This is a genomic window from Serratia sp. EC4, from assembly GCF_059652115.1.
This window is the reverse complement of sequence record NZ_JBNIDE010000001.1, coordinates 1084695-1199269: the sequence shown is the minus strand read 5'-3', so window position 1 is coordinate 1199269 and position 114575 is coordinate 1084695. Positions and strand designations below refer to the sequence as shown.

At 59.5% G+C, this 114575-nt stretch carries 103 protein-coding genes, 3 tRNA genes, 1 other RNA gene and 1 pseudogene (2 of these 108 cut by a window edge); 69 read left to right on the top strand and 39 right to left on the bottom strand.

Going from position 1 to position 114575, the window contains the following annotated elements; all coding sequences use genetic code 11:
* The 7 genes from nuoH to nuoN all read left to right on the top strand — a co-directional run.
* Window positions 1-225, top strand: the final stretch of a protein-coding gene (gene nuoH / locus ACP39K_RS05610) for an NADH-quinone oxidoreductase subunit NuoH (RefSeq protein ID WP_004936022.1). Its footprint begins 753 nt before the window's first position; only the last 225 of its 978 coding nucleotides appear in the window; its start codon lies off the left edge, out of view; it ends in the stop codon at window positions 223-225.
* A 14-nt stretch (window positions 226-239) separates the two neighbouring features.
* Complete coding sequence (gene nuoI, locus ACP39K_RS05605) at window positions 240-782, top strand: NADH-quinone oxidoreductase subunit NuoI (protein WP_025160170.1); 543 nt, start codon at window positions 240-242, stop codon at window positions 780-782.
* Window positions 783-795: 13 nt separating this feature from the next.
* Window positions 796-1353, top strand: coding sequence for an NADH-quinone oxidoreductase subunit J (gene nuoJ, locus ACP39K_RS05600; RefSeq protein WP_004936018.1), 558 nt, complete (start codon window positions 796-798; stop codon window positions 1351-1353).
* On the top strand, window positions 1350-1652 hold the full coding sequence (nuoK, locus tag ACP39K_RS05595; protein WP_004936014.1) for an NADH-quinone oxidoreductase subunit NuoK: 303 nt from the start codon (window positions 1350-1352) through the stop codon (window positions 1650-1652). Before nuoJ ends, nuoK begins: the two co-directional genes overlap by 4 nt.
* Entirely contained in the window at window positions 1649-3496 is a 1848-nt protein-coding gene (gene nuoL / locus ACP39K_RS05590) for an NADH-quinone oxidoreductase subunit L (RefSeq protein ID WP_015378577.1), read from the top strand. Before nuoK ends, nuoL begins: the two co-directional genes overlap by 4 nt.
* A 95-nt stretch (window positions 3497-3591) precedes the next feature.
* A complete protein-coding gene (gene nuoM / locus ACP39K_RS05585) occupies window positions 3592-5121 on the top strand; it encodes an NADH-quinone oxidoreductase subunit M (protein WP_004936002.1) in 1530 nt (509 codons plus the stop codon).
* A gap of 6 nt (window positions 5122-5127) precedes the next feature.
* Entirely contained in the window at window positions 5128-6585 is a 1458-nt protein-coding gene (gene nuoN, locus ACP39K_RS05580; protein WP_025303659.1) for an NADH-quinone oxidoreductase subunit NuoN, read from the top strand.
* Between the two features lie 60 nt (window positions 6586-6645).
* Here nuoN and ACP39K_RS05575 read toward each other — a convergent pair whose 3' ends face one another.
* A complete protein-coding gene (locus ACP39K_RS05575; protein ID WP_197753382.1) occupies window positions 6646-7518 on the bottom strand; it encodes a LysR family transcriptional regulator in 873 nt (290 codons plus the stop codon).
* A gap of 347 nt (window positions 7519-7865) precedes the next feature.
* On the opposite strand from ACP39K_RS05575, the gene ACP39K_RS05570 reads away from it, so the two are divergent.
* The 14 genes from ACP39K_RS05570 (at window position 7866) to menE (ending at window position 22416) form a co-directional block, all read left to right on the top strand.
* Window positions 7866-9695 (top strand): thiamine pyrophosphate-binding protein, encoded by a 1830-nt coding sequence (locus tag ACP39K_RS05570; RefSeq protein WP_033639785.1) that lies wholly within the window; start codon window positions 7866-7868, stop codon window positions 9693-9695.
* Between the two features lie 82 nt (window positions 9696-9777).
* Window positions 9778-10203: a cupin domain-containing protein gene (locus ACP39K_RS05565; RefSeq protein ID WP_033639786.1), complete on the top strand. Its 426-nt coding sequence runs from the start codon at window positions 9778-9780 to the stop codon at window positions 10201-10203.
* Window positions 10204-10246: 43 nt separating this feature from the next.
* Window positions 10247-11110: a DMT family transporter gene (locus tag ACP39K_RS05560; RefSeq protein WP_497008354.1), complete on the top strand. Its 864-nt coding sequence runs from the start codon at window positions 10247-10249 to the stop codon at window positions 11108-11110.
* Between the two features lie 19 nt (window positions 11111-11129).
* Window positions 11130-11666, top strand: coding sequence for a DUF2938 family protein (locus tag ACP39K_RS05555; protein ID WP_197788162.1), 537 nt, complete (start codon window positions 11130-11132; stop codon window positions 11664-11666).
* Between the two features lie 137 nt (window positions 11667-11803).
* The gene (locus tag ACP39K_RS05550; protein ID WP_060444504.1) at window positions 11804-13048 is read left to right on the top strand and encodes an MFS transporter; all 1245 of its coding nucleotides are present in this window, start codon (window positions 11804-11806) and stop codon (window positions 13046-13048) included.
* A 234-nt stretch (window positions 13049-13282) separates the two neighbouring features.
* A complete protein-coding gene (locus ACP39K_RS05545) occupies window positions 13283-13792 on the top strand; it encodes a DUF1097 domain-containing protein (RefSeq protein WP_033639791.1) in 510 nt (169 codons plus the stop codon).
* 363 nt (window positions 13793-14155) lie between these two features.
* On the top strand, window positions 14156-14920 hold the full coding sequence (gene idnO, locus ACP39K_RS05540) for a gluconate 5-dehydrogenase (protein WP_016926915.1): 765 nt from the start codon (window positions 14156-14158) through the stop codon (window positions 14918-14920).
* Between the two features lie 22 nt (window positions 14921-14942).
* Entirely contained in the window at window positions 14943-15974 is a 1032-nt protein-coding gene (gene idnD / locus ACP39K_RS05535) for an L-idonate 5-dehydrogenase (protein WP_033639792.1), read from the top strand.
* An 81-nt stretch (window positions 15975-16055) separates the two neighbouring features.
* Window positions 16056-16367: a stress response protein ElaB gene (gene elaB, locus ACP39K_RS05530; RefSeq protein ID WP_028127745.1), complete on the top strand. Its 312-nt coding sequence runs from the start codon at window positions 16056-16058 to the stop codon at window positions 16365-16367.
* A gap of 380 nt (window positions 16368-16747) precedes the next feature.
* The gene (gene menD, locus ACP39K_RS05525; protein ID WP_497008353.1) at window positions 16748-18424 is read left to right on the top strand and encodes a 2-succinyl-5-enolpyruvyl-6-hydroxy-3-cyclohexene-1-carboxylic-acid synthase; all 1677 of its coding nucleotides are present in this window, start codon (window positions 16748-16750) and stop codon (window positions 18422-18424) included.
* Complete coding sequence (gene menH / locus ACP39K_RS05520) at window positions 18421-19191, top strand: 2-succinyl-6-hydroxy-2,4-cyclohexadiene-1-carboxylate synthase (RefSeq protein ID WP_033639795.1); 771 nt, start codon at window positions 18421-18423, stop codon at window positions 19189-19191. The genes menD and menH overlap by 4 nt, the downstream gene beginning before the upstream one ends.
* Before the next feature lie 11 nt (window positions 19192-19202).
* Window positions 19203-20060, top strand: coding sequence for a 1,4-dihydroxy-2-naphthoyl-CoA synthase (gene menB / locus ACP39K_RS05515; RefSeq protein WP_033639797.1), 858 nt, complete (start codon window positions 19203-19205; stop codon window positions 20058-20060).
* Window positions 20060-21043 carry an o-succinylbenzoate synthase gene (menC, locus tag ACP39K_RS05510; RefSeq protein ID WP_197829638.1) on the top strand — a complete coding sequence of 328 codons (984 nt, stop codon included), beginning with the start codon at window positions 20060-20062 and terminating at the stop codon, window positions 21041-21043. The genes menB and menC overlap by 1 nt, the downstream gene beginning before the upstream one ends.
* The gene (gene menE, locus ACP39K_RS05505) at window positions 21031-22416 is read left to right on the top strand and encodes an o-succinylbenzoate--CoA ligase (protein WP_251683684.1); all 1386 of its coding nucleotides are present in this window, start codon (window positions 21031-21033) and stop codon (window positions 22414-22416) included. The genes menC and menE overlap by 13 nt, the downstream gene beginning before the upstream one ends.
* A gap of 44 nt (window positions 22417-22460) precedes the next feature.
* Here the strand turns inward: menE and katA are convergent, their stop codons facing one another.
* The gene (gene katA, locus ACP39K_RS05500) at window positions 22461-23897 is read right to left on the bottom strand and encodes a catalase KatA (protein WP_015378563.1); all 1437 of its coding nucleotides are present in this window, start codon (window positions 23895-23897) and stop codon (window positions 22461-22463) included.
* Window positions 23898-24235: 338 nt separating this feature from the next.
* Here katA and ACP39K_RS05495 point away from each other — a divergent pair, with 338 nt between their 5' ends.
* Window positions 24236-24775 (top strand): YfaZ family outer membrane protein, encoded by a 540-nt coding sequence (locus ACP39K_RS05495; protein ID WP_004935943.1) that lies wholly within the window; start codon window positions 24236-24238, stop codon window positions 24773-24775.
* 61 nt (window positions 24776-24836) lie between these two features.
* On the opposite strand, the gene tyrP is transcribed toward ACP39K_RS05495, so the two are convergent.
* On the bottom strand, window positions 24837-26045 hold the full coding sequence (gene tyrP / locus ACP39K_RS05490; RefSeq protein ID WP_015378562.1) for a tyrosine transporter TyrP: 1209 nt from the start codon (window positions 26043-26045) through the stop codon (window positions 24837-24839).
* 245 nt (window positions 26046-26290) lie between these two features.
* On the opposite strand from tyrP, the gene ACP39K_RS05485 reads away from it, so the two are divergent.
* Complete coding sequence (locus ACP39K_RS05485; RefSeq protein ID WP_048796010.1) at window positions 26291-27487, top strand: nicotinamide mononucleotide deamidase-related protein YfaY; 1197 nt, start codon at window positions 26291-26293, stop codon at window positions 27485-27487.
* Here the strand turns inward: ACP39K_RS05485 and ACP39K_RS05480 are convergent.
* On the bottom strand, window positions 27477-28712 hold the full coding sequence (locus tag ACP39K_RS05480) for an FAD-dependent oxidoreductase (protein WP_497008352.1): 1236 nt from the start codon (window positions 28710-28712) through the stop codon (window positions 27477-27479). The two genes, ACP39K_RS05485 and ACP39K_RS05480, sit on opposite strands and share 11 nt — an antisense overlap.
* Window positions 28713-28828: 116 nt before the next feature.
* On the opposite strand from ACP39K_RS05480, the gene ACP39K_RS05475 reads away from it, so the two are divergent.
* Together ACP39K_RS05475 and ACP39K_RS05470 are read left to right on the top strand one after the other, a co-directional pair.
* On the top strand, window positions 28829-29650 hold the full coding sequence (locus ACP39K_RS05475) for an AraC family transcriptional regulator (RefSeq protein WP_033639802.1): 822 nt from the start codon (window positions 28829-28831) through the stop codon (window positions 29648-29650).
* Window positions 29651-29881: 231 nt separating this feature from the next.
* On the top strand, window positions 29882-30034 hold the full coding sequence (locus ACP39K_RS05470) for a Hok/Gef family protein (RefSeq protein WP_497008351.1): 153 nt from the start codon (window positions 29882-29884) through the stop codon (window positions 30032-30034).
* Between the two features lie 59 nt (window positions 30035-30093).
* On the opposite strand, the gene yfaE is transcribed toward ACP39K_RS05470, so the two are convergent.
* From yfaE to ubiG, 4 genes are all read right to left on the bottom strand, one after another.
* Complete coding sequence (yfaE, locus tag ACP39K_RS05465) at window positions 30094-30354, bottom strand: class I ribonucleotide reductase maintenance protein YfaE (RefSeq protein ID WP_025303642.1); 261 nt, start codon at window positions 30352-30354, stop codon at window positions 30094-30096.
* 3 nt (window positions 30355-30357) lie between these two features.
* Window positions 30358-31488 carry a class Ia ribonucleoside-diphosphate reductase subunit beta gene (gene nrdB, locus ACP39K_RS05460; RefSeq protein WP_004935915.1) on the bottom strand — a complete coding sequence of 377 codons (1131 nt, stop codon included), beginning with the start codon at window positions 31486-31488 and terminating at the stop codon, window positions 30358-30360.
* A 67-nt stretch (window positions 31489-31555) separates the two neighbouring features.
* Entirely contained in the window at window positions 31556-33844 is a 2289-nt protein-coding gene (gene nrdA / locus ACP39K_RS05455) for a class 1a ribonucleoside-diphosphate reductase subunit alpha (RefSeq protein ID WP_016926928.1), read from the bottom strand.
* A gap of 438 nt (window positions 33845-34282) precedes the next feature.
* On the bottom strand, window positions 34283-35008 hold the full coding sequence (ubiG, locus tag ACP39K_RS05450; protein ID WP_004935909.1) for a bifunctional 2-polyprenyl-6-hydroxyphenol methylase/3-demethylubiquinol 3-O-methyltransferase UbiG: 726 nt from the start codon (window positions 35006-35008) through the stop codon (window positions 34283-34285).
* 212 nt (window positions 35009-35220) lie between these two features.
* On the opposite strand from ubiG, the gene gyrA reads away from it, so the two are divergent.
* Window positions 35221-37863, top strand: coding sequence for a DNA topoisomerase (ATP-hydrolyzing) subunit A (gene gyrA, locus ACP39K_RS05445; protein ID WP_028127742.1), 2643 nt, complete (start codon window positions 35221-35223; stop codon window positions 37861-37863).
* A 166-nt stretch (window positions 37864-38029) separates the two neighbouring features.
* The gene (rcsC, locus tag ACP39K_RS05440) at window positions 38030-40891 is read left to right on the top strand and encodes a two-component system sensor histidine kinase RcsC (protein WP_048796012.1); all 2862 of its coding nucleotides are present in this window, start codon (window positions 38030-38032) and stop codon (window positions 40889-40891) included.
* A gap of 61 nt (window positions 40892-40952) precedes the next feature.
* Here rcsC and rcsB read toward each other — a convergent pair whose 3' ends face one another.
* Genes rcsB through ACP39K_RS05420 form a run of 4 tightly spaced genes read right to left on the bottom strand, consistent with a single transcriptional unit; the run spans window position 40953 to window position 45935 of the window.
* On the bottom strand, window positions 40953-41603 hold the full coding sequence (gene rcsB / locus ACP39K_RS05435) for a response regulator transcription factor RcsB (RefSeq protein ID WP_004935900.1): 651 nt from the start codon (window positions 41601-41603) through the stop codon (window positions 40953-40955).
* Window positions 41596-44298 carry a phosphotransferase RcsD gene (gene rcsD / locus ACP39K_RS05430; protein WP_497008346.1) on the bottom strand — a complete coding sequence of 901 codons (2703 nt, stop codon included), beginning with the start codon at window positions 44296-44298 and terminating at the stop codon, window positions 41596-41598. The genes rcsB and rcsD overlap by 8 nt, the downstream gene beginning before the upstream one ends.
* A 20-nt stretch (window positions 44299-44318) precedes the next feature.
* On the bottom strand, window positions 44319-45473 hold the full coding sequence (locus tag ACP39K_RS05425) for an MFS transporter (protein ID WP_497008345.1): 1155 nt from the start codon (window positions 45471-45473) through the stop codon (window positions 44319-44321).
* A 54-nt stretch (window positions 45474-45527) separates the two neighbouring features.
* Window positions 45528-45935 (bottom strand): DUF4186 domain-containing protein, encoded by a 408-nt coding sequence (locus ACP39K_RS05420; protein WP_072009656.1) that lies wholly within the window; start codon window positions 45933-45935, stop codon window positions 45528-45530.
* Window positions 45936-46630: 695 nt separating this feature from the next.
* Here ACP39K_RS05420 and ompC point away from each other — a divergent pair.
* Together ompC and ACP39K_RS05410 are read left to right on the top strand one after the other, a co-directional pair.
* Window positions 46631-47761 (top strand): porin OmpC, encoded by a 1131-nt coding sequence (ompC, locus tag ACP39K_RS05415; protein ID WP_028127739.1) that lies wholly within the window; start codon window positions 46631-46633, stop codon window positions 47759-47761.
* 152 nt (window positions 47762-47913) lie between these two features.
* On the top strand, window positions 47914-48330 hold the full coding sequence (locus tag ACP39K_RS05410) for a VOC family protein (RefSeq protein ID WP_060444512.1): 417 nt from the start codon (window positions 47914-47916) through the stop codon (window positions 48328-48330).
* Here ACP39K_RS05410 and ACP39K_RS05405 read toward each other — a convergent pair.
* The gene (locus ACP39K_RS05405; RefSeq protein ID WP_497008384.1) at window positions 48324-48902 is read right to left on the bottom strand and encodes a TetR/AcrR family transcriptional regulator; all 579 of its coding nucleotides are present in this window, start codon (window positions 48900-48902) and stop codon (window positions 48324-48326) included. The genes ACP39K_RS05410 and ACP39K_RS05405 overlap by 7 nt on opposite strands.
* Window positions 48903-49010: 108 nt before the next feature.
* On the opposite strand from ACP39K_RS05405, the gene ACP39K_RS05400 reads away from it, so the two are divergent.
* The 4 genes from ACP39K_RS05400 to ACP39K_RS05385 all read left to right on the top strand — a co-directional run bounded on the left by ACP39K_RS05400 (window position 49011) and on the right by ACP39K_RS05385 (window position 50262).
* Window positions 49011-49478, top strand: coding sequence for a nuclear transport factor 2 family protein (locus ACP39K_RS05400; protein WP_016926939.1), 468 nt, complete (start codon window positions 49011-49013; stop codon window positions 49476-49478).
* Window positions 49479-49605: 127 nt separating this feature from the next.
* Window positions 49606-49935 carry an osmotically-inducible lipoprotein OsmE gene (gene osmE / locus ACP39K_RS05395; protein ID WP_004935874.1) on the top strand — a complete coding sequence of 110 codons (330 nt, stop codon included), beginning with the start codon at window positions 49606-49608 and terminating at the stop codon, window positions 49933-49935.
* Window positions 49936-50092: 157 nt separating this feature from the next.
* A tRNA-Ser gene (locus tag ACP39K_RS05390) sits at window positions 50093-50180 on the top strand.
* A 6-nt stretch (window positions 50181-50186) separates the two neighbouring features.
* Window positions 50187-50262: transfer RNA gene (locus ACP39K_RS05385), tRNA-Thr, on the top strand.
* A 75-nt stretch (window positions 50263-50337) separates the two neighbouring features.
* Here ACP39K_RS05385 and ACP39K_RS05380 read toward each other — a convergent pair.
* Entirely contained in the window at window positions 50338-51015 is a 678-nt protein-coding gene (locus ACP39K_RS05380) for a S24 family peptidase (protein ID WP_033639811.1), read from the bottom strand.
* 241 nt (window positions 51016-51256) lie between these two features.
* Here ACP39K_RS05380 and ACP39K_RS05375 point away from each other — a divergent pair, with 241 nt between their 5' ends.
* From ACP39K_RS05375 to ACP39K_RS05280, 20 genes and pseudogenes are all read left to right on the top strand, one after another.
* The gene (locus ACP39K_RS05375) at window positions 51257-51619 is read left to right on the top strand and encodes an antiterminator Q family protein (RefSeq protein WP_197818273.1); all 363 of its coding nucleotides are present in this window, start codon (window positions 51257-51259) and stop codon (window positions 51617-51619) included.
* A gap of 798 nt (window positions 51620-52417) precedes the next feature.
* A complete protein-coding gene (locus ACP39K_RS05370) occupies window positions 52418-52729 on the top strand; it encodes a phage holin family protein (RefSeq protein WP_028127738.1) in 312 nt (103 codons plus the stop codon).
* Window positions 52726-53166 (top strand): lysozyme, encoded by a 441-nt coding sequence (locus ACP39K_RS05365; protein WP_016926943.1) that lies wholly within the window; start codon window positions 52726-52728, stop codon window positions 53164-53166. Before ACP39K_RS05370 ends, ACP39K_RS05365 begins: the two co-directional genes overlap by 4 nt.
* A 56-nt stretch (window positions 53167-53222) precedes the next feature.
* Window positions 53223-53612 carry a hypothetical protein gene (locus ACP39K_RS05360; RefSeq protein WP_048796965.1) on the top strand — a complete coding sequence of 130 codons (390 nt, stop codon included), beginning with the start codon at window positions 53223-53225 and terminating at the stop codon, window positions 53610-53612.
* Entirely contained in the window at window positions 53609-54001 is a 393-nt protein-coding gene (locus ACP39K_RS05355; protein ID WP_497008344.1) for an HK97-gp10 family putative phage morphogenesis protein, read from the top strand. Before ACP39K_RS05360 ends, ACP39K_RS05355 begins: the two co-directional genes overlap by 4 nt.
* Window positions 54002-54042: 41 nt before the next feature.
* Window positions 54043-54498, top strand: coding sequence for a major tail shaft subunit (locus ACP39K_RS05350; RefSeq protein WP_016926946.1), 456 nt, complete (start codon window positions 54043-54045; stop codon window positions 54496-54498).
* A gap of 116 nt (window positions 54499-54614) precedes the next feature.
* Complete coding sequence (locus ACP39K_RS05345; protein WP_497008343.1) at window positions 54615-54980, top strand: phage tail protein; 366 nt, start codon at window positions 54615-54617, stop codon at window positions 54978-54980.
* A 17-nt stretch (window positions 54981-54997) separates the two neighbouring features.
* Window positions 54998-55219 carry a hypothetical protein gene (locus ACP39K_RS05340; RefSeq protein WP_004935830.1) on the top strand — a complete coding sequence of 74 codons (222 nt, stop codon included), beginning with the start codon at window positions 54998-55000 and terminating at the stop codon, window positions 55217-55219.
* The gene (locus ACP39K_RS05335) at window positions 55212-57503 is read left to right on the top strand and encodes a phage tail tape measure protein (protein ID WP_147827109.1); all 2292 of its coding nucleotides are present in this window, start codon (window positions 55212-55214) and stop codon (window positions 57501-57503) included. Before ACP39K_RS05340 ends, ACP39K_RS05335 begins: the two co-directional genes overlap by 8 nt.
* A complete protein-coding gene (locus ACP39K_RS05330; RefSeq protein WP_004935824.1) occupies window positions 57503-57841 on the top strand; it encodes a phage tail protein in 339 nt (112 codons plus the stop codon). Before ACP39K_RS05335 ends, ACP39K_RS05330 begins: the two co-directional genes overlap by 1 nt.
* Before the next feature lie 9 nt (window positions 57842-57850).
* Window positions 57851-58603: a phage minor tail protein L gene (locus tag ACP39K_RS05325; RefSeq protein ID WP_016926950.1), complete on the top strand. Its 753-nt coding sequence runs from the start codon at window positions 57851-57853 to the stop codon at window positions 58601-58603.
* Between the two features lie 9 nt (window positions 58604-58612).
* Window positions 58613-59317: a C40 family peptidase gene (locus ACP39K_RS05320; protein ID WP_497008342.1), complete on the top strand. Its 705-nt coding sequence runs from the start codon at window positions 58613-58615 to the stop codon at window positions 59315-59317.
* Between the two features lie 37 nt (window positions 59318-59354).
* The gene (locus tag ACP39K_RS05315; RefSeq protein WP_147827111.1) at window positions 59355-59693 is read left to right on the top strand and encodes a hypothetical protein; all 339 of its coding nucleotides are present in this window, start codon (window positions 59355-59357) and stop codon (window positions 59691-59693) included.
* Between the two features lie 45 nt (window positions 59694-59738).
* Window positions 59739-59950, top strand: a pseudogene (locus tag ACP39K_RS05310) (NlpC/P60 family protein); the annotation flags it as partial.
* Between the two features lie 37 nt (window positions 59951-59987).
* A complete protein-coding gene (locus ACP39K_RS05305) occupies window positions 59988-60347 on the top strand; it encodes a hypothetical protein (RefSeq protein ID WP_147827112.1) in 360 nt (119 codons plus the stop codon).
* Window positions 60348-60377: 30 nt separating this feature from the next.
* Entirely contained in the window at window positions 60378-61004 is a 627-nt protein-coding gene (locus ACP39K_RS05300; RefSeq protein ID WP_497008341.1) for a tail assembly protein, read from the top strand.
* A gap of 53 nt (window positions 61005-61057) precedes the next feature.
* A complete protein-coding gene (locus ACP39K_RS05295; protein ID WP_497008340.1) occupies window positions 61058-64225 on the top strand; it encodes a TipJ family phage tail tip protein in 3168 nt (1055 codons plus the stop codon).
* Between the two features lie 310 nt (window positions 64226-64535).
* Window positions 64536-65168 carry a DUF8377 family phage-derived protein gene (locus tag ACP39K_RS05290; RefSeq protein ID WP_147882323.1) on the top strand — a complete coding sequence of 211 codons (633 nt, stop codon included), beginning with the start codon at window positions 64536-64538 and terminating at the stop codon, window positions 65166-65168.
* Between the two features lie 125 nt (window positions 65169-65293).
* Window positions 65294-66487, top strand: a complete 1194-nt coding sequence (locus tag ACP39K_RS05285) for a phage tail fiber protein (RefSeq protein WP_147882322.1) — start codon at window positions 65294-65296, stop codon at window positions 66485-66487.
* On the top strand, window positions 66484-68505 hold the full coding sequence (locus tag ACP39K_RS05280) for a phage tail fiber protein (RefSeq protein ID WP_147888983.1): 2022 nt from the start codon (window positions 66484-66486) through the stop codon (window positions 68503-68505). The genes ACP39K_RS05285 and ACP39K_RS05280 overlap by 4 nt, the downstream gene beginning before the upstream one ends.
* 154 nt (window positions 68506-68659) lie before the next feature.
* Here ACP39K_RS05280 and ACP39K_RS05275 read toward each other — a convergent pair whose 3' ends face one another.
* From ACP39K_RS05275 to ttrS, 3 genes are all read right to left on the bottom strand, one after another.
* The gene (locus tag ACP39K_RS05275; protein ID WP_004935803.1) at window positions 68660-68902 is read right to left on the bottom strand and encodes a DinI family protein; all 243 of its coding nucleotides are present in this window, start codon (window positions 68900-68902) and stop codon (window positions 68660-68662) included.
* Window positions 68903-68993: 91 nt separating this feature from the next.
* Complete coding sequence (gene ttrR, locus ACP39K_RS05270; protein ID WP_243810445.1) at window positions 68994-69593, bottom strand: tetrathionate respiration response regulator TtrR; 600 nt, start codon at window positions 69591-69593, stop codon at window positions 68994-68996.
* The gene (gene ttrS / locus ACP39K_RS05265; protein ID WP_497008383.1) at window positions 69568-71286 is read right to left on the bottom strand and encodes a tetrathionate respiration histidine kinase TtrS; all 1719 of its coding nucleotides are present in this window, start codon (window positions 71284-71286) and stop codon (window positions 69568-69570) included. Before ttrS ends, ttrR begins: the two co-directional genes overlap by 26 nt.
* Before the next feature lie 229 nt (window positions 71287-71515).
* Here ttrS and ttrB point away from each other — a divergent pair, with 229 nt between their 5' ends.
* Genes ttrB through ttrA form a run of 3 tightly spaced genes read left to right on the top strand, consistent with a single transcriptional unit; the run spans window position 71516 to window position 76339 of the window.
* Window positions 71516-72253 carry a tetrathionate reductase subunit TtrB gene (ttrB, locus tag ACP39K_RS05260; protein WP_497008339.1) on the top strand — a complete coding sequence of 246 codons (738 nt, stop codon included), beginning with the start codon at window positions 71516-71518 and terminating at the stop codon, window positions 72251-72253.
* Entirely contained in the window at window positions 72250-73275 is a 1026-nt protein-coding gene (gene ttrC / locus ACP39K_RS05255; protein ID WP_497008338.1) for a tetrathionate reductase subunit TtrC, read from the top strand. The genes ttrB and ttrC overlap by 4 nt, the downstream gene beginning before the upstream one ends.
* Window positions 73268-76339 carry a tetrathionate reductase subunit TtrA gene (ttrA, locus tag ACP39K_RS05250; RefSeq protein WP_497008337.1) on the top strand — a complete coding sequence of 1024 codons (3072 nt, stop codon included), beginning with the start codon at window positions 73268-73270 and terminating at the stop codon, window positions 76337-76339. The genes ttrC and ttrA overlap by 8 nt, the downstream gene beginning before the upstream one ends.
* Before the next feature lie 38 nt (window positions 76340-76377).
* Here the strand turns inward: ttrA and ACP39K_RS05245 are convergent, their stop codons facing one another.
* Window positions 76378-77286, bottom strand: coding sequence for a LysR family transcriptional regulator (locus tag ACP39K_RS05245; RefSeq protein ID WP_048797350.1), 909 nt, complete (start codon window positions 77284-77286; stop codon window positions 76378-76380).
* A gap of 125 nt (window positions 77287-77411) precedes the next feature.
* On the opposite strand from ACP39K_RS05245, the gene mhbT reads away from it, so the two are divergent.
* Genes mhbT through maiA form a run of 4 tightly spaced genes read left to right on the top strand, consistent with a single transcriptional unit; the run spans window position 77412 to window position 81199 of the window.
* Window positions 77412-78761 carry a 3-hydroxybenzoate transporter MhbT gene (gene mhbT / locus ACP39K_RS05240; protein WP_033639827.1) on the top strand — a complete coding sequence of 450 codons (1350 nt, stop codon included), beginning with the start codon at window positions 77412-77414 and terminating at the stop codon, window positions 78759-78761.
* 18 nt (window positions 78762-78779) lie between these two features.
* Window positions 78780-79817 (top strand): gentisate 1,2-dioxygenase, encoded by a 1038-nt coding sequence (gtdA, locus tag ACP39K_RS05235; RefSeq protein ID WP_497008336.1) that lies wholly within the window; start codon window positions 78780-78782, stop codon window positions 79815-79817.
* 15 nt (window positions 79818-79832) lie between these two features.
* Window positions 79833-80534 (top strand): fumarylacetoacetate hydrolase family protein, encoded by a 702-nt coding sequence (locus ACP39K_RS05230; protein WP_025303616.1) that lies wholly within the window; start codon window positions 79833-79835, stop codon window positions 80532-80534.
* Window positions 80535-80554: 20 nt separating this feature from the next.
* The gene (gene maiA, locus ACP39K_RS05225; protein ID WP_033641386.1) at window positions 80555-81199 is read left to right on the top strand and encodes a maleylacetoacetate isomerase; all 645 of its coding nucleotides are present in this window, start codon (window positions 80555-80557) and stop codon (window positions 81197-81199) included.
* A 139-nt stretch (window positions 81200-81338) separates the two neighbouring features.
* Here maiA and ACP39K_RS05220 read toward each other — a convergent pair.
* The 4 genes from ACP39K_RS05220 to ACP39K_RS05205 all read right to left on the bottom strand — a co-directional run bounded on the left by ACP39K_RS05220 (window position 81339) and on the right by ACP39K_RS05205 (window position 83676).
* A non-coding RNA gene (locus ACP39K_RS05220) (RtT sRNA) lies at window positions 81339-81468 on the bottom strand.
* Window positions 81469-81502: 34 nt separating this feature from the next.
* Window positions 81503-81579: transfer RNA gene (locus ACP39K_RS05215), tRNA-Pro, on the bottom strand.
* Window positions 81580-81657: 78 nt separating this feature from the next.
* Complete coding sequence (gene yejM, locus ACP39K_RS05210) at window positions 81658-83439, bottom strand: LPS biosynthesis-modulating metalloenzyme YejM (RefSeq protein WP_033639829.1); 1782 nt, start codon at window positions 83437-83439, stop codon at window positions 81658-81660.
* Window positions 83440-83448: 9 nt separating this feature from the next.
* Entirely contained in the window at window positions 83449-83676 is a 228-nt protein-coding gene (locus ACP39K_RS05205) for a YejL family protein (RefSeq protein ID WP_004935782.1), read from the bottom strand.
* A gap of 211 nt (window positions 83677-83887) precedes the next feature.
* Between ACP39K_RS05205 and yejK the strand changes: the two genes are divergently transcribed.
* Complete coding sequence (gene yejK, locus ACP39K_RS05200) at window positions 83888-84895, top strand: nucleoid-associated protein YejK (protein ID WP_004935779.1); 1008 nt, start codon at window positions 83888-83890, stop codon at window positions 84893-84895.
* An 84-nt stretch (window positions 84896-84979) separates the two neighbouring features.
* On the opposite strand, the gene rplY is transcribed toward yejK, so the two are convergent.
* Window positions 84980-85264 carry a 50S ribosomal protein L25 gene (gene rplY / locus ACP39K_RS05195; protein ID WP_004935776.1) on the bottom strand — a complete coding sequence of 95 codons (285 nt, stop codon included), beginning with the start codon at window positions 85262-85264 and terminating at the stop codon, window positions 84980-84982.
* A 162-nt stretch (window positions 85265-85426) separates the two neighbouring features.
* Window positions 85427-87184, bottom strand: coding sequence for a DNA repair helicase RadD (radD, locus tag ACP39K_RS05190; RefSeq protein WP_048795726.1), 1758 nt, complete (start codon window positions 87182-87184; stop codon window positions 85427-85429).
* A gap of 318 nt (window positions 87185-87502) precedes the next feature.
* On the opposite strand from radD, the gene rsuA reads away from it, so the two are divergent.
* The 3 genes from rsuA to ACP39K_RS05175 all read left to right on the top strand — a co-directional run bounded on the left by rsuA (window position 87503) and on the right by ACP39K_RS05175 (window position 90392).
* Window positions 87503-88216, top strand: coding sequence for a 16S rRNA pseudouridine(516) synthase RsuA (rsuA, locus tag ACP39K_RS05185; protein WP_033639831.1), 714 nt, complete (start codon window positions 87503-87505; stop codon window positions 88214-88216).
* A 41-nt stretch (window positions 88217-88257) separates the two neighbouring features.
* Window positions 88258-89454 (top strand): Bcr/CflA family multidrug efflux MFS transporter, encoded by a 1197-nt coding sequence (locus ACP39K_RS05180; RefSeq protein ID WP_015378537.1) that lies wholly within the window; start codon window positions 88258-88260, stop codon window positions 89452-89454.
* A gap of 593 nt (window positions 89455-90047) precedes the next feature.
* Window positions 90048-90392: a YejG family protein gene (locus ACP39K_RS05175; RefSeq protein WP_004935763.1), complete on the top strand. Its 345-nt coding sequence runs from the start codon at window positions 90048-90050 to the stop codon at window positions 90390-90392.
* A gap of 8 nt (window positions 90393-90400) precedes the next feature.
* Here the strand turns inward: ACP39K_RS05175 and yejF are convergent, their stop codons facing one another.
* From yejF to ACP39K_RS05135, 8 genes are all read right to left on the bottom strand, one after another.
* Window positions 90401-92011: a microcin C ABC transporter ATP-binding protein YejF gene (gene yejF, locus ACP39K_RS05170; protein ID WP_089184823.1), complete on the bottom strand. Its 1611-nt coding sequence runs from the start codon at window positions 92009-92011 to the stop codon at window positions 90401-90403.
* A gap of 1 nt (window position 92012) precedes the next feature.
* Window positions 92013-93038, bottom strand: a complete 1026-nt coding sequence (locus tag ACP39K_RS05165) for an ABC transporter permease (protein WP_015378535.1) — start codon at window positions 93036-93038, stop codon at window positions 92013-92015.
* Window positions 93035-94126 (bottom strand): microcin C ABC transporter permease YejB, encoded by a 1092-nt coding sequence (locus ACP39K_RS05160; protein WP_016926973.1) that lies wholly within the window; start codon window positions 94124-94126, stop codon window positions 93035-93037. Before ACP39K_RS05160 ends, ACP39K_RS05165 begins: the two co-directional genes overlap by 4 nt.
* A gap of 9 nt (window positions 94127-94135) precedes the next feature.
* A complete protein-coding gene (locus ACP39K_RS05155) occupies window positions 94136-95944 on the bottom strand; it encodes an extracellular solute-binding protein (RefSeq protein ID WP_273889691.1) in 1809 nt (602 codons plus the stop codon).
* Between the two features lie 89 nt (window positions 95945-96033).
* A complete protein-coding gene (gene pdeN / locus ACP39K_RS05150) occupies window positions 96034-97620 on the bottom strand; it encodes a cyclic di-3',5'-guanosine monophosphate phosphodiesterase PdeN (protein ID WP_060444529.1) in 1587 nt (528 codons plus the stop codon).
* Between the two features lie 414 nt (window positions 97621-98034).
* Window positions 98035-98610, bottom strand: coding sequence for a bifunctional murein DD-endopeptidase/murein LD-carboxypeptidase (gene mepS / locus ACP39K_RS05145; RefSeq protein ID WP_025303553.1), 576 nt, complete (start codon window positions 98608-98610; stop codon window positions 98035-98037).
* Between the two features lie 410 nt (window positions 98611-99020).
* Window positions 99021-99731: a phosphatase PAP2 family protein gene (locus ACP39K_RS05140; RefSeq protein ID WP_016926976.1), complete on the bottom strand. Its 711-nt coding sequence runs from the start codon at window positions 99729-99731 to the stop codon at window positions 99021-99023.
* Between the two features lie 77 nt (window positions 99732-99808).
* Window positions 99809-100783 carry a CobW family GTP-binding protein gene (locus tag ACP39K_RS05135; RefSeq protein WP_048797228.1) on the bottom strand — a complete coding sequence of 325 codons (975 nt, stop codon included), beginning with the start codon at window positions 100781-100783 and terminating at the stop codon, window positions 99809-99811.
* Window positions 100784-101102: 319 nt separating this feature from the next.
* Here ACP39K_RS05135 and ACP39K_RS05130 point away from each other — a divergent pair, with 319 nt between their 5' ends.
* Window positions 101103-101411, top strand: coding sequence for a YmdA family protein (locus ACP39K_RS05130; protein ID WP_033639838.1), 309 nt, complete (start codon window positions 101103-101105; stop codon window positions 101409-101411).
* Window positions 101412-101473: 62 nt separating this feature from the next.
* Here the strand turns inward: ACP39K_RS05130 and ACP39K_RS05125 are convergent, their stop codons facing one another.
* Window positions 101474-102946 carry a mannitol dehydrogenase family protein gene (locus ACP39K_RS05125; RefSeq protein WP_060444530.1) on the bottom strand — a complete coding sequence of 491 codons (1473 nt, stop codon included), beginning with the start codon at window positions 102944-102946 and terminating at the stop codon, window positions 101474-101476.
* A gap of 293 nt (window positions 102947-103239) precedes the next feature.
* Here ACP39K_RS05125 and uxuA point away from each other — a divergent pair, with 293 nt between their 5' ends.
* Window positions 103240-104430, top strand: coding sequence for a mannonate dehydratase (gene uxuA, locus ACP39K_RS05120; RefSeq protein ID WP_497008335.1), 1191 nt, complete (start codon window positions 103240-103242; stop codon window positions 104428-104430).
* A gap of 42 nt (window positions 104431-104472) precedes the next feature.
* On the opposite strand, the gene yeiP is transcribed toward uxuA, so the two are convergent.
* Entirely contained in the window at window positions 104473-105045 is a 573-nt protein-coding gene (yeiP, locus tag ACP39K_RS05115) for an elongation factor P-like protein YeiP (protein WP_004935725.1), read from the bottom strand.
* Window positions 105046-105171: 126 nt separating this feature from the next.
* Window positions 105172-106416, bottom strand: coding sequence for a tryptophan permease (gene mtr, locus ACP39K_RS05110; protein WP_033639841.1), 1245 nt, complete (start codon window positions 106414-106416; stop codon window positions 105172-105174).
* 271 nt (window positions 106417-106687) lie between these two features.
* On the opposite strand from mtr, the gene ACP39K_RS05105 reads away from it, so the two are divergent.
* On the top strand, window positions 106688-106942 hold the full coding sequence (locus tag ACP39K_RS05105) for a YkgJ family cysteine cluster protein (protein ID WP_015378527.1): 255 nt from the start codon (window positions 106688-106690) through the stop codon (window positions 106940-106942).
* Here the strand turns inward: ACP39K_RS05105 and ACP39K_RS05100 are convergent.
* From ACP39K_RS05100 to ACP39K_RS05085, 4 genes are all read right to left on the bottom strand, one after another.
* On the bottom strand, window positions 106939-108114 hold the full coding sequence (locus ACP39K_RS05100; RefSeq protein WP_497008334.1) for a sugar efflux transporter: 1176 nt from the start codon (window positions 108112-108114) through the stop codon (window positions 106939-106941). The genes ACP39K_RS05105 and ACP39K_RS05100 overlap by 4 nt on opposite strands.
* Before the next feature lie 154 nt (window positions 108115-108268).
* A complete protein-coding gene (torA, locus tag ACP39K_RS05095) occupies window positions 108269-110743 on the bottom strand; it encodes a trimethylamine-N-oxide reductase TorA (RefSeq protein WP_016926983.1) in 2475 nt (824 codons plus the stop codon).
* A 12-nt stretch (window positions 110744-110755) separates the two neighbouring features.
* Complete coding sequence (locus ACP39K_RS05090) at window positions 110756-111916, bottom strand: NapC/NirT family cytochrome c (RefSeq protein WP_147827123.1); 1161 nt, start codon at window positions 111914-111916, stop codon at window positions 110756-110758.
* 233 nt (window positions 111917-112149) lie between these two features.
* Window positions 112150-112572, bottom strand: coding sequence for a nucleotide triphosphate diphosphatase NUDT15 (locus ACP39K_RS05085; protein WP_261267450.1), 423 nt, complete (start codon window positions 112570-112572; stop codon window positions 112150-112152).
* Window positions 112573-112819: 247 nt separating this feature from the next.
* On the opposite strand from ACP39K_RS05085, the gene fruB reads away from it, so the two are divergent.
* Both fruB and fruK read left to right on the top strand, forming a co-directional pair.
* Window positions 112820-113953 carry a fused PTS fructose transporter subunit IIA/HPr protein gene (gene fruB / locus ACP39K_RS05080; RefSeq protein WP_033639846.1) on the top strand — a complete coding sequence of 378 codons (1134 nt, stop codon included), beginning with the start codon at window positions 112820-112822 and terminating at the stop codon, window positions 113951-113953.
* Window positions 113950-114575, top strand: partial view of a 1-phosphofructokinase gene (fruK, locus tag ACP39K_RS05075; RefSeq protein WP_015378523.1) — the 5' portion only. Its footprint extends 316 nt past the window's final position; only the first 626 of its 942 coding nucleotides appear in the window; the start codon lies at window positions 113950-113952; its stop codon lies off the right edge, out of view. Before fruB ends, fruK begins: the two co-directional genes overlap by 4 nt.

Here is a 114575-nt window from a genome sequence, read left to right as displayed (position 1 = left end):
ATTGTGACGTTGTTCTTCGGCGGCTGGCAGGGTCCGTTCCTGCCGCCATTCATCTGGTTCGCGTTGAAAACGGCCTTCTTCATGATGATGTTCATCCTGATCCGCGCCGCGCTGCCGCGTCCGCGTTATGACCAGGTGATGTCCTTCGGCTGGAAAGTGTGCCTGCCGCTGACGCTGCTGAACCTGCTGGCAACCGCCGCGGTCATTTTGTACAACGCTCAATAAGGGGTGAATAAACCATGACATTGAAAGAGTTAGTGGTTGGTTTCGGCACCCAGGTGCGCAGCATTTGGATGATTGGCATGCATGCCTTCGCCAAGCGCGAAACCCAGATGTATCCGGAAGAACCGGTTTACCTGCCGCCGCGCTACCGCGGCCGCATCGTGCTGACGCGCGATCCGGACGGCGAAGAGCGCTGCGTCGCCTGTAACCTGTGTGCGGTTGCCTGCCCGGTCGGCTGTATCTCGCTGCAAAAGGCAGAACAGAAAGACGGTCGTTGGTATCCGGAGTTCTTCCGCATCAACTTCTCGCGCTGCATCTTCTGCGGCCTGTGCGAAGAGGCTTGCCCAACTACCGCTATCCAGCTGACGCCGGATTTCGAACTGGGCGAGTACAAGCGTCAGGATCTGGTGTACGAAAAAGAGGATCTGTTGATCTCGGGGCCGGGTAAATATCCGGAATATAACTTCTACCGGATGGCCGGTATGGCGATTGACGGCAAAGCCAAAGGCGAAGCCGAAAACGAAGCCAAACCGATCGACGTCAAAGGTCTGTTGCCCTAAGGAGCCAGCAAGCATGGAAATTGCATTTTATCTGGCAGGTTTGATTGCGGTGGCCGCGACGATTCGCGTGATCACCCATACCAACCCTGTGCATGCGCTGCTGTATCTGATCGTCTCGTTATTGGCGATCTCGGCAGTCTTCTTCTCTCTCGGCGCCTACTTTGCCGCCGCGTTGGAAATCATCGTTTATGCGGGCGCCATCATGGTGCTGTTCGTGTTCGTGGTGATGATGCTTAACCTCGGCAACGTGCAGCAGCAAGAGCGCGACTGGATGAAGCCGACGGTGTGGATCGGGCCTGGCCTGCTGTCGCTGGCGCTGCTGGTGGTATTGATCGTTGCGATCCGCAGCGTATCCGATCAGGGCATCAGCGGTGAGATGGTTGACGCGAAGGCGGTGGGCATCAGCCTGTTCGGGCCTTACGTACTGGCGGTTGAGCTGGCTTCAATGCTGCTGTTGGCGGGTTTGGTTGTCGCCTTCCATATCGGCCGCGAGCACAAACCTGGCGAGGTGCTGAGCAACGCGCCGGTGGGTGGCGAAATGGCGAGAAGAAAATCGGAGGAGCAAGCATGATCCCTCTTCAACACGGCCTGATCCTGGCGGCTATCCTGTTTGTGCTCGGGTTGACCGGGCTGCTGGTGCGCCGCAACCTGCTGTTTATGCTGATCAGCCTGGAAGTGATGATCAACGCTGCGGCGTTGGCGTTTATCGTGGCGGGAAGCTACTGGGGCCAGGCGGACGGGCAGGTGATGTACATCCTGGCGATCAGCCTGGCGGCAGCCGAGGCCAGTATCGGTCTGGCGCTGCTGCTGCAGCTCTACCGTCGTCGTCATACCCTGAATATTGATACTGTCAGTGAGATGCGCGGATGAACCTATTATATTTAACAATTCTGCTACCGCTGATCGGGTTCCTGCTGTTGGCATTTTCCCGCGGTCGTTGGTCTGAAAACACGGCGGCCACCGTCGGCGTGGGTTCTATCGGCCTGGCTGCGCTGGTTACGGTGTATGTGGCGATGGATTTCTTCGCCCAGAAAGCCGCCGGCGTGCAGCTGTTCGAGCAAAGCCTGTGGACCTGGATGGCCGTCGGCAACTTCAATATCGGCGTGACCCTGGTGCTGGACGGCCTGTCGCTGACCATGCTGTCGGTGGTCACCGGCGTCGGCTTCTTCATCCACATGTTCGCTTCCTGGTACATGCGCGGTGAAGAGGGCTATTCGCGCTTCTTCGCTTACACCAACCTGTTTATCGCCAGCATGGTGGTATTGGTGCTGGCGGACAACCTGCTGCTGATGTATCTGGGTTGGGAAGGCGTGGGCCTGTGCAGCTACCTGTTGATCGGTTTCTACTATAAAGATCCGGCCAACGGCGCGGCGGCGATGAAAGCCTTTATCGTCACCCGCGTGGGCGATGTGTTCCTGGCGTTCGCGCTGTTCATCCTCTACAACGAGCTGGGCACGCTGAACATCCGCGAGCTGATGATCCTGGCGCCGCAGAAACTGGCGGTGGGCGATACGGCCATCACCTGGGCGACCCTGATGCTGCTGGGCGGCGCGGTCGGTAAATCGGCGCAGCTGCCGTTGCAAACCTGGTTGGCGGACGCGATGGCGGGCCCAACCCCGGTTTCCGCACTGATCCACGCGGCGACCATGGTGACCGCGGGCGTCTATCTGATCGCCCGCACGCACGGCCTGTTCCTGATGGCGCCGGAAGTGCTGCACCTGGTGGGCATCGTCGGTGCGGTCACTCTGCTGCTGGCCGGCTTCGCCGCGCTGGTGCAGACCGACATCAAGCGCGTGCTCGCTTACTCCACCATGAGCCAGATCGGTTACATGTTCCTGGCGCTGGGCGTGCAGGCATGGGACGCGGCGATCTTCCACCTGATGACCCACGCGTTCTTCAAGGCGCTGCTGTTCCTGTCGTCCGGTTCGGTGATCCTGGCTTGCCACCACGAGCAAAACATCTTCAAGATGGGCGGTCTGCGCAAGAGCATCCCGCTGGTGTACGTCTGCTTCCTGGTGGGTGGCGCGGCGCTGTCCGCGTTGCCGCTGGTCACGGCCGGCTTCTTCAGTAAGGACGAGATCCTGGCGGGCGCGATGGCTAACGGCCACATCAACCTGATGGTTGCCGGCCTGGTCGGTGCGTTCATGACCTCGCTGTACACCTTCCGTATGATTTTCATCGTGTTCCATGGCGAAGAGAAAATCAAAGCGCATGCCGGTAAAGGCATCACTCACCACCTGCCGCTGCTGGTTCTGCTGGTGCTGTCCACCTTCGTCGGCGCGATGATCGTGCCGCCGTTGCAGGGCGTGCTGCCGGAGACGACTGAACTGGCGCACGGCAGCGTGCTGACGCTGGAAATCACCTCCGGCGTGGTGGCTATCGTCGGCATTCTGCTGGCGGCCGCGCTGTGGCTGGGCAAACGCAGCCTGGTCAACAGCATCGCCAACAGCGCGCCGGGTCGTTTCTTCTCGACCTGGTGGTTCCATGCCTGGGGCTTCGATTGGCTGTATGACAAAGTGTTCGTCAAGCCGTACCTGGGCATTGCGAAGCTGCTGCAGCGCGATCCGCTGAACTCGCTGATGAACCTGCCGGCCGTCTTCTCCCGCTGGGGGAACCGCGGTCTGACGGTGAGCGAGAACGGCCAGGTGCGTTGGTATATAGCGTCTATGGGTGTGGGTGCAGTGGTCGTATTGGCTCTGTTGATTTTGGTTTAATTGAATAATTTAAACAGACGCATTTTTCGGGCGTAGCGCCGGGCAGGCGCTACGTACAAAGTTTGAAATTATTCGTATAAGGGACACAAAACGCCATGCTATTACCTTGGCTAATTCTTATCCCCTTTATCGGCGGTCTGCTGTGCTGGCAGCTTGAGCGCTTCGGTACTAAGGTGCCGCGCTGGATAGCGCTGATCGCAATGGGGCTGACGTTGGCGCTCTCTCTGCAGCTGTGGATGCAGGGCGGCTATACATTGACCACGCCGAAAGGCATTCCGCAGTGGCAGAGCGAATTCCTGCTGCCGTGGATCCCGCGCTTCGGCATCTCCATCCACCTGGCGCTGGACGGTCTGTCGCTGCTGATGGTGGTGTTGACCGGTCTGCTGGGCGTGCTGGCGATCCTCTGTTCCTGGCGTGAAATCCAGAAATATCAGGGCTTCTTCCACCTCAACCTGCTGTGGATCCTGGGCGGCGTTATCGGCGTGTTCCTCGCCATCGACATGTTCCTGTTCTTCTTCTTCTGGGAAATGATGTTGGTGCCGATGTACTTCCTGATCGCGCTGTGGGGCCACAAGGCGTCGGACGGTAAAACCCGCATCACCGCGGCGACCAAGTTCTTTATCTACACCCAGGCCAGCGGTCTGGTGATGCTGATTGCGATCCTGGGCCTGGTGTTCGTGCACTACAACGCCACCGGCGTGTGGACCTTTGATTACGAAGACCTGCTGCAAACGCCGATGTCCCACAACGTGCAATATCTGCTGATGCTGGGCTTCTTCATCGCCTTCGCGGTGAAAATGCCGGTGGTGCCGCTGCACGGCTGGTTGCCGGACGCGCACAGCCAGGCGCCGACCGCAGGTTCTGTCGACCTGGCGGGCATCTTGCTGAAAACCGCGGCCTACGGCCTGCTGCGTTTCAGCCTGCCGCTGTTCCCTGAGGCTTCGCACGAGTTTGCGCCAATCGCCATGTGGCTGGGCGTGGTCGGCATCTTCTACGGCGCCTGGATGGCGTTCGCGCAGACCGACATCAAGCGTCTTATCGCCTACACCTCGGTATCGCACATGGGCTTCGTGCTGATCGCCATCTACACCGGCAGCCAGCTGGCTTACCAGGGCGCCGTGATCCAGATGATCGCGCACGGTCTGTCCGCCGCCGGTATGTTTATCATCTGCGGCCAGCTGTATGAGCGCCTGCACACCCGTGACATGCGTCAGATGGGCGGCCTGTGGGGGCGTATCAAGTTCATCCCTGCGCTGTCGCTGTTCTTCGCCGTGGCTACGCTGGGGATGCCGGGTACCGGTAACTTCGTCGGCGAATTCATGATTCTGTTCGGCAGCTACCAGGTGGTGCCGGTGATCACCGTGATCTCCACCTTCGGTCTGGTGTTCGCTTCGGTTTACTCGCTGATCATGATGCAGCGCGCTTACTACGGTGCGCCTAAGTCAGACCAGCCGCTGCAGGGCATGACCGCGCGCGAATTGTTCATCATTCTGCTGCTGGTGGTGTTGCTGGTTCTGCTGGGGGTTTACCCGCAGCCGATTCTGGATACTTCCAACGCGGCGATGAGCAACGTGCAACACTGGTTTGGTTCGTCAGTTTCAGCAATTTCAACAACAAGGCCGTAATTCGCCATGACAATAACTCCTCAACAACTGATCGCACTGCTGCCGCTGTTGATCGTCGGATTGACGGTGGTGGTTGTGATGCTAGGCATTGCGTGGCGACGCGACCACTTTATCAACGCCACCCTGACCGTGATCGGTCTCAACCTGGCGCTGCTTTCGCTGTACTTTGTCGGCCAGGCAGGCCCAATGGACGTCACCCCGCTGCTGCGGGTTGACGGCTACTCGATGTTCTACACCGGGCTGGTGCTGCTGGCGAGTCTGGCGACCTGCACCTTCGCCTATCCGTGGCTGGTCGGCTATCCGGATAACCGCGAAGAGTTCTACCTGCTGGTGCTGATCGCCGCCATGGGCGGCATCCTGCTGGCGAGCGCCAACCATCTGGCTTCGCTGTTCATCGGCATTGAGCTTATCTCGCTGCCGCTGTTCGGCCTGGTGGGCTACGCCTATCGCCAGAAGCGCCCGCTGGAAGCCGCCATCAAGTACATGCTGCTGTCCGCCGCCGCGTCGTCGTTCTTGCTGTTCGGCATGGCGCTGCTGTACGCCGAATCCGGCGATCTGTCGCTGGCCGGCCTCGGCAAGAGCCTGCAGGAAAACATGATGCACCAGCCGCTGATCCTGGCCGGCATGGGCATGATGATCGTCGGTCTGGGCTTCAAGCTGTCGCTGGTGCCGTTCCAACTGTGGACGCCGGACGTGTATCAGGGCGCGCCTGCGCCGGTTTCGACCTTCCTGGCGACCGCCAGCAAGATCGCGATCTTCGCGGTCGTGATGCGTCTGTTCCTGTATGCCCCGGCCGCCGACAACGAAGCGCTGCGCCTGGTGCTGTCGATCATCGCGTTCTGTTCTATCTTGTTCGGCAACCTGATGGCCATCAGCCAGACCAACATCAAGCGTCTGCTGGGTTACTCGTCGATCGCTCACCTGGGCTACCTGCTGGTGGCGCTGATTGCGGTGCAAACCCATCAGCTGTCGCTGGAAACCGCCGGCGTTTATCTGGCCGGTTACCTGTTCAGCAGCCTGGGCGCCTTCGGCGTGGTCAGCCTGATGTCCAGCCCATACCGCGGCCCGGATGCGGATTCGCTGTTCTCTTACCGCGGCCTGTTCTGGCATAAGCCAATCTTGTCCGCGGTGATGACGGTGATGATGCTGTCGCTGGCCGGTATTCCGATGACGCTGGGCTTTATCGGTAAGTTCTTCGTGATCGCAATGGGCGTCAGCGCACACCTGTGGTGGCTGACCGGCGCAGTCGTGGTAGGCAGCGCCATCGGCCTGTACTACTACCTGCGCGTGACCGTCAGCCTGTTCCTCAGCGCGCCGGAATCGCTGCAGCGCGATACCCCGAACAACTGGGCGTTGACCGCCGGTGGCGTCGTGGTGCTGATCTCCGCCGCGCTGGTGCTGCTGTTGGGTGTTTATCCGCAGCCGCTGATTTCGCTGGTGCAGATGGCGCAGCCGACGTTCTGATAACGCTTCAGACAGTAAAAAGGTCGCTTCGGCGGCCTTTTTTTATGGGCGAAACGGCGCTCAGCCGTAATGGGCGCTAAACGACGTTTCCAGCGCCTGCACCACCGCCCGCACGCGGGCGGCGCGTTGCAAATCGGGGTGCAGCACCAGCCAGATATCCACCCAGTCCTTGTTCTCCGGGAACAGGCGCACCAGCTCCGGGTCTTTGTCCGCCAAAAAAGCGGAGAGCAGGCCGATGCCCAGCCCGCTGCGAGTGGCGGAACGCAGCAGCAGCTGCGAATTGCATTGCAGCACGACGTTGGGCTCGTGCAGAGCCTCGCCGCAGAAATTGTTCCAGTGGCGCGGCACCAGCTCGCGCGGGAACATCAGCAGATCGTGGCCGCGCAACTGCTCGCCCTTGACCGGCATGCCGCGCCGCGCCAAATAGTGCTGAGTGGCGTACAGGCCCATTTCGATGGTGGCTAACCGTTTGATGATCAGCTCATCGTCATCGGGACGGGCGCCGCGGATCGCCAGATCTGCGCCGTGGTAAGAAATATCGGCGATGTTGACCGCCGTCAGCAGCGTGACGGTGATGGCCGGATAGCGTTCCCGCAGATCTTGCAGCGCCGGCATCACGAAGGCTTCGGCCAGGGTATCGGTAGTGGCGATGCGCACGTTGCCGCACAGGCTTTCGTCACCGCTGGCGGCTTTACGGTTGATCGCCTGCACCGCATTTTCCATCTTCATCACGTCCGCCAGCATTTCTTCCCCCAGCGGGCTGAGGGAGAAGGATTTCGGCGTGCGGATAAACAGCTTGGAGCCGAGCGCGTCTTCGAAAGCGGAGAGCCGTCGGCCGACGGTCGCCTGATCGACATGCAGCTGGCTGGCGGCTTTGCGTAGCGTGCCGCAGCGCGCAACGGCGAGAAAAAATCGGGCGTCGTCCCAGTTCATTGCGCACCTCCTCTGTACAGACTGGCGGGAGGGGGAAGGAAGCGGTGTGATGCGGTGTTTATTCTGGTGTGGGGACCGAAAAAAATGCTTCGTATCATCATTATTTATAATGTTTCAGGATATGTATAAATGCATCACCGTGAAGCGGTTTTGCACCTTTATTTTTGTCTGGTAATGCTTATTCTTATCGGCGCTTATGCTGCGACCCGACGCATATTTTACACCAAGGCTACCCTAATGCATAAGCAATACGAATAAGAGCCGGTTCCCGTTATTTCTGGGCGACCGCCAAGTGGGATCGACTCTGAATCAAGTTAGCTCACGATGATATGACTGGATATAAAAAAATGGAGTCTCACGCAGAGATGCTGTGCCCCCCCGTTGCGCTGGCGACGGAGGACGGAGTCAGAGTTACCGTGGCGCCAGGCGCCGAGAAGATGGAACGCAACAACGCCGATATCATTATTCAAGGCCTTGCAGCGCGCGGCATTCAACATATCTTTTTGGTCCCCGGCAAACTGGTTTACCCGTTAATCACTTCTATTGACCGTTCCGAGATTGTCGGCATCGTCGGTGCCCATGAAACCGCATGCGGATTTATGGCCGATGGCTATGCCCGCGCCAGCCGAAAGTTTGGCGTCTGCTTGGGCATTTCAGGCCCCGGCACCATGAATTTCCTGCCGGCGATGGCCGCCGCGCAAGCCGATAAGATCCCCGTGCTGTACCTGGCCGGCAGCATCGCCACCTATCACGAGGCGCAGGGCGCTTTTCAGGACGGCAGCAACAGCGGCATCGATGAGCTGACCATCGTCAAACCGTTGCTTTGCGCCGCGATAGAAACGAAAAACAACCTGACCTTGCAGCATGAGCTGCGCCGCAGCCTCTCCAGTCTGAACCCACAGCGGAAAGGGCGCGCCTATCTGAGCGTGCCGGTCGACATGCAGAAGAAAACCGCGTTCGGCGATCGTCGCGACCAGCCTGAGCGAGTGCCGCAGCACCGTGAAGCGGCCGTGGATGTGCAAGCGGTGGAACAGCTGCTGCATGATTATCTGCTGCGCGGCCTGAACGTCGCCTGCCTGGTGGGCAACCGGATGAACAATCCGCAGGATGCCGCGCTGTTGTTGCGGGTAGCGGAAAAATACCGCTTGCCTGTCGCCACGACGTTGTCCGGCAAGGGCGCGTTTCCCGAAGGGCACGCCCTGGCATTAGGGGTCTACGGTTTTGCCGGGCATGCCCGCGCGGTAGAAACCCTCAACGGTGAAGGCGTCGACGTGCTGCTGGTGCTGGGCTGCGATCTCAGCCAGCGCGACAGTCTGAACTGGAACCCGAGACTGCACGGCAATAAAACGCTGGTGGCGATCGACGAAGACTTCGACAAAGTGAGCTCGCATTACCAGCCGGATCTGCAGATATTTTCCAGCCTGAGCGGTACGTTGCACTGTTTGTTGGCCGCGGTTGGCGATGAGGACGCGCGGCTTGGCGACGCGGCTCACTTGCGTGACGCCTGGTTGGAAGGGGTTCGCGCACTGCCGCTGGAACAGCCGCAGCCGACGTTGCAGGCGCGCATCGCCCAGGGCGAAAGCCGGCTGTATCCCGGCGATGCGATTAAACACATTCGCAGCCGCATGAATCCGGATACCAACGTCGTGGTCGATTCGGGCGCACACCGCATTTTCATGGCGCATCACTGGCTGGCGGCCGGGCGGGGGGATTATCACACCTCCAGCTCCCTGGCGCCGATGGGGTGGGCCATTTGCGCGGGCATCGGCATCAAGCTGGCGGCACCGCAGCGGGATTGCGTCGTGGTGACAGGCGACGGTTGCATGCTGATGCACGGCATCGAAATTCAGACCGCCGCGCGCTATGGCGTGAAGGTGGTGTTCGTGGTGATGAACAACAGCGCGCACGGCGCCATGCACATCGACACGCTGCAAAATCGCGGCATTTCCGCCGACTATACCGCCTTGCCCAACCATGACTGGAAAGCGTTTGCCAACAGCCTGGGGGTCGCCTCCGCGAAGGCGGAGACGCTGGAGGATCTGGACGAAGCCCTCGACGCCGCGGCGAAACATCCGGGGCCGTACCTCATCGAAGTGATGGTGGGCAACTTTGCGGCGCCTAACCGCTACTACGCCGAGAGCATCGCGGAATACGAGCAGCGCATCAAAGGACTGTAGCACAACGCTGTTTTTTCAACTCGCCAGGTTCACCGCGCGCGGCGCCTGGCATTTTTACTCGCGGCAGTCATGGAGCGATCAGATGGTTAAGTGGAGCATTTTGGCATTGTTGGCAGTATTTCAGGGGCCGGTTCAGGCTGCCGAGGGGCATGGCGAAGGCATCGTCAAAACGACGTTGCTCAAGACCGACAGCGCGTGGGAGGGCACGGCATATCGTCAGTATCCCGCCGGCGCACCGCAGATCACCATGCTGAAGGTGACGGTAGAGCCGAACAAGGTACTGGCCTGGCATACGCATCCTTGCATCAGCGCAGTGTACATGAGCGGCGGCAGCGTTTCGCTCACCGTCAGGAAAACCGGTGAACGCCGCACGTTCCGGCAGGGGGATTCGTTTACCGATACCGTGGATATCGTGCACCAGGGCGTTTCCGGCGAGCAAGGCGCCGAAATGCTGGTGTTCTTCGCTTGCGCGGACGATAAACCGTTGACGGTGAAAGCCGCCGGGTAGTGTTGATACGGCCCAGACCAAAGGCCGTTAATAAGAGAAGATCATGGTAGCTTTGTGGATGGTCGTCGCCAGCGGGTTCTTTGCGCTGATGGGTGCTTGCATCAAGTTGGCGTCGACGACGGTCGGATTTTTCGACATCATTTTTTATCGTTCTCTCATCAATGTGCTGATCGTCGCGGCGCTGATCAAGATCCAGCGCCTCGGTTTTCGCACCCGTCATCTCGGATTGCATATGAAGCGGGCGGCGATAGGCAATGCGGCGATGTACTGCGGTTTTTATTCGCTGATACATCTGCCGATCGCCACCGCCACCACGTTGGGTTATACCAATCCCCTCTTTCAGTCGGCGATCGCGTTCATCACGACCCGAGGGCAACTGACCTGTCGGCTGTTGTTTTCCGTGCTGTTGGGCTTTGCCGGCATTTTGGTATTGCTGCGCCCCGACGCCCCCAACGGGGAGTACGTTGCCACGCTGGTCGGGCTGGCGGCCGGTCTGTTGACCGCGCTGGCTTACTTTAACGTCGGCAAGCTGGTGCGGCGCGGAGAGCCGGAACTGCGCGTGGTGTTCTATTTCTCGCTGGTGGGAACGCTGGTTGGCGGCCTGATGACTGCGTTACTGGGCTTTTCCTTGCTGGACGGCGCAATGCTGCTGTGCGTCTGCGCCATCGGCGTCTTCGGCAGCCTGGGGCAGATCGCCATGACTCGCGCCTACGGGGGCGGCAATGCGGTGATTGTCAGCATTCTCTCTTACAGCACCATTATTTTCTCTACGCTGCTTGGCTATCTGATATTTGGCGAACAGCAGTCTTATATCGCCGCCGCCGGTATGGCGCTGATCGTGTTGTCCGGCGCGTTGGCGGTGCGCAAGCGTGCTTCGGCCAAGTCCGAGCAGGCGGCGGTGGCATAACGTGATAAGGAACGAAACAATGAACATGCGTCCGGTTGGCGGCATGGCGATGGCGGTCTTGTTTGGCATGGTGGCGACGTTGATGATGGATGGGGTGAACAGTGTAGCCTCCAGCGTCGGTCTCATCGGCAAGCTCAACCTGGCCTTCATCGGCAAACTGATGAATCAATGGCTGCAGGGGCAATTTTGGTTTTTGCGGCCTGGCGACATTCCCGATGTGCCAGAGGCTCTGATGATGGGCTACGGCGCGCACTATTTTGCCGGCATTAGCCTGGCGATCCCGTTCTATTGCCTGATCTGCCCGCGCATTAAGTCCGGGGGCGGCCTGTTCGTCGGGGCGCTGACGTATGGCCTGGCCTGCTCGCTGATCTCGCTGTGCTTCATTTATCCCTCGGTGGGGTTGGGGCTTTGGGGAATGGCCGGCAAAAATCCGGCTTTGCTGATCGCCAGCCTGGCCAACCATGCAGTGTATGGCGTGGCATTGGGCGGTTGCGCCATCGCCTGGCGGCGTCGCATGCTGCAGAAATGCATGCCTGGCGCTGCGATGCTGCATTAATGAATCACGATGATGCATTCTTGGCTATTTTGGGCGTGATAGCCCAACGCTATGATAAGCGCGCTTCCTGAAGCCGCGTGGCCTACGGGAAGGCGCATTTATTTAGGGCGAATGCCTGATCGATTCGGGAGTTGAACATGTCAGAAAGTATCGCCGTTGAAGAAACGGCTAAAGCGAAGGCGGGTACATCGCATTTCGCTATCTTGCTGTTTCTGGCGTTGGCATTGATGTCAGCGCTGTTGAACAGCAGCGCGCCGACGCCGCTTTATCCGCTTTATCAACATGAGCTGGCGTTGAGCTCGGTCAGCCTGACGATCATCTACGGCGCTTATGCCGCCGGCGTGCTGATTTCGCTGTTCGGCGTAGGCAACATGGCGGGGAAAGTAAAAGACCTGCGCAGCATGATCGTGCCGGCGCTGTTGGTGGTGTTGCTTGGCGCGCTGCTGTTTTCGGTGGCGTCATCGTTCTTCATGATGTTTATGGCGCGGCTGCTGGCCGGCGTCGGCACCGGCGCCCTGACCGGTGCGGCGAATATCGCGTTGGTGCGTTTCGGGCCGCAGGACGGCGGAAAAAATGCGGCGTTGATCGCGACGCTGTCCTTTACCACCGGATTGGCCCTGGGCCCGATCTTTAGCGGCGTCGCCCTGCAAACCGGTTTTCATACCACGTCATTGCCGTTCATCATCATCATGGCCATCGCCGCCGTCGCCGCACTGGGCGTGATGCTGCGTTGGCCGCGAGAGGCGGTGGCGGCGCAGGCCGATAGCGCAGCGGCGGATAACGCGCCGGTGGCGAAGAGCTCTCTGGCGGATGGCCTGCGCGCGACCGGCGGCAAATTCTTCCTGTGCGCCGGGGCGTTGTTCATTTGTTGGGCGGTTGCCGCCAGCATTCTGGCGATAGGGCCGAGCGTCGCCGAAAAGCTGTTGGATATGCAGAGCCGTGGCGTCTTTGGCTATGTGGTCGCCGTCTATCTGGTGATTGCCGGCATCAGCCAGATTTTGAGTCGTCGCATCAACGCCCGCCATTCGCTGATGTTCGGCTGCCTGGCTCAGGCTTTGTCGGTCGGGGTGTTCGCCGTGGCGATTCAGATCCATTCGCTGGCGCTGGCCGCCGCAGGCATGGTGATCGCCGGTTACGCCTATGGCGCGATCTTCGTCGGCAGCGCCACGCTGGTGAATCTGATTTCACCGAAAGCCAGCCATGCGCGTTTGATCTCCCTGTTCTACGTGATCGCGTATATCGCTAACTGGGTGCCGATCCTGTTGGGCGTTGTGATCGACCACGCCGATTTGCATTTGGCGACCCACTTGTTATTCCTGAGCAGCGCCGTGATTTGTTTGACGTTGAGCGTCATGGTAACGCGTGCGGGCTTCCCACGCTGAAACCTGCGTTCGGGAGGGGGCGACAGGCGTCGCATGTAGGCATTGCATTTGAGATCGTGATTTCCCTGGTGTTGTGTTATTCCAGCGTGCCCGTCACGCTGGCTTTTTTTTGTGATAATCATTGCTTTTTTGATATTTCCATTTCCTTGTTTACATTTTTTTCGTGATTTTAATCACGAAAAAATAACTCGCTTCGGGTAAACTGCGCGCTTTATTTTTGCCGCGGGTCACTTTATGAACGTTCTTTTCGCCATTGCCGTTACTACCGGGATCCTCTCCGGCGTTTGGGGCTGGGTTGCCGTCAGCCTGGGGCTGATCGGTTGGGCCGGTTTTCTGGGCTGCACGGCGTATTTCGCCTGCCCGCAGGGCGGGCTGAAAGGGCTGTTGATTGGCGCGTTGACCTGCTGCAGCGGTGTCTTCTGGGCAATGGCGATCATCCGCGGCAGCGAACTGGCCCCGCAGTGGAATCTGCTGGGGTATCTGCTGACCGGCGTTGTGGCGTTCCTGATGTGCATTCAGGCCAAACAGCAGTGGCTGGGGTTCGTGCCCGGCACCTTTATCGGTGCCTGCGCGACCTTCGCCGGCGGCGGCGATTGGCCGCTGGTGACGCTTTCCCTGCTGGTGGGGCTGCTATTCGGCTATGCGATGAAAAACAGCGGTCTGTGGTGGGCGGCGCGCAGCGAAAAAGCCCGCGCTACGCCGCCGGTTGGCCCGAATGTCGGCTCAAACGGTGCCGCCGAGTGAGAGACGGCAGTTCACCACCAGCGTTTGGTCACCCGGCGTTTGGGTTACGCCGGCCCATAGTGTGATGTCCTGTCGCATAACGCGGAGGTGTTTCATTCGGTGGCCTTCACGGGCGGCGCGGCAAGGGGGATAGCGGTATGTTAACCCATCGATTTGGCGATAACAATGAATGCACTTCTATTGGAAATAGCCATTTTTCAATCGGATAGATGATCTTTCCCCTCTTGCTGCCTGCGTGAGATCACGTTAAGGGTAACAAGGTTTCGTAACATGATTTTCAGTGATTTCCATCACGTTTTTACCGGTAACAATCGGCTGAGATAGAGGCCTGTCCGATTGGAGGCCTGATGGCCGGGAATCACCATGAACAATCTGTTTTCACTGGATAACAAGACCGTCTTGATCACCGGCGCCTCGCGCGGCATCGGTTTTCTGCTGGCACGCGGCCTGGCGCAGCAAGGCGCGCATATTCTGATCAACGCCACCACCGAAGAACATGCCCGGCACGCCGCCGATCGTTTGCGCGAAGAGGGGCTGCGCGCCGAGGCGGCGGCGTTCGACGTCACCGACTCTCAGGCGGTGCATGCCGCCATCGACCGTATCGAAGCGGACATCGGCGCGATAGACGTTTTGATCAACAACGCCGGCATCCAGCGCCGCCACCCGTTCACCGAGTTTCCGGAGCAAGACTGGGACGACATCATCGCCGTCAACCAGAAGGCGGTCTTCATCGTGTCACAGACCGTGGCGCGTTACATGGTGCCGCGCCGGCGCGGCAAGATAGTCAATATCGGCTCGATGCAAAGTGAGCTGGGCCGCGACACCATCACCCCTTATGCGGCGTCCAAAGGGGCGGTGAAAATGCTCACGCGCGGCATGTGCGTGGAGCTGGCGCGCTACAATATTCAAGTCAACGGCATTGCCCCCGGCTACTTCAAAACCGAGATGACGCAGGCGCTGGCCGACGATCCGGCCTTCACCGCCTGGCTGACCCAACGCACGCCCGCCGCGCGCTGGGGCGATCCGCAGGAGCTGATCGGTGCGGCGGTGTTCCTGGCCGCCGACGCCTCCGCCTTCGTCAACGGGCAACTGCTGTTTGTCGATGGCGGCATGTCGGCGGCGGTGTAACCTTTTTCCGTGGAGTCTGGAGATGAAAATTCAAACCCAGTCCTGCGTGGTCAACGGCAAGCGAGACGTGGCGGTGATCGCGCAAGAAGTGGATTATCGGGGGCAGGGAACGCTGGTGAAAATCAGCCGCGGCGGCATCTGCGGCTCGGATCTGCATTACTTCCAGGAAGGCAAGGTCGGCAATTTTCAGGTGCGTCAGCCGATGGTGCTGGGCCATGAGGTGATCGGTGAGGTGGTCGCCAGCGATTCGCCGCAGTTGCCGGTCGGGCAGAAGGTGGCGCTCAATCCCAGCAAACCCTGCGGGCAGTGTAAATACTGTCTGGCGCAGCAAAGCAATCAATGCGTCGAGATGCGCTTTTTCGGCAGCGCGATGTATTTTCCGCACGTCGACGGCGCTTTTACCCAATACAAAGTGGTGGATAGCGCGCAGTGCATTCCTTACGCCGCCGATCGCGACGACAGGGTGATGGTGTTCGCCGAACCGCTGGCGGTGGCTGTCCACGCGGCGAAGCAGCCCGGCGATGTGACGGGGAAAAAGATTTTCGTGTCCGGCGTTGGCCCGATCGGCTGTCTGCTGGTGGCGGCGCTGAAAGCGCTGGGCGCTGCCGAGATTGTCTGCGCCGATCTCAGTCCGCGCTGCCTGGCGATCGCGAGGCAAATGGGGGCAAATCGGTGCCTGCATGCTGCGGACGATGATTTTAGCGACTATCAGCAGGACAAGGGCTATTTCGACGTCGCCTTCGAAGTGGCGGGACATCCGCTGTCGCTGCAGCGCTGCCTGGAGCTCACCCGCGCCAAAGGCACTGTGGTGCAGGTGGGCATGGGCGGCAGCTTCCCCGATTTTCCGCTGATGTTGTTGATTGCCAAGGAACTGAATCTGCTTGGATCGTTCCGCTTCGTGGCGGAGTTCGCGTTGGCGGTGGCCTGGCTGGCCGACGGCGTGATCGATCCGCTGCCGTTGCTGTCGGCGGAATTCGCCAGTGGGCAGTTGGCGCAGGCGCTGACGTTTGCCGGCGATAAACGCCAGGCCGCCAAGGTGCAATTGGTGTTTTAGGGTAAAAGTCCGATGGCCGCAGGCGGTGATCCTTGTCTATAGTGTAGGAACGCTTAATTTTTCAACCACGGAGATCTCACGATGGCAAGACATACGGATGCTGAGCAAACTACGCTGGATGACGATCTGAGAATGCTGACCGAGACGCTGGAAGAAGTGCTGCAATACACCGGCGATCGCGCGGATCAGGCCTATATCGACATCAAGTCGCACGCCGAGCAGGCGCTGAGTGAGGTCAAGGCGCGCTGGGCGAACACGGGCGAATCCTACTATGCGCGCGCCAAAGAAGCGGTGCACCGCACCGACGACTACGTGCGGGACAAACCCTGGCACGGCGTGGGCATCGGCGCCACCGTCGGGCTGGTGTTGGGGCTGCTGCTGGCCCGCAAATAAATCATGTCATCGGGGCGGCGCAGGCCGCCTCGTGCTCTTCTGCAGACTGTGTCGTTCATCCCGCCGTTTCCCCGATCGCTTGCCCTTATCCCGCCTATACTTCCCGCTAGCCGCCGTTGGAGCGCCTCTATTTCCCTTGTTTTTGTATGGACGGATTGAGCCGGCATCGCCGCAAGTGTAAAGTATTTGTGTTCTAATTGTTTATTTTTTGTTCTAAATCAAATAATTATCTGGTGTAAACACTCAGGGATATACGGCGTTTTTGCGCTGGCGCAAAAGCCGTGAAAATAACACCTCATATAATACAGAGCGTAACTACAGGCGCGGCGTTCGTCGGCTGCGCCGGAGACGATCTCTGCTAACTGACTTGTGAGCGAACTATGTCGACAAGTGTTTTTAATCGCCGGTGGGCGGCTGTGCTGCTCGAGGCGCTGGCCCGCCATGGGGTGCGGCATGTTTGTATCGCTCCGGGATCGCGCTCCACGCCGCTGACGCTGGCCGCCGCGGCCAACCGATCGTTTATCTGCCATACCCATTTTGATGAGCGCGGGCTCGGCCATTTGGCGCTCGGTCTGGCGAAGGCGGCGCATGAGCCGGTGGCGGTGATCGTCACGTCCGGCACCGCGGCGGCGAACCTTTATCCCGCGTTGATCGAAGCCGGCCTGACCGGTGAACGGCTGGTGTTTCTCACCGCCGATCGGCCGCCGGAACTGATCGACTGCGGCGCCAATCAGGCGATCCGTCAAAACGGTCTCTACAGCAGCCACCCGACGTTGGCGATCGATCTGCCGCGTCCTACGCCGGATATTCCGGCCGCGTGGCTGGCCTCCAGCGTCGACAGCGCGATGGCGCGCCTGCAGCATGGCGCTTTGCATATCAACTGCCCGTTCGCCGAACCGCTGTATGGCGGCGATGAGCGTCAGTATGCCGATTGGTCCGCCGCGCTGGGCGACTGGTGGCAGAGCGATCGGCCTTGGCTGCAGGAAAGCGAGACGCGTGCGGCGCCGTCGCCGCAGCCGGACTGGTTCTTCTGGCGGCAAAAACGCGGCGTGGTGCTGGCTGGCCGCATGAGCGCGGAAGAGGGCGCACAGGTGGCCGACTGGGCCGAGACGCTGGGCTGGCCGCTGATCGGCGATGTGCTGTCGCAGACCGGGCAACCGCTGCCCTGCGCCGATTTATGGCTCGCGCATCCGCAGGCGCAGCGCCTGTTGCAAGACGCGCAGCTGGTGGTGCAGTTCGGCGGCAGCTTGACCGGCAAACGCCTGCTGCAGTGGCAGACGCAGTGCCGGCCGGAAGAGTATTGGGTCATCGACGAGCTGCCGGGGCGGCTCGATCCGGCCCAGCACCGGGGGCGGCGTTTGCGCGCCGGGGTGGCGCAGTGGTTGGCGCAGCATCCGGCGCAACCGCGCGCGCCGTGGGCCGCCGGGCTGGCGGCCTTGGCGGATAAGGCGCTGACGGCGGCATCCACGCATCTGCACGATAACTTTGGCGAAGCGCAGCTGGCGCACCGCCTGCCGGAGCTGCTGCCGGAGAACGGCCAGCTGTTTCTCGGCAACAGCCTGGTGGTGCGACTGATCGACGCGTTAACCGCGCTGCCTGCCGCTTACCCGGTATTCAGCAACCGCGGCGCCAGCGGCATCGACGGTCTGATTTCCACCGCCGCCGGCGTACAGCGCGCCACCGCGAGGCCGACGTTGGCGGTGGTGGGCGACCTTTCCGCGTTGTATGACCTCAATGCGCTGGCGTTGTTGCGCCACGGTTCGGCGCCGACGGTGCTGATCGTCGTCAATAACAACGGCGGCCAAATTTTCTCGCTGTTGCCGACGCCGGACGAGGAGCGCCAACGCTTTTACTGCATGCCGCAGAACGTCGAGTTCAGCCACGCGGCGGCGATGTTCCAGCTTGACTACGCGCGGCCGGAAAACTGGAGCCAGCTGCAACAGGCGGTTGAGCAAGGCTGGCGGCGCGGCGGCGCCACGCTGATAGAACTGCAGGTGCCACCGAGCGCAGGGGCCGAAAGCCTGCAATACCTGGTGCAACAGATGGCGGTGCAATGATGCTGGCGACGCGAATTTTGCAACAGGGCGAAGCGGGCCGCCCGTGGCTGGTGTGGCTGCACGGCCTGCTCGGCAACAACAACGAATGGCGGGTGATCGCCGCGCGCTGCCCGGAATGGCCGTCGCTGGCCATCGATCTGCCCGGCCACGGCGATTCCGTGGCGGTGACCTGCCGCGGCTTCGACGACATCAGCGCGCAAATCGCCGCTACGCTGCAGCTGCGCAATATTGAACGTTATTGGCTGGTGGGCTATTCGCTCGGCGGGCGCATCGCCATGTATCACGCTTGCCACGGCCGCCATGCCGGCCTGCAAGGCGTGATCGTCGAGGGCGGCAATCCGGGGCTGGAGGACGAACAACAGCGCCGCCATCGCTGCGAGCAGGATGCACTGTGGGCGGCGCGTTTTCGCAGTGAGCCGATCGCCGAGGTGCTGGCGGACTGGTATCAGCAGCCGGTGTTCAAAGAGCTTAGCCATGTGCACCGTCAGGCGTTGATCGCCGCGCGTTCGGTCAACAGCGGCCCGGCGATTGCCGACATGCTCGAAGCCACGTCGCTCGGGCGGCAGCCCTATCTGGCGCCGCAGCTGCGCCAACTGACCGTGCCGCTGCGGGTGCTGTGCGGTGAGAACGACCCCAAATTTCAACGGCTGGCGCGCGACGCCGGGTTGCCGTTGCGCATTGTGCCGCAGGCCGGCCACAACGCGCATCTGGCCAATCCGCAGGATTTCGTCGCCGAGCTGCAGACCTTTCTCGTTAACCCTGGTTAAAGGAACCGAACATGCTTTATCCGAATGAAGAACACCTGTATGCCGCCATCGCCTGGCAGGATTGCACCGGCGATTTCGAAGACATTCTGTATCACAAGTCCGCTGACGGCATCGCCAAAATCACCATCAACCGGCCGCAGGTGCGCAACGCGTTTCGTCCGCAAACGGTCAAAGAGATGATCGACGCGCTGGCCAACGCCCGTTACGACGACGGCATCGGCGTCATTATTCTGACTGGCGCCGGCGATAAGGCCTTCTGCTCCGGCGGCGATCAGAAAGTGCGCGGCGACTACGGCGGCTATCGCGACGACAGCGGCGTACACCACCTCAACGTGCTGGACTTCCAACGCCAGATCCGCACCTGCCCGAAACCGGTGGTGGCGATGGTGGCCGGCTATTCGATCGGCGGCGGCCACGTGCTGCACATGATGTGCGATCTGACCATCGCGGCGGACAACGCCATCTTCGGCCAGACCGGCCCGAAAGTGGGCTCGTTCGACGGCGGCTGGGGGGCGTCTTACATGGCGCGCATCGTCGGCCAGAAGAAGGCGCGCGAAATCTGGTTCCTGTGCCGCCAGTACGACGCCGCCGCCGCGCTGGACATGGGCCTGGTCAATACCGTGGTGCCGCTGGCCGATCTGGAAAAAGAGACGGTGCGCTGGTGCCGCGAAATGCTGCAGAACAGCCCGATGGCGCTGCGCTGCCTGAAGGCGGCGCTGAATGCCGACTGCGACGGCCAGGCCGGTTTGCAGGAGCTGGCGGGCAACGCCACCATGCTGTTCTACATGACCGACGAAGGGCAGGAAGGGCGCAACGCGTTCAACGAGAAGCGCCAACCGGACTTCAGCAAATTCAAGCGTAACCCGTAATGAGCGGAGCAAACCGCAGCGCGGCGCTATACCGTTACAGCCTGCCGATGGAGGCGGGCGTGGTGCTGCGCAATCAACGGTTGAAAACGCGTGACGGATGGGTGGTACAGCTGCGTCAGGGCGAGCGTGAAGGCTGGGGCGAGATCGCGCCGCTGCCGGAATTCAGCCGGGAAACGTTGGCGCAGGCCGAACAGGCCGCGCTGGCGTGGCTGCAGGCCTGGTTGGCGGGCAACGAACCGGATGACAGCGCGTTGCCCTCGGTGGCCTTTGGGCTCAGCTGTGCGCAGGCCGAGCTGGAGCAGCGCTTGCCGATGCAGGCGGATTTCCGCAAGGCGCCGCTGTGCACCGGCGATCCGGACGAGCTGTTCGAGACATTGAGCGCTTTGCCGGGCGAGAAAGTCGCCAAGGTGAAAGTAGGGCTGTATGAGGCGGTGCGCGACGGCATGATCGTCAACGTGCTGCTGGAGGCGCTGCCGGATCTGCGGCTGCGGCTGGACGCCAACCGCAGTTGGACCCGCGCCAAAGCCGACGGCTTCGCCAAATATGTCAACCCGGCGTGGCGCGATCGCATAGCCTTCCTGGAAGAGCCCTGCAAGACCCGTGATGAATCGCGCGACTTCGCCCGGGCGACCGGCATCGCCATCGCCTGGGATGAGAGCGTGCGGGAGGCGGACTTTGTGGTGCAGGCCGAGCCGGGCGTGGCGGCCATCGTGATCAAGCCGACGCTGGTCGGCAGCCTGGCGCGCTGCCAGACGCTGGTGGCGCAGGCGCACGCGGCGGGGCTGACGGCGGTGATCAGTTCCAGCCTCGAATCCAGCCTGGGGTTGACCCAACTGGCGCGCATCGCCCATTGGCTGACGCCGGACACCGTGCCGGGCCTGGACACGCTGGGGTTGATGCAGGCGCAGGTGCTGCGCCCGTGGCCGGGCAGCGCGTTGCCGCTGCTGGATGTCTCGGCGCTGGAGTGCCTATGGCGCCGTTGAACGATTGGCCGTGGCGACACTGGGCGCGCACTCAGCCGCAGGCGACGGCGCTGATGCTCGGCGAACAACCGCTGAGCTGGCTGGCGTTGCAGAGCCAGGTGGATGAGCTGGCGGCGGATTTCCAGCATCAGGGCGTAGAACCGGGCTGCGGCGTGGCGCTCTGCGGCAAAAACAGCTATCCGTTGCTGTTGGCCTATCTGGCGCTGCTGCAATGCGGCGCGCGCCTGTTGCCGCTCAATCCCGCCTTGCCGGCGCCGCTGTTGGCGCAGCTGTTGCCGGAATTGGATATGACCTTTGTCTTCGGCCCGGACTCGTTGCCGGCGCTGCCGGAAGACGTGATTCGATTGACCCCGCCCTCGACCGAGCCGCGTTGGCCGAACCTGCCTGCGTGGGAGGCGCAGCGTCTGGCGACGCTGACGTTGACCTCGGGTTCCAGCGGCATACCGAAGGCGGCGGCGCACAGCTACGCCAATCATCTGGCCAGCGCCGCCGGGGTGTTGCGGTTGATGGATTTTCAACGCGAGGATTGCTGGCTGTTGTCACTGCCGCTGTTTCACGTCTCCGGCCAGGGCATCGTCTGGCGCTGGTTGGCGGCGGGCGCCCGGTTGGCGGTGCGCGAGATGCACCCGCTGAACGAGGCGTTGGCGGGATGCACGCATGCTTCGCTGGTGCCGACGCAGCTCTGGCGTCTGCTGGCGCAACCGCTGACGGGCATGACGTTGAAAGCGGTGCTGCTCGGCGGCGCGATGATACCGGTGGAGCTGACCGAACGGGCGGAGGCGGCGGGGATCCGCTGCTGGTGCGGCTACGGGCTGACCGAACTGGCCTCCACGGTGTGCGCCAAGCGCGCCGATGCGCGGCCGGGCGTCGGCCTGCCGCTCGGCGGCCGCGAGGTAAAACTGGTGGATGAAGAGGTCTGGATCCGCGCCGACAGCCTGGCGATTGGCTACTGGCGTCATGGCCATCTGCAGCCGTTGGCCGATGAGCAGGGCTGGTTCCCGACCCGCGATCGCGGCGCGATGATCGAGGGGGAACTGCGAATTCTCGGCCGGCTGGACAACCTGTTTTTCAGCGGCGGCGAAGGGGTGCAGCCGGAAGATATCGAACGCGTGCTGGCGGCGCATCCACAGATCACGCAGGCGTTTGTAGTGCCGGTGGCGGACGCCGAGTTCGGCCAGCGGCCGGTGGCGGTGATCGACGGCGATCCGGCGCTGTCGTTGAGTGCGCTGCTCGCCTGGTCGCAGGACCAGCTGGCCAATTTCCAACGCCCGACGGCATTGCTTCCGCTGCCTGACGAGCTGAAAAACGGCGGCATCAAGATTTCGCGCCGCCAGTTGCAGCAGTGGGTGGCGGAGCGCCTGCGTCCGGCATAAAAAAAGCCGCCCGAAAGGGCGGCTGAGTAGATGGCAACAGAGGGTTATTTCAGCCCTAACGCCTTGGCGACGCCGGCGCCGTAGTCCGGATGCACCTTGGTGAACAGCTCGACCTGACGGCGCTGGATCTGTTCCGGCACCTGCGACAGTTCGCCGGCGATGCGGGTGAACATGCGCTGGTGTTCTTCGGCGCTCAGCAGGTTGAACAGTGCGCGCGGCTGGCTGTAGTAATCGTCGTCTTCACGATGGTTCCAGTGATCGGCCGCGCCCTCAATGCTCAGCGGCGGCTCGCTGAAGTCCGGTTGCTCCTGGAACAGGCCGAAGCTGTTCGGTTCGTAGGTTGCGCCGTTGCCGCTGTTGCCGTCCACGCGCATCGCACCGTCGCGATGATAGTTGTGGAACGGGCATTTGGCGCCGTTCACCGGGATCTGGTGATGGTTGACGCCCAGGCGGTAGCGGTGCGCATCGCCATAGGAGAACAGACGGCCCTGCAGCATTTTATCCGGCGAGAAACTGATGCCCGGCACCACGTTGGCGGGGTTCATCGCCACCTGTTCGACTTCGGAGAAGTAGTTGTCGGGATTGCGGTTCAACTCGAAATAACCGACGTCGATCAGCGGGTAGTCGCCGTGCGGCCATACCTTGGTCAGATCGAATGGGTTATATGGCGTCTGAGAGGCCTCGTGTTCCGGCATGATCTGAATTTGCAGCTTCCAGCGCGGGAAGTCGCCGCGTTTGATCGCCTCGAACAAATCGCGCTGTGAGCTTTCGCGATCCTTGGCGATGATCGCTTCCGCCTCTTCATCCATCAGGTTTTCAATGCCCTGTTCGCAGCGGAAGTGGAATTTCACCCAGAAACGTTCGTTGGCGGCATTGATAAAGCTGAAGGTGTGGCTGCCGAAGCCGTGCATGTGGCGGTAGGACTTCGGAATGCCGCGATCGCTGAAGTCGATGGTCAGCTGGTGCAGTGATTCCGGCAGGTGGGAGAAAAAGTCCCATTTGTAGACCGGATTGCGCAGGTTGGTATGCGGATCGCGTTTCACCACGTGGTTGAGATCGGGGAATTTCAGCGGATCGCGCAGATAGAACACCGGCGTATCGTTACCCACCAGATCCCAGTTGCCTTCTTCGGTATAGAACTTCATGGCGAAGCCGCGAATGTCGCGTTCGGCGTCGGCGGCGCCGCGTTCACCGGCGACGGTGGAGAAGCGGATAAACATGTCGGTCTGCTTACCGATTTCGGAGAAGATCTTGGCGCGGGTGTAGCGGGTGATGTCGTGGGTGACGGTAAAGGTGCCGTAGGCGCCGGATCCCTTGGCGTGCATGCGACGCTCGGGGATGACTTCACGGTCGAAGTGGGCCAGTTTTTCCAGGAACCACACGTCCTGCAACAGCATCGGGCCGCGTTTGCCCGCGGTGATCACGTTATTGTTATCGACAACCGGGGCGCCGGCTGCGGTGGTCAGTCCTTTCTTGCTCATCACTTGCTCCTTATCGTAGTGCAGTTAAGTAAAGACTCGGGCGGTTTAAGCGTTCATCAGCATAGTCCTTTGGCGGGGCTTCTTCCCCTGACCTTGGTCAAAGCCACTACTAGTTGTAGCCCTATTGCCGAGCGACGGCAAATAGGTCTCGGTTATCGTTGGCATCGCCTTGACGAATATGGATTTTTGTTTGCAAATTTTTACATTTATTTGATTATTGAAGAATTTTTTCGCTTTTATCCCTTAAATACTCATTGCGCTTTGGTATAGACTCGTGACGTTATTATTATGCGTTGATTCGATCATTCGGTACGGATGACAAACCAGAGGGAAAGATGATGAAAAAGACTTGGGTCGCGTGCGCGGCAGGATTGCTGTTGGTGACCGGCGCGGCGAACGCCATCAGCGTGTCGGGCGAAGCCGGGCAACACTACACCAACCTGGGCGTCGGCATGAGCACCGGCTCTTCAGGTCTTGGCCTGACCGGCAACTGGGCGCGCAGCGACCACGACGGCAACGTCGGCAGTGTGGGGTTGAACTTCGGCGTGCCGCTGGGGCCGTTGACGGCGACCGTGGGCGCCAAAGCGCTGTACCTCAGCCCGAAAGACGGGAAGAGCGGCGGGGCGGTGGCGCTGGGCGGCGGCCTGGAGTGGGAAATTAACCGTTACTTCAGCCTGCACGGCGAAGGGTACTTTGCCCCTGAGTCTTTCACCAGCGGCGTGAAGGCCTATAACGAAGCCAGCGGCGGCCTGCGCTGGAAGTTCCGTCCGCTGAGCGTGGACGTGGGCTACCGTTACATGCAAATGGAAGGCAAAGACGGGCGTCGCGACAATACGCTGGCCGATGGCCCTTATGTCGGCGTGGGCCTGAGCTTCTGACGCTCAGCAAAAAGGGGCCATTGCGGCCCCTTTCTCTTTATCATTTCTTGTCTTTCGTCGCTTACCCGACCGCCGGCAGCATGCCGCTGGCGATGCCCAGTTGGATGGCGATCACCGTCACCCCGCAGACAAACACCAACGCCAGCGCCGGCGTACCGCCCCAGACGCGATACTGCGCCTGATGCTTTTGGCGGGTTTTCCACACCAGCAGTGAAGGCAACAGCAGCGCCAACACCGACAAGGCGATGGCGGCGAATCCCAGCGCCAGCACGAAGCCGCGCGGGTAGAACAGCGCGAAGGCCAGCGGCGGCAGGAAGGTGATGGCGCCGGTTTGCAGGCGGCCGCGCACGTTATCTTGCCGCTTGAACAGGTCGGCCAGGAAGTCGAACAGCCCGAGCGCCACGCCGAGGAACGAGGTCGCCAGCGCCAGATCGGCGAACAGGTGCACCGCCAGTTCAACGTGCGGCGAAGCCACCGCGTCGCGCACCGCCTGCAACAGGCCGTTCAGCCCGGCCTGCTGCGCCAGAATGCCGACGAAGGTGTCGGAGCTGATGCTGCCCAGCGTCGCCAGCTGCCAGAAGATATAGGCCATCAGCGGGATGGCGCTGCCGATGATAAATACCCAGCGCAGTTTGCGAATGTTGCCGCCCATGTAGTTGACGATGCTTGGCACGCTGCCGTGGAAGCCGAAAGAAGTGAAGATCACCGGAATGGCCGACAGCGCCAGGCCTTGCTCCAGCGGCAATGTCATCAGATTGGTTTGGTGGATATTCGGCAACATCAGGCCGAGCATCACCACCAGAAATACCACTTTGGCGCTGAACAGGATGCGGTTGAACAAGTCGACCGAGTGGGTGCCGATGCACACCACGCCGCCGGCCACCAGGGTGAACAGCAGGACGCCGAGCGACACCGGGAAATCCTGCGATGTCCATTGGCTGATGCTGGTGGCGAGCAGTTCGCCGGCGCCGCTGATATAGGCGGCGGTGAGGGCGTACATCAGGAACATCATGCTAAAGCTGGTCAGCCACTGGCCGCCGCCGCCGAGATAACGTTTGGCGAGCGTGCCCAGACCGGTATCCGCCTGCTCATGCTGGTAAACCTCCACCAGCAGCAGCGCGGTGTAACACATCAACAGCCACAGCCCGACCAGTAAGGCCAGCGTGACGCCGAAGCCGACGCCGGCCGCTGCCAGCGGCATCGCCAGCATCCCGGCGCCAATGGTGGTGCCCGCCACGATAAAAACACTGCCAAGAGTGCGATTCTTCACGTTTTTTCTCTACCAGCCGAAAGATTTTGAAAATTATAGGTAACGATTTATGAGGATGGCAGGATAGTGGAAGCCCTAATTTGTGTCAAACCGACGTTACGCATGATGTAAATAAATATTTACATTGCGGCGGCCGGCATGGCACATGAGAAACGGACCCATGGCTGAAATTATCCGAAGGCGGCTAGTGAAAAGTTATTTACGGGCTTCTATAGTGGAATGACCAAAAAATGTGGGAGAGATCAATGTTAAGGGTGGAGATGCTCAGCACCGGCGATGAGGTGCTGCACGGGCAAATTATTGATACCAACGCCGCCTGGCTGGCGGACTACCTGTTCCAGCAGGGCGTGCCGATGAGCGGGCGTGAAACGGTCGGGGACAGCCTCTCTGCGTTGATCGAGATCCTGCAGGAACGCAGCCATATCGCCGATGTGCTGATCGTCAACGGCGGCCTGGGGCCGACCAGCGACGATCTCAGCGCGCTGGCCGCCGCGAAAGCCAGCGGCGTAGAGCTGGTCGAACGGGCTGACTGGTTGGCGCGCATGGAAGCCTATTTCGCCGAGCGCGGGCGGCCGATGGCCCCTTCCAATCGCAAGCAGGCGCAGATCCCGGCCAACGCGGAAATGCTGGATAACCCGGTGGGCACCGCCTGCGGTTTCGCATTGCAGCTGAACCAATGTCTGATGTTCTTCACCCCCGGCGTGCCGTCGGAATTCAAAGTGATGGTCGAACAGCAGATCGTACCGCGTCTGCGCCAGCGCTTCACCTTGCCGGCGCCGCCGCTGTGCCTGCGCCTGACGACATTCGGCACCTCCGAGAGCGATCTGGCCGCCGAGCTGGACGGCATGCCGCTGCCGCCGGATGTGGTGTTGGGTTACCGTTCCTCCAGCCCGATTATCGAACTGAAGCTGACCGGGCCGGAAAGTCGGCGTGCGGAAATGGAGCTGGCCTGGCGACGCGTGCGCGAAGTGGCGGGGGACAACTGCATTTTTGAAGGCACCGACGGGTTGCCGGCGACGCTGACGCAGCGCCTGAATCAGCAAGGGCTGAAGCTGGCGTTGAGCGAGCAGTTCAGTGGCGGTTTGATCAATCTGCAGTTGCAGAGCGAAGGGGCGCCGCTGGCGGGTGGCGAGCTGCTGCCGGCACACTGCATCGAAACGCTGGAAACGACGCTGGCGCGCGCCCGCTCGCTGGCGGAATTGACCGGCGCGCCGTTGGCGTTGGCGGTCAGCGCCATGCGCGATGAGCAGGTGAGCATTGCGCTGCACACGCCGCGCGGCGGCATTGGCCAGACCGTGCGTTATCGCGCGTCGCGCCACGGTCTGCGGTTGCGTCAGGAGTCGGTGGCGATGCTGGCGTTGGATATGCTGCGCCGCTGGCTGAATGGGAGCCAGGCGTGCGGTAAAAACGCCTGGCTGGAAGTGGTGGACATTATCGAGTGACGGGCATCGGCGTTGCTGAGTCTCCCGTCTTGTCGGCCTCATCGCGCTGCATCAGCCGTTCGGACGCCAGGCGTGAAAGACGTATTGCCGCCGCGCCTCGCGTTTGCAGTTCTGTACCGTAGTTCCTGAGTGCCTGCCCGGCGTTGTCTGAGTGCGCCAGATGCGCCGCCAGGCTGGCGGCGTCCGCCAATGCGGTGTTGGCGCCGAGCCCACCCGCCGGGCTCATGGCGTGCACGGCGTCGCCGAGAAAGGCGATGCGTTCGCTGTGCCATTCCGGCATCGCCGCCGTAACCTGCACCGTCCGCACGCTGAGCGACAGAGGATCCGCCAACGCTAACGCCGTTTGCAAGGCGGGCGCCCATCCCTGCGAGATATGCCGTACGCGCGCCCGCAACGCGGTGCTTCCCTCCTCCCGTACCGGCCCGCCGAGCCGTTCAGCCGATCCGATGCAGGCCCAATAGAGATAGTCGTCGACCGGCGGGAGGCGGCAATCGGGCGCGTAGTCGGCCGCCAGATGCGCCATGGGAGCCTGAAAGCGCATCGGTTCAATCACCAGCGACATGCCGTCGGCGAAGATCACCGATACGCCGTTCAGCAGCTCAGGGGCCAATTGGGCCCGGGTCGCGGCATCGAGCGGCGTTTTGCCGTAAAGAGTGACGGCGCCACTGTCTTCTGGCCCCGCCTCGGGCAGGCAGCGGCGCCGCACCAGCGAGTTGACGCCGTCGGCGGCGATCAGCACATCGACCCGCACGTGTTCGCCGTTGGCGAACTGAAGTTCCACGCCCTGCGGCGTTTGTGCAAATTCACGCAAGGTATGGCCGAAACGCACCCGGTCTTGCAGGCCGGCAAGCAGGATCTCGCGCAGCGTTTGGCGATGAATGCCGAGATCGCCGCCCGGTTCTTGCGTTTGGCGCGGGCTGGAGGGCAACCAGTGCTCGGGACGCCGGCCGGTGAGCGGGGCAAGCTGCGGATCCCATAGATTGCTCTCGCCGCTGTTTTGCGCGCTGCCGGCGCAGAGCAAGCGGTAGTGCGCCGGCGGCAGGCAGGCAGCCAGCGCCTGCTGGCCCGACGGATCGATGCGCAGCCGGTAGCCCTGATCGCGCGCTTGCGGCGTGGTGTCGCGTTCAAACACCGTGGCGTGGATGCCGAAGCGGCGCAGTCCCTGAGCCAGACACAGGCCGCCGGGCCCGGCGCCGATAATGCCAATGCTGAGTGTTGTCATCATGTTCCCTCGTGAGTCAGTGGCCGCAGACGGTCGCGGCCGGAAGCATTTCATTATGTCGGCGCAGGAAAAGGTTGGTATAACGGTATCTGGACTAAAAATAGTGATTAGTGGCCAATATGAATGCGAACCTTCATGCCCCCGACGCTGACTGCAGCGAATGGTCGGGGGGCCCCTGGCTGATCGCCCTTGGCGGCCGCGACGCGGCAGGCCGTGAGTATCGGTTGGGCACGCGCGAATACGACTGGCATCAGCATGTGCGCGGGCAGTTGCTGTGCGTCGAAAGCGGTTTGCTGCATGTAAGCACGGCGCAGGGCGATTGGGTGCTACCGCCTCAGCGGGCGGGTTGGATCCCGCCGGCGACGGAGCACCGGGTGCAGGTCTGCGGCGCACTGAGCGGCTGGAGTTTGCTGCTGGCGCCGGAGGCCTGCCACGATTTGTCGAATACACCTTGCGTTATCGGCATCAGCGCCGTGCTGCAGGCGCTGGCTCAGCGTGCGGAAGGCTGGGAAAAACGCAGCGCGCTTACCCTGGAGCAGGAGCGTATGGCGCAGGTGATGCGTGACGAGATACGGCTGGCGCCGACGGAGCCGCTGTATTTGCCGATGTCGTCCCATCCGCGCCTGGCCGGCGTTCTGCAGGCCTTGCTGGCGCAGCCGGGGAGCGAGCGTTCGCTGGAGGCGTGGGCTGAATGGGGGGCGATGTCGCCGCGTACCCTGCGACGGCTGATGATCGGCGAGACGGGGTTGAGTTTTGCCCAGTGGCGCCAGCAGGCCCGGTTGTCGTATGCGTTAGCGAAGCTGGCCGAAGGCGAGACGGTGCTGCAGATCGCGGAGGCGCTGGGGTATGCCTCGCCGAGTAATTTTATCGCCATGTTTCGTAAAGCCTTCGGCGATCCCCCGGCGCGTTATTTTTCCACATCGGCGGGAAAGGGGCGCTAAGCGAAATACTGTGAGGATAGTTATATATCCCTGATTAATCATAATTTTATAGGGGATATTCGCGGTGAGGGAATGCTGTTACTCTCTTGACGGGTGCTTGAGACTGTTCGTCTTGGGCATTGTGTGACAAGGCGGATAGATGAAAGCCCCAGACTGACTCTCAATCAGAATGGGGCTGCACATACCGCCTAGACACCGGTATGGTAGCCCCTTCACAGCAAGGAGGCAAGCATGCGCTTAAGGCATATGTTTCACTCGCTAACCGTTGTATGTATTACGGTTTTGTTATTTATCTGGATGATAAGAGACTCGCTGTGCGAGCTAAAAATCTACCAGGAAAATATCACTATCCTGATCAGGTTGGCGTGTGAGGTGAAGCGGTAATCCTAGGGCGGGGGCAACCCCGCCTTCTGGTCTCCAGGCGCGGTTTCCGGCACCCGACTTTACATTTCCAGCTCGATATCCGTCAGCGGCATGCAGCAGCAGGGCAGGATCTCGCCGGCGTTGATAAACGCCAGCGGCTGCTGGCGGTAGGTCACTTCACCTTTCACCAGCTTCAGGCGGCAGGCGCCGCAATAGCCGGAGCGGCATTGGTACTCCACCTGCACGTCGTGCAGTTCCAGCACGTCGAGCAGGCAGTTTTCACTGTTGGGGCAAGAGAGCTGCGTGCCGGCGGCGCGCAGCGTTACGATTGGCGTCGCCATCGCTTACAGTTCGAAGTCGCTCAGGTCGTCGGCGTTGATCTCCGAGTCGATCTGGCCAACCAGGTAGGAGCTCACTTCCACTTCCTGCGGCGCTACCTGCACGTTGTCGGACACCAGCCAGGCGTTGATCCACGGGATCGGGTTGGAGCGGGTTTCGAACGGCAGACCGAGGCCGACCGCCTGCATGCGGATATTGGTGATGTATTCCACATACTGGCACAGGATGTCTTTGTTCAGGCCAATCATCGAGCCGTCGCGGAACAGGTATTCCGCCCACTCTTTCTCCTGCTGGGCGGCCAGCACGAACAGATCGTAGCACTCTTGCTGGCACTCCTCGGCGATCTCCGCCATTTCAGGATCGTCAGCACCTGAACGCATCAGGTTCAGCATGTGCTGGGTGCCGGTCAGGTGCAGCGCTTCGTCGCGGGCGATCAGCTTGATGATCTTGGCATTGCCTTCCATCAATTCGCGCTCGGCGAACGCGAAGGAGCAGGCAAAGCTGACGTAGAAACGGATCGCTTCCAGCGCGTTCACGCTCATCAGGCACAGGTACAGCTGCTTCTTCAGCGCACGCAGATTGACGGTGACGGTTTTACCGTTCACCTGGTGGGTGCCTTCACCCAGCAGGTGATAGTAGCTGGTCATCTCGATCAGATCGTCGTAGTAGCCGGAAATGTCTTTCGCGCGCTTCTTGATCTCTTCGTTGGTGACGATGTCGTCGAACACCAGCGCCGGATCGTTGACGATGTTGCGGATGATGTGGGTGTAGGAACGGGAGTGGATGGTCTCGGAGAACGACCAGGTTTCCACCCAGGTTTCCAGCTCAGGGATCGAGATCAGCGGTAGCAGGGCGACGTTCGGGCTGCGGCCCTGGATGGAGTCCAGCAGCGTCTGATACTTCAGGTTGCTGATGAAGATGTGCTTCTCGTGCTCCGGCAGCGCCTGATAATCGATGCGATCGCGGGAAACGTCAACTTCTTCCGGGCGCCAGAAGAAGGAGAGCTGTTTTTCGATCAGCTTTTCGAAGATTTCATGCTTTTGCTGGTCGAAACGCGCAACGTTTACCGACTGGCCGAAGAACATCGGCTCTTGCAGCTGGTCGTTTTTGGTCTGAGAAAAAGTGGTGTAAGCCATAAGCCTGAATCCATCGTAACGTGGCTAAATGAAGGGGCCGGAAAACTCCGGCCCGCTAGGTCAAACTTTAGATCTTGCAGGCGCCGCTTTCGCAGTCGTCATCGCCGGCCTTGGCAGGCTGCAAATCTTCCTGGGCGTCTTCCGCGCCGTCGCGGGTGTTTTGGTAGTACAGCGTTTTCACGCCGAACTTGTAGGTGGTGAGCAGGTCTTTCAACAACTGCTTCATCGGCACCTTGCCGCCCGGGAAACGGGTAGGATCGTAGTTGGTGTTGGCCGAAATCGACTGGTCGATGAATTTCTGCATCAGCCCCACCAGCTGCAGATAGCCGTCGTTGCTCGGCATTTCCCACAGCAGCTCGTAGTTGTCTTTCAGACGCTCATACTCCGGCACCACCTGGCGCAGGATGCCGTCTTTCGACGCCTTGATGCTGATGTGGCCGCGCGGCGGCTCGATGCCGTTGGTGGCGTTGGAAATCTGCGAAGAGGTTTCCGACGGCATCAGGGCGGACAGCGTCGAGTTGCGCAGACCGGTTTCCTGGATCTCTTTGCGCAGGGTTTCCCAGTCGTAGTGCAGCGGCTCGTTGCAGATCGCATCCAGGTCTTTCTTGTAGGTGTCGATCGGCAGGATGCCCTGCGAATAGGTGGTTTCGTTGAACCACGGGCAAGCGCCTTGTTCCTGAGCCAGGCGGTTGGAGGCTTTCAGCAGGTAGTACTGAATGGCTTCGAACGTTTTGTGGGTCAGGTTGTTGGCGCTGCCGTCGGAGTAGCGCACGCCGTTTTTCGCCAGGTAATAGGCGAAGTTGATCACGCCAATGCCCAGGGTGCGACGACCCATCGCGCCACGGTGCGCGGCCTTGATCGGATAATCCTGATAATCCAGCAGGGCGTCGAGTGAACGCACCGCCAGGGTCGCCAGCTCTTCCAGATCGTCCAGGCTGTCGATCGCGCCCAGGTTGAAGGCGGACAGGGTGCACAGCGCAATTTCGCCGTTCTCGTCGTTGACGTCTTCCAGCGGCTTGGTCGGCAGGGCGATTTCCAGGCACAGGTTGGACTGACGCACCGGCGCGATCTGCGGATCGAACGGGCTGTGGGTGTTGCAGTGGTCGACGTTCTGGATGTAGATGCGGCCGGTAGAGGCGCGCTCTTGCATCATCAGCGAGAACAGCTCAACCGCCTTCACGCGCTTCTGGCGAATGCTGTCGTCTTTCTCGTACTGGGTGTACAGACGTTCGAATTCGTCCTGATCGGCGAAGAATGCGTCATACAGCCCCGGCACGTCGGACGGGCTGAACAGGGTGATGTCTTCGCCCTTGATCAGACGCTGGTACATCAGGCGGTTCAGCTGCACGCCGTAGTCCATGTGGCGCACGCGGTTGCCTTCAACGCCGCGGTTGTTTTTCAGCACCAGCAGGCTTTCCACTTCCAGGTGCCACATCGGGTAGAACAGCGTTGCCGCGCCACCGCGCACGCCGCCCTGCGAGCAGGATTTGACGGCGGTCTGGAAGTGTTTGTAGAACGGAATGCAGCCGGTATGGAAAGCTTCCCCGCCACGGATCGGGCTGCCCAGCGCGCGAATGCGGCCGGCGTTGATGCCGATGCCGGCGCGTTGCGAAACGTATTTCACAATGGCGCTGGAGGTGGCGTTGATGGAGTCCAGGCTGTCGCCGCACTCGATCAGCACGCAGGAGCTGAACTGACGGGTTGGGGTGCGCACGCCGGACATGATCGGCGTTGGCAGCGAAATCTTGAAGGTGGAAATCGCGTCGTAGAAACGTTTGACGTAGTCCAGACGAGTTTCACGCGGGTAGTTGGAGAACAGGCAAGCGGACACCAGCATGTACAGGAACTGGGCGCTTTCGTAGATCTCGCCGCTGACGCGGTTCTGCACCAGATACTTGCCTTCCAGCTGCTTGACGGCGGCATAAGAGAAGTTCATGTCGCGCCAGTGATCGATAAAGGAGTCCATCTGCTCGAACTCTTCAGCGCTGTAGTCTTCCAGCAGATGTTTATCGTATTTGCCCATCTCGACCATGCGCGTCACGTGAGCGTGCAGCTTCGGCGGTTCGAACTGGCCGTAAGCCTTTTTGCGCAGGTGGAAGATCGCCAGGCGAGCGGCCAGGTACTGATAGTCCGGCGCATCGCGGGAGATCAGATCGGCAGCGGCTTTGATGATGGTTTCGTGAATATCGGCGGTTTTGATGCCGTCATAAAACTGAATGTGGGAACGCAACTCTACTTGAGAAACCGAGACGTTGTGTAATCCTTCTGCGGCCCAATCGATGACCCGGTGGATTTTGTCGAGGTTGATGCGCTCTTTACGGCCATCGCGTTTAGTTACAAGCAGACTTTGGTTCATGTGGTGTTTTACCTGTCCGTATGGTGCCCCTAAGCAGAAGTGTAGTCGCTCTGCTCAGTATGTAAACACTATATATAGGGGTTGTATGTCGGTGAGGTAACAAGATAGTGAGAAAAAACGGCGTTTGCAAGTGAACAAAACCCGCCTAATTTGTGGATAACTTGGGGGTGAAATGTCACTTGCCTTTCGCAGTGCGCGCCGTGACTGGCGCGACAAGCTTGTCAATAAGCGAGATCAGATTTTCCTTAAAAACTGAAAAAATCGATCGTTTGGCGCTTTATTAAACGTTAGAAAAAAACGGCATATTGATCTGATTTAATATTCTAAAAAACTGTTTACAACCGCTATTTTGATCGAAGTCGCAAAAATTAGGTATTTTTCCTAACACCGCGTTGGCGCCGCCCCCCGGTAATGCAGGGCCGGCGCGGTTTACCGCGTTTAACCTTCGTGCTGGGTGTGCACCATGTAGTTCACGTCAACGTTGCGCCCAAGCTTGAAATGATCGGTGATCGGGTTGTAATGCAGGCCGATCATGTGTTTTTCGCGCAGCGGCGTGCCGTCGACCCAGCCGATCAGTTCGGAAGGGCGAATGAACTTCTTATGATCGTGGGTGCCCTGCGGCACCATCTTCAGCACGTACTCCGCGCCGATCACCGCCATCAGCCAGGCTTTGGTGTTGCGGTTGATGGTGGAGAAGAACACGTGGCCGCCCGGTTTCACCAGTTGGGCGCAGGCGCGTACCACCGAAGCCGGATCCGGCACGTGCTCCAGCATCTCCATGCAGGTGACCACGTCGTAGCGCTGCGGGTTGGCCTGAGCGTGGCTTTCCACTGTCTCCTGCACATAGGTGACGTCCATGCCGCTTTCCAGGGCGTGCAGCCGGGCGACCTGCAGCGGCTCCGCGCCCATGTCCAGCCCGGTTACCTTGGCGCCTTCGCGCGCCATGCTCTCCGCAAGAATGCCGCCGCCGCAGCCCACGTCGAGCACCTGCTTGTCAAAAATGCCGCCGGCGCGCTGCATGATGTAGTTCAGGCGCAGCGGGTTGATGCGGTGCAGCGGTTTGAACTCGCCTTCCAGATCCCACCAGCGGGAGGCGACGGCCTCGAACTTGGCGATTTCCTGGTGGTCAACGTTTTGCACTCGGCTGGATGATTCTGCGTTCATGGGCTTGTCTGGCTCCTTGTTCTCGTTGCGCGGATTATACATGTTCCGGCGCGGCATCGTCTGTGCCGATGCGTTTTTAGCGCACTTATCTGCACAATTTCCGTGAAACAGCGGCGGTTATTTTCCCGTAAAGCGTGCTTTGTGATATAGTTTTACACCTTTGCCACTATGGCAGCGGGCAGATGAATCATTAGTAGAGGGATAGCAGCTCCATGAGCGACCTTGCCAGAGAAATCACACCGGTAAACATCGAAGACGAGTTGAAAAACTCGTATCTGGACTATGCGATGTCCGTTATTGTCGGACGTGCCCTGCCAGATGTTCGTGATGGACTGAAGCCGGTTCACCGCCGCGTTCTGTACGCGATGAGCGTATTGGGTAACGACTGGAATAAACCATACAAGAAATCGGCCCGTGTCGTCGGGGACGTGATCGGTAAATATCACCCGCACGGTGACAGCGCGGTTTACGACACTATCGTGCGTATGGCTCAGCCGTTTTCACTGCGCTACATGCTGGTGGACGGTCAGGGTAACTTCGGCTCCGTCGACGGCGACTCCGCGGCGGCGATGCGTTATACCGAAGTGCGCATGTCCAAGATTGCTCACGAACTGTTGGCGGATCTGGAAAAAGAAACCGTCGACTTCGTGCCTAACTATGATGGCACCGAGCAGATCCCGGCCGTCATGCCGACCAAGATCCCGAACCTGCTGGTCAACGGCTCGTCGGGCATCGCCGTGGGCATGGCTACCAATATTCCGCCGCACAACCTGGCGGAAGTCGTCAACGGCTGCCTGGCCTATATCGACGATGAAAACATCAGCATCGAAGGGCTGATGGAACACATCCCGGGGCCGGACTTCCCGACGGCGGCGATCATCAACGGTCGCCGCGGCATTGAAGAGGCCTACCGCACCGGGCGCGGCAAAGTCTACCTGCGCGCGCGCGCGGAAGTGGAAGCCGACGCCAAGACCGGGCGCGAAACCATCATCGTTCACGAGATCCCGTATCAGGTGAACAAGGCGCGTCTGATCGAGAAGATCGCCGAGCTGGTGAAAGAAAAACGCGTGGAAGGCATCAGCGCACTGCGCGACGAGTCCGATAAAGACGGCATGCGCATCGTGATCGAAGTCAAACGTGACGCGGTCGGCGAAGTGGTGCTGAACAACCTGTATGCGCTGACGCAACTGCAGGTCACCTTCGGCATCAACATGGTCGCGCTGCATCAGGGGCAGCCTAAACTGCTGAACCTGAAAGACATCCTCGAAGCCTTCGTGCGCCACCGCCGCGAAGTGGTCACCCGCCGCACCATCTTCGAACTGCGCAAGGCCCGCGACCGCGCCCATATTCTGGAAGCGCTGGCTATCGCGCTCGCCAACATCGACCCGATCATCGAGCTGATTCGCCGTGCGCCGACCCCGGCGGAAGCGAAAGTCGCGCTGGTGGCGCAGCCGTGGGATCTGGGCAACGTCAGCGCCATGCTGGAACGCGCCGGTGACGACGCCGCTCGCCCTGAGTGGCTGGAGCCGGAGTTCGGCATCCGCGACGGCAAATACTACCTGACCGAGCAGCAGGCTCAGGCGATTCTGGATCTGCGCCTGCAGAAACTGACCGGTCTGGAGCACGAGAAGCTGCTGGACGAATATAAAGAGCTGCTCAACTTTATCGCCGAGCTGATCTTTATTCTGGAAAGCCCAGAGCGCCTGATGGAAGTGATCCGCGAAGAGCTGGTGGCGGTCAAAGAGCTGTACAACGACGGCCGCCGCACCGAGATCACCGCCAATACTTCCGACATCAACATCGAAGACCTGATCAACCAGGAAGACGTGGTGGTGACCCTGTCTCACCAGGGCTATGTGAAGTATCAGCCGCTGTCCGACTATGAAGCGCAGCGCCGCGGCGGCAAAGGCAAGTCCGCCGCGCGTATTAAAGAAGAAGACTTTATCGATCGCCTGCTGGTGGCCAACACCCACGATACGATCCTGTGCTTCTCCAGCCGTGGCCGCCTGTACTGGATGAAGGTGTACCAACTGCCTGAAGCCAGCCGCGGCGCGCGCGGCCGCCCAATCGTCAACCTGCTGCCGCTGGAAGCCGACGAGCGTATCACCGCCATTCTGCCGGTGCGCGAGTATGAAGAAGGGCGCCACGTGTTCATGGCCACCGCCAGCGGTACCGTGAAGAAAACCGCGCTGACCGAGTTCAGCCGCCCACGCAGCGCCGGCATCATCGCCGTCAACCTCAACGAGGGCGATGAGCTGATCGGCGTCGATCTGACCGACGGCAGCAACGAAGTGATGCTGTTCTCCGCTAACGGTAAAGTCGTGCGCTTCCCGGAAACGCAGGTGCGTTCGATGGGCCGTACCGCGACCGGCGTGCGCGGCATCAACCTCGGCGAAGGCGATAGCGTGATCTCACTGATCGTGCCGCGCGGCGAGGGCGACATCCTGACTGTCACGCAAAACGGCTTCGGTAAACGTACTGCAGTCACCGAGTACCCGACCAAGTCACGCGCCACCCAGGGGGTTATCTCCATCAAGGTGAGCGAGCGTAACGGCCAGGTGGTCGGCGCGGTGCAGGTGGAAACCAGCGACCAGATCATGATGATCACCGATGCCGGCACGCTGGTGCGTACCCGCGTTTCGGAAGTCAGCGTGGTCGGTCGTAACACCCAGGGCGTGACGCTGATCCGCACGGCGGAAGACGAAAATGTCGTCGGTCTGCAGCGGGTGGCCGAACCGGTGGAAGACGAAGAGCTGGACAGCCTGGAACCGGGCGCGGAAGCGGTGGAAGAAGACACCACGCCGCTGGACGATGGCGACGACGCGGCTGAGCCGGTGGACGACGACAACGTTTAAGCAAGGTGAGGGCGTCGGCATGCCGACACCGTAATGCACTGAGACAAAAGGGCCTGGCAGCGATGCTAGGCCCTTTTTCAGTTATATGGTTTAATTGGCGCACCGAGCCGCCGGCCGCCGCGCCGGCGACAACGCGCGCCGTCACTGACTTTCGTATGGTATCCGATTGAAATACTTAGCCTCTTTTCGAACTACGCTGAAAATATCCCGCTATTTGTTCCGGGTGCTGGCGATTTTGCTGTGGTCGTTGGGGGCGCTGCTCACCACCTTTTATATTCTGAATATCCTGCATCAGAAAGAATCTGACATCCGGCAGGAGTACAACCTCAACTTCGATCAGGCGCAGGGCTACATCCGCCATTCCGCCGACATCATCCGCGACATCAAGTATATGGCGGAGAATCGCCTCAACGGTTCGGTCAGCAGCCTGGACATGTTCAGCGGCGTATTTCCCGGCAAAGGCAGCCCGCCGCAATTCTTTCCGCTGTACCCGGAGTCCAACTGCACGCTGAGCACCACCTACCGCAGTTCGCTCGATTCGCTGAGCGGCCTGATCCAGTATTGGAAAGAGAACTTCGTGGCGGCCTACGATCTTAACCGGGTGTTCTTCATCGGCGGCGACAGCCTGTGTATGGCGGAATTCGGCGGCGGCAACGCGAGCGCCAATCGGGAAAACGTGCTGAAGTCCCTGCATGAGCGCATTCTGAAATACCGCAACGCCAAGAATCTGGACAAAGACAACAACCTGTATTGGATCAGCCCCAGCGCGCAGCGGCCCGACATCGGTTATCTGTATGTGCTGACCCCTCTCTATATCGGTAATAAGCTGGAGGCGCTGCTGGGCATCGAGCAAACCGTCCGGCTGGAAGATTTCGTCACCGCCGGCAGCCTGCCGATCGGCGTCACGCTGTTGGATGAGAACAACGAGCCGGTGCTGCGTCTGGCGGACGGCGATCGCTATGCCGCTGCGCTCAACAGCTACCCCGAAGAGCATGCTTACTTCGGTTATGTCGACAATTACCGCGACCTGATCCTGAAGAAAGCGTTGCCGCCTTCATCGCTGAGCATCGTTTATGCGCTGCCGGTGAAAAGCGTGGTGGAACGCTTCAAGATGCTGATCCTCAACGCGCTGTTGCTGAACCTATTATCGGCTATCGTGCTGTTCACGCTGGCCTGGCTGTTTGAGCGCAAGATGTTCTTGCCGGCGGAGGAGAACGCCTTCCGTCTGGAAGAACACGAGCAGTTCAACCGCAAGATTGTCGCCTCGGCGCCGGTGGGCATCTGCATCCTGCGTATCAGCGACGGCACCAATATCCTGAGTAACGAACTGGCGCATAACTACATCAACCTGTTGACCCACGAAGATCGCGATCGCATTACGCGCATCATTTGCGAACAGCAGGCGAATTTCGTCGATGTGATGACCAGCAACAACAACAACCTGCAGATCAGCTTTGTCCACTCGCGCTACCGCAACGAAGAGGTGGCGATCTGCGTGCTGGTGGACGTCAGCGCGCGCGTGAAGATGGAAGAGTCGCTGCAGGAGATGGCGGCGGCGGCGGAGCAGGCCAGCCAGTCCAAATCGATGTTCCTGGCCACCGTCAGCCATGAGTTGCGCACGCCGCTGTACGGCATTATCGGCAATCTCGATTTGCTGCAGACCAAGGCGCTGCCGCAAGGGGTCGATCGGCTGGTCAACGCGATGAATAACTCTTCCGGCCTGCTGCTGAAAATCATCAGCGATATTCTCGATTTCTCCAAAATCGAGTCCGAACAGCTGAAGATCGAACCGCGCGAGTTCTCCTGCCTGGAGGTGATCACCCATATCGCCGGCAACTATTTGCCGCTGGTGGTGAAGAAACGTCTGGGGCTGTACTGCTTTATCGAACAGAACGTGCCGGAGCGCATTTTCGGCGATCCGGTGCGGCTGCAGCAGGTGCTCTCCAACCTGGTGAACAACGCCATCAAGTTCACCGATACAGGCTGTATCGTGCTGCAGGTCTGCACCCGCGGCAGCTACCTGGAGTTCAGCGTGCGCGATACCGGCGTCGGCATCCCGGAGAAGGAAATCTCGCGCCTGTTCGATCCGTTCTTCCAGGTGGGGACCGGCGTGCAGCGCCACTTCCAGGGAACCGGCTTGGGGCTGGCGATCTGCGAGAAGTTGGTCAACCTGATGGACGGCGACGTCTCCGTCGAGTCCGAACCGGGGCTGGGCAGCTTGTTCAGCATTCGCATTCCATTGTTTAACGCCCAGTTCCCGATCCCGCAGGCCAGCGATACCTGGCAGGGCCGGCGGCTGTGGCTGGATATCCGCAATCAGCGCCTGGAAAGTTACCTGATGGCGATTCTGGGCGGCTACGGCGCCGATATCCAGCGCTATGACGGGCAGGATACCGCCGCCGGCGAGGTGATGCTCAGCGATTACCCGCTGATGATGAACACGCCGCTGCTGGCTCAGATCCAATTCTCCACCGAACATATCGGTCCATCGCAGGAAACCCGGCCGGGTTATTGGATGCACAGCACCTCTACGCCGCGTGAAACGCTGACCTTAATCAACCGGTTGTTCGGCGTCGGCCACGGCGCGGCAGAGGCGCTGGTGCAACTGCCGGTGCCCGCCAAGGCCAGTGCGGCGGACAACGGCGATATTTATCTGCTGGTGGTTGACGATCATCCGATCAACCGTCGCCTGCTTTCCGATCAGCTGGGGTCGCTGGGGTATCAGGTGGTGACCGCCAATGATGGCGTCGACGCGCTCGGCGTGCTGAAACAGCACCACGTCGATATTGTGCTGACCGACGTCAATATGCCGAACATGGACGGCTATCGTCTGACGCAGACCCTGCGGCAGATGCAGTTCAGTGCGCCGGTGATTGGCGTGACGGCGAACGCGTTGGCGGAAGAGAAACAGCGCTGCCTCGAGGCGGGCATGGATAATTGCCTGTCGAAGCCGGTCACGCTGGAGACGCTGGAGCAGACGCTGGCATATTACAGCCAACGGGTACGCTACAACCGCAGCGAGGTCTGAAAAGCAAACAGGCACGGCGGATGCCGTGCCTGTTTGGCGTTAACCTGCCGTGAGGCGGGCTTTAGTCTTTGTCCAACGGCGTCATGCTGACGGACGAGAGGTAGTTGAGCAGGGCGATGTCGTTTTCGACGCCCAGCTTCATCATCGCCGATTTCTTCTGGCTGCTGATGGTTTTGATGCTGCGGTTGAGTTTCTTGGCGATTTCGGTCACCAGGAAACCTTCGGCGAACAGACGCAGCACTTCGCTCTCTTTCGGCGACAGGCGTTTGTCGCCATAGCCGCTGGCGCTGATCTTCTCCAGCAGTTTGGAGACGCTTTCCGGCGTGAACTTCTTGCCTTTTTGCAGGGCGGCCAGCGCCTTCGGCAGATCGGTCGGCGCGCCTTGTTTCAGCACGATGCCTTCGATATCCAGATCCAATACCGCGCTCAGGATCGCCGGGTTGTTGTTCATGGTCAGCACGATGATCGACAACTGCGGATAGTGGCGCTTGATGTATTTAATCAGCGTGATGCCGTCGCCATACTTGTCACCCGGCATCGACAGATCGGTGATCAGCACGTTGGCGTCCAGCTTGGACAGATTGTTGATCAGTGCGGTTGAGTCTTCGAACTCCCCAACGACATTCACCCATTCAATTTGCTCAAGTGACTTCCGGATGCCAAACAGTACGATAGGATGGTCATCAGCAATAATTACGTTCAGGTTATTCATGTTGTTGGCTACCTTGCTTCAGCAGTCTGCTGACGAAAAAATCAATCTGACTGATGTTATTCTCGATCTCGGGCGCATCACCTTCTGCGATGCGCTGTTCTAACGATTCGCACAGCTGCTTGCCGGGAAGCAGATTTAACATGGCAAACACGCCTTTCAGGCGGTGTGCGGTTTGTGACAGCGCATTGAAATCACTGCTGCCCGCCTCAGTATACAGTTTTTTGACATCGTCGGGTACTGTATCGACAAACAGCCCATAGTAATCACTTGATTTCAATTGTTTTTCATAGAGTTGGATATCTTCTGAGCTCAATGAAAGCGGGCTTTCTTCCTGTTCCAGCGCGGCCATTTGCTGTTCGATCAGCATCAGCACGGCGTCGATTAAAGCGCCGTTCAGATTATAGTTCACCCGAATGTAGCGTTTATCCAGCGCTTGCCAGCCCGGTTCATCGGTCGCCAGCAACAGGGTGTAATCATCGGCGCGCTGCGGGTTATCGGTCAGCAGCACGTCATAATCGCGGTTGACCGCGCGATCTTCGGCGACGAGGCAGTCGGCGCCGTAGGCCTGCAGCAGACGAGTCACGATGCCGCGCACTTCATCCGACGTAACGTCCAGCAAGGCGGTGACGCCGTCGAGCAGCTTTTCCTGCTCCTGCGGCTCTTTTTTCTCCATCTCCATGGCGACGCGAATGGTGTAGCGAGTGCCGATATCCACCTTGCTGCGAATGTCCAACTGGCCGTTAAGCTTCTTGCACAGCTGATTGCACAGGAAGAACGTGAGGCCGGAACCGTGGTTGAAGCGATCCACCAGCGTCTGGCTGAGGAACGGATAGTTAAGGTTGCTGATCTCTTCGTTGGAGATGCCGGAGCCGGTGTCGTTGATTTGGAAAATCAGGCGGTCAGGGTGCTCGGGCTCATGGTCGATAACCAGAGAAACCTTGCCGCAGGCGGTGGTGATAATGGCGTAATGCACCAGCAGCGAGATCACCTTGCGCAGCGCGTTGGCGTCGCCGATATAGTTCTGCTCGACGTCCAGCTGGAAATGCTTGAACAGCGCCAGCCCCTTCTGATTAAGGGCAGGCAGGGCCTCCAGCAGCAACTCATCGATCATCGCCGTCGGGTTGAACGGCTCGCGCGTGGGTTGCCAGTCCTGGGTTTCCAGCCGGGTCAGCAGGGTGATGTTATCAATCAACTCCAGCACCGAAGCCGACGCCGCCGTCAGCTGGCCCAGCAGAGCTTGCTGTTGTTCCTCATCCGGTCGGCTGTGCAGACTGTCGACCAGATCGTGCATTTTGCGTACCGGCTGATTCAGCTCGATGCCAAGATTGTGCAGCATCAGCTTGCGCGCCTGAACGTTTTTGTCGTATTCGCGCCGCGCCTGCTGCAGCCGCTTGTTCACCATCACCTCTTTATCCTGATCGTGCATCAGGAACAGGTAGGTGTCCGGCGACAGCTGGCTGCGGAAAATGCGGATTTCATACACCTCGTTGTTGACCGTCGCCTGGATCACCCCGTGATGCTGTTCGGCCATATGGGCGATCTTTTGCAGGCTGAGGTGCGGCAGCAGGTGCTCGGCGATTTTGTTGCTGGCGATCACCGTATTGTTGGCGAAGCTGTAGACCAGCAGGCCGGAGGGCAGGCTGGAGATGATCTCCTGATTCAGCGCGCGCTCGGCCTCCAGCTCTACCGCCATGTTTTCGCTCGGGCGAATGTACTGGCGGCGGATAAAGTAGATGCTCAGCATCGACAGCGCCAGCAGCAGCAAGTTGACTGCGATCAGCCAGATGTTGTTGCGCAGCAGATCGATGGCCAGATTGATGGCCGAAACGCGATACACCACCTTCAGCGGCGCATTGGGCAGAGCGGCGCTGAACTCCACCCAGCCACCGCTCATCGTCGCATGGGTACCGAGGACGCTGTCCGCCGGGATGGCGCTATCGTCGAGATCGACATCGTCCGGCAGCAGCAGGAAATTGGCGCGGGCCAGATTGGCCGGAATGATGTCGTTGATTGGCAAATCGAAGGCGATCACCGTCGCCAGATGCCCCGGCTGATTGAACGTGGTGCGAATCGAGAACGAATAGGCGTTCTGGAAGCGCTGCTTGCGCAGGTCGGAAAAGCTCTCGCGTTCGTCGAGCATATTGGCCTGTTGCAGCATCTCGGCGCGGCGTTCGTCCGCCGAGGTGGTCAGGTAGCTTTCCCGAAAGCGCGAAGCCAGCTCTTTGAGCGGCTGGGTGGTGATCAGGCTGAGGCTATTGTCCTGACCATTGAGGTAATACATGGCGTAGTTCTCGGTCTTGGCGCCCCAGCGGGTGTCCAGGTAGTCCGAGATATTGGCGATCATCGCCAGCGTGTTTTCGTCATGGCTGCCGAAGATTACCGCGTCGGTTTTCTTGTGCGGTTTCTCGACATAATAGACATCGGGCCGCAGGCGGGTTTCCTGCAAACCGGGATCGACATTCTGCGCCGGCGCATTGCCGAATTTGTCATAGACCTGATAGGTCATATAGCGGTAGGCATCGATACGCTTTTGCAGCGAACCGGCGATGCTGTTCAGCGTGTACTTCTTTTCCGCCAGCCAGGCGTTGGTATAGTTGTAGCCATACAGGCCGATGCCGATCGTCAGCAGCACGATAAACAGCAGGAAGCAGCGGGTAATGTTGCTGGAGCTTATGGTCAATTGTTTATTTTGCATAGTGGCTGCGCATTCCTGAATCAGCGAGTGACGGCCCTGGCGCTGGCGGCCACCGCCAACAGCAGAACGGCTACGCAAGCGAAGGCCGCCGTCAGGCTGGAAAACTGAGCGATGAAGCCGATCAACGCCGGGCCGACCAGAATACCGGCATAGCCGACGGTAGTGACGGAGGCGATCGCCAAATTGGCCGGCATGTCGCGCTGGTTGCCTGCGGCGCTGAACAGGATCGGTACGACGTTCGAGGCGCCCAGCCCGACCAGCATGAAACCGACCAGCGAAACGGTCGCGTGATTGAAGGCGATGGCCAGGCTCAGGCCGAGAGCGGCGCACAGGCTGCCCAGCAGCAGCACCCGGTAGCGGCCCAGCGAGTTCACCACCCGATCGCCATTGAGCCGGCCGAGCGTCATGGTGATGGAAAACAGCGCATAGCCCAGACCGGCCTGGCTGTGTTCGACGCCGCGCAATGTGGTGAGAAACAGCGCGCTCCAGTCGAGCATCGATCCTTCCGCCAGAAACATGATAAAGCACAGAATGCCGATGAACATCACCCAGCCGCGCGGCAAGACGAACATCGGCCCGCCGTCATCGGCGCCGCTCTCACGCAGCAGATGGCGGCTGGCCAGCGTCAGCAGCGCGATTACCGCCAGCACGGTGAGCAGGGTGGATTGCAGCGGCGTCAGCCCCAGCCACAGCAGCGCGCTGACGCCGCCGGCGCCGGCAATGCCGCCGATGCTGAAGAAACCGTGAAACCCGGACATCATCGCCTTGCCGCTGGCGCGTTCGACGATCACCGCCTGCACGTTCATCGCTACGTCGATCATGCCGATCGCCGCACCGAACAGCAGCAGCGCCGCGGCCATGCCGCCGAGGGAATCCATTAGCGCCAACAGCGGCAGATCGATGCACAACCCCAGCCCGGCCATCAGGATCACCGCACGGCAACCCAGTTTGCCGGTCAGGAAACCGGTCAGCGGCATCGCCAGCATGGAGCCGGCGCCGATACAGAGCAGCAACAGGCCGAGCGAGCCGTCATCGATACCGATGCGCGCTTTGGCGAAGGGGACCAGCGGCGCCCAGGCGGCCATGCCGAGACCGGCGACGAAAAAGGCCAGACGGGTGGCGATCTGTTGAGGAACGCCGGGCGTTTGCTGTTCATTGCACAAGGTGGCTGTCATGTAAGCGTCAGGATCTTGGGTCAAAAGAATGGTGAAAGTTACTGACAGTTTTTATCACAATCCGCGATCCGGGTCGAAAATATTCGTGCCTGACACATCCCCGGCACCGCCTCTGCGCACCAGCCACAGCGCGATAACCTGGACAATATAGTCCTTTTGCTGCTCGTCCAGCGCGACGCCCTGCGCTATGTCGTGCCACTTTTCCAGACAGCCGCGGCAGCAGGTGGCAGTGGCATGCTGGGCGACGAACACCGGGTGGCCACGCATCGGTGTTTGCTTGCCGTCGTTTTTAGGATGAGCGGCGGCCAGGCGGCGGTCGATAAAATCGCGGGCATGGCTGAGGATCAGCGGCAGTCCCTTACCCTCGAGATAAGTCTGGTCTTTGGCATTTAAACGGAAGCGAGCGCGGAAGGGGGAACTTTGCAGCCGCCGCCACAGCACGTCGGGTTGAAAGGGCATCATGAATTTTACTCGCTGAAGGTGGGCTTTTTTCAGATTACCAGAACTGAAACTCTGCGGCTAATGGTGCCTGCGGCGGGAAATAATTGATGCGATAAAGCACGAAATGAAAAGCAAGTTCAATTTGTAGACTAAAATAAGGGAAAAGATTAGCAATTAGTGCGAAAGTAAATTAATGAAACTATATCATTAGGTTATTTATTTGCGTGCTATTTGTACGGGCTGAAATTGTGAGGAGAGTATGGAGGAAAATAAAAAACCGGCCAGAAGCCGGTTAAAGGAATGCAGAAATTATCTTCGGATAATGAAGGTAATAATGAAAATAATGATGATAGCGAGGTGATTATAGCGGCTGTGCGTGGTTCGCGTTTTGGCACAATGTGCTTATTGTCTGGCTCAATTGTATGGTTGGCTTTTTTTTCTTAAAGATATGTATAACTACATGATTTTTTATCAATTAATCTATTCTTTGTCTTTAAGTGCTTTATTTTATTTGTCTGTAATGTTTTGTGAAAGTTCGCGCGTATTTACATTTTGAAACCTTTATTAATTACAATGAAACACTATCGGATACTTGGTATCATTTTCTTTCTGGATTAATATAACCCTTGTTACCAGAATGGTAATGCACAGTCGTGCTAATAATGCTCGAAAAGGGCAGTGGCCGTAGCTCGACATAATTAACGAGGATAATAACGATGAAACTTCGAGTACTCTCTCTGATGGTACCCGCACTGCTGGTTGCAGGCACAGCAGGCGCGGCGGAAATCTACAACAAAGACGGTAATAAACTGGATTTGTACGGTAAAGTCGACGGTCTTCACTATTTCTCCAGCGACAACGGCGTGGACGGCGATCAGTCTTATATGCGTTTTGGCCTGCGCGGCGAAACGCAAATCAGCGATCAGCTGACCGGTTACGGCCAGTGGGAATATCAGGCGAACCTGAACCACGCTGAAAGCCAAGACAACAAGAACTTCACCCGTTACGGCTTCGCCGGTCTGAAATTCGGCGACTACGGCTCCTTCGACTACGGCCGTAACACCGGCGTGCTGTACGACGTCGCGGCGTATACCGACTTGCAGCCTGAGTTCGACGGTATGACCTACGGCGCCGACCAGTTCATGTTCCAGCGTTCCAGCGGCCTGGCGACCTACCGTAACAACGACTTCTTTGGTCTGGTTGACGGCCTGAACTTCGCCCTGCAGTACCAGGGTAAAAACGGCAACGGCGAAGAGACCAACAACGGTCGTGACGTTCTGGGTCAAAACGGCGAAGGCTACGGCATGTCCATGAGCTATGACATGGGCTACGGCATCAGCGCGGCGGGCGCCTTCTTTAACTCTCGCCGCACCAGCGAGCAGAACGGCGCCGGCGCGTACCGCAATATTATGGGCCGCGGCGACAAGGCCGAAGGCTACTCCGGCGGTCTGAAATATGACGCCAACGACGTCTACCTGGCGGTGATGTTCACCCAGTCCTACAACGCGGCGCGTTTCGGTAGCTCCGACAGCAGCGTTTACGGCTACGCCAACAAGGCGCAGAGCTTCGAAGCCTATGCGCACTACCAGTTCGACTTCGGTCTGCGTCCGTTCGTCGGCTATAACCAAACCAAAGGTAAAGACCTGGGCCGCGCCGGCAACGGCAAGGACTACGGCGATCAAGATCTGGTCAAATTCGTCGACCTGGGTGCGACCTACTTCTTCAACAAAAACATGTCCACCTATGTTGATTACAAAATCAACCTGGTGGACAACAACGATTTCACCGACGCTGCCGGCATCAACACCGACAACGTGGTTGCCGTGGGCCTGGTTTACCAGTTCTAAGCATCAGCGTGTGAATGACACAACGCGGCCTTTGGGCCGCGTTTTTTTTTGCTGGTAAAAAGCACGGATTGATCCGTTATCGGCTCGGGAAGCGCTTCGGATAGCCTCTGTTCGACCTACGCTGTCAGAACGGAAAACAGAGCGGAGGTGATATGGAACTCAAGATCGACAAGGTGATCGAAACGGTGCTGTACGTCAGCGATATTGAACGCGCGGACGCTTTTTACCGGGAGGTGCTGAAGCTGCCGACGATGGCCGCCAACGAACGGTTTCGCGCCTACAACGTCGGCGATCGGAGCGTACTGTTGCTGTTTCTCGAAGGTGATTCGCTGCGCGGGGCGCACTATCCGACCGGGTTTATTCCTGCGCACGATGGCGTGGGGCCGGCGCATATCGGGCTGGCGGTGACGAAAGAGCAACTGCCGCATTGGGAACGGCATCTGGTGGACAACGGCGTGGAGATTGAGGGGCGGATGCGCTGGGAACACGGCGGGGAGAGCATTTATTTTCGCGATCCCGACGCCCACCTGTTGGAACTGGTGACGCCGGGCATTTGGGCCAATTACTGATCGAACCCGCCTTGCGCCAACATGTTCAACGCGGCATTCAGCACCTGCAGCGCGGCCTGCGGTTGCCGCTCTATCTGCACTCTGACGATGGCGCCGTCGATCAGCATCGCCAGCATTGCCGCCCGCTGTTCCCGCTGTGGGCCGGCGGGCAGGTGACGCGCCAGTTCATCCGCCATTTGCCGCTTATGCCGGCCGGCGATTTGCAGGCTTTCCGGCAGCAGGTCGGCGATTTCTACCGCCGTATTGATAAACGCGCAGCCGCGAAAACGCGGATCGTCGAACCATTCCGCCAGGCAGGGCGCCAGCGCCGGCAGTAACCCGCCGCTCTGCGCCACATGTCGATCCAACGCTGTACTGAACCAGGTTAGCCACTGCTGGTGGCGATAGGCCAAAAACGCCGTAATCAAATCGTTCTTGCTGGGAAAGTGGCGATAAAACGTCACCTTAGTGACGCCTGACTCCTTGATGATGCGATCGATGCCGGTGGCGCGGATCCCTTCCTGATAGAACAGATCGTGGGCCGTCAGCAGGATGCGCTGACGGGCGGGCAAGGTGTTGCGATCGGCGGTCATCATTTTTCTCCCAGGCTATTTTCGAGTGATTGTAGACAACTCTGTCTACATGCGCTAGCGTAATGATGTAGACAGAGTTGTCTACTTGCCTATACGCAGGAGATGATCATGAGCATTAAACCCCCATTGCCGCCTTTCACCCGTGAATCCGCCATCGAAAAAGTACGGTTAGCGGAAGATGCCTGGAACAGCCGCGATCCTGAGCGGGTGTCGCAGGTGTATTCCCTCGATACCCACTGGCGTAACCGCGCGGAGTTTGTCGACGGCCGCGCGGCGGTGGTCGCATTTTTGCAACGCAAGTGGGCGAAAGAGCTGGAGTATCGGCTGATTAAGGAACTGTGGGCGTTTGACGGCGCGCGTATCGCGGTGCGTTTCGCCTATGAGTGGCGCGACGATTCCGGCAACTGGTATCGCAGCTTCGGCAATGAAAACTGGGAGTTTAATCAGGAGGGGCTGATGATTAACCGCCATGCCTGCATCAACGACATGCCGATTCGCGAACAGGATCGGCGTTTTCATTGGCCACTCGGTCGGCGCCCGGACGATGTCCCGTCGCTGAGCGATTTCGGCTTTTGAATTCGATGTCGTGCCCGCGCCGGCCGATCGCGAGAAAAAGCGCACCGATCGACAAACGGGAGTTTGTAGAAAAGCCTTTCCGCTTCTAGACTTAGGGGACAACAAACGTACTCCAAGAGGACAAGCTATGACGAAGAAGTTGGTTTTGGCCGTCGGTACTGCGGCGGTATTTTCCATTCTTGCCGGCTGCACCGCCTATGACCGTGCAACCAGTTATGTCAATGAGCCGGTGGTCAGCGATGTCAAAGTAGGGATGACCAAGCAGCAGGTGCGGGCGATTGCCGGTCCGCCGTCGACGTCCGCCACGCTGATTCATGCGCAAGGCACTTGCGATACTTATGCGGTCGCGCCGCGCGATGGCAAAGTGCAAACGTACTTTGTCAGCTACAACGACACGGGCCATGTCATGAACAAGGGCTATCAAACCTGTTCCGACTACGATTCGCAGCCGAAGTAAACGTATTTCAGCCGAACATAAAAGCCTCGCTTTCGCGGGGCTTTTCATTTTTTAAGCGTTTAAGGCTTGAAGTTTAGGCAACCGCACCGCCCATGCCATTTTTTTGCATCAAAATGATAGACATTTCATAACGGTATCGCTAATATCAGCGCCCATTGGAAGGATGGCCGAGTGGTTTAAGGCAACGGTCTTGAAAACCGTCGAGTGTAACAGCTCCCAGAGTTCGAATCTCTGTCCTTCCGCCAAATTCAGCCGGCTTAGCTCAGTAGGTAGAGCAACTGACTTGTAATCAGTAGGTCACCAGTTCGATTCCGGTAGCCGGCACCATGAGTGCCAAAAAACCGCCAGCCGCAAGGTTGGCGGTTTTTTGCTTTATGCGGTTCTCAACGCGGCACGCAGGGACTAGGGCAGCCAGGCGCCAAGCACCACCCCGATAATCGCGTACTCATCAGCATTCTGCGCCGGGCAACCCGGCATGCTTCCCTTAAGCCATCGATGCCCGGCTTCCTCGACATACCTTCTAAAGATGAGCTCCGCGCTGTCACAGCGTTTCGCTATCACCTTATCGCCGGACGCGAGCTCGGTTATGCCGGCAGTAACGGGTTCGACAAGTATCAAGGCGCCTTTTGGGTAATTGGCGCCGGCAGAGCCGTTCATCGTGTTATCCCGCACCGGCAACCAGTAGGCATGAGCGCTGCATTGCACCATCGCCGGGTAATGGACGGTCGTTCCTTTGCGCAGCTGTTCATGAGACAACGGCAATGTCCACGTCAGCAGCGGCAGCGTTTTACCCAAGGCCTGCGAAGTCTTCTGCCTGACGGGGCGTTGCCCGGTTTGCTCCAGGCCGTCCAGCCAACCGATTTGCACGGCGAAATACTGTTCTATCCTTCGCGCCATATCGCCACTGATGCCCTTTTTTCCTTTCTTGCCCGGCGGGTAGAGCAGGCGAGAGACATAGTCTGCGGCAATGTCGAGCGCCTCGGCAAGGCGCTTTTGGCCCCCGACGCCGAGGTTGTCAATGAGGATGATCAGGCGCTCTCGCCGCATCTCCTGCAGGTGCATTTTTTGCTCGTTTTTCATAAGGCCATCGTACCTAAATTTACCTGCAGGTAAATGGATTTTCGCTATTGAAAAAAAGATACCTCTGGGTATACTTGATACTGGTTATTTATACAGTATTTGATGTAATACCCTCGGCGAGCACGCCGGGCGGAGCGGTTGTTGCGTGTTGGCGCACGCCGAGCAGAAGAGCGGCTCGACCGACGTCGGTCAACGACATGGAGCCCTGGCGATGTGGCAAACGCCCAAAGGAGGTGGAAGCATGAGAGATATGAATGAAGTGTTGGAGCGGTGGGGCGTATGGGCCAGGGATAACAGTGGCATCGATTATTCCCCCATTGCTGCTGGGTTCAAAGGGCTGTTGTCCTATAAATCGAATGGCGAGCGTTCCTGTTGCGATGATGATGGCCTGGTGATCGACGGTTGCGTGGGCAGATTGAAGAAATACAAACCCGAAGAGTTCGATCTCATCATTGCCCACCATGTTTATGGCATATCCTTGCGCAAGATTGCCCTGAAAAGAAAGTGTTCAGACGGTACGATACGTAAAGAGATGCAAACGGCGGAGGGATTTATCGGTGGGTGCCTGGCGATGTTGGATATAAAGTTGACTATGGATCGCTGAAACTGCTGCCGTTGAAGTTGATGAGGGTTTATTTCTCGTTTCACTGTGACATCAGGAATAATAATAGCGTATGCGCGTTGCAAGAATTTAAAAAAAGACTCACGCGTACGCAAATAAGCGAGTAATCTGATAAAACTGAGTCGTTGCCGGCGCCGCCGCACGATAGCCAAACCTCGCTCCGGCGGGGTTTTGTTTTTTTTTATAATAAAAGACTCACGCGTACGCAAATAAACGCGTAATCTGATAAAACTGAGTCGTTGCCGGCGCCGCTGCATGATAACTAAACCTCGCTCCGGCGGGGTTTTGTTTTTTATAATAAAAGACTCACGCGTACGCAAATAAGCGAGTAATCTGATAAAACTGAGTCGTTGCCGGCGCCGCCGCACGATAGCCAAACCTCGCTCCGGCGGGGTTTTGTTTTTTTATAATAAAAGACTCACGCGTACGCAAATAAACGCGTAATCTGATAAAACTGAGTCGTTGCCGGCGCCGCCGCACGATAACTAAACCTCGCTCCGGCGGGGTTTTTCATTTTTAGCCTCCTTGTCAAAACGGTCAATCGCTCACTGAATAATGACTGTCGTTGAATGATCACGGCGGGAGGCTAATCCTTCTCATTTATAAAACGGCGCAATCCTTATTTCTCTTCTCAGGTTGAGCAGAATGGATAAGCCATTTTCGACAGCGTAAATGGCCGCTTATTTAAATGGAACAGGAATGACGGAGAGGGGCGCCGCATTTAGCCGCTCTTTTCCATGACTCCCGACGATCGGGCTATGCCCCGGTAAGGGGAGGGTGATGATTATGCCTTGGAAAAATGAACCAAACATCCTTTCAATGCTGCTTGCTTTCGGCATGACGCTGCTGGGGGCGATCGCCAGCTATTCCTTCAAGGTTTTGAACGGCGAAACCTTTAGCTGGAGGACGCTGTTTTTGCAGCTGTTCGTCTCTATTTTCGCCGGCTTGACCATGGTGATGATTGCGCTGCATTACGACTGGCCTTCGGAGGTGATGGGCGGCGTATGCGGCATGGCGGGGTGGTCGGGAGCATCGCTGATCAAGGCATTGGAACGCCGATTTCTCAATAAAGCGTCAGGAGGAAACCAATGAAGATAAGTGATGATGGCATGGCGCTGATTAAGCGTTTCGAAGGCCTGCGTTTGCAGGCTTATCAGGACTCGGTCGGCGTTTGGACCATCGGCTACGGGTGGACTCAACCGGTAGCGGGACGAAAAGTTGGGGCCGGCATGGCGATCGATGTCGCAACGGCCGAGCGTTTGCTGGTGTGCGGTGTCGCCCAATTCGAACGGGGCGTCGAACGGTTGGTGGCGGTGACGATCACGCAGGGGCAGTTCGATGCGCTGGTGAGCTTCGCCTATAACCTGGGCCTGCGCGCGCTGGAGAACTCGACGCTGCTGCGCCGGCTGAACGCCGGCGATCGGCAGGGGGCGGCCGACCAGTTCGGCCGATGGGTGAATGCGGGCGGTGTGCGGCTCGATGGGCTGGTTGCCCGGCGTGCGGCGGAGCGCGCGCTGTTCCTTACCTGATGCCTGAATGCGTCTGTAAAACAATTCCCCCTCAAAACGACGGAGACCTTGCCCAAATGATTGAAGATGAAATCCAACGCTCGCTGGCCGCGCTAACCCATCTGGCGGTTCATCCGCTGATCTTGCCGGATCCTCAGCAAGAAGGCGTGACCTATCAGAAGATCAGCGATCTGAAAGTGAACACCGGTCTGGTTGACAGTTCGCTGGTGCAGAGCCGTTTTCAGATCGTGCTGTACGTGATCGACGATTACTCCCGACTGATCGCTCTGGATAAGGCGGTTTTGAACGCCTGGGAGGGGGTTCGGCATGGCCATATCGGCGAATGGCCGGTACAGGCGGTTACGCGCAGCACCCTTTTGCAGAGCGCCACGCCCTTGGCGGATAACCGCGTTCAGTATCGGATGGCGCGCGATTACCTCATTACCCATTCCGAGGTGGCGGCGTGATCGCCATAAACGTTTCCGGCATGGCGGAATTGACTCGCCGCTTGGAAGCGATTCGGCGCGAGGTCGCCAGTCACATTCTGCCGGAGGCCGGCCACGCCGCGCTGGCGCCGCTACTTAGCACGATGTGGCAGTGTGCCGAGCGGGGGGCGTCAAACAGCGAACCCTCGCTGAGCGCCGGCATCGCGATACGCCCGGCCGTTACCGGATGGAACGCGGTGACGTTGCGTGTAGGCCCCAGTAAACAGCATTACCACAGAGCTCTGGCGCAGGAGTACGGCACGGCAACGCAAGCCGCCGCCCCGTTTATTCGCCCTGCGCTGGATCACCATAAGCACCAAGTGTTACGCATCCTGGCGGCTAAGGTCCGCTATGGCATCGAAAACCGGTAGCGACCGCTACCATCCTTCATCAAAAAAGAGAGAGAAAAACTATGGCTGATAAAACCTCGCCAGAATACGCCATGCTGCCTGCCGGCACTATCGTCAAATGGGGCACCGTTGGGGCTGCGCCGACGGCCATGAAGGCGCTGACCAACTGTAAAGCGGTAGGTGAAATGGGGCAAACCGGCGGTTTTGTCGATTGCACCACGCTGCTGGATACCGCCAAGCAGTTTATTTCCGACCTGCCGGAAGGCGCGGAGAAGTCCATCGGTTTCATCGACGATCCGTCCAACGCCGATTTCGCGGCGCTGCTGAATGCGGCGGACAAGCGCGAAACGGTGCAGTTCTACGTCGAGCTGCCAAATGGCCGCACCTCCACCTCCATCCTGTCGCTGTCCGGCTGGAAAATGAATGAGATCACCGCCCCGGCGAGCGAAGTCATTCAGATTACCGTCCAGGGCAAGCAAAACAGCAACACCTGGGGCTCGGTCACCCCGAAAGTGTGACCCATTGGCGGTTCGCCGCGGGTTAACGCCTGAAGGCGAACGCTTCCGCCGCGGGCCATGTGGCCTGCGGCAACCTGCTTATTACAGAGTAAACCGAATTGAACAAGGAAAAACCGATGAGTGAGAAATACGATCTGAAAGCGCTGAAAGCGGCGCTGCTGAAATCCGACGATCACGTGATTGAAACGCAGATCTTTGGCGCCAAAGCCTTTATCCGTCGCCTGAAAGCCGCGGAACTGCAGGAAAACGAAGACGGCATGAAGGCCGCCATCGACAGCGGTGACATGAACAAAGCCGCGCAGCTCAACGTGCAGCTTCTGCTGTCTTGCCTGATAACGCCGGACGGCAAACGCATCCCGGCCGGCGCCTTGCCGAGCGTAGACGATCTGCTGGCGGCGCACGACAACCCGACGCTGGTCGAAGCCATCGGCACCGTCAAGCGGCATGCGGTCGGCAGCCTGGAGGAAGCGGAAAAAAACTGACTGACTCGCCCTGGCTGATGTTGGTGTTCCAACTGGCCGATCGCTGGGGTGAGTCGGATCCTCGCAAGATCGCCGCGATGCCGGCGCACATCCTGAATCACTGGCGGGCATATTTCAAACTGCAAGGCATGACGGCCGATGCGGCGGAGAGTGCCCCCGTTCATCAATCCGGTCAGCCCGCGCAAAGCAGTATTGATATGCAGTGTGCTGACGTTATGCGAGTGCTGGGAAATGGCTGATACCGCACAGTTGGTCGTCGGGTTGCAACTGAATGACACCAACTTTAAAAACAAACTGACGGCGGCTTACCGTACCGCCGGGGAACAATCCGCCAAATTTAACCGCCAGGCTCAGCAGGACGCGAAGAAGACCGACGAGTCGTATCAACGCATCGGTGGCACGCTTGGCGGCCTGGCGGGGAAACTGGCGGGGCTGGCCGGCGTTGAGCTGTCGCTGCAGGGCCTCGCCGCCACCTCGCGCCAGTATGGGCAGGCGCTCACCGAACTCGCGTCCATCACCGTCGCCGCGACGGCGCAGATGAAACAGTTGGACGACGCGGCCCGCCAGGCGAGCAGCGCTTCCGGCGAAGGCGGCAGCCGGGCGGAGGAGATGCTGAAACTGGCCGGTGGCCTGAATGACAGCGCGGCGGCCTGGCGCGATCAGGCGGCGGCGGCGCGCGGGGCGGCTCAGGCGACATCGGGCGTCGGCGCGGCGTCTCGCGTCGCCAACGTCGCGCTGGGGGCGCTTGGCGGCCCGATCGGTGTCGCCATACAGGCGGGATTGGCGATGCTGTACTTCCATGAGCAAAACCAATTGGCCCGTCAATCGGCTTTGGCATTGAAAGATGCGGCGGTCGAGACGGCCGAAGATCTCAGCAAGCTCTCCAAGGCAAAGCTCGCCGTCAAAATTGATACCTTCGACGATCAGCTAAAGACGCTCAGTGAGGAAAAAGCCAAGATCGAAAACCAACTGGCGCGCAGGAGCGATATCCGAATTGCTGGCTTAGAGCGGCGAAGCAAAGGGTTGTTGGGATTCCTCTATTCTGATCCCAAAGAGGTGAAGAAAGAACGCAACGCCTTGCAAGCGCAGTTGGAAGATGTCATTAAGGGCGAGAAAGCGATCCGGCTTAGGCGAAGCAATGCCGTTAATGCACAGAATGGCAATGATAGCCATGTTGAGACCAAACCTGTTAAGCCTAAGAGCCATCAAACTAGCGCTCCTCCTGTCGGTCGTATTTTAAACGATAACGGTAAGCAGCAGGCTCTTGATCAGTACCAACAGCTGCGTCAGGAAATCGAGCAGGCGCATCTGAGCAGCCTCGACAAAATCACCCAGGATGAACAAAGCGCACAGGCCAAGCTGGCGTCAGCGGCCAAGGCGGCCGGTGCCGGGCAGGCCGATGTGCAGCGTGCGATGGCGCTGAACGCCGAGAAGTACCAGCGGCAGCGGCAACAGCTCGCTGAACAATACGCGCCAGGGCAGGCGGCGGTGCGTAAAGAGCAAGAGGTCGGCAAGGCGCTGAAGGCGTTGTATGACGGGCGGCTGTTGACCGAGCGCGAGTACCACACCGCCAGCCGGATGCAGCAGCAAGAAATGACGCGCCAGCGGCTGAAGGCCGAAACCGACGCGCTCGCCGCGCCGCGTATGAACATTGCCGGTGATGTGGACCCTGTCGCTCGGCTTAACAACCAATTGGTGCAGCAGCAGGCGCAATACCAGGCCTACTACCAGCAAGGCTTGCTGGATAAACAGCGCTATGAACAGCTGATGCAGGCGTCGACGCAAGAATCGTCGGACGCTCAGTATCAGCAGGCGCTGAGTCTGTTCGGCGGGCAGAGCCGCGTGCACAAGATGGCGTTGGGGCTGGTGGACATGACGCGGGAACGGACCTCCGGCATGATGTTCGATCTGCTGACCGGGACGCAAAACTTTAAGCAAAGCATGCTCGGTTTGATGACCTCCATGACGCAGTCCATCATTCAGCAACTGATCGATCTGGCGATGCAGGCGCTGTTAACCAGAACCTTTCTCTCTACCTTTATGAACATCGGCGGCGGTTTGTTGGGCGGGGCTGCAAGCGCCGGCGCGGGCGCGGCCGGTTCAGGCGCGATGGGCATGCCGACCGGTTGGCAAGGCTATGTCCCCAACGCCAAGGGCGGCGTATACGCCTCGCCTTCGCTGAGCGCATTCAGCGGCCAGATCGTCAGCAATCCCACGTTGTTCGCGTTCGCCAGAGGCGCCGGCTTGATGGGCGAAGCCGGGCCGGAGGCCATCATGCCGCTCAAACGCGGCGCGGACGGTTCGCTCGGCGTGCGGGCTATCGGCGGCGGCCCGCAGCCTTCGGCGGCGCCGAATGTCTACATCACCATCGAGAACGGCGGCAACGTCAGTTCGCAGGCCGATCCGGGATGGGGCGAGTTCGGTAAACGAATGGGCAATATCGCCGCGCAGGAAAGCCAGAAGGTGATCAACCGTAACCTGATGCCGGGCCAGCCGATTTGGAAAGCAATCAAGGGGATGTAATGGGCATTCAGACATTTGAATTTCCGGCGCGTGTCAACGCCGCCGGCGATATGCGCTTTCGCGTCAGAAAGGCGCAGTTCGGCGACGGCTATGCGCAGGTCTCCGGCGACGGCATTAACCCGATCGTGCGCTCCTGGGATCTGACCTTTGTCGGCAAGTATGACTACATCACGCCGATCATCGTCTTTCTGGAAAACCATCACGGGGTGAAGTCCTTTCAATGGACGCCACCGACGCAGGTTCCCGGCCTTTACCGCTGCGAGGGTTATAAGCCGGTCGCCATGGGCGGGGATAACTATTCATTGACGGCCACGTTTACCGAGGCCTTTCACGTTTAACCGGGGGAGATGATGCTGAATTCAGATTTGCAAAAGCTGGAGCCGGGCAACCGCATCCGCCTGATTGAGGTGGATGGCACCCGGTTTGGCGCCGATATTCTGCGCTTTCATTGCGATACCCTGCCGTTTACGCCGCAAGAGCTGGCCGCCGCCGGCGGTGATGAAAGCAAACTGCCGGCGAAATCGGTCTGGTGGCAGGGGCTGGAGTACGGCCCGTGGCCGTTTAGCGTTGAAGGGCTGGAGATTTCCGCCGACAGCCAGGGCAACGCGCCCAAGCTGTCGGTCGCCAATATCAACGGCCTGATCAGCGCGCTCTGCCTGCAATTTGAGGACATGGCGCAGGCCAAGGTGCGGATCCACGACACGCTGGTGCACTACCTTGACGCCCGCAACTTCCCACAAGGGAACTCTTCGGCCGATCCGCTGCAGGAAAAGCTGCAGGTGTTCTACATCGATCGCAAGGCGACGGAAAGCGACGAGGCGGTGGAATTCGAGCTCTCCAGCCCGGCGGACCTGCGGGGATTGCGCATTCCGACCCGGCAAATCCACAGCCTGTGCACCTGGTGCTCGCGCGGCGGCTATCGCACCGGCAAGGGCTGCGATTACGCCGGTAGCCGTTACTTTGACGACAAAGGCAACCCGGTGGAAGACCCGAGTCAGGATCGCTGCGGCGGGCTGCTGAGCGACTGCCAGAAACGCTTTGGCGAGCACGAACCGCTGCCGTTTGGCGGTTTCCCGGGCGCGGCGTTAATCCGGCAGTAGGGGGCGAGTATGAAAGAAAAAACCGCGGCGGCCATTATGGCGCACGCCAAGGCCGAGTACCCGCGCGAATGCTGCGGCGTGGTGGCGCAAAAATCCCGCGTGGAGCGCTATTTCCCGTGTCGCAACCTGGCGGACAACCCCACCGAGCAGTTTCATCTGGCGCCGGAAGACTACGTGGCCGCCGCCGAATGGGGCACCATCACTCTCATTGTGCACAGCCACCCGGACGCCACCACGCAGCCGAGTGAGCTGGACAAGGCGCAGTGCGACGCGATGGAGTTGCCCTGGGCGATAGCCAGCTGGCCGGAGGGGGATTTGCGCACTATTTTGCCGCGCGGCGAACTGCCGCTGGTGGGTCGCCAGTTCGTGCTGGGGCATACCGACTGTTGGGGGCTGGTCATGAGTTATTTCCGCCAGGAGCACGGCATAACGCTCCAGGATTACCGCGTTGATTACCCGTGGTGGGAGCGGGGTGAAAACCGCTATCTGGAAAACTGGCATGCCTGCGGCTTTCGCGAGTTCGATGGCCCGCCGCGCCCAGGCGACATGGCGATCATGCAGGTTTCGGCGCCGGTGGCCAACCACGCCGGCATTCTGCTGGCAGATGGCCTGTTGCTGCACCATATGTACGGCATGCTTAGCCAGCGGGTGCCTTACGGCGGTTATTGGAAGGAGCGAACGGTGAAGGTGTTGCGGCACAAAGCGCTGATGTGATGCTATCATTCCACTTTTCAGCTTAAGGAAAAGGGTAATGAAGAAATTTGTCGGACTATTCGCTGTGTTAATCCTGTCTGGTTGTTCAACCACGGCCAATGAACTTCGATTGACCTCGCCTGCACTTAAAGGACATTCGAGTAAGAGTGCGGATTTATATATTGGTTGTGTATTGAATAACTGGAATGAAAAAAACACAATTTCACCCATTAGTCCGCAACCAATTGAAAATGGCTACTCGGCACAGATAAATGATATGACTCGGGGAGTGGTTATGCTTGTTGATGTGAGGAATGTTGATACAGGCAGTGACTTTATCTTTTACAAGAAAAGAGATATGAGTTTTTATGAATCGGCAATTATAGCGTGTAAATAATCTGGCTGCGTATACAATTTACGAGCCCCTGCTGAAACTTGGGCGGGGTATGGCTTTCGCGAGTTCGATGGCCCACCGTGCCCAGGCGACATGGCGATCATGCAGGTTTCGGCGCCGGTGGCCAACCACGCCAGTATTCTGCTGGCAGATGGCCTGTTGCTGCACCATAGTACGGTATGCTTAGCCAGTGGGTGCCTTACGGTGGGTATTGGAAAGAGCGAACGGTGAAGGTGTTGCGGCACAACGCGCTGATGTGATGCTATCATTCCACTTTTCAGCTTAAGGAAAAGGGTAATGAAAAAGTTAATGATTGGGCTGGTGGTACTGGGGTTGGCAGGATGTGCAATGAGTTATACAGACATTAGAAAAAATCCAACGCAAACCTTTTCGACAACCAAAACACTGGTGCAAATGGAAACATGTTTAATTCCAAAATTAGATAGTGAAACTTATAATGGGCCTGCAATTAATACAACAGTTAAGCCTTTAGAAAATGGAGTAACTTTAGTTCCACTGGCTGGACTGGAGTTTATCGATTTACTTAAAATTAACACCGGAACGAAAGTTGTTTATTATGGAGAAGGGACAAGGTCCGTTATTTTTCCTGAGCGGAGAATAAAAGTGACCTTAATAGCGATTAAATCTTGCTTGTAGGTATTTAAAAATATTTTTTTTCGAGGCATTATGAATTTTATTGAGATACCATTGAGAACAATACGATTCCATGGCCCGATGGTTGGCATATTTGGAAAAAAATTTGAGTATCGTGCTCACAATGTACCAAAGGCTATTGATGCCATGAAAAATCTGCTGCCCGGCTTTGAACGCTACATGCTGGAGGCGCACAAACGTGGCCTGACATTTTCTATTTTCGTCGGTAAACGCAACGTCGGACAGGATGAGCTGGAGTTCACCAAAGGGTCGGAAGATATTCACCTTGTTCCCGTCGTGATTGGGAGCAAGCGCGCAGGCTTATTCCAGACCGTGCTGGGCGTGGCGCTGGTTGCCGTGGCTATGTATGTTTCTGTGGGCGCAGGGACGGGGGCTATGGGAGCATTTACGGCGGGTGGGGGAACTGGCATGGCGGCGATGGCCGGTGCTTCCATGGCCCTCGGCGGCGTCGTCCAAATGCTCTCCCCGCAAATGGGCGGGCTGCGCATGCGGCAAGGCCCGGAAAATAAACCGAGCTATGCCTTTGGCGGGCCGGTCAACACCACGGCGCAGGGCAATCCCGTCGGCGTGCTGTACGGCACGCGTGAAATTGGCGGGGCGATTATCTCCGCAGGTATTTATACCGAAGACCAGCAATAACGACATCCGTTTGAACAGACAGCCGCAATAGCGGCTTTTTTTATGGGCGAAATATGGCACAGAACATGATCCGTGGGCGAAAAGGCGGCGGCGGTGGCGGCCACACGCCGGTAGAATCGCCGGACAGCATTCAGTCGATCGCCAGAGCGAAGATGCTGTTCGCATTAGGCGAAGGAGAATTTGCCGGCGGGCTGGATGGCACAAACATTTTTGTTGACGGTACGCCGGTGCTGAGCAGCGACGGAACGGAAAACTTTCCCGGTTTCCGCTGGGAGTTCCGCCCTGGCTCGCAGGCGCAGGAATATATCCAGGGCATTCCCGCCGTTGAAAATGAGATCTCGGTCGGCAGCGAACTGAAAAGCGGCGCGCCGTGGGTACGCTCCGTCTCTAACCTGCAACTTTCCGCTGTTCGACTGCGCCTGGGGTGGCCCATGCTGCAAAAGCAGGCGGACAACGGCGACGTCAACGGCTATCGCATCGAGTACGCCATCGACGTGGCGACCGACGGCGGCAGTTACCAGGAGGTGTTAACGGCGGCGATCGACGATAAAACCACCTCGCTGTATGAACGCTCGCACCGCATCAATTTGCCGAAGGCCACCACGGGATGGCAGCTGCGCGTGCGCCGGTTGACGCCTAACGCCGACAGCGCCCGGATCGCCGACCGCATGAACATCGAGGCGCTGACCGAAATCATTGACGCCAAGCTGCGCTATCCGAACACTGCGCTGCTTTACGTGGAGTTCGACTCAAAGCAGTTCCCCAACATCCCGAAGATCAGCTGCAAACCGCGCGGCCGCCTGATCCGCGTGCCGGACAATTACGATCCGCAAACGCGCGGCTATACCGGCATCTGGAGCGGCGGCTTTAAGTGGGCCTACAGCGACAACCCGGCGTGGGTGTTTTACGACATTATTTTGGCCGAGCGTTTCGGCTTGGGCGATCGCATCGACGCCTCCCAGGTCTCCGAGTCCGAACTGTACCGCATCGCGCAGTATTGCGATCAGCCGGTGCCGGACGGGCGCGGCGGCGAGGGCATGGAGCCGCGCTTCACCTGCAACGTTTATCTGCAGTCGCGGGAAGAGGCCTGGACGGTGCTGAGCGATTTGGCCGGCATCTTCCGCGGCATGACCTATTGGGGGCAAAACCAAATGGTCGCCCTGGCGGACATGCCGCGTGATATGGACTTCACCTACACCCGCGCCAACGTGATCGACGGCAAGTTTACCTACTCGTCCGCCAGCGAGCGCACCCGCTACAGCACCGCGATGGTCAGTTGGTCCGATCCGGGCAACCATTACGCCGATGCGATAGAGGCGGTATTCGACAGCGATCTGGTGCGCCGCTACGACGTGAACCAGACCGAACTGACGGCCATCGGCTGCACCACGCCGAGCGAAGCGAACCGCCGCGGCCGCTGGGCGCTGTTGACCAACAGCAAGGATCGTACGGTCAGCTTCTCCGTGGGGCTGGACGGTATGATCCCCATGCCGGGGCATATCGTCGGCGTGGCGGACCAGATGCTGGCCGGACGAGTGATTGGCGGGCGCCTCAGCGGCGTGGACGGACGTAAACTGACGCTGGACAGAACGCCGGGCGCTAAAGCCGGCGATCGCCTGATCGTTAACCTGCCTTCAGGTAAAGCGCAGGCGCGCACCGTGCAGGCGGTTAATGATCGCGTAGTGACCGTCACCACCGCCTACAGCGAGACGCCGGCGCCGGAAGCGGCCTGGTCCATCGATGCGGACGATCTGGCGGTGCAGCTTTACCGCGTGGTGGGCATCGCCGACAACGGCGATAACACCTATACCGTCAACGCCGCGGAACACGATCCGAACAAGTACGCCCGCATTGATACCGGCGCGCGTATCGACGATCGTCCGATCTCCATCATTCCGCCCGGCGTGCAGGCGCCGCCGAAAAACATCACCATCGACAGCTACTCCTCGGTGAGTCAGGGTATCGCCATTACCACCCTGCGCGCCGCCTGGGGCGCGGTTGAAAATGCCATCGCCTATGAGGCGGAATGGCGCAAAGATAACGGCAACTGGGTGTCGGTGCCGCGCACCTCGGCGCTCGGCTTTGAAGTGCCGGGGATTTACGCCGGTCGTTATCGGGTGCGGGTGCGGGCCATCAACGCCAGTGATGTATCGTCTATCTGGGCGACGTCGATGGAAACCTACCTCAAGGGCAAAGAGGGCAAGCCACCGATGCCGGTCCGCTTCAAGGCATCGCCTTTGCTGTGGGGCATCCAGCTCGACTGGGCGTTCCCTACCGGCGCTGAAGATACGCTCAAGACCGAAATTCAGTATGCGGACAACGCGGCTGGAAATAACGCGATGCTGCTGGCCGATATCCCGTATCCGCTGCACACCCACGCTATGGCCGGGCTGAAAGCGGGACAGAGCTTCTGGTTCCGCGCGCGGCTGCAAGACCGCACGGGCAATCAGGGCGACTGGACTGACTGGAGTGCCGGGCAGGCGAACGCGAACGCCGGCGATTATCTCGAGAACATCGGTGACGATCTTCTGAGCGCGAAAGACGGCGAGCGGCTGGTGGGCGATATCGACACCAACATCGACGCCATCTTGCAGAATGCGCTGGCAAACAATGCGACGGTGGATCACCAGTGGGCGCAGTACGGCACGGTGCGCTCCGATATCATGGTGGTGAAAACCACCATCGCGGAGGTCGATCGCGGGCTGGCCGAGATGAAAACCCAGGTGCAGGCGCAGATTGACGATGTCGCGGCGGTGCTGGAAGACAAACTGACGGCGACGGTAGACGCCGACGGCGCCACGGCCATCCATACGCTGAAAGCGGGCGTGCGGGTGAACGGCACCTTCTATAACGCCGGCATGTCGATCGCGGTATTGGCGGAAAACGGCAGGCCGGTCACCACCCGCGTCGGCTTTAACGCCAATCAGTTCGTGCTGATGAGCGGCAACAACAGCAATCAGTATTCGCCGTTTGCCGTGGTGGATGGGCAGGTGTTTATGAATAATGCCTTTATTCAGGATGGAACAATCAGTAATGCCAAGATTGGTAACTATATCCAGTCGAATAACTATGTTGTGGGCTCACAAGGGTGGCGATTAGATAAAACTGGCAACTTTGAGATAAATGGTGTGGCTGGAGGAGGCAGAATGTTGATTACTAGTACACTCATTCAGATATTTGACAGTAATAATGTACTACGCGTCAGAATGGGGCTTTGGTAATGGGTAATGGATTACAATGTTGGGATAGTAATGGAAACATTACAGTCGATCTGGGTGATTGTAGCACTAGATTTTTTGCCTCTATTGATGCAACGCTGCCAAAAAATCAGGCAGCAGTTAATATTAGTTACCCAGGTGTGACCTCGGATAGGCATTTTGCAGCCATTGTTAGAGCTGGACCATTTTTTCATGGAGACATTATATTTGATGGGGTTACAGCCTGCACAAGAGATGGAGGAGTGTGGTTAATAAGCTCTGTGACGGACGGATATGATAAATATTATACTGTCCACATTTATGAGATTCGATAATGTCTAATTTTCAAATTTGCAACTCGGATGGCTCATTGGTAATAGACAGTGAGTATAAACATACTCTTGTTGCTGAGCACAAGGTGCCAAAATTTTACCCGCCTGATTTATGGGGTGATACCATATTTGGTGATCTTCATAAATTAAGCTGCTTAGCTATTAATGAACTTTCGGTTGGGTTGCTGTATTGGGCTCGGCTATCCCCAGGCGCTTGGTGCTGGCCAGGCGCTAAATACTTCACAGCGGGAGGTGTTGAGCTTATTGCTACATCGCATAATATCGCAATGCAGTCCGGATATTTAGATGTATTCTCTGCTAAATCTGAGCTTATATGGACCGCAAAATCAGCTAGTGATATGCCACGAGTACGGAGCATAGTTGAGGTAACTAGTGCAGTAGACAACGGGATACAGTCAGTACCATCTAGTTTTAGCCCGTGGTTTCCAATAAATTGCATGCCAGCTGACTTATTTGAAAGCGAAGTTTCTACACAAAATGCAGGTATTTTAGTTCGATGGACAGGGATGGAACTTCAACTGACGTGGCTAAAATATCGGACTCAGACATATTCGGAGCGATTTTCTGGACGAGGATATTTGAAGTTTCCTATTGCAACGTTCATGAATAGATAAGTCAAGAAAATAAAATAGGCGCTCGTAACAAATATCGCATTGGTTGGTATAAGTATAAACCTTGCTAGACAAGAACGTAATCCTGACACCTTCTTATTTTTATTGTCAAAATTCAGGAGAGTATTATGCCAGTAGGCACTCTTACCATAACGAATAATTCCGCCGTAGTGAAAGGTACGGGGACAGCATTCAATACCGAGCTGAAAGCCGGTGATTTCATCGTGAGCGTGGTCGGCGGCGTCACCTATACGCTGCCGGTGAAAACCGTTGATAACGCCACGCAGGCCACGCTGATTAAAGCCTATGATGGCCCAACGCAGGCGGGCGCAGCATGGTATGCCGTACCGCGCGACGCGATGAACGCCATCACCGCTCAGTTGGCCGCAGAGACGGCGAAAGCGCTACGCGGGCTGAACCTCGATAAAGCCAACTGGCAACAGGTATTCAGCGGCCCCGGAAACATTACGGTGACGTTACCTGACGGCAGCACTTACACTGGCCCAGCTTGGAATAGTTTTACCGCTGCGTTAAATCAAAAGGCAGAGAAGAAATCTGTTGATGAACTTTCGGCTGTTATGGAAAAAAAAGCGGATGTGAACAATGTTATTAAGCCCGGTGATAATGGGCTCGGTAGTAAGCATGGCTTTGTCGGAGTTAATACTAATAATATAGATATACTTCGTGCCAATATCGGTGAGATGGGGCTGTCTGCGGTACGTAATGAGACTTACATTCCACCTCCATTTAAAATGCTACAGTATTCACCATCTATTTGGTGGCGAACATTAGACACGTTCGCGATGATTACTGTTGGTTACGACCAACACGTAATCACTGTCAATACGGGGAATACTGCCCGAGGTTGGCTCCAAAGCATGGACTTATGGCATTCATTAAATACAACGGTTGATGGTAATGGTTTTATTAAAAGGGCGTCGCCAATCGTTAAATTATTCGGTGACGGCACCTATGAACTCAATGAAGAAAGTCAAGGAGTGACCACTGAACGAGTGAGCGAAGGTATTTACCGTGTATCCGGCACACTAGGTTTTAATGCTGATGCGCAATGGGGCGGTAAGGATGGTGGTATTGAGGTTCCACTCGATCGTAACAAACAACCGCTGATCTGGGTTGATTACGAGGTAGAACCAACTGGCGACCTGCTGATCAAAACCTACCATCGTACATACACAGCAGCGCCACCATTCGCCCGTAATGACGTTAAGGGTTATGACGAAGGAATGCCGATCGATATTCCATTAGGACGCTGGATTGATCTTCGCGTAGAAATGCCAGTCAAAAAGGAGATAAATAAATGACATTAATCAGCGGCGTATTAAAAGGCCCTTACGGCGATCCTCGCTCCGGCGTAACCATTACCCTGCGCGCAGTCAGAACCTCGTCAACGGTCCTGAGTTTGGCTAAATCACAATCAGTGACGGATGATAGCGGTAAATATTCCCTACCCGTGGAGCCGGGCGCTTACGAGGTCATCATCTCGGTGTATGGCGCGCAGCCGGAGCGAGTGGGGGCTATCGAGGTTTATAACGATTCGCTGCCCGGCACGCTCAATGATTTCCTGCGTCGGCCAGGGGAAAGCGATATCACGCCGGAGATTGTGCAGACCGTCGATCGTCTGCGTGCCGAAGCGGCAGCGTCCGCCGGCAAGGCTTCTTCCTCTGCTGCTGCGGCAAAAGTGAGCGAGCAAAATGCGGCGAAGAGCGCCGCTCAGGTGGTGACCGCCTTTGATAATGTGCGCTTTAAGCTGCCGGAGAACAATACCAGTACCTCTGTCTGGTTCCTGCTGGGGCAGTTTAAAAATGCGGGGCAAAATGGCGTAGGCGTCGCCCTCAATTTTTATGGTTCAAATGGTTTTAACGGTTTTACTTATAACGCGGGCATGTCACGTCTGATGTTGAGAACGGGCAATCAGAGCGCCAGCGATTCGACCAACAAGGTCAACCGTATCGGTGGCACCTTTATTAACGATACCGGAACGGCGATCTTGGATATTCAGGTTATTGAATCCAGCCGAGATAATTATGATATCTATTTGAAAATTAATGCATTTTCACTCAACTGCTGGTATACGGTTGAGCAAATCACCTACGCGAACGCTGCCGGCCTGCGCTGGGAGCATAAGGCGGTAAAACAATCGGTGGAACCGGTCGGGGTGATGAAAGTTGATATGCGTACGGGCGTTTCGTTCTCGCAATCCCAGGCGTTGCCCGAATATGCCACGGTCGCCCAATCAGCTATCGCCGGTTTTGGGATCGGGCCGGTTCATACTGAGGATGCATTCGCGAAGGATAATAAATCTTCCATTCAGCGCTACACGGTGGCGACGGCCAATCGGCCGGGCAATGTGTCTGGGGGGCTATTAACGCTGCCGGTGGATGGCGGACCGTCGTGCGCGTATTTTGCCACATCGGTTTCGCGGCAGGCCTGGGTGGGGAGTTCCTCTACCGCATTGCCTTCGACCATCACGTGGTCGCGGTTATTCAGCTCGTCCGATCAACCCACTGTCGCAGACATTCCAAACCTGAAGGACTGGGGGTTGAGTAAAGGCGTGACGGCGGCGAGTAAAGGCAACTTCAATGCGCAAATGCAAAGCCGGCGTGGTTATGTGAGCACGGATCCCATTGGCAACCCCTTCAAAGACGTTGGCACATATTTCCTCGATACGCGCTCATGGGCGGTGACGCAGGCGGGAACCGACGACAGCTATCGAACGGTGCAAACCTGTTACGGCTATGGCGTGAGTGCTGCGCAGACGGGAAAAATTGCCGTGCGCAGCTGGAATGGCACCGCGTTTACCCCCTGGGTTTGGATGTGGTCGGAAGCCAACACCACGGTTGACGGCAACGGTTTTATCAAGAAAGCCTCGCCGATCGCGAGATTGTCCGCGGCGCCCGAGCATATGCAGGCTGACTATCTGGACGGCGGCTTTGCGCTGGCCGGCTGTGTCGCCGTTAACGGTGAGGCGACAGGGGTGAGCGCAGAGCGAATCTCCACCGGCGTTTATCAGTTGAGTGGTTCGTTGGGGTTGGCAAAGGAGGGCTGGACCATCGAAGTACCGCAGGACGTGAACGGCAACCGCCTGTGCTTTGTAGAAACCGCCACCGACAGCGACGGCGTTATTACGGTGAAAATCAGCAAACGCCGTTTTGACATCGATACCGCGACGGTCGTGGCCGGCGAAGCGATGGATATTCCTGAAGGGCGCTGGATCGATCTGCGCCTCGCCATGCCGGCGCGTGAAGAGGTGGAAGTGTTGCCGCCGGACGCGCTGGTATCAAACGATGACGTGTCATCGGAAACCAACGCGGTTTCATAAATAAAGTGGATGCCAGGTAAAATGCCGGTGCAGTAGGTTATTGGCCGCCTATTGCATCGGCGCCGGCATTATCACCGAGAGGCTCGGGCAAACACGCTGCCCGTTCTGCCCGGCAAGGTTCCCGCTGAGTGTGAGTCAATAGCGTTGCTGCCCGTCAAATATCAGTGACCAGCCACTGATCCGCTTCTTCGAACATCTCTTCCAACATTCGGTTCAGCTTCTCACGATCGCTTTTGCTGGCGTCGGAGTTCAGGCCGTTGGCCTGCATCGGTTTTACGCGCACGTCAGCTTCCGGAAACAGCGCATGCACGCGTTTTTCCAGCTCGTTGCGAATAATCTCGGCGGCGTTGGGCAGCCCAGCGACGTTGCGTTTGTCGTACACCAATTCTACAAACATGACTCACCTGTAAATACTGATTTAATGTACAGTATTCTGGCCTGAGGAAGACCGGTTGGCAAGAGGGCGCGCGGAATTTTGCCTGATGCGATCATTCTTGCGCGGCGTGCGGTAAAACCTGCAGCTGAATCACCAATTCCGCCAGGCTGGCGGCCTGCATTTTCTCCATCACTTTCGCCCGGTGAACCTCTACGGTGCGCAGGGCGATATTCAACCGTTCCGCCATTTCTCTGTTCATCATGCCTCGCACCACCAACTGCGCGATGTCGCGTTCTTTCGGCGTGAGCGTGCGGTAACGGCCGCAAGTTTCATGGCGTCGCCAGGCTTTGGCCGAGACTTGCTGCGCCCGTTCGAGGGCGGCGATCAGCGGTTCAGCGGCGATCGGTTTTTGCAGGAAATCCACCGCGCCGTACTTCATCTGCTCCACCGCCATCGGCACGTCGCCATGGCCGGACAGGAACACCACCGCCAGCGTGCTGCCACGGAGGCGCAGCTCAGCGTAGGCCTGATGCCCATCGAGTATCGGCATCCGCATGTCCAGCAAGACGATCCCGGTCTGAAACAGATCGGCCTGCGCCAAAAAGCCGGCGCTGTCATTCCAGCATTGCACGTCGTGGCCGAGGCTGGTCAGCAAAAAATGGCAGGCGTCGGTGACGGCGACGTCATCATCCACCAGATGAATTAGCGACATGGTTTTCCTCATCATTCAATATGAAATGCAGGGTTACGCACAGCCCCTTGCGGCTGTCGGGGGCGAGGCGGTTAGCCAGCAGGATCTCGCCGCCGCCATAGCGGGCCAGGCGCCGGCAAATGGCCAACCCCAGCCCCATGCCGCCGGCTTTGGTGGTGTTGAAGGGACGAAAAGCCTGTTCCAGCCCGGCCGCACTCATCCCACCCGCGTTGTCCTGCAGATGCAACTCGATCGCCCGTTCGCGCTCGTCGGCGGAAAGCCAGACGGCGTTGGCCCCGGCCTGCGCCGCATTCAGCAGCAGGTTCGCCAGCAGCTGTTCCAGCAGCGCCGGCGGCAGGGTTAGCGTCAGCGAAGGTGGCACATTGTTGAACAACGTCAGGTCGGGATAGCGCGGCGTCAGGCGCAGCAGTGTCCACACCCGCTCGGCGGTTTCGCTCACCGCGATGGGGCGCCAGCTCGCTCTGTCTCCCTTCTCGCTGGGGGACTGGACCCACTGGCGCAGGTTATGAATCGTCTCGCCGCCGCGCTGCGCCTGCCGGTCGATATTTTCCAGCGGCGTCAGCAGCGGGTGCCCGGCGTCCGTTTTGCGCAGTTGGATCAGGCACCCCTGCGCATAGTGGCGAATAGCCGCCAGCGGTTGATTGAGCTCGTGTGCGAAGCCGGAGGCCATTTCCCCCAATACGTTCAGCTGTCTGGCATTCTCCAGCGCCTGCTCCTGTCGCCGCAGTTGCTCTCCGGCATGAAGCAACTGCCGCCCGCGCCGGCGTACCAGCAGCGCGATCCAGATATGGTTGACGATCAACAGCGCCAGCATCGCCAGCGACAGGCCGACGGCCGTCTGATGCTGGATCAGCCAGCTCTTGATATCCAGCCACAGCCGCCGCTGTTCCGGGTGTTGGTTGACGGCGCGCAGCAAGGCTTCCACCTCGCTGGTCGAGGCCGGGGCGCCCCACAGGAAGGGAGATTGCGGTGGGGCGGTCAGCAAGGCTTTTGCCACCGCATCCACCAGAGAGTTATCCACACCGGGCAGGGCGGCGAACGACCAGTTGGGGTAAAGCGGCGTGCTGGTGACGCAGGGAACCGATGTGGGCCGTTGCAACAGCGGGCGAAAATCCGCCGGGTTGATCAGGCCTTCCCGATCCATTTTCTCCAGCAGACAGACGGGAACGATGGCGGCCTGAATGGCGCGCTCGCGCAGCAGATAGAGCAGGGCATCGGCAGGGAAACCGGTAAAGCGCAGGTGAAAATCGCGCTCGGGCCGTATGCCGGCGTCGCTGAGCGCCTTATAACCGGTCAGATAGCCGCCGAAGGCCTGCGGATCGATGGCGCCCACCGTTTTGCCCATCAGCGCCTGCGGCGTCGTAATGCCGCTGTCGCGCCGCACCAAAATCACGCTGCCGATGATGTTGCCCGTTGCCCGATCGCCGTTGGCGGCGTGTAACGACGCCAGCCAGCGCAGATGATAGTGGCTGTTCAACTGCACGAACTGCGCCGGATTAGTGACCACGAACTGCACGCTGCCCCGATTGACCGCTTCGCGCATCTGCGCCAGATCGAGCGGCTGCAGGCGGAAGCGTTCACCGCCGACGCTGCCGTTGAGACTGTCGATCAGCGGCTGCCAGTCACGCGCGGTCGCCGCATCGCCGCGCATCGCCAGCACGCCGACCGACCACTCTCCCGCCTGTGCCGCCATACCCCAGCCGAGACTGAACAGCAGTAATAACACGACCCTCACAGCCCCTCCTGATGGGCAATCTACCTGCCGTCACTTGTTTTAGATCAACGTTAGGTTCGGTATGTGGTTAACCACAATAGAGCTGAGCCCAATGTCATTTTTACACTGTAAATCATCGACATTGTTTATTCATCTAACGGGCATCAATAGCGTGATCGGGGTGATGCCCAGGACGTGGGAGAGGCGCATGGATTTCGGTAAACGGCAGTTTTTACAGCGGCTGGGCGTGTTGACGGCGGGGGCTTCGCTGATCCCCGTGGCGGAGGCCGGGCTGACGTTAACGCCGACGCGGCGCGAGGGGGATGCGAGCCGCCGTTACGCGATGCTGATCGATCTGCGGCGCTGCGTAGGGTGCCAGGCTTGTACCGTGAGCTGCGCCATTGAAAACCAGACGCCGCACGGTGAGTTCCGCACCACGGTAAACCAGTACCAGGTCAGCCTCGAAGGCGAATCCGTCGCGACCAACGTGCTGCTGCCCAGGCTGTGCAACCACTGCGACAACCCGCCCTGCGTGCCGGTGTGCCCGGTACAGGCCACTTTCCAGCGTGAGGACGGGATCGTGGTGATCGACAACACGCGCTGCGTGGGGTGTGCCTATTGCGTGCAGGCCTGCCCGTACGATGCCCGTTTTATCAATCACGCCACCCAAACGGCGGACAAATGCACCTTCTGCGTGCATCGGCTGGAGGCGGGATTGCTGCCGGCGTGCGTGGAGTCGTGCGTGGGGGGAGCGCGGATCATCGGCGATATGCGCGATCCGCACAGCACGCTGAGCAAGATGCTGCGGCGCCACGAGGCCGAGATCAACGTCCTCAAGCCGGAGAACCAAACCGCGCCCCATGTGTTTTATCTGGGGCTGGATGACGCCTTCGTCACGCCGCTGCCGGGGCGGGCGCAGGTTGCCTTATGGGGGGAGGAACGATGAGTCGCCAACTGATGATCGCAGAAGTGCTGAGCCAGCCGCAGGCGGTGAGCTGGCTGCCGTGGGCCGTGCAATATTTCTTCTTTATCGGCATCGCCGCCTGCGCCGCGCTGCTGGCCTGCGTGTGGCGCTGGCGCGGTGGGGACAACGCCGCACGCCTGGAGCGCGCGGCGCTGTTTATCGGGCTGACGTGCGCCATCACCGCGCCGCTGGCGTTGACCGCCGACCTGCATCAAACCGCTCGCTTTTGGCATTTCTACGCCTACCCGACGCCCTGGTCGTGGATGCCGTGGGGCGCGCTGTTCTTGCCGCTGTTTACCCTGCTGATCGGCCTGTGGTTTATCGCGATTGAATTTACGCGGCTGACGGGCAGACCGGTTGCGCTGCTGCGTGGGATAGCGCCCGCCTGCGCGCTGGTGGCTATCGGCCTGCTGTTGTACACCGGGCGAGAGGTTTCCATCGTGCGCGCCCGCCCAATCTGGTTCAGCTACGGATTTCCGATCGTGATGTTCCTCAGCGCGCTGCAGGCGCTCTTGGCCTTGCTGCTGCTGACATTGCGCGAACGGCCCGATCTGCAAGCGCCGCTGGCGCGCGGGATGCTGCTGACGTTGCTGCTGCTTGGCGGGGCGATCCTGCTGTGGGGATGCGGCGATACGTTATCCGGCGCGGCGGTACGCCACTGGCTGCAGACGCAGGCGATGGCGCGCCGGTATGCCGCGGGATGGATTGCGCTGTGGGGGCTGACGCTGGCCTGCGCCGCCTGGATCGGCTATCGGCGCTTGCCGCGCGGCGGCGCGCCGCTGCTGGTGGCCGGCGCACTGGGGCTGAGCTGGCTGATGCGCTGGACGCTGTTGATCGAGGTACAAACCATCCCGAAATTCAACGCGTCTAACTCCCCTTATAGCCTGCCGCTCGGCACCGACGGTTTGCTGGCGATCGTCGGCACCTTCGGGTTGTGGCTGGCGTTAATGATCATGGTGCGTGAAGCACAGGCGTTTTTACTGCGGAGAAAACAACATGGCTAAACTCACCCGGCGTCAGTGGTTGAAAGTGGGCCTGGCCTTCGGCGGGCTGTCCGCTTTTGGCCTGAGCTATCGCGAGGTCGCCAAACGGGCGATCGACGGCTTGATTCACGGCACTTCAGGGCGGGTGACTCTGGATCGTATCAACGGCAACTCCCTGCCGCCCGAAGGACGGGCAATGCCGGAGTGGCAAGGCAATCCGCAGCAGGCCATCTCGATGACCCAGTGTTTCGGCTGCTGGACGCAATGCGGCGTGCGGGTGCGGGTGGACAGGCAGACCGACCGGGTATTGCGCATTGCCGGCAACCCGTATCATCCGCTGTCTCAGGAACGGCACGTCGACTCTGCGTTGCCGCTGCAGGACGCGTTGGCGCAGCTGGGCGGCGAAAGCGGCCTCGACGCCCGCTCCACCGCCTGCGCGCGCGGCGCCACGTTGCTGGAGGGGCTTTACAGCCCGCTGCGCGTGCTGGAGCCGATGAAGCGCGTCGGCAAACGCGGCGAGGGCAAGTGGCAACGCATCAGCTTTGAGCAGTTGATCGCCGACGTGGTGGAAGGCGGCGATCTGTTCGGCGAGGGGCATGTGGACGGCCTGCGGGCGATCCGCGATCTGGAGACGCCGATCGATGCCCGACGGCCGGGGCTGGGGCCGAAAGCCAACCAGCTATTGGTGACCAACGCCGGTGACGATGGGCGCGACGGCTTCCTGCGGCGTTTCGCCCAGAACAGTTTCGGCAGCAAAAACTTCGGCGCGCACGGCGCTTACTGCGGGCTGGCCTACCGTGCCGGTTCCGGCGCGTTGATGAACGATCTGGACAAAAATCCGCACGTAAAACCCGACTGGGAACAGGTCGAATTCGCGCTGTTTATGGGGACTTCGCCGGCGCAGTCCGGCAACCCGTTCAAGCGCCAGGCTCGGCAACTGGCCAGCGCCAGATTGCGCAGCGAGTTCCGTTATGCGGTGGTGGCGCCAGCGCTGCCGCTGACCACCACGTTGGCGGACGATCATGGCCATTGGATCCCGATATTGCCGGGCACCGACTCGGCGCTGGCGATGGCGATGATCCGTTGGATCCTCGACAACCGGCGTTATCAGGCCGCTTATCTCGCCATCCCGTCGGAGGCCGCCATGCAACGCGCCGGCGAGAAGAGCTGGACCAACGCCACGCATCTGGTGATCGCCGAGAGCGAGCATCCGCGCGCGGGGCAGCATTTGACGTTGGCCGATCTGAACGGCGCCGGGTCGGCGTCGCCGCTGGTGGTCAACGGCGCGGGTGAGCTGGTGGCGGCCGAGACGTGCGACAGCGCAGAGCTGTGGGTAAGCCGTACGGTGACGCTGCACGATGGCGCGCAGGTGGGGGTGAAAAGCGGCTTCCAGTGTTTGAAAGAGGCCGCCGATAAGCTGTCGCCGGAGGCGTACAGCCGGCAATGCGGCGTGCCGGTGGCACGCATCGCGGCACTGGCCGAGGCTTTTACCGCCCACGGGCGCAAGGCGGCGGTGATCGCCCATGGCGGGATGATGGCGGCGAACGGGTTTTACAATACCTGGTCGGTGATGATGCTTAACGTGCTGATCGGCAACCTGAGCCTGGCGGGGGGCGTGTTCGTTGGCGGCGGTAAATTCAATGGCTTCGCCGAGGGGCCGCGCTATAACCTGGTCGAGTTTCCCGGCCTGGTAAAACCGAAGGGGCTGAATATCGCGCGCAGCAAGGCCGCCTATGAAACCTCTGACGAATACCGCGAAAAAGTGGCGGCGGGCGTTTCCCCCTGGCCGGCCAGGGCGCCCTGGTATCCGTTCGTCGCCGGGCAACTGACCGAACTGCTGACATCGGCGTTGGCGGGGTATCCGTACGGGCTGAAAGCCTGGATTTCGAACATGACCAACCCCTTGTACGGTATCGCCGGGTTGCGCGGCGTGGCGGAGGAACGATTGAAAGATCCGGCGCGTTTGCCGCTGTTTATCGCCATCGATGCGTTTATCAACGAAACGACGGCGCTGGCCGACTATATCGTCCCGGACACCCATAATTTTGAGAGCTGGGGGTTCAGCGCCCCCTGGGGCGGCGTCGCCAGCAAGGCCACTACCGCGCGCTGGCCGATAGTGACGCCGGCGACCGCGAAAACGGCGCAAGGGCAGCCGATTTCCATGGAGGCGTTTTGCATCGCCGTCGCTAAACGCCTGGCGCTGCCGGGGTTCGGCGATCGCGCTATCGGCGACGGTCAGGGCGGGCAGCTGCCGCTCAACCGCGCCGAGGATTATTATCTGCGCGCCGCCGCCAACGTGGCGTTTGCCGGCAAGGCGCCGGTGCCGGCCGCGAGGGCGGACGACCTGACGCTGAGCGGCGTCGATCGCTTGTTGCCGCAGCTTGCGCAGACGCTGCGCGCCGATGAAATCGACCGCGTGGCGTTTATTTACAGCCGCGGCGGCCGATTCGCGGATCATGACAGCGGCCGCCGCGACGGCAGCGTGGGCAACCGCTGGGAGAAACCGCTGCAGATCTGGAATGCGGAAGTGGCGAAGCACCGGCATGCGATCACCGGCGAGCGTTTCAGCGGCTGCCCCACCTGCTATCCGGCGCGTTTGTCGGACGGCCGCGCGGTGGAAGCGCTCTACCCTGAACGGCAGTGGCCACTGCGCCTGATGTCCTTCAAATCCAACGTGATGAGCAGCTCTACCGCGGTGATCCGGCGCCTGCACGACGTGAAGCCGGTGAACCTGGTGGCGCTGAATCCGGCGGACGGGGCGCGTTTCGGCATTCAACACGGCGACCGGGTGCGCATCAGCACGCCGGGCGGCAGTCGAGAGGCGCAGATCAGTTTACTGGCGGGCGTGATGCCCGGTGTGATCGCGGTGGAACACGGCTACGGCCACCGGGAGATGGGGGCCAGCCAGCACTACCTGGACGGTGAACCGCTGGCGATGGATGAGCGCATCGCCGCCGGCATCAACCTCAACGATCTGGGGTTTGCCGATCCGACGCGCGAAGTGCCGAATACCTGGCTGGATTGGGTGACCGGTGCGGCGGTGCGTCAGGGGATCCCTGCGACCATCGTCAAGCTTTCTGCGTAGGCGCAGCCGTAAATCTGCTGTGGCTGCAGGTGGGGGTGTTAAGCCTGCGTCAGCAGCTGCAAAAAGCGGCTCAGCGCGGCAAAAGGCGGTTCGCTGTTGCGCCAGAAGACGCCCACGCTGCCTTTCTGCTCTATCTTCGGCAGATTCAGGATCGCCAACTGCCCCTGGCTGGCATAACGCTGCGCCAGCCGTAGGGAAAGAATGGAGATCATATCGCTGCTTTGCAGCAGGTTGGTACTGACGTTCATGGATGCCGATTCAACCGTGTTTTCGGGCAGCATCACGCCGTTATCCGCCAGCGCATTATCAATGCTGAGGCGGATGGGCGTGCCGGTCGGCCAGACAATCCAGCGCCAGTGGGTGAGATCGCGCCAGGTGAGGGAGGCGGATTTTGCCAGCGGATGGTGAGGGCGGGCAACAAAGCATACCGGTTCGGTGTAGAGCACTTGATAGTTGAGCGGCAGTTGCAGCGCCCGCCCGCCAACGCGGCCCACGACGACGTCCACCGCGCCCGCGAGCAGATCGTGCAGCAGCGGGGTCATCACCTTTTCCTCAATATTGAGATGCAGCGTTGGCATTTCTTGCAGCAGGCTCAATATGGCCTGCGAAACGCAGTCGGTGGCGACCGGCGAACAGCCGATTTTCAGGCTTCCCACCAGCCCGCCTTGCTTAAAGCGGGCGATTTCAGACTGCGAACGCTCCAGATCATTGATCAAACGCTGCGCATGCTGAAGCAGCAATTTCCCCCCCTCGGAGGGGCGCAGCCCTTTGCTATGCCGCTCAAACAGCGTGATCCCAATCTCATCTTCGAGCTGTGACAACCATTTTGACAGAGCGGGTTGGGAGATGTTCATCATCCGGGCAACGTGGGTCAGATTTCCCTGCTCGCCCAACGCCACCAACATTTGCAGATGGTGAAGTTTCATTTTCTGCGCCCAGTTCGCCATTTGCTATAACCCTCCGGTTATGTCTCCGCCTGAAAAGCCATTGTACATTTTATCGCTAAGGATACAAATTCGTAACATACCTAAAACAAGACAGACATCTTCCTACCCGCACCGAGGCGCTCACTATGACTCAATGGCGTGATTTACAAGCTCTGATCGATGCTGCTCCCATCGGTAAGACGCAGTGGCGCGTTATCATCTGCTGCTTTTTGGTGGTGATGCTGGATGGTTTTGACACCGCCGCCATTGGTTTCATCGCACCCGACATCCGCGCCCAGTGGCAACTGACCGCCGGTGAACTGGCGCCGCTGTTTGGCGCGGGGCTGCTGGGGTTGACAGCGGGTGCACTGCTTTGCGGCCCGCTTGCTGATCGCTTTGGCCGCAAGCGTGTCATCGAGCTTTGCGTGGCGCTGTTTGGCGCGCTGAGCCTGATTTCGGCCTTCTCACCCGATCTGTCAACGCTGGTCGTTTTGCGTTTTCTCACCGGCCTGGGATTGGGGGGCGCGATGCCGAACACCATCACGATGACCTCTGAATATCTGCCCGCTCGCCGCCGTGGCGCGCTGGTCACGCTGATGTTCTGCGGTTTCACGCTCGGTTCAGCCCTGGGCGGGATCGTCAGCGCCCAACTGGTGCCGGTGATGGGGTGGCACGGCATTTTGGTGCTCGGTGGCGTTTTGCCGCTGATGCTCTTTGTGGTGCTGCTGTTTGCCCTGCCGGAATCCCCGCGCTGGCAGGTTCGCCGCCAACTGCCGCACAAGGTGATTGCCAAAACGGTCAGCGCCATCACCCGAGAGTGCGATGAAGAAACCCATTTTTATCTGAGCGAAGCCGCCACGGCGGCCAAAGGCAGCATCAGCCCGCTGTTTGCCGGCCGCCAGTTGCGTATCACCCTCATGCTCTGGGCGGTTTTTTTTATGAGCATGCTGATCATCTACCTACTCTCCAGTTGGTTGCCGACGCTGCTTAACCACCGCGGTATTGATCTGCAGCATGCCTCCTGGGTGACCGCCGCTTTCCAGATGGGGGGCACGGTGGGGGCGCTGGGGCTGGGCGCGTTGATGGACAAATACAATCCCTTCCGGGTCTTGGCGGTGAGCTACGCCTTAGGCGCCGTCTGTATCGCCATGATTGGCCTGAGCGAGAACGGCCTATGGCCGATGGCGCTGGCGATCTTCGGCACCGGCATCGGCATCAGCGGTTCGCAGGTTGGGCTGAATGCCTTGACCGCCACGCTCTATCCGACGCAAAGCCGGGCGACCGGCGTCAGCTGGTCCAATGCCATTGGCCGCTGCGGCGCGATTGTCGGCTCGCTTGCCGGCGGCGTGATGATGGCGATGAATTTCTCATTCGATACGCTATTTTTCATTATTGCCGTGCCGGCGGCGATCAGTACGGTGATGTTAATGCTGCTGACGGCTGTCGTTCGCCAGTCTGCCCCAGCCCCTGATACGTTGCCTCGCGCAGCGTCGTGAATGAAAAGGAGAATCCCTATGCCTGAACGCAATCAGGATGTTAATCCCAGCCGCCAGCAGTTCTACCGGCATATTTCAGGGCAGAACCTGACCCCATTGTGGGAGTCGCTGCACCATTTGGTGCCGCCGACGCCGAATGCAAACTGCGCCCCGGCTTACTGGAACTATCAGGCGATTCGCCCGCATCTGCTGGCCAGCGGCGAGTTGATTGGCGCCAAAGAGGCGGTTCGCCGCGTGCTGGTGCTGGAAAACCCGATGCTGCGCGGACAGTCCTCCATCACCCCGACGCTGTATGCCGGATTGCAGTTGATCATGCCGGGCGAAGTCGCGCCGAGCCATCGCCATAATCAGTCGGCATTGCGGTTTATCGTCGAAGGGAAAGGGGCATTTACCGCCGTTGACGGTGAACGTACGCAAATGCAAGAAGGCGACTTCATTTTGACGCCGCAGTGGCGCTGGCACGATCACGGTAATCCCGGCGAGGAGCCGGTGGTATGGCTGGACGGGCTGGATTTGCCGCTGGTGAACCTGCTGGGTTGCGGTTTCGCGGAAGACTATCCGCAAGAGCAGCAGCCCGTGACGCGCCAGGAGGGGGATTATTTACCGCGCTATGCGGCCAATATGCTGCCGCTGCGCCACCAGAAAGGCAACTCATCGCCCATTTTCAACTACCGCTACGATCGCAGCCGGGAAGCGCTGCATGACCTCACCCGCATGGGGGACGCCGACGAATGGGAAGGGTACAAGATGCGCTACGCCAACCCGGTGACCGGCGGCTACCCCATGCCCTCGATGGGCGCCTTCCTGCAGCTGCTGCCGAAAGGCTTTTCCTCACGGAAAGCGCGAACCACGGACAGCACCATTTATCACGTGGTGGAAGGGCGCGGTCAGGTCAGCATCGGTAACGAAACCCTTCACTTTTCGGCAAAAGATATCTTCGTGGCGCCGACCTGGTTCGACGTGTCGTTCCAGGCGGACGAAGACACCGTGTTATTCAGTTTTTCGGACCGGCCGGTTCAGGAAGCCCTGGGACTGTTCCGTGAAGCACGTTATTAATTTGGGAGAGACAAAATGACGCAATACGTATTTGCACCGCAAGCCCCCGTGACGGTTCCTGTCGTGGGGAGTGATAAACAGTTTCCCGTGCGCCGTGTCTACTGCGTCGGGCGCAACTATGCCGCGCATGCCCGCGAAATGGGCTTTGACCCGGATCGTGAGCCGCCGTTTTTCTTCTGCAAGCCTGCCGATGCGGTGGTGCCGGTGGCGGCCGGCGAAACGCTGGCGTTGCCGTATCCGTCGCAAACCGACAACTATCACTACGAAATCGAACTGGTGGTGGCGATTGGTAAACGGGGGAGCGATATTCCGCTGGAAAAGGCGCATGAATACATTTGGGGATATGCCACAGGCCTGGACATGACCCGCCGCGATCGGCAGATGGACATGCGTCAGATGGGGCGCCCATGGGAAATCGGCAAGTCGTTCGATCTTTCTGCGCCCATCGCGCCATTGCATAAAGCCGGCGACAGCGCAGACGTGAACAACGCGCCTATCTGGCTGCAGGTCAACGGCAGCGATCGCCAGCGCAGCGATATCCGCCATCTGATCTGGTCGGTGAATGAAACCATCAGCTATCTGTCCGGCTTTTTTGAGCTGCAGCCCGGCGATCTGATTTTTACCGGCACGCCGGAAGGGGTAGGCGCGGTGGTGAAAGGCGATGTGATTACCGGCAATGTTGAGGGGCTAACCCCTATCGCCGTGAAGATTGTCTGAGGCCGATTCAGAGGTGAATGATGAAGCTGTACAGTTTTTTTAATAGCTCAGCCTCCTACCGCGTGCGCATTGCGCTGGCGCTGAAAGGCCTCCATTACCAGACGGTGGGGGTCAATATTCGCATCGGGCAGCAGAATGAGCTGGCTTATCGGCGCATGAACCCGGTCGGGCTGGTGCCGACGCTGCTCACGGACGACGGCGAGTCTCTCAGCCAGTCGCTGGCGATTACCGACTGGCTGGATCGCCATTTCCCTCAGTCGCCGCTGTTGCCGGCGGCCGATCCGGCGCGCAGCCGGGTACTGGAAATCGTCTATGTCATTGCCTGTGATATTCACCCGGTCAATAACCTACGGGTGTTACGCTACCTGAGTGAAGAGCTGAAGGTGAGTGAGGAAGAGAAAAAACGCTGGTATGCGCACTGGATCCGCCAAGGGCTGAGCGCCGTAGAACAGCTGTTGCTCCAGAGGCCGCCAGGCCCCTTCTGCGTTGGCGATACCCCGACGTTGGCGGATTGCTGCTTGATCCCTCAGTGGGCGAATGCCCTGCGGATGGGGTGCGATCTGAGCGGGTATCCGCGCTGTAAGGCGGTTTACGACGCCTGTACTCAGCTCCCGGCGTTCATCGCCGCGGCGCCCGAAAACCAACAAGACAAAATTTCAGCCTGAGCCTGGTAAGGAGAAAGGCCATCGCTAACGCGAGGCGCGCAATGATCGTTGGGGGAGACCGTGGCGCAGCGGCTGCGCTCTCATCCTCTCGACGCGCAGACGAAAAAAAACCTGCTGTAACAGCAGGTTTTCTTGAATTTGGTCGGCATGAGAGGATTATGCGCATCTTCGATGCTTGCCCTGCGGGCCGTTGCTAAAGCAACGTTGTCTCACTACGTTCGGCTCAAACCTCCTTCGGAGATTCTCATCCTCTCGACGCGCAGACGAAAAAAAACCTGCTGTAACAGCAGGTTTTCTTAAATTTGGTCGGCATGAGAGGATTCGAACCTCCGACCCCCGACACCCCATGACGGTGCGCTACCAGGCTGCGCTACATGCCGACGCTATGAAAAATCATACTACCGATTCCCGATGTTAATGCAAGCGCCTCGCCACTTGATTGCTTTAGTTTTAAGCAGTTAGTTGGCGATAAAGCGTTTTACATCGGTCAACACCTGCAACAGCAGAGCAAGCTGCGGTTTCTCGTCCTTTATCTCTTCGCCGTTCTGATCGTAGACACGATAGTTACCGCTGTTGTCCAGCATCAGCGTTTGTGTCGGCGTGGTTATCACCAGCTGGTTGCCATCGCCGGTGGCGATCCAGTTGTTGCGGCGCTGGGCGGTGAACAGATCCTCGCCTTGCGAATAGTCTTTCGGCGCGGTTTTTACGTGCAACAGGCGTTGCATCAAGGTGCGCATGACGTCGTTATGGCCGGTCAGCTTGCTGATGGTCTGCGCCGGGGTGCCCGGCCAGTGGATCACCAACGGCACCTGTAGCTGCGCCTGGTTGAAGGCGGTGCCGGCGCCCCATTGGCCTTTGCCGCTGTCGTTGAACTCGACGCCGTGCTCGGCGGTGATTACCACCACGGTTTTATCCAGCAGGCCGCGCTGTTTCAGCGTGTCCAGCACCTGGGCTATCTGGGTATCCACATCTTGCGCACCGGCGCGATAGCGCCGAATAAAGTCGGCCGGGACCGGTTTTTTGTCGCCTTCGGTCGGCTCGGCGCCGCTGAAGTTGATATAAGAGAACCACGGCTCTTTGCTACCCTGCTCTGCCAGCCAACGCTGCCATTGCTGGGTGGTCTGGGCGTCGCTTTGCGGCGCCGGCGTCGGCAGCGAGAAGTCGGTCAACAGGGCCTGGCGGTACAGGCTGGCATTGAAGCCATCGGAGGAGAACAGCCCCAGCTGGTAGCCCCGATCGCCGAGCGCATTGATCAGTGCCGACGGCTTGCGGCCGGCGAGCACGCTGTCCAGATAGGTCGGGGAAATGCCGTAGAACAGGCCGAACAGCCCGGTATCGGCATGGTTGCCCGAACTGTAATGATCGCTGAAACGCACGTTTTCCTGGGCGAAGCGGGTCAGGGTTGGCATGTCCTGCGCCACGTCTTTGGCGCGAATGCCGTCCACTACGATCATCAGCAGGTTATAGCCGCTGCCTTGATCGCCGTAGCTGAGATCGCTGAGCGGATACTCCACCGACACCGCTTCCGGGTTGCCCTGTTGCACCAGACGGCGCTCATACTCTTGCTGGTCGAGCAGGCCGTGTTTTTCGAGGAACTTGCGCGCGGTCATCGGGTACGAGAGCGGCAGGTTGGCCCGCTGCATGGTGATCGGGCGATAGAAGTTGGCGTCAGCCCAAATGTAAATCAGGTGCGACGCGAAAAAGGCGCTGATAAACAGCGCCGCCAGCGGTTTGCCGAAGCGGCGGCGGTTCAGGCTGCGCAGCTTCTGCCAGCTCCAGGTGCCGAACAGCATCTCCACCAGGAAGATCACCGGCACGCAGATAAACATCAGCTGCCAGTCACGCGACAGTTCGCTTTGATCCGGGTTGACCACCAGATCCCACACCACCGGATTGAGGTGCAGGTGGAAATGGGAGAACACTTCGCTGTCGACCAGCAACAGCGTGAGCCCGATGGTGGCCAGCGCGGCGGAAATAAATCGCAGCAGCCGCTGCGACATCACCACGAAGGTGAGCGGGAAGATCACCAGCAAATAGCCGGCGAACACGATAAAGCTGAAATGCCCCAGCACGCTGACAAAGGCATAGACCCGGCCCAGCAGGGATGCGGGCCAGTCGGTGACAAACAGGTAGCGGCTGCCCAGCCCAAGGGCGAGCAGGATGTTGAATAAGGCGAACCAGTGCCCCCAGCTGATCATCTGGGAGACTTTTTCACGATAACGCTGACGGTTTGTCACCATAAGTCAATATTAATGTGCTTTATCTTCACGGACAGAAGCCTGCAGGGCTTCCGCGAACGATCTTGCCAGGGTTTTCCGCTGCGCGGGGGCAACGCTGGTGTTGATCAAATTAGTGACCATGTTGCCCAGCACCATCAGGGAAAGATCGGTGGGGGTATGGTGTTTTTCCAGAACATTGACCAGCTCTGAGAGCAGTTGTTCAACGTGTTCGTCACTGTAACGGGATGATTGTGGCATAAAATTGCGCTTAGTAATCTGCAAAGTGCCCTATCTTACCGTATAGGGCAGTGATTTTCCGCTCTTTTATCACTTCCTGTCATTTGGGGAAGGGGGCGCCCGTGGCGGGGCTGCTCCTCGCAGCGCCTTTCCGGTTTGCCGCGGCTTTTTAGTATTGCAGGGCGGGGTCTTCAGTGTTTGAATACGCGCCTAAAGAACAGGAGGATTTATCATGAGTCTGGATATCGACCAGATCGCTCTGCACCAATTGGTGAAACGCGACGAGCAAACGCTGGACGTGGTGTTGCGCGATACCTTGCTTCCCACCAACGCGGCGGTGGAAGAAATGATGACGGAACTGCATCGCGTCTACAGCGCCAAGAGCAAGGCCTTGGGCCTGTTCAACGAAGGCAGCGAGCTGGCGGAAGCGCTGCGCACTTGCCGCAAGGACGATAAGGACTTTCTGGCCTTCAGCCGCGCGGCGACCGGCCGCCTGCGCGACGAACTGGCGAAGTATCCGTTTGCCGAAGGCGGCGTGGTGCTGTTCGGCCAATACCGTTATCTGGCGGTGGAGTACTTGCTGATCGCGGTGCTGAACAGCCGTAATAGCATGCGCGTCAACGAAGAACTGGATATCAACACCACGCACTATCTGGACATCAACAACGCCGATATCGTCGCGCGCATCGATCTGACCGAATGGGAAACCAACCCGGAATCGACCCGCTATCTGACCTTCCTGCGCGGGCGCGTAGGCCGCAAGGTCGCCGACTTCTTCATGGATTTCCTGGCGGCGTCCGAAGGGTTGGACACCAAGGCGCAAAACCGCGGGCTGCTGCAGGCGGTGGACGACTACTGCGCCGATGCGCAGTTGGACAAGAACGAGCGCCAGTCGGTGCGCCAACAGGTGTACAGCTACTGCAACGAACAGCTGCAGGCGGGCGAAGAGATTGAACTGCAGGCCCTGTCGCAGGAGCTGTCGCCGGTCGGCGAGAAAGACTTCATGCAGTTCTCCAGCGAGCAAGGGTATGAGTTGGAGGAAAGCTTCCCGGCGGATCGCGGCACGCTGCGCCAGCTGACCAAATTTGCCGGCAGCGGCGGCGGCATCAGCCTGAATTTCGACGCCATGCTGCTGGGCGAGCGCATTTTCTGGGATGCGGCCACCGACACGCTGACCATCAGAGGCACGCCGCCGAACCTGCGCGATCAGCTGCAACGCCGGACCGGCAGCGGCAAGTAAGCGCGCCGAATCGCAGACAATAAAAAACGCCGCAATTGCGGCGTTCTTTATTTCGGCGTCCCGAAAGGTTCGAAAACGTAGCGATTAAACGCGAACGAAGTCGATGTGAGCCAGTTTTGGCTTGAACGGGTGACGCTGTACAGCCTGAACCTTAACTTTGGTTTCTTTACCGTCGATAACCAGAGTTACTGCTTCGCTGTAGAATTCTGGTTTAGCTTCCATGTTCTTAACAGAATCATGGTCCAATTCGATGGAAACTGCAGCTTCTTTGCCACCGTAAACGATAGCTGGGAATTTGTTTGCTGCACGCAGGCGGCGGCTCGCACCTTTACCCTGGTCTTTACGTACTTCTGCATTGATAGTGAACATTGTTTTTTCTCTTAAAAGAAAATTTACCCTGCTACAGGCGACCCAAGTAGCAAGTTCGGAAATCCGCTTTAACGCCGGGCAGGCCCAGGTAAAGCGCGCGGCATTTTAACGGAAAGCCGCCTGCAGGGCAACGAAAACCTGTCCAGATTGAGGACCGTTCGCTCAGGTCAATTGATTGGCGCGGCGGAAACGGCCTTGATAATCGAACACTTTCTCGCGCACTTGCCAAAACTGGCCGCGTTTGCGCGCCACCACGAAATCCGGATGGCGCAGCGCCTGCTGTTGCGCCAGCACGTCGGCGGCGGTGTGCCAGGCGAACGGCACGCCCGGTGCGCGCTGGTGCGGGCGCAGGAACAGCATCTCGAACGCTTTGCGCTGCGCCGGCGTCTGCAGGCGGAAACGCTCGCTGGTGCTGGTGCCGTCCTCGTCGTAATAGGTGGCCTTCAGCCATTCGCCCTTGTCATCGCGGCCGCTTTGCAGCTCCATGCCGCCGCAGCGCAGCACCAGCGCGTCTTTCAGCTTCAGCGCCGCCTTCAGCATGTCGTCGGGATCGACCAGCACCTCCTGACACTGATGGCAGCGGCGTGCGGCGATGTCGTTCTCCGCGCCGCAGTGCGGGCAGCTCTTGAACCGGAAGCGGTAATCGCACTGTTCGCGGTGGCCGTCGTCGTCTTCCAGCCACCCCTGGCAGCGGCGGCCGTAGTGCTCGATAATGTCGCCGTTCTCGGTGCACTTGCCCCAGAACAGATTGGCGAAGCCGCAGGCCGGGCAGAACACCTGCACCGGCTGGCTGTCGCCGTGCGGCTTGCTGACGCCGACCTCCGGCGTGAACAGATCGTGCGGGTTGCCGGCGTAATCGAGGATCAGACAATCTTCCTTGCCGGGCGCCAGCCGCAGCCCGCGGCCGACGATCTGCTGATACAGGCTGACGGACTCGGTCGGGCGCAGGATCGCGATCAGATCGACGTGCGGCGCGTCGAAACCGGTGGTCAATACCGCGACGTTGACCAGATAGCGCAGCCGCTGCTGTTTGAACGCCTCGATCAGCGCATCGCGCTCGGCGGGCGGCGTTTCGGCGCTGACCAGCGCGGCTTCGCCGTTCGGCAGCAGGCCGTGGATCTCGCGGGCGTGTTCGACGGTGGCGGCGAAGATCATCACGCCTTTGCGATCCTCAGCGTATTCCACAATCTGGCTGATGATGTGCGGCGTGACGCGGTTTTGCCGCTTCAGCTCGCGGTTCAGATCCGCTTCGCTGAACAGGCCGTTGCTTCTGGCCTCCAGCCGGCTGAAATCGTACTGCACAATCGGCATGTCCAGCCGCTCAGGCGGCACCAGGAAGCCGTTCTTAATCATATAGCGCAGCGGCAGCTCATAGATGCAGTCGCGAAACAGGCTGGCGCCGTCGCCACGGGTGAAACCGTGGTAGTGATACTGGTAAATCCAGCCCTTGCCCAGACGATAGGGCGTGGCGGTCAACCCCAGCAGCCGCAGCTGCGGGTTGGTTTTCTGCAAATGCTGGATGATTTGTTGGTACTGGCTGTCGTCGTCATCGCTGATGCGGTGGCATTCATCGACGATCAGCAGCGAAAAGGCGCCGTCGAACAGCGGCAGGTTGCGCGCCACCGACTGCACGCTGCCGAACACCACCTTGCCGGCGCTTTCTTTTTGTTGCAGGCCGGCGGCGAAGATGTCCGCCTCCAGGCCGTAGGCGCAGTATTTGGCGTGGTTTTGCGCCACCAGTTCCTTGACGTGCGCCAACACCAGCACCCGCCCACGGGCGCGCTTCGCCAGTTCGGCGATCACCAGGCTTTTGCCGGCGCCGGTCGGCAGCACGATCAGCGCCGGTTCGGGACGCCGCCGGAAATGGTTGATGGTGGCTTCGACCGCTTCCAGTTGGTAGGGGCGTAGGGTAAAGGCCATAAATGAACGCCGTAGAGTGGAATGGGCCGCCGGGTACAGATCTTGTCGCCTCCGTTCCCACAGAAACAGCGGCATTTTACGCCCCGGGCGGCCGAAAAATTTCTACTATTATGCCTTCTGCGCGCGCGCGGTGCGAGAAGCGTGAAAATTACCTCTGTCGGGCAACGCGTAGTGTCGCTATACTTGTGTGACAGCAATCGCTGTTCCCCCACGCGATTTCCCCCCTGAACCTGCTATTTGCACCCGGTGCAACGGCGGGCGTCATATTTTGGCAATACGATCAATGCGATCATAACAACGACAGGCAAAGCAGATCCCATGCGATTGGACAAGTTTTTATCTCAGCAGTTAGGCATCAGCCGTGCGCTGGTCGCGCGCGAACTTCGGGCTAAACGCGTCACCGTGGACGGTGAGGTGGTGAAGAGCGGGGCGATTAAACTGACCCCGGAGCAAGAAGTGGCGTTCGACGGCAATCCGCTGCAGCAGCAGAACGGCCCGCGCTATTTCATGCTCAACAAACCGCAGGGCTACGTCTGCTCTACCGACGATCCCGATCATCCGACGGTGCTGTATTTCCTCGATGAGCCGGTCGCGTACAAGCTGCACGCCGCCGGGCGGCTGGATATCGACACCACCGGGCTGGTGCTGATGACCGACGACGGTCAATGGTCGCACCGCGTCACGTCGCCGCGCCACCACTGCGAGAAAACCTATTTGGTCACGCTGGAGCACCCGTTGGCGGAAGACACCGCGCAGCGTTTCGCTGAAGGGGTGCAACTGCACAACGAGAAAGATCTGACGCGGCCGGCGACGCTGGAGCAGGTCGACGAGCACGTGGTGCGCCTGACCATCAGCGAAGGGCGCTACCACCAGGTGAAGCGGATGTTCGCCGCCGTCGGCAACCGGGTGATCGCGTTGCACCGCGAGCGCATCGGCGCCATCGTGCTGGATGACGATCTGGCGCCGGGCGAATACCGCCCATTGACGGAAGAAGAGATCGCCAGCGTGGGCGCGCCGCACCTGCAGGACTGATAACCGATCATTGATTGCGGCCGATTAAGGAGTCGTGGAACGTGCAACAGAACCGAACCTCTCATCTCGGTTTGATTTTCATTCTGGGCCTGTTGTCCATGTTGATGCCTTTGGCCATCGACATGTACCTGCCCAGCATGCCGGTGATCGCCGCCCAGTTTGGCGTCGAGTCCGGCAGCGTGCAGATGACGCTCAGCGCCTATATGCTCGGCTTCGCCTTCGGGCAGCTGTTCTATGGGCCGATGTCGGACAGCATCGGCCGCAAGCCGGTGATCCTGTGGGGAACGCTGATCTTCGCCATCGCCGGCTGCGCCTGTGCCATGGCGCAGTCTATCGATCAGTTGATCGGGCTGCGTTTCCTGCATGGTTTGGCGGCGGCGGCCGCCAGCGTGGTGATCAACGCCCTGATGCGCGATATGTTCACCAAGGATGAGTTCTCGCGCATGATGTCGTTCGTCATTCTGGTGATGACCATTGCGCCGCTGCTGGCGCCGATGATCGGCGGCGCGCTGTTGCTGTGGTTCAGCTGGCACGCCATCTTCTGGACCATGGGCGCCGCGGCGCTGATCGGTTCGCTGCTGGTAGCCTTGTTCATCAAGGAGACGTTGCCGAAAGAGCGGCGACAACGGTTCCACCTGCGCACCACGCTGGGCAACTTCGGTTCGCTGTTCCGCCATAAGCGGGTGCTGAGTTATATGTTGGCCAGCGCCTTCTCGTTTGCGGGCATGTTCTCGTTCCTCAGCGCCGGGCCGTTCGTCTACATCGAACTGAACCACGTTTCGCCGCAGCATTTCGGTTACTATTTTGCGCTGAACATCGTCTTCCTGTTCCTGACGACGCTGATCAACAGCCGCAACGTGCGGCGCTTCGGCGCGGTCAAGATGTTCAAGCTGGGGTTGCTGGTACAGCTGGCGATGGGGCTGTGGCTGATGGCGGTGAGCACCGTGGGCCTGGGATTCTGGGCGCTGGTGATCGGCGTTGCGGTCTATCTGGGGTGCATCGCGATGATCTCCTCCAACGCCATGGCGGTGATCCTGGATGATTTTCCGCATATGGCGGGCACCGCTTCTTCCCTGGCCGGCACGTTGCGCTTCAGCATCGGTGCGTTGGTGGGGGCGGTGCTGTCGATGGCGCCGGGCAAAAGCGCTTGGCCAATGGTCACCTCGATGGCGCTGTGCAGCATCGTGGCGGTGCTGTTCTATGTTTACGCCAGCCGGCCGCGCGATCGCGCAGCCTGATGTTCTCCCGATGCGGGGCGTGTCGCTCCGCATCGTCACGGGGTTGCGCCCTGCCATTTCAGGGGGCAACCGGCAATGAAAAATTTGTTGCTAAATATACGCAAGCTAATTAATTGGCCGTTTTCCCATCTGTGTGCTTTTTGTTAAAAAAATCCGCCAGCGTGCCGCCCAATATTCCCCGAGTAGCGCGGCGCGCTGTTGGCTGAGCAGCGCGGGGGTTTGTATTAGGGTTGATGTAAATCAAGGTATTAGCAACAGTGCCTGCGCTAACGTGATGGGTAAGATGTTTCTTCATTGTAAAAATATGGCGACGAAAAAGTAGTCGCATTGCAAGAAAAAAGAGTTGAGATCGCTGCGGGAAAGGGTTACATATAACGCAAAAATGCGAGCTGAGTCGCAAAATGCCGTGAAATAACACCGCACGGCGCGCCAAAAAGTGGCACGGCATCGGCAAGCACGGGGTCAGGTTAATGGCTTGCGGCAAAATTTACATTTAAATAACATTTGTGCGCGGCAGAGTCGGGAGTCAACGGCTATAACTTAGTAACCCTGTCAGGTAAAAGTGTTTCACCTTTTCAAACTAGGGATTTCATGTGGAGAGTATCCAACTTTCGGTAGTGCATCGCTTGCCGCAAAGTTATCGTTGGCTATCCGGTTTCACCGGCGTGAAGGTCGAACCGATTCCGTTTAACGGAATAGACGAAGATAACAACCTGATTGGGCTGAAGTTGCTCAGCCATGAAGGGGCCGAGGCTTGGCAGGTCATGCAACAGCTCAATCTGTCGTTGCAGGAGATTCAGGTCGACTGTGCGATCGTCGAATGGGAAGGGGAACCTTGCCTGTTCGTGCAGCGCAGCGACGAGAGCGCCACCATGTGCCGCCTGAAAAACGTCGGCGCCGCGATCGCCGAACCGCTCAGCGCGCAATACCCCTTCTGAATTCGCCGCTAATCCGCCAACTGCAGCAGTTGACGGGTATAGTCGGCCGCGGGCGCCGCGAAAATCGCCCGGCAGTCTCCCTGTTCAACCACTTCCCCCTGTCGCAGTACGATGACCTGGTGACATAGCGAACGCACCACCTGCAGGTCATGGCTGATGAACAGATATGCCAACCGATGGCGTTGCTGCAGCGATTTCAGCAGCGTCAGGATCTGCGCCTGCACCGATTTATCCAGTGAAGAGGTCGGCTCGTCGAGGATCAGCAGCTGCGGCTGCAGGATCAGCGCGCGCGCGATGGCGATACGCTGGCGTTGGCCGCCGGAGAACTCGGTGGGATAGCGGTGGCGAAGCTGCGGATCCAGGCCGACTTCCCGCAACACCGCGATCACGCGTTGTTCCCGCTGCTCGGGGCTAAGTCGCTGGTGCACCTCCAGCCCCTCGGCGATGATCTGCTGCACGCTCAGGCGCGGATTCAGTGCGGAATAAGGATCCTGGAAGACGATTTGCATTCGGCTGCGGTAGGGCAGCATCTGTTTCATCGTGAGCGGGTGCAGCGGTTCGCCGTCGAACCAGATGGCGCCCTGCGAGGCCAGCAGACGCAATAGCGCAAGCCCGGTGGTGCTTTTACCCGAGCCGGATTCTCCCACCAGCCCCACGCTTTCCCCGGCGCGCAGCTCGAAACTCAATGATTTCAATGCATAATGATAATCCACCGTGCGGCGCAGCAGGCCACGCCGAATGGGGAAGCGCACCTGCAGATCTTCCACCTTGAGCAGCGGCCGCTCGTCGCCGGAGCGCGCGTTGGCCGCGGCAGGCAACGGCAGCGGCTCACCGACGTCTTCGGCGGCCAGCAGCTGCCGCGTGTAGGGATGCTGCGGCCGGCTGAACAGCTGCGCGCGGCCGTTTTGTTCTACGCAGCGCCCCTGGCGCATCACCGCCACGTTGTCCGCCAGGCGGCGCACGATATTCAGATTATGGGTGATAAACAGCAACCCCATGCCCATCTCTTGCTTCAGCTCTTGCAGCAGCGTCAGGATCTGCGCCTGGATAGTCACGTCGAGCGCGGTGGTGGGCTCGTCGGCGATCAGCAGTTTCGGGCGGGTCAACACCGCCATGGCGATCATCACCCGCTGGCGTTCACCGCCGGACAGCTGATGCGGGTAATCCTGCAGCCGGCTCTTGGCCTGACGGATGCCGACGCGCTCCAGGCATTCGACGATCTCTGCGCGCGCGGCTTCGCGCCGCAGGCCGCGGTGCAGCATCAGCACTTCCGCCAGTTGCTTCTCGATGGTGTGCAGCGGATTGAGCGACACCATCGGTTCCTGAAAGATCATCGCGATCTGATTGCCGCGCACCTTGCGCAGTGCCGCTTCCGGCGCATGCAACAACGACTCGCCGTTGAACAGAATATCGCCGGCAGGGTAAACCACCGGCGGCGCGGGCAGCAGACGCAGTATCGACAGGGCGGTGACGCTTTTGCCGGAGCCGGATTCCCCTACCAGCGCCAGCGTTTCCGCCGGCGCTATTTGCAGCGAGAGTTCGTTGACCACCGGCGTGACGGTGTCGCCCTGGCGGAAGGCGATGCTGAGATCCTGAATAGCGAGCAAAGGAGTGGCCATATCAATGCGCCTTGCTGGGGTCAAAGGCGTCGCGCACCGCTTCGCCGATAAAGATTAATAACGACAGCAGCACTGCCAATACCAGGAAGGCGGTGATGCCGAGCCACGGCGCCTGCAGATTGTTTTTGCCTTGCAGCAGCAATTCGCCGAGCGACGGCGAGCCTATCGGCAGACCGAAACCGAGGAAATCGAGCGACGTCAGGGTGGTGATCGAGCCGCAGAGGATAAACGGCAGGAAGGTCAGCGTCGCCACCATGGCGTTGGGCAGCATATGGCGGGACATGATTACCCGATCCGGCACGCCCATGGCGCGCGCGGCGCGGATATAGTCAAAATTGCGGGTGCGCAGGAATTCGGCGCGCACCACGCCCACCAGGCTCATCCAGCCGAACAGGATGGTGATGCCGAGCAGCCACCAGAAATTGGGCTGGACGATGCTCGACAGTAGAATGATCAGAAACAGCGTCGGCATGCCCGACCACACTTCGATAAAGCGCTGCCCCCACAGATCGAAACGCCCGCCGTAATACCCCTGCGTCGCGCCGACGCACACGCCGATCAGGCTGGAAAACAGCGTTAGCGCCAGGCCGAAAAGCATCGAAATGCGAAAACCGTACAGCACCCGGGCCAGCACGTCGCCGCCGTTGCTGTCGGTGCCCAGCAGGTTGTGCCGCGAAGGCGGCGAAGGGAAGGGCACCTCGGTGGCGAAGTTGATGGTGTCGTAACTGAAGCGGATCGGCGCCCAGACCGCCCAGCCGTGCCGTTCGATCTGCCGCTGCACGAACGGATCCTGATAGTCGGCTTCGGTATTCAGTTCGCCGCCGAAGGCGGTTTCGCTGTAGCTAATCATAAACGGCAGGTACAACCGGCCTTCATAACGCACCAACAGCGGTTTGTCGTTGGCGATCAGATCGGCGGCCAGGCTCAGGGTGAACAGCACCAAAAAGATCCACAGCGACCAGTAGCCGCGGCGGTTGCGGCGAAAACGCGCCCAGCGCGCCTGGTTGATCGGGCTAAGGCGGCTCATTGGCGGGCCTCGAAGTCAATGCGCGGATCGACCAGGGTGTAGGTGATATCGCTGAGGATATTCAACAGCAGGCCGATCAGGGTGAAGATATACAGCGTGCCGAACATCACCGGGTAGTCGCGCTGCAGCGTGGCGTCGTAACCCAGCAGCCCCAGGCCGTTGAGCGAGAACATCACCTCGATCAGCAGTGAGCCGGTGAAGAACATGCTGATAAAGGTGGCCGGAAAACCGGCGATCACCAGCAGCATGGCGTTGCGGAACACGTGGCGGTACAAGATTTTTTTCTCGTCCAGCCCTTTGGCGCGGGCGGTGGTGACGTACTGTTTGCGGATCTCGTCGAGGAACGCGTTTTTGGTCAGCATGGTCAGGGTGGCGAAGCCGCCGATCACCGTCGCCAGCACCGGCAGGGTGATATGCCACAGATAGTCGGCGATCTTCGCCGGCCATGAGAGGGTGTCGAAGTTGCTCGATACCAGGCCGCGCAGCGGGAACCAGTCCAGGTAGCTGCCGCCGGCGAACAGCACGATCATCAGAATGGCGAACAGAAAAGCCGGAATGGCGTAGCCGATGATAATCAGCGTGCTGCTCCAGGTATCGAACGCGCTGCCGTTGTGGACGGCCTTGCGGATGCCGAGCGGGATCGACACCAGATAGATGATCAGCGTGCTCCAGAGGCCCAGCGTGATGGAGACCGGCAGGCTCTGGCCGATCAGCTGCATCACCGAAGCGCCGCGAAACAGGCTGTCGCCAAAGTCGAAGCGCATATAGTTCCACAGCATGGTGAAGTAGCGCTCGTGCAGCGGTTTGTCGAAGCCGTAACGTTGGGTGATCTCGGCGATCACCTCCGGATCCAGGCCGCGCGAACCGCGATATTGGCCGTCGCCAGCCGCGATGCCCGTCCGGGCGTGGCCCAGGCCTTCGCCGACACCGCCGCTGCCAAACCCGCTGCCGTGCCCGAGCTCGATGGCGGCGATGGCCTGATCGACCGGACCGCCGGGGGCGATTTGCACGATAAAAAAGTTGATGGTGATGATCGCCCACAGCGTGGGGATCACCAATAACAGTCTGCGTATCAGATAGGCCGCCATTCCGACTCCTTATTGCCGCTGAGCCGGTAAGCGCGCCGCCTTGTTGACGTCGTACCACCAGTTGTCGAAGCCGATCGCATAGGCCGGGCGAATCGACGGCGTGGAGAATTTGTCCCAATAGGCGTAGCGGTCGTGGTTGGAGTACCACATCGGCAGCATGTAGTTGTTCCAGGTCAGCACCCGGTCCAGCGCGCGGCCGAGCGGCAACAGGGCTTTCTCGTCGCCCTGATGGGCGGCGATTTGCCTGACCAGGCTGTCGACCGCCGGATCTTTGACGCCGGGGGTGTTATAGCTGGAATCGATGTACTGCGAATCCCACAGAATTTGCAGATCGGCGCTGGGGAACGGCATCGCCATATACACCGTCGACATCATGTCGAAATCGCGCTCGCGCATGCGGCGGGTGTACTGCGAGGCGTCAATCTCGCGGATTTGCATATCGATGCCCAACCGTTGCAGGTTGTGGCGGAACGGCAGCACGTACTGGAAGTTGCTGCCGCTCAGCAACATCAGTTCAAAGGTGAACGGCTGGCCGGTTTTGGCGTTGACCAGCTTTTGATTTTTGACCACCCAACCGGCTTCTTTCAGCAGTTGGGTCGCCTTCAGCAGGTTTTGTCGATCGTTGCCGCTACCGTCGGAGGAGGGCGGTTGGTAGATGCTGGTAAATACCTCCGGCGGTATCTGGCCCTTGAGCGGTGCCAGCAAGGCCAGTTCAGCGGCGTCCGGGTAGCCGCGGGCGGCGTAGGCGGTGTTTTGGAAATAGCTGTCGGCGCGCTGATAGGCGTTGTAATACAGCGCCTTGTTCATCCAGTTAAAATCGAAAGCCAGGCCGATCGCTTCCCGTACCCGGCGATCGGCGAACAGCGGTTTTTGCAGATTGAACGCCAGCCAGCGGGTATTCTGCGCCGCCTGGTTGGTCTCGTCTTGCTTGATGATGTAGTTGCGCGCGAAGTTGCCGCCCTGATATTGGGTGGCCCAGCTTTTGGGCGACGGCTCGATGCGGAAATCGTAAGCGCCGGCCTTGAAGGCTTCCAGCGCCACTTTATCGTCCAGGTAATAATCGTAGCGAATGCTGTCGAAGTTATAGCGGCCGCGATTCACCGGCAGATTGGCGGCCCAGTAGTCGCGCACCCGCTGATAGGTGATGTACTGGCCGAGGCGGTAATCGCCGATTTTATACGGGCCGCTGGCGAGCGGCGGGGTGCTGAGCGGTTCGTTGAGCTTATGGTTTTTCCAGAAGCTTTCCGGCAATACGCGCAGGCTGAGCAGGCTGAGGATTTGCTCACGGTTCGCCTTAGGCAGCTCGATGCGCACCGTCAGCCGGGAAATGGCCTTGACCGTGACGTCTTTGTAAAAGGAGCGAAACTGCGGCACGCCTTCGGCCATGAATTTATTGAAGGTAAAGGCCACGTCGGCGGCGGTGATCGGGCTGCCGTCCTGGAAGCGGGCGCGGGCGTTGATATCCAATTCCATCCAGCGCATGTCGGCCGGGAAACGGGCCGATTCGGCAATCAGCGGGTAATAGCTGCCGGGTTCGTCGTCGGAGTTGGTGAACAGCGTATCGTACAGCTCCATCGTGCGCTCGCCGGGCACGCCGCGGGTAGCGAAGCGGTTGAAGTTGTCGTAGGTGCCGATGGCCGCCAGCCGCACGTCGCCGCCCTTGGGCGCCGCCGGGTTGACGTAGTCGAAATGGCTGAAGTCGGTGGCGTATTTCGGTTCACCGAGAAGGGCGAAAGCGTAGCTTTCGTTGAGGGCTTCGGCCCGCAGACCGAAGCTCAGTGCCGAGAGCACCAGAGCAGCGAAAATGCGCACGGACATCAGACGGTAAGCTCCTGCTGTGGAATAAAGTACAGCCTGCGCCCAGCATAACATTCTTCGCGCGGGCGCAGGGTAAAGATGCCTAAAGATTAACTATTTTTTTCCTGATAATCAAAGACCTGATGAGTATTGCAGTAAGCGACGAAATCATCGATGCTCAGCGGCTTGCTGAAGTAGTACCCCTGCATGAAGTTGACGCCGTGCTCTTGCAGGAACTGCATCTGCTCGGCGGTTTCCACGCCCTCGGCCACCGTCAGCATTTTCAGCTTTTTCGCCAGCGAGATCACCGCATCCAGCACCGGCGCGGTGACCGTATCCTGGCCGATGGTGTTGACGAAGCCACGGTCAATCTTCAGATAATCCATGGTGAAGCGCTCAAGATAGATCAACGCGCTGTGCCCGGTGCCAAAATCGTCCACTGCGATCTCGATGCCCTGTTTGTGCAGCCAGTCAAACTCCGCCAGCGCGCTCTCTTCTTCCACCATGCCGCGTTCGGTGATTTCAAACACCAGCGTAAAGTAATCGCCCGGCAGCTGCGTCAACAGTTCATACACGTCCTGGTGGAACGACGGCGCGCTGAGGTGGGCGGGGGAAATGTTGAGGCCAACTTTACCTCCCCGTGGCAGCGCTTTGGCGAGCTGTGGCACATCTTCGGCGATCAGCCTGAACAGGTGGCGGGTAAGCGGCACGATCAGCCCGTTGCTTTCGGCGTAGGGGATAAAGACATCGGGCGGGATACGGCCCTCGATCGGATGCTGCCAGCGGATCAGCGCTTCCAGCCCGCCGATGCTGTTGCTGTCGGTATGGAACACCGGCTGGTATTCGATAAAGAACTCGTTGCGCTTGATGCCACGCAGCAGCGCGCGTTCCGGGCTTTGCCGCAGCAGCAGCATGTAGTAGCAGAGTACGCCGGTCATCAATGACAGCACCAAGCTGCCCAGCAGCGTCAGGCGAATGTCGTTGGGGGTCAGTTTCTCGTTGTAGAACAGGATGGTCAGCGGCAGATTGGGCATCGTCAGGGTATCCGCCTTGCCCTTCGGCAGCTGATTGACCGGCATCAGGTTCGGGCTGAAAGTGGTCAGCGCGCGGTTGCCCATCACGATGGCGATGCCCGGCGCCTGTTCGTCGTGCGAGGTGAACAGCAGGTAGGGCATCAGATCGATGTCCAGCGTAGCGAGGATGCCGGTGGCCTTTTCGCCGGGATGCCGCAGCCAAACCGCAACCGCCGGTTTGTTTGGCACCATCGGCGTACCCTGCTGCAGCTTGAGGTCCAGAGGCAGATCCCAGTCGATATCCTGGTAGATATTTTTCATCGGCAACATCATGTCGCCCGTGGCAGAGGAGCAATAGGCGTAGCCGTCCTTCACCAACAGGAAGGTGCGCACGCCGCTGGTAAAGGCCGCCTGGTAGGTAATGTCCGACTGGCTGGAGAGGCAAGGCTTGTCCAGCAGCGGCATCATTTGCCGCATCACCGCCGTCAGATGCGAGATATAACCCAGCGTGAACTTTTGCGTGCGCGCTTCGACCTTATGTTGATATTGCGTGCGCTGGTGATTGATCAAAGAAAGCGTGACCGCGGTGAATAGCGTAAAAAATACCAGGGCGGCGACACCGCTTTTAGCCAGGCTGCGTTGTCGGTGAGACACGCTGCGGGCGAAAGCTCTTTTCAAGCCCATAACCGAGCCCTCTGCAACAGGGCGTCAGGCGTGTCGCGCAGCCAGTTAATGAATTGTGCCAGCGGCTTTTTTTTCATTTTTGCCTTTTTATCCCGTACCAACCGGCGGCGCCGTTTAAATATGCGGCGTCGCCGACAGAAATATCATGCGCATAATATCAGCGGAAACGTTTTAAATAACGCCGGGGCGCCGTTGCCGTCATCTGACGATAATAGGCGAGTTTTTCCTCGACGGCGCGATTTCCTGCCAACAGTTTATCAAAATAACGACGTGCGGCAGTGTTAAGTGGGGAACGGTGACGATAAGGCAGGGATCAATCTTGATGATACCCGTTCGACAGCCCAAAAAAAAACGCCGCCCGTGGGCGGCGCTTATCGCTCGTTTGGTATTCAGGATCTTCAGGGCGTTGCGCCGTCAGCCGTTGGTCAGCACCCGGCGCGCTTCTCGATAACGTTTATTCCAATAGTTATCGGTCAGCTTGGAAATCATGACCCCACTGCTGGTGGAGGCGTGAACGAACTGATCGTTGCCTAAATAGATGCCGACATGGCGCCCGGTAGAACCGGCGCGGAACAGCACCAAATCGCCGGCGCGCAGCTTGGTGCGCTGGATTTTCTTGCCGAGATCTTCCTGTTCATAGGTTGAACGCGGTAAATCCATGCCGAACTGTTCGCGGAAGGTGCGCTGCACAAACGCCGAGCAATCGATGCCGCGTTTGGTGTCACCGCCTAAGCGGTAGCGAACGCCTTTCCAGTCCGCGTACTGATCCATAATCTTTGACTTGACGTCAACGTTGCGGACCATCGCTTCGAATTCATCCTGAGAGGCTTGCAGTAAAAGACCGTCTTTGTCATTAACTGCACGCATCTCAGTTTGTGCGTTATTCAAGTTCGAAGTGTGAGTCGAGCTGCACGCTGACAGCATAACCGCAGCGGCAATTGCAGGGACTACCCGCAAAAAATATCTCAGAAACGGTTGAGATTTGACCATTGTTGTTGTTTTCCCTTGAAGTCCTTAACGACGAAAGTCGCTACCTGAAAAATGCCAAACGAAACGAGCCTAGTCCGCACCTGTTGCATCGACAACCAGTTACCGTTGAAAACGTGCGAGAACGCACATTTTTATCGGATTTCATACTGATTCGACTTAAACCAGGCACAAACGCATCTGAGATTACCGGAACCAATAGGGGATTGCGAGCCTTTTTCCCGTCTTTTTTATATGAATTTGTGATGTAACATAATGTAAATCTTCATATAAAAAACGCCAATTGTCCGATGTATGAATCTGGCGTGAAATCAGGTTGCAAAAGCGTTAACGAACGGCGGGGAAATTTTTGCGCGCGGCGAGGGGGAGAGGACGGGAGGCGGGCGCCTCCCGGAATGAGTCATAGACACAAATTATGGTTGGCCGGGGCGGTGCTTGCCGGGCAACAGGCGATTCAACCGATCGACGATCCAGTCGCTGCAAGGCGTCATCAGCACCCAGCTGGCGCCAACCAGCACTACGGACAATGAGCCGACGGCGATATCGGTAAACCAGTGGGCGCCAATCATCACGCGCGGCAATGAGAAGACCACCGTAATCAGCAGGGCGACGGCGAAGGCGCCGCGGCCGAAATAGCGCAGCATAAAGCAGGAAAAAATAATCAGCATCATGCCGTGATCGCCGGGGAAGCTGTCGCCGGAAGCGTCCTTGGTGGGGATGCCGGTCAGCTCGCTGACGCGATGGATATTGTCAAAGGTCAGGGTGGGGCTTGGATGTTTCACCGGCAGCAGGTGGCCAAGCTGGTTCAGCACCACGGCGGTCAGCAGCATCACCACGCCGGTGATCACCAGGCGGCGGCGGCCGGCGGCGTCCTGCTTCAGATAAAAGTACAGATACAGCAGCCCCATGGCGAGCAGCGAGATCGCGTCGAACGCGCGGTTGTTGGTGATGGCGACAAGATGTAAAAACGCCGGGTCGGTGGCCAGATGGCGGTTAAAGAAGAAGAAAATCGCCGAATCCAGGGTAAACCAGCCGCCGTGATTGGCCGGCAGGAACCAGGACAGAAACAGCGCAACGCCCAGTAAGTTGAAGAAGAGAATGAGGGGTAAATTGCGGCGTGTCATGACATAACCTGTTGGAAAAATGAAAACGAAATAAAACCCGGCTACCCTGCGGCAACCGGGGGGCAACGGTACGGGGTCTAACTTAAACGAATCTTAAACAAGTCGGATTGCAGGGCATTCCAATCGGCATTTTCGCTGTGGATAAGCTCAATTCGGCTGTCGAGCGGCGCGACCGGGCGGGTTTCGATGTTGAGATCCTGCCCCTGACGATTGATCAGCAATGTGCCTTCGGGGATGCGCACCACGCCTTTGGCGCGTTCGACCGGCGCGAGTCGCACCCATTCCATGAAACCGACGGTGTCGAACCGGGTATCGCCGTCAAAAATCCAGCCGCAGCTGGTGAAGCCTTGCCCTTCATTCAACGCTCGCCGCCAGCGGGCGTGCTCCGGCAGCCGCAGCGCCGCCAGCCCCTGCTTTTTCGCCTGACCATGATGATGCTGCGCGTCCGGCAATTCTGTACGATTCGTGCGCGGAAGTGACAACAGCGCGACATCCGCTTCGCCTTGCGCGATGGCGTAGCAGGGTCGTTGCAGCGGGTCTTGCGCCTTCCAGGCCTCCAGCGCCAGCCTGTCTTCCGGTCGGTAGGTATCGCTTTTGCTGGCCAAAATAATATCGGCCGCGGCCAGCTGATCGCGGAAGTTTTCGTTGTCGCGGTAGCGGGGCTGGCTGAGCTGGCGGGCATCCAGCAGGCACAGGGTGGCCTGCAGATCGATCCAGCCGGCATAACTCTCCTGGGTCAGCAGCGACAGGATTTGTTTCGGATGCCCGAGCCCGGTCGGCTCGATCAGCAGCCGATCCGGTTTGGCCTGCTGCAACAGCATATTCAAGCCCACCTGCATCGGCAGGCCGTTGACGCAGCACATGCAGCCACCGGGGATCTCTTTGAGCACCGCGCCGCTGTCCGCCAGCAGCGCGCCGTCAATGCCGATCTCGCCGAACTCATTGACCAATACCGCCCAGCGTTCATGTTCGGGCTTATGAGCCAGCAAATGGCGGATAGTGGTGGTTTTGCCGCTGCCGAGGAAGCCGGTAATCAAATTGGTTTTGGTCATTAATAATTCCTGGCGCAAAAATTAACCTGCTTAATAAATGAGTTACGCAGCCGTATCGGTGAAACGGCCGCGATTTAAATTTGTGCTCTATCTCGCAAATTTTGCACGTCACCATGCGCTTTTCAACCGACAAAATCCACCGTTTATAACAAGAAAATTCTTAGATAAAACCCTGTATTAGAGGTGGTTAACTTTTGTTAGTAGCTTGTTTTTACATTGTTAATGACGAGATTAACGATCAAATCTCGTCCCTTTCCTTGCGATTATTCCTAACAAGATCCTCTATGGTTAAATTGGCTTAACTAAAAATGAGGTTGCCATGAATGCCTTTCGGTTATTTTTGATCGTAGGAATGTTGTTTTCATGGACGGCAGTGAGTCATGCAGGAGTGGCCGGCGGGGTAATTCGCTTCGTCGGTTCTATCGTTGAAAGTCCTTGCACGGTCAATATTGCAGATTCTAAGGCGAATACGCAATGTTACCGCAACGGCCAGCGTTATCAGGCCCAGCAAGCGTTGTCAGGTTTTGATACTACACGCAAAGAACTTCCGCTAAATCTAGGCACAACCGAAATGAAGTGGGTGGACCAACAGAAGAAACTCGCTGTTATGACGGTCGTTTATCGTTAAGTCGTTCCGCCATGCCGGCGTAACGTTACGCCGGCATGGTTATTCTCGGCCCTGCAGGCTCCTCACCGCATCACCCACTCCTTCACCGTTTCACGCGCGCCGCGATCGCGCAGCGACAAATAGGCTTGCGTCACCGCTTCGGTAAATGCCGCATGCGCCGCCAGCGCTTCGCCGAATACCGATTTCAACGCCAACAGCGCCGCTACGCGCCGCCGATCGTCCGGCGTTGCGGCGATCGTCTGCTTCAGCACGTCTGCCAGCGGATCGCGAATGTCGATCGGCTCACCGGCGTCATCGACGCCGCCGACGTAACGCATCCAGCCCGCCACGCCCAGCGCCAGCCCGCTATAGTCGCCACCGTGCCGCAGATGCCAGCGCACGGCATCCAGTAGGCGCTGCGGCAGTTTCTGCGTGCCGTCCATGGCGATCTGCCAGGTGAGGTGTTGCAGCGCCGGATTGCTGAAGCGCGTGATAAGCCGTGCGGCATAGTCGGGCAGGCTGATGCCGGTGACGCTCAGCGTCGGCGCCTGTTCGTCCAGCATCAACCGCAGGGCGGCGCGGCGGTAGTTCTCATCCGCCATGCACTCGTTGATATAGCGGTAGCCGCCCAGGTAGCCTAAGTAAGCCAGGAACGAGTGGCTGCCGTTCAGCATGCGCAGTTTCATGTGTTCAAACGGCAGCACATCGCTGACCAACTGGGCGCCGGCCAACTCCCACGCCGGGCGTCCGGCGGTGAAGTTGTCTTCCACTACCCATTGAATGAAGGGCTCGCAGGCGATGGCGCATTCGTCGCGCACGCCGCCCAGCGCGGCGGCGATCTCATCCAGCGTGGCCGGCGTGGCTGCCGGCACGATGCGATCCACCATGGTGCAGGGGAAGGTGGCGGCGGTGGCGATCCAGTCGGCGAGCGACGGATCCCGCGCCTGCGCCAGATCGAGCACCGCCCGGCGCAACACGTGGCCGTTCTCCGGAATATTGTCGCAGGAAAGCAAGGAGAAGGCGGGCAGGCCGCGTTCGCGCCGCAACCGCAGCGCTTCCACCAAAATGCCGGGCGCGGTCTGCGGCTGATGCGGCCACGCCAGATCGGCGACGATCCCCGAATGCTGTCGATCCAACCGTCCGCTGCCGGGTTCGATGCAGTAGCCTTTTTCGGTGATGGTCATCGAGACGATCGCCACCTGCGGTTCGGCCAGTTTCTCCAGCACCGCGGCGATGCCCTCCAGCTTGCGGTGCAGGCTCTCATGCACCGCGCCGACCACGATGGCCTGATGGCCGTCCGCGCCTTTCTCCAGCACGCTGTACAGATGATCCTGTTGCCGCAGCGCCTCAAACAGCGGCACGCCGCCGGAAAGACTGATCTCGCAAATGCCCCAGTCGCCGCCGTGGGCGTTCAGCACCCGATCGGTCAGCAGCGCCTGATGCGCGCGGTGGAACGCGCCGAAGCCAAGGTGCACGATGCGGCTGCGCAGGGCCCGGCGGTCATAGCCCGGCTGCCGGACGGCGCCCGGCAGCGGGGTGTTGGCGATCGTTTTCATCTCATCTCCAAAGCATGTAAGACAGCTGGCGGGCCACTTGCGCCAAGTTAGCAGACCAGTTTTCTGCCACATAGACAGGGTGGCGCCGGTGATAAAAAACTGCGACCAGTGTAAGGATGTCGGCCGGTTAAAGGAATTGGTCAGTCCAAAATAAGCCAGAAGCGTGAAGTGGATCAACCAATGAGGGGTTCGGTTTTGACAGCGCGTGGCGAAAGAGTAAGTTAAAGATAACTGACATCTAAATTAAACTGGTATAACAACATTGCGGTGCGAGACAGGCATAAGGACAATACATGGAACAAACATGGCGTTGGTATGGCCCGAAAGATCCGGTTTCTTTGGACGAAGTGCGTCAGGCCGGGGCGACCGGGGTGGTGACGGCGCTGCATCATATCGCGAACGGCGAAGTCTGGCCGATCGACGAGATCCGCGCGCGGCAGGCGCTGTTGGCGGAAAAGGGGCTGGTGTGGTCGGTGGTGGAGAGCGTGCCGGTACATGAGGCGATCAAAACTCACAGCGGCGACTGGCGGCGGTACATCGCCAATTACCAGCAGTCACTGCGCAATCTGGCGGCCTGCGGCATCGACACCGTCTGCTACAACTTCATGCCGATCCTCGACTGGACGCGCACCGATCTGGCCTATCCGCTGCCGAACGGCGCCAAAGCGCTGCGTTTCGATCAGATCGCCTTCGCTGCGTTCGAGCTGCATATCCTGCAGCGCGCCGGCGCCGAGGCCGACTATACGCCGCAAGAGCGCAGTCAGGCGGCGGCCTATTTCGCCGCCATGAGCGAGGAGGAGAAAGCCACGCTGACGGGCAATATCATCGCCGGGCTGCCTGGGGCGGAAGAAGGTTATACGTTGGAGCAGTTCCGCCGCCGCCTGGCGGAATACGACGGCATCGACAAGGCGCAGCTGCGCGAAAACATGGCGGTCTTTCTGCGCGCCATCGTGCCGGTGGCGGAAGAGGCCGGCATCCGGCTGGCGGTGCATCCCGATGATCCGCCGCGGCCGATCCTCGGCCTGCCGCGCATCGTCTCCACGATTGAAGACATGCAGTGGCTGAAGCAGACCGTCGACAGCATTCATAACGGCTTCACCCTGTGCACCGGTTCCTACGGCGTGCGCGCCGACAACGATCTGGTGCGGATGATTGAAACCTTCGGCGATCGCATTCACTTTACCCACCTGCGCGCCACCTGCCGCGAGGAAAACCCGAAAAGCTTCCACGAGGGGGCGCATCTGCAGGGCGATGTGGACATGGTGGCGGTGATCGAAGCGATCCTGACCGAAGAACTGCGTCGGCAGCGGGCGGGCGATCGGCGGCCGATCCCGATGCGCCCCGATCATGGGCATCAGATGCTGGACGATTTGAAAAAGAAAACCAATCCGGGCTATTCGGCCATCGGGCGGTTGAAAGGGCTGGCGGAGCTGCGCGGCGTCGAGCTGGCGCTCAAGCGGCGCTTTTTCCCGGAATTGCCGTAGCGGAAAATGAAACGGGGCCGAGCATCGGCCCCGCTGGCGCGACTAGTCGGCGCGGCTCATGTAACGGCGTTCGGCGATATGAATGCGGATCTTGTCGCCGGCGCTGAGGTATTCCGGCACATGGATCACCAGACCGGTCGCCATGGTGGCCGGTTTGTTGCGGGCGCTGGCGGAAGCGCCTTTGATGCCCGGCGCGGTCTCGACGATTTCCATATCCACGGTCTGCGGCAGCTCCAGCGCCAGCACCTGGCCATCCAGCGTCAGCACCTGCATGCCCGGCAGGCCGCCTTCCGGAATGAACAGCAGCTCGTCTTCGATCTGGTCTTTCTTGAAGATGTACGGCGTGTAATCTTCGTCATCCATGAACACGTATTCTTCGCCGTCGATATAGGAGAAGTTCACCTTGCGGCGCGACAGGGAAATGGTGTCCAGGATATCGTCGCCCTTGAAGCGTTCTTCCACTTTCAGGCCGGTGCGCACGTCGGAGAAGCGCATTTTGTACAGGGTGCTGGCGCCGCGGGCGCTCGGGCTCTGCACGTCGATATCTTTTACCAGCAGCAGCTTGCCGTTGTAGCTGATCGCCATGCCGCGCTTAATTTCGTTAGCTCTTGCCATTTCAATTCATCCGCAATGAAGAGTATTAGAGAAGTTGCGACAAGGTACTCGCGCCGCCGATTTCAGGCAATAGCCCGGCGTAAAAACAGTGCGGGAAAGGGAGAGCAGGCGCTCTCCCTTCGAGGATTACCGGAAGACCGGCAGCAGGCCGAACAGCGACAGAATATGCGCGGCGGCGTTGATCAACCCGAACAGGATGACGAACAGGATCACGCCGTTGCCGCCCGGCGCGCGGTAACCGGCCTGCGGATAGCGGCGGCGGCTGGCGCGCGCCATCAGCGCCGGCACGATCACCGCCCAGACGGTGGCCGCCAGCCCGGCGAAGCCGATGGCGTACAGGAAACCGTTCGGGAACAGCAGCGCGGCCAGGGTCGGCGGCACAAAGGTCACCAGCGCGGTCTTGCTGCGCCCGACGGCGTCGTCCTTGAACTTGCAGAAGTCCGCCAGGTAGTCGAACAGGCCCAGCGACACGCCGAGGAACGAGCTGGCCAGCGCCATATAGGAGAAGGCGTTCAGCAGTTGGCTGACGGTTTGGCTGCTGGAGACGTTGCCCATTTGCTTGAGCAGGCTGCCGATGTTGCCGCCCTCGGCGATCACCTGCTTAAAGGCGTCGCGCGCGATATTGCCCTGGATCACATACTGCCACAGGATGTAGATCGCCAATGCCAGCAGGGTGCCGTACACCAGGCTGCGCACCACGGAGCCGCTGTCCTTGCGGTAGTACTTCACCAGCCCGGGAATGTTGCCGTGGTAGCCGAATGAGGTCAGCAGGTAAGGCAGCGCCGCCAGGGCGTAAGGCAGATAGCTGGCCTGGTCATCGCCGGTGTTGAACAGCACCGCGGGCTGCACGTGGGTAAACATGTCGCCCACCGACATCACGAAGGTGATCACCATACCGCCGATCAGAATGGTGCTCAGGCGGTCGACCGCGCGGGTGGAGAGCCAGACGATAAACGCCACGACCAGCGCGAACACCAGGCCGGCGGTGGTCTGGCCGACGCCGACGATGCCCTCCAGCGTGTGCGCGATGATCGAGCCGCCGGCCGAGATATAGGCGTAGGTCAGGATGTACAGCACGAACGCCACCGACAGGCCGTTCACGGCGTTCCAGCCTTTGCCCAGCAGATCCTTGACCATGGTGTTGAAGCTGGCGCCGCTCGGGTAGTGCAGCGTGGCTTCGAGGATCATCAGGCCGGAAAGCAGCATGCAGGCCCAGGTATACACCAGCAGCGCGACGGAGCCGCTGAACCAGACACCGGAAGTGACGATCGGAATGGAAAACATGCCGGCGCCAACGGCGGTTCCGGCAATGATCATCGCGCCGCCGAGGACGGAAGGGCGGGCCAGCTTCTGGATGGTGTCCGTAGACATGCGTGCTCCTGAGGGAAGAGGTTCTTTTGTACTAGCTCAATGGTACATGTATGTATGGCGCATGTAAAGCGTAGGAATTGCACGCTTCACGCGTTTTTGTCTTTAAATTGCGGCTTTTTGGGCGTTTATTCGCCATGCGGCGAATCGGCCGGGGTAAGACGGTTGCGGGACGAGTGTAAAGATCGCCAAGGCGCAGGGATTCTGCTGGCGGCGGCCGCACGCGGCTGCTATTGTCGCGCTTCTTTTCCCCAGCCCGCCAGGAGTAGCGCTGATGGACTGTCGCAGCGACTGCGGCGCCTGCTGTATCGCGCCGTCAATATCCAGCCCGATCCCCGGCATGCCAAACGGCAAGCCCGCCAATACCCGCTGCATTCATCTGGATGAGCGGCTGCGCTGCGGCCTGTTTCATTCGCCGCTGCGGCCGAAGGTGTGCGGCAGCCTGCAGCCGAGCCGCGACATGTGCCACGATCACCGCGATCAGGCGCTGATTTATCTCGCCAGGCTGGAAGCGGACACCGCGCCTTAAGCGTCTTTCAACCGCCACATACACAGCGTCGCGCCTGCCGCCATCGCCAGCGCGGCGTAAAACACCGCATGGTAGCTCCAGATTTCCGCCACCGCGCCGGCGAGGGCGCCGGCGATGATCCAACCCACCCGAATGGTATTGGTGAACAGCGTGGTGGCCGTGCCGGCCTGACCGGGCATCAAATCCTGGAAATAGAGCATGCCGATCCCCGCCAGCACGCCGATAAACGCCGCATTCAGCAGCTGCAGAGCGATGAGTTGCCCACTGCCGGTGATAAGCAGCAGACCAGCGTAGAACAGCACGCCGGCGGCCACCGCCACGCGCATCAGGAAACGCTTGCCGCAGCGTTTCGCCGCCAGCCCGGCGAGCAGCATGATCGGGATCTCCAGCCCGGCGGCGGCGCCCATCAATATCCCGGCCAGCCGCTCCGGCAGCCGCAGTTCGTGCACCACATACAGCGGCATAGTGATCAGGTACATGCTGTTGGCGGTCCACATTAGGGTGCAGGCGGCGAACAGCAGCAGCGCATCGCGGCGATGCTGGCGCGGCGCGGCCAGCGGGGCGCCCGTCGCGACGGCTTTCGGCATCGAAGGCAACCGCTGCCACACCAGCAGGCCGCACAACACAAAGGCCGCCGCGCCCGCCAGATACAGGGTCTTGAAGCCGAATCCCAGCGCCAGCGCGAAGGCGATCGGCGGGCCGATTACCCAGGCGAGCGAGACCTGGGCGCGCATGATAGAGGTGAACATCACCGCCTCGCGCCCGGTACGATCGGCGTGTTCGCGCGCCAGCGCGAACATTTGCGGGTTAGCGGTGGAGCCGAAGCTGGTGAGCAGCACGCCGACGAGCAGCAGCAGGTAATAGTTGCGGCTCCAGGCGAACAGGGTGAATCCCAACGCGCCCAGCATGCAGCAGAGGAAGATCAGTGATTTGCGGTCGCCTTTTTTATCCGAACGGCCGGCGAGAAACTGGCTGACCAGAATGCCGATCACCGCGCTGCCGGTAAAGAATAGCCCGACCAGCACCGGCCGCACCTTGACTTCGGTTTCCAGAAACAGGCTCAGCGTCGGGGTTTGCAACGCGCCGGCGATGCCGGTCAGGAAGGCCACCGCCAAAAAGGCCAGCGAAGTGAGATCGGGCGTGCGTCGCGTTACTGCGGATGAAGTCGGCATGGCGGTTGATAATTCGTCGAAAAAGGGAGCTCGCGCGCATCATACGCCCGTTGAAAAGAAACGCAAACCGCTATCCCTCGGCGCAGAGTAAGCGACTCTGTCGCGCGGCGACGAGAAAAAAGGGGCGCGCCGCGCCCCCTTGCTTGCCGGTAAATCAGGCGCCTTGCGGCACCGCGTGTGCGGTATTTTTCAGCGCCGGCCCCTGATATTTCTCGATCTGCAGCTGCGCCATCTGCCCGCAGTTGCCCTGCGCCAGGCTGGAAGAGCCGATGTCGAAGGTCAGGCAGTTGACGTTGCCGTTCTTGCACAGCGAGCCGGGCTGCGCCGGATCGGCCGGATCGAACCAGGCGCCTTCGCTGATGCGCACCACGCCGGGCCGCACGTCTTCGCTGACCACCGCCCCCACCAGGATCTGGCCGCGATCGTTAAACGCCCGCACCAGATCGCCGCCGGTGATGCCGCGCGGCTGCGCGTCCTGCGGGTGGATCAGGATCGCCTCACGATCCGCCACCGCGTATTTCTTGCGCAGCGGCGTATTGTCGAGCTGGGAATGCAGCCGATTGGTCGGGTGCGCGGTATTGAGCGACAACGGATACTTGGCCGCTTCCGGCCCGCGATACCACTCGTGCGGCGGCATCCAGGTCGGGATGCCGGGGCAATCCGCATAATGCATTTTGGCGATGGCGTCGGAGTAGATCTCGATCTTGCCCGACGGCGTGCCCAGCGGGTTCAGCAGCGGGTTGTCGCGATAGTCGGCAAAGCGCACCCACTGCTTATTGGCCTCCGGCACCGGGAAACGCACGTAGTTGTTGGATTGCCAGAACATGTCGAACGGCGGCAGCGCCACCCGCGCGGCGCGCGCCTGGTTTTTCATGTCGTCGTACATGCCTTTCAGCCACTGGGTTTCGTCCTTGCCTTCGGTAAAGGCTTCCTGCACGCCCAGCCTGGCCGCCATCGCCGAGAAGATGTCGAAGTCGCTGCGCGATTCGTGCTGCGGCGGCACGCATTGATGCATCGGGAACACGTAGAGCTGCGAATAGTCGCCGCCCATTTCCAGATCGTTGCGCTCGTAGCTGGTGGTGGCCGGCAGCACGATATCGGCATGCTTGGCGGTGGCGGTCCAGTAAGGCTCGTTGACCACGATGGTGTCCGGCCGCTGCCAGGCTTTGACCAGGTTATTGGTGTCCTGATGCTGGTGGAAAGTGTTGCCGCCCGCCACATACACCATTTTCACCTCGGGGTAGGTGACCTTGGCGCCGTTGAAGTCGATGGTTTTGCCCGGATTGCTCAGGCATTCGGCGATGCGCGCCACCGGGATCGGCGCCGGCGAGTTCTTCGGCGCATTGCCGGCGGAGATGCCGGCGATGATGCCGCCCTTGGCGGTCGGGCTGCCGCCGGACGAATAGTGGTAGCTGAAGCCGAAGCCGCCGCCCGGCAGGCCGATTTGGCCTAGCATCGCCGCCACCGTCACCAACAGCCAGTGCTGCTGTTCGCCGTGGTGCTGACGCTGAATGCCCCAGCCGCCCATGATCATGGTGCGGCTCTTCGCCATCTCGCGCGCCAACGCACGCAGCGTGTCGGCATCGACGCCGCTGATGTCGGCCGCCCATTCGGCGGTTTTCGCCACGCCGTCGTTCTCGCCCAGCAGGTAGGCCTGGAACTTGTCGAAGCCGACGGTATAGGTTTTCAGGAAGTCCGGGTTATGCAGCTTCTCGGTCAGCAGCGTGTGGGCGATGCCGATCAGCATGGCGCCGTCGGTGTAAGGGCGCGGGGCGATCCACTGCGCATTGACGAACTTGGCGCTGTCATTGTGCACCGGATCGATGCTGATCACCCGGGTGCCTTTCTTCTTCAGCGCTTCGAAGCCGGTCTGGCCGACGTGATCCGGCACGTTCCAGCTGTTCTTCAGCGTGACCATCGGGTTGCAGCCCCACAGGATCACCAACTCGCTGTTTTCGATCACGTTCGGCCAGGCGGTCTGCTGTTCGTAGACCTCCATCGAACCGACCACGTGCGACATGATCACCTGCGCCGCGCCGGTGGAGTAGTCGCCGGCGTAGCCGAGGAAACCACCGGTCAGGTTCATCAGGCGCTGCAGCAGCGTGCGGCTGTTGTGCAGCATGCCGACGCTTTTCCAGCCGTAGGAACCAGCGTAGATCGACTGCGGGCCGTGATCTTTCTGCAGGCGAACGATCTCATTGCACACCAGCTCGGTCGCTTTGTCCCAGCTGACGCGCACCCACTCATCGCGGCCACGCAGCTCGGTGCGGCTGCCGGGGCCGCCTTCCAGCCAGCTTTTGCGCACCATCGGGTATTTGATGCGGTTCTCGGCGTGCACCTGATAAGGCGCCATGGTGATCAGCTCATTGGGATACGGATCGTCCTGCACCGGCTGCACGCCGACCATCTTGCCGTCCTGCACGATGGCCTCAAACGCGCCCCAGTGGGCGCCGGTCAGGATGCCTTTTTGCGCCTGACGCAAGACGATGAACTGCGGCAGCGCTTCGCTGATGGCCTGCGCCAGCGCCGCTTTGGGCCATAAGCCCGCCAGCAGCGGGGCGGCGGTCAGCGCGGCGGCGCCGGTCAGGAAGCGGCGGCGGCTCATTTTTAACGGTTGTTGGTTGCTCATTGCGCTTCTCCCTTAAAGCTTGGCCGGTGCGGCAGGTGGCATGTCGCTGGCGTGTTTTTGTACGTATTGCGTCAGCACGCGCAGCTGTTCCTGCGTCAGCGAGGTGCGCGGCGCCATGCCTTTGATGACGCCGATCCATTGGTTGGCGTTGAAGCGATCGAGCGCGGTCAGCCCGTGGCAGCCGGTGCAGTTGGCCGACATCATGTCCGCGGCGTAACGCCAGATTTTTTGCTGATCGTCGATCAGCTGCTTGCGCGGCAGCCACACCTGCAAAGAAACCTGATGCCAGACCAGGCCGGTTTCCGCATCGGTCTGAGTCGACGCGGTCTTCAGCTGTTGGCGCGCGTCCTCACCCAGCAGCACGCTGAGGATGCGCTTGCCCTGCGCGGCGTAAAACACTTCGCTGACGCCGTCTTGTTGCCAGCCGCTCACGGTGGCCAGCACCTTGTCGCCCTCCTGTTTCACCACCTGCACTTCGGTGGACGGCATCAGGTTGCCGGCGTTATGGCTGTCGTCCGCGCCGAGGAAGAACGGTTCGGTGGCGATGGTGTAGAGGGTGGTGGCGCCCGGGGCGGTCAACGCCGCGGCCTTCGCCAGCTCGGCGGCGCCGGCCTGGGTTTCGCCGCTCATGTCCGGCAGGATGTGGGCCACGCCCTTATGGCAGTCGATGCAGGTCTCGCCCTGTTTGATCGCCACCGGGTGCTGCAGGCGCGCCTCAGGGCGCTGGGCGGTGATGTCCATGGCGTCGTAGCTGTGGCAGGAGCGGCAGGTGGCCGAGTCGTTCTCTTTCAGCGTTTTCCAGACCGACTGCGCCATCGCCAGCTTGTGCGCTTCGTATTTTTCCGGCGTATCGATGGTGCCGACCATCTCGCCGTAAATGTCTTTCACCGCGCGGATCTTGGTCCACAGGTAGTCGATCGGCTGATGGGGCACGTGGCAGTCGGCGCACTCGGCGCGGATGCCCTTGGTGTTTTGGAAGTGGACGCTGCCCTGATATTCGGCCAGCGGCTGTTGCATGGTGTGGCAGGAAACGCAGAAGGCGGTATCGCTGGTTTTATGGAAGACGGTGGCAGTCCCGGCCAACAGCGCCGCGCCGAGGATAATCCCCAGCAGCAAAAGCCATAGCCATCCCCACCGGCGCTTTTTTTCAAAGCCAGTCAGTTTTTTGCTCATGGTAAACCCGCTTATAATTATGAATTTAAAATAAAATCTTGCCAAAAGGCCACCGACCGGAGGTCAGAATGCCACGTCGATTGCAGGGGTAATGATAGAAGAGGGTTAACCCCATAGGGTTATCCGTAGTCAAAAAAATGGCGTATATCGCAAAAAATAGCGTTATGTTCTAAATTATATAGCGGTGGGGCGGTGCAGCAGGGAAAGCGAGCGCAGCGCGCGCTCGCGATGGGTCAGGCCGTGGGCAGATAGGCCTGGCCGCTCAGCCACAGGCGGATCGCTGTGCGGCTGGCTTCGAAATGGGGTTCCGGCAGAGAGTCTGGCGCGCACCAACGCCATTCGGCGCATTTTTCGGGTTCTTTCAGCTCGGCTTCGCCGCCGGGGTGATCCACCTGCAGGCAGATAGACACGGTGTGTTTGCCTTCGGCGCGCCAGGTTTGCAGATTGTTGCTGACGCCAACGAAGTGCGGCGGATCGATGATCAACCCGGTTTCTTCGGCGATTTCGCGCTGGGCGCACTGCTCGAAGGTTTCACCGGCATCCAGATGTCCGCCGGGGATCGACCAAAAGGGCGCGTGGGAGCCGCAGCGTTTGCCCAACAAAATCTCACCTTGTGGGTTGACGATGATCACCCCGACGCCCGTCACTACGTTCATGCTTTTCTCCGTCAGCAAAGTTTCAGCACAGTATGTCATTTTGCCCCGGCGCTGACCAATGCGCCGATGAAAGTGTGCGTAAGCTCAAAAATCTGCAATGGCGAAAGGGAGAAAGCTTGCTTTCGTCTTGTGCAGCTCACACACTCCTTGAAACGTTTCAGCGTTGTCCGGCCGCTTGTGGCGAACGGATAACGCTCCTTTTTCTCAATGAAGCTGAAACGATTCAATTCAGCAGGAGAGGAGAATCATGTTCCAGTTGTCACCGCAAGACATTCATCTGGGCGCCGTTGCCGACGGTAAGCAAGAGGCCATCCGCCTGGTGGCCGCCGCCCTGACCGACGCCGGCTGCGTCAGCGCCGGCTACGTGGACGGCATGCTGCAGCGCGAACTGCAGACGTCCACCTATCTGGGTAACGGCATCGCCATTCCGCACGGCACCACCGATACTCGCGATCTGGTGTTGAAAACCGGCGTGCAGGTGTTCCAGTTCCCGCAGGGCATTGCGTGGGGCGAAGGCCAGACCGCCTATGTGGCGATCGGCATCGCCGCCCGCTCCGACGAGCATTTGGCGCTGCTGCGCCAGCTCACTCACGTCCTGAGCGATGACAGCGTGGCGGAGCGGCTGGCGCAAACCACCTCTGCGGAGGAACTGCGCAGCCTGCTGATGGGCGAACAGCAGAGCGCCGAATTCCAGTTCGACGTCTCGCTGATTGCGCTCGACGTCGCCGCCGACAGCCTGATGACGCTGCAGGCGCTGAACGCCGGCCGGCTGCAAAAGGCCGGCGCGGTCAACGCGCAGTTCGTCAGTGATGTCATCACCCGCAAGCCGCTGAACCTGGGGCAGGGCATCTGGCTGAGCGACAGCGTCGAAGGCAACCTGGCCAGCGCGGCCACCGTCAGCCGCCCGGCGCAGGCTTTCGTGGAAGACGGCGAGCCGGTGGCGCTGCTGCTTACGGTGTCGGTCGCCGACGCGCAGCCGCTGGCGGTGCTCAACTACCTCAGCGATCTGCTGCTGGCCAGTAAAGCTGAACGTTTGCTGAAGGCGGATGCCGCCGGGGTGCTGGCGCTGCTGACCAGTGAAGTGGCTGAGGAAAGCAGCGTGCTGAGCGCCGAATTCGTGATCCGCAACGAGCATGGTCTGCACGCGCGGCCGGGCACGGCGCTGGTCAACGTGATCAAAAGTTTCAACAGTGACATCACCGTCACCAACCTGGACGGCAGCGGCAAGCCGGCCAACGGGCGCAGCCTGATGAAGGTGGTGGCGCTGGGCGTGAAGAAAGGGCATCACCTGCGCTTTACCGCCAATGGAGAAGATGCTGAAGCCGCGCTGAAGGCGATAGGCGAAGCGATTAATGAAGGACTGGGCGAGGGCGCAGCATGAGCAGAAGAGTAGCAACGATCACCCTGAACCCGGCGTACGATCTGGTGGGTTTCTGCCCGCAGATCGAGCGCGGGGAAGTCAACCGGGTAAAAACCGCCGGCCTGCACGCCGCCGGTAAGGGCATCAACGTCGCCAAGGTGTTGAAGGATTTGGGCATCGACGTCACCGTCGGCGGCTTCCTGGGCAAAGACAATCAGGACGGTTTCCAGCTGCTGTTCAGCGATCTGGGGATCGCCAACCGCTTTCAGGTGGTGCCGGGGCGCACCCGCATCAACGTCAAGCTGACGGAAAAAGACGGCGAAGTGACCGATTTCAACTTCTCCGGCTTCGAAGTGACGCCGCAGGACTGGGATCGCTTCGTCAGCGACTCGCTGAGCTGGCTGGGCCAATTTGACATGGTGGCGGTGAGCGGCAGCCTGCCGGCCGGCGTCGATCCCGACGCCTTTACCGACTGGATGACCCAGCTGCGCGCCAAGTGCCCGTGCATCATTTTCGACAGCAGCCGCGAAGCGCTGGTCGCCGGGCTGAAGGCCTCGCCGTGGCTGGTCAAACCGAACCGCCGCGAGCTGGAAATCTGGGCCGGTCGCCCGCTGCCGACGCTGGCGGACGTGGTCGAGGCCGC

Bases quoted from the DNA above. Each gene is read 5' to 3' on its own strand.
- ACP39K_RS05370 (WP_028127738.1), top strand. From the start codon at position 52,418: ATGATTATGCCTTGGAAAAATGAACCAAACATCCTTTCAATGCTGCTT.
- ttrR (WP_243810445.1), bottom strand. From the start codon at position 69,593: ATGTCGCTAATTCATCTGGTGGATGATGACGTCGCCGTCACCGACGCC.
- rplY (WP_004935776.1), bottom strand. From the start codon at position 85,264: ATGTTCACTATCAATGCAGAAGTACGTAAAGACCAGGGTAAAGGTGCG.
- rsuA (WP_033639831.1), top strand. From the start codon at position 87,503: ATGCGATTGGACAAGTTTTTATCTCAGCAGTTAGGCATCAGCCGTGCG.
- menH (WP_033639795.1), top strand. From the start codon at position 18,421: ATGATGCTGGCGACGCGAATTTTGCAACAGGGCGAAGCGGGCCGCCCG.
- nuoJ (WP_004936018.1), top strand. From the start codon at position 796: ATGGAAATTGCATTTTATCTGGCAGGTTTGATTGCGGTGGCCGCGACG.
- radD (WP_048795726.1), bottom strand. From the start codon at position 87,184: ATGGCCTTTACCCTACGCCCCTACCAACTGGAAGCGGTCGAAGCCACC.
- ACP39K_RS05410 (WP_060444512.1), top strand. From the start codon at position 47,914: ATGGAACTCAAGATCGACAAGGTGATCGAAACGGTGCTGTACGTCAGC.
- ACP39K_RS05475 (WP_033639802.1), top strand. From the start codon at position 28,829: ATGAATGCGAACCTTCATGCCCCCGACGCTGACTGCAGCGAATGGTCG.
- ACP39K_RS05365 (WP_016926943.1), top strand. From the start codon at position 52,726: ATGAAGATAAGTGATGATGGCATGGCGCTGATTAAGCGTTTCGAAGGC.
- gyrA (WP_028127742.1), top strand. From the start codon at position 35,221: ATGAGCGACCTTGCCAGAGAAATCACACCGGTAAACATCGAAGACGAG.
- yejM (WP_033639829.1), bottom strand. From the start codon at position 83,439: ATGGTGACAAACCGTCAGCGTTATCGTGAAAAAGTCTCCCAGATGATC.
- ACP39K_RS05135 (WP_048797228.1), bottom strand. From the start codon at position 100,783: ATGACCAAAACCAATTTGATTACCGGCTTCCTCGGCAGCGGCAAAACC.
- gtdA (WP_497008336.1), top strand. From the start codon at position 78,780: ATGCCTGAACGCAATCAGGATGTTAATCCCAGCCGCCAGCAGTTCTAC.
- nrdB (WP_004935915.1), bottom strand. From the start codon at position 31,488: ATGGCTTACACCACTTTTTCTCAGACCAAAAACGACCAGCTGCAAGAG.
- rcsD (WP_497008346.1), bottom strand. From the start codon at position 44,298: ATGCAAAATAAACAATTGACCATAAGCTCCAGCAACATTACCCGCTGC.
- idnO (WP_016926915.1), top strand. From the start codon at position 14,156: ATGAACAATCTGTTTTCACTGGATAACAAGACCGTCTTGATCACCGGC.
- ACP39K_RS05125 (WP_060444530.1), bottom strand. From the start codon at position 102,946: ATGAAAACGATCGCCAACACCCCGCTGCCGGGCGCCGTCCGGCAGCCG.
- ACP39K_RS05470 (WP_497008351.1), top strand. From the start codon at position 29,882: ATGCGCTTAAGGCATATGTTTCACTCGCTAACCGTTGTATGTATTACG.
- ACP39K_RS05330 (WP_004935824.1), top strand. From the start codon at position 57,503: ATGGGCATTCAGACATTTGAATTTCCGGCGCGTGTCAACGCCGCCGGC.
- ACP39K_RS05090 (WP_147827123.1), bottom strand. From the start codon at position 111,916: ATGAGCAAAAAACTGACTGGCTTTGAAAAAAAGCGCCGGTGGGGATGG.
- fruB (WP_033639846.1), top strand. From the start codon at position 112,820: ATGTTCCAGTTGTCACCGCAAGACATTCATCTGGGCGCCGTTGCCGAC.
- ACP39K_RS05320 (WP_497008342.1), top strand. From the start codon at position 58,613: ATGAAAGAAAAAACCGCGGCGGCCATTATGGCGCACGCCAAGGCCGAG.
- ACP39K_RS05360 (WP_048796965.1), top strand. From the start codon at position 53,223: ATGATTGAAGATGAAATCCAACGCTCGCTGGCCGCGCTAACCCATCTG.
- ACP39K_RS05165 (WP_015378535.1), bottom strand. From the start codon at position 93,038: ATGAGCCGCCTTAGCCCGATCAACCAGGCGCGCTGGGCGCGTTTTCGC.
- ACP39K_RS05305 (WP_147827112.1), top strand. From the start codon at position 59,988: ATGAAAAAGTTAATGATTGGGCTGGTGGTACTGGGGTTGGCAGGATGT.
- menC (WP_197829638.1), top strand. From the start codon at position 20,060: ATGAGCGGAGCAAACCGCAGCGCGGCGCTATACCGTTACAGCCTGCCG.
- nuoL (WP_015378577.1), top strand. From the start codon at position 1,649: ATGAACCTATTATATTTAACAATTCTGCTACCGCTGATCGGGTTCCTG.
- ACP39K_RS05285 (WP_147882322.1), top strand. From the start codon at position 65,294: ATGCCAGTAGGCACTCTTACCATAACGAATAATTCCGCCGTAGTGAAA.
- ttrS (WP_497008383.1), bottom strand. From the start codon at position 71,286: ATGGCGGCACAGGCGGGAGAGTGGTCGGTCGGCGTGCTGGCGATGCGC.
- ACP39K_RS05335 (WP_147827109.1), top strand. From the start codon at position 55,212: ATGGCTGATACCGCACAGTTGGTCGTCGGGTTGCAACTGAATGACACC.
- ACP39K_RS05290 (WP_147882323.1), top strand. From the start codon at position 64,536: ATGTCTAATTTTCAAATTTGCAACTCGGATGGCTCATTGGTAATAGAC.
- ACP39K_RS05295 (WP_497008340.1), top strand. From the start codon at position 61,058: ATGGCACAGAACATGATCCGTGGGCGAAAAGGCGGCGGCGGTGGCGGC.
- ACP39K_RS05480 (WP_497008352.1), bottom strand. From the start codon at position 28,712: ATGATGACAACACTCAGCATTGGCATTATCGGCGCCGGGCCCGGCGGC.
- ACP39K_RS05425 (WP_497008345.1), bottom strand. From the start codon at position 45,473: ATGACAGCCACCTTGTGCAATGAACAGCAAACGCCCGGCGTTCCTCAA.
- ACP39K_RS05315 (WP_147827111.1), top strand. From the start codon at position 59,355: ATGAAGAAATTTGTCGGACTATTCGCTGTGTTAATCCTGTCTGGTTGT.
- menD (WP_497008353.1), top strand. From the start codon at position 16,748: ATGTCGACAAGTGTTTTTAATCGCCGGTGGGCGGCTGTGCTGCTCGAG.
- maiA (WP_033641386.1), top strand. From the start codon at position 80,555: ATGAAGCTGTACAGTTTTTTTAATAGCTCAGCCTCCTACCGCGTGCGC.
- idnD (WP_033639792.1), top strand. From the start codon at position 14,943: ATGAAAATTCAAACCCAGTCCTGCGTGGTCAACGGCAAGCGAGACGTG.
- ACP39K_RS05100 (WP_497008334.1), bottom strand. From the start codon at position 108,114: ATGCCGACTTCATCCGCAGTAACGCGACGCACGCCCGATCTCACTTCG.
- ACP39K_RS05350 (WP_016926946.1), top strand. From the start codon at position 54,043: ATGGCTGATAAAACCTCGCCAGAATACGCCATGCTGCCTGCCGGCACT.
- menB (WP_033639797.1), top strand. From the start codon at position 19,203: ATGCTTTATCCGAATGAAGAACACCTGTATGCCGCCATCGCCTGGCAG.
- ACP39K_RS05495 (WP_004935943.1), top strand. From the start codon at position 24,236: ATGAAAAAGACTTGGGTCGCGTGCGCGGCAGGATTGCTGTTGGTGACC.
- ACP39K_RS05485 (WP_048796010.1), top strand. From the start codon at position 26,291: ATGTTAAGGGTGGAGATGCTCAGCACCGGCGATGAGGTGCTGCACGGG.
- ttrB (WP_497008339.1), top strand. From the start codon at position 71,516: ATGGATTTCGGTAAACGGCAGTTTTTACAGCGGCTGGGCGTGTTGACG.
- ACP39K_RS05275 (WP_004935803.1), bottom strand. From the start codon at position 68,902: ATGTTTGTAGAATTGGTGTACGACAAACGCAACGTCGCTGGGCTGCCC.
- nuoK (WP_004936014.1), top strand. From the start codon at position 1,350: ATGATCCCTCTTCAACACGGCCTGATCCTGGCGGCTATCCTGTTTGTG.
- mtr (WP_033639841.1), bottom strand. From the start codon at position 106,416: ATGTCTACGGACACCATCCAGAAGCTGGCCCGCCCTTCCGTCCTCGGC.
- nuoM (WP_004936002.1), top strand. From the start codon at position 3,592: ATGCTATTACCTTGGCTAATTCTTATCCCCTTTATCGGCGGTCTGCTG.
- ACP39K_RS05130 (WP_033639838.1), top strand. From the start codon at position 101,103: ATGAATGCCTTTCGGTTATTTTTGATCGTAGGAATGTTGTTTTCATGG.
- ACP39K_RS05575 (WP_197753382.1), bottom strand. From the start codon at position 7,518: ATGAACTGGGACGACGCCCGATTTTTTCTCGCCGTTGCGCGCTGCGGC.
- mepS (WP_025303553.1), bottom strand. From the start codon at position 98,610: ATGGTCAAATCTCAACCGTTTCTGAGATATTTTTTGCGGGTAGTCCCT.
- osmE (WP_004935874.1), top strand. From the start codon at position 49,606: ATGACGAAGAAGTTGGTTTTGGCCGTCGGTACTGCGGCGGTATTTTCC.
- ACP39K_RS05205 (WP_004935782.1), bottom strand. From the start codon at position 83,676: ATGCCACAATCATCCCGTTACAGTGACGAACACGTTGAACAACTGCTC.
- ACP39K_RS05140 (WP_016926976.1), bottom strand. From the start codon at position 99,731: ATGACACGCCGCAATTTACCCCTCATTCTCTTCTTCAACTTACTGGGC.
- yeiP (WP_004935725.1), bottom strand. From the start codon at position 105,045: ATGGCAAGAGCTAACGAAATTAAGCGCGGCATGGCGATCAGCTACAAC.
- ACP39K_RS05230 (WP_025303616.1), top strand. From the start codon at position 79,833: ATGACGCAATACGTATTTGCACCGCAAGCCCCCGTGACGGTTCCTGTC.
- ACP39K_RS05570 (WP_033639785.1), top strand. From the start codon at position 7,866: ATGGAGTCTCACGCAGAGATGCTGTGCCCCCCCGTTGCGCTGGCGACG.
- ACP39K_RS05405 (WP_497008384.1), bottom strand. From the start codon at position 48,902: ATGACCGCCGATCGCAACACCTTGCCCGCCCGTCAGCGCATCCTGCTG.
- ACP39K_RS05345 (WP_497008343.1), top strand. From the start codon at position 54,615: ATGAGTGAGAAATACGATCTGAAAGCGCTGAAAGCGGCGCTGCTGAAA.
- ACP39K_RS05550 (WP_060444504.1), top strand. From the start codon at position 11,804: ATGTCAGAAAGTATCGCCGTTGAAGAAACGGCTAAAGCGAAGGCGGGT.
- yejF (WP_089184823.1), bottom strand. From the start codon at position 92,011: ATGGCCACTCCTTTGCTCGCTATTCAGGATCTCAGCATCGCCTTCCGC.
- katA (WP_015378563.1), bottom strand. From the start codon at position 23,897: ATGAGCAAGAAAGGACTGACCACCGCAGCCGGCGCCCCGGTTGTCGAT.
- ACP39K_RS05300 (WP_497008341.1), top strand. From the start codon at position 60,378: ATGAATTTTATTGAGATACCATTGAGAACAATACGATTCCATGGCCCG.
- yejK (WP_004935779.1), top strand. From the start codon at position 83,888: ATGAGTCTGGATATCGACCAGATCGCTCTGCACCAATTGGTGAAACGC.
- ACP39K_RS05340 (WP_004935830.1), top strand. From the start codon at position 54,998: ATGTTGGTGTTCCAACTGGCCGATCGCTGGGGTGAGTCGGATCCTCGC.
- ACP39K_RS05325 (WP_016926950.1), top strand. From the start codon at position 57,851: ATGATGCTGAATTCAGATTTGCAAAAGCTGGAGCCGGGCAACCGCATC.
- ubiG (WP_004935909.1), bottom strand. From the start codon at position 35,008: ATGAACGCAGAATCATCCAGCCGAGTGCAAAACGTTGACCACCAGGAA.
- ACP39K_RS05400 (WP_016926939.1), top strand. From the start codon at position 49,011: ATGAGCATTAAACCCCCATTGCCGCCTTTCACCCGTGAATCCGCCATC.
- elaB (WP_028127745.1), top strand. From the start codon at position 16,056: ATGGCAAGACATACGGATGCTGAGCAAACTACGCTGGATGACGATCTG.
- menE (WP_251683684.1), top strand. From the start codon at position 21,031: ATGGCGCCGTTGAACGATTGGCCGTGGCGACACTGGGCGCGCACTCAG.
- ACP39K_RS05545 (WP_033639791.1), top strand. From the start codon at position 13,283: ATGAACGTTCTTTTCGCCATTGCCGTTACTACCGGGATCCTCTCCGGC.
- ACP39K_RS05280 (WP_147888983.1), top strand. From the start codon at position 66,484: ATGACATTAATCAGCGGCGTATTAAAAGGCCCTTACGGCGATCCTCGC.
- ACP39K_RS05560 (WP_497008354.1), top strand. From the start codon at position 10,247: ATGGTAGCTTTGTGGATGGTCGTCGCCAGCGGGTTCTTTGCGCTGATG.
- uxuA (WP_497008335.1), top strand. From the start codon at position 103,240: ATGGAACAAACATGGCGTTGGTATGGCCCGAAAGATCCGGTTTCTTTG.
- ttrA (WP_497008337.1), top strand. From the start codon at position 73,268: ATGGCTAAACTCACCCGGCGTCAGTGGTTGAAAGTGGGCCTGGCCTTC.
- ACP39K_RS05155 (WP_273889691.1), bottom strand. From the start codon at position 95,944: ATGTCCGTGCGCATTTTCGCTGCTCTGGTGCTCTCGGCACTGAGCTTC.
- pdeN (WP_060444529.1), bottom strand. From the start codon at position 97,620: ATGGGCTTGAAAAGAGCTTTCGCCCGCAGCGTGTCTCACCGACAACGC.
- ACP39K_RS05555 (WP_197788162.1), top strand. From the start codon at position 11,130: ATGAACATGCGTCCGGTTGGCGGCATGGCGATGGCGGTCTTGTTTGGC.
- ttrC (WP_497008338.1), top strand. From the start codon at position 72,250: ATGAGTCGCCAACTGATGATCGCAGAAGTGCTGAGCCAGCCGCAGGCG.
- torA (WP_016926983.1), bottom strand. From the start codon at position 110,743: ATGAGCAACCAACAACCGTTAAAAATGAGCCGCCGCCGCTTCCTGACC.
- mhbT (WP_033639827.1), top strand. From the start codon at position 77,412: ATGACTCAATGGCGTGATTTACAAGCTCTGATCGATGCTGCTCCCATC.
- ACP39K_RS05380 (WP_033639811.1), bottom strand. From the start codon at position 51,015: ATGAAAAACGAGCAAAAAATGCACCTGCAGGAGATGCGGCGAGAGCGC.
- ACP39K_RS05375 (WP_197818273.1), top strand. From the start codon at position 51,257: ATGAGAGATATGAATGAAGTGTTGGAGCGGTGGGGCGTATGGGCCAGG.
- ACP39K_RS05085 (WP_261267450.1), bottom strand. From the start codon at position 112,572: ATGAACGTAGTGACGGGCGTCGGGGTGATCATCGTCAACCCACAAGGT.
- ACP39K_RS05245 (WP_048797350.1), bottom strand. From the start codon at position 77,286: ATGGCGAACTGGGCGCAGAAAATGAAACTTCACCATCTGCAAATGTTG.
- nrdA (WP_016926928.1), bottom strand. From the start codon at position 33,844: ATGAACCAAAGTCTGCTTGTAACTAAACGCGATGGCCGTAAAGAGCGC.
- ACP39K_RS05420 (WP_072009656.1), bottom strand. From the start codon at position 45,935: ATGATGCCCTTTCAACCCGACGTGCTGTGGCGGCGGCTGCAAAGTTCC.
- ACP39K_RS05565 (WP_033639786.1), top strand. From the start codon at position 9,778: ATGGTTAAGTGGAGCATTTTGGCATTGTTGGCAGTATTTCAGGGGCCG.
- ACP39K_RS05105 (WP_015378527.1), top strand. From the start codon at position 106,688: ATGGACTGTCGCAGCGACTGCGGCGCCTGCTGTATCGCGCCGTCAATA.
- nuoN (WP_025303659.1), top strand. From the start codon at position 5,128: ATGACAATAACTCCTCAACAACTGATCGCACTGCTGCCGCTGTTGATC.
- ompC (WP_028127739.1), top strand. From the start codon at position 46,631: ATGAAACTTCGAGTACTCTCTCTGATGGTACCCGCACTGCTGGTTGCA.
- ACP39K_RS05160 (WP_016926973.1), bottom strand. From the start codon at position 94,126: ATGGCGGCCTATCTGATACGCAGACTGTTATTGGTGATCCCCACGCTG.
- yfaE (WP_025303642.1), bottom strand. From the start codon at position 30,354: ATGGCGACGCCAATCGTAACGCTGCGCGCCGCCGGCACGCAGCTCTCT.
- rcsB (WP_004935900.1), bottom strand. From the start codon at position 41,603: ATGAATAACCTGAACGTAATTATTGCTGATGACCATCCTATCGTACTG.
- nuoI (WP_025160170.1), top strand. From the start codon at position 240: ATGACATTGAAAGAGTTAGTGGTTGGTTTCGGCACCCAGGTGCGCAGC.